This window comes from Thalassovita mangrovi, assembly GCF_009857745.1.
GTDB lineage: Bacteria > Pseudomonadota > Alphaproteobacteria > Rhodobacterales > Rhodobacteraceae > Thalassobius > Thalassobius mangrovi.
The window spans coordinates 223450-335864 of record NZ_WWEN01000003.1; the positions used below are offsets into that span (position 1 = coordinate 223450).

A 112415-nucleotide genomic window follows, 5' to 3' on the forward strand; every position below is an offset into this window, starting at 1 on the left:
GGCAATACCGGCAATCTGGGCCTGCCGCTGGCGCTGTTCGCCTTTGGCGAAGTCGGGCTGGGGTACGCGGTGGTGGTGTTCGCGATCATGGCGATCTGGTCCTTCACCTTCGGGGTGTGGCTGGTCGCCGGGGGCGGATCGCTGGTCAAGGTGGTCAAGGAACCGCTGGTCGGCGCGACGGTTCTGGGCGGGATCTTCCTGTGGCAGGGCTGGGAAACCCCGGTGTTCCTGACCAATGCCCTGGAACTGATCGGGCAGATGGCGATCCCGTTGATGCTGATCACGCTGGGCGTCGCGGTGGCGCGGATGCATCCGGGCCATATCAAGCGCGCGACCTGGATTTCGCTGGTCAAGCTGCTGCTGTGCTTCGGCATCGCCTGGGTGGTCGGGCAATGGTTCGAACTGGACAAGGTCGCCTTCGCGGTGCTGGTGATCCAGATTTCGACGCCGGTGGCGGTGACGTCCTACCTGCTGGCGGAAAAATACGGCGCGGATTCGGAATCGGTGGCCGGGCTGGTCGTTGTGTCCACCCTGATGTCGGTGGTCGCGATCCCGCTGATGCTGGCCATTTTGCTGTAACGCAACGGTGATGTGACCGCATCTGCCATTTGCAGCAGCGCCCGATTCCGCTACACTGTCAAAAAAACATGAAAGCGAGAGGCAGATGAGCAGAACTCTTCGCGCTTTGGTCCTGTTGATGGTGCTGGCATCCTGCGGCGGCGGCAATTATTCCGCGCCGCGGAACCTTGATGACGCCTGTTCGATCCTCAGCCAGCGCCCGAAATACGGACGCGCCTTCAAGGCCGCCGAACGCCGCTGGGGCGTGCCGGTGCATGTGCAGATGGCAACGATTTACCAGGAAAGCAAATTCGTCGGCAACGCGCGCACGCCGTTCCGCTATGTGCTGGGCGTGATCCCGATGGGGCGGCAAAGCTCGGCCTATGGCTATGCCCAGGCGCTGGATGCCACCTGGGAACAGTATCAGCGCGAAACCCGGTCGCACCGGGCCAAGCGCGACAATATCCGCGACGCCGCCGATTTCATGGGCTGGTACATGACCACCAACCGCGATCGCAACGGCGTGGCGCTGGACGACGCGCGCAATCAATACCTGGCCTATCACGAAGGCCATAACGGTTTCGCGCGCCAGACCTACCGGCGCAAGAGCTGGCTGATGCGGATCGCGGGCACGGTCGAGGCCCGTTCGGACATGTACGAGGCACAGCTGCAAAGCTGCCCCCGGCGGCTGCGCTGATCAGCGTTTGTCGCTCAAATTGGGGCGGGTGATGGTGAACAGCTGGTTGTTCAGAGCAATGCCGGTTTCCATCGCCCCCAGCACCACCGTGGTACTGCCGCCGGCATCGTCATTGACCACCCATTGACGCAGCTCCACCGGGTTGTCGGTGAAGACCAGCTGCAGGTTGCCGTATTCGGGATGGTCCGGATCCTGCGCGGTGATCGTGGTGGCGGTGCCGTCATAGGAATGGCCCACCACCATGTCGGCCTGCGCCAGATCCACCCGTTCGGCCAGGATGATCGACAGGGGAGTCTGGTTCAGCGGATAGGTTTCCGGCCCGCTGTCCGGCGTTTTCGGATCATAGATCGCCACCGCCCCGGAACTGGCCAGGACCAGCGTATTGTCGGGGCCGGAATATTCGAACCGCATCCGGCCGGGCCGTTTCAGCATCAGCGTGCCGGTGGAAATCGTGCCATCATCGTTGATCTGGGTGAAATTCGCCCGCGCGGTTTTCATCCGGTTCAGATAGGCCGACAGGTCGTCGAGCGAAATTTCCTCTGCCGAAACCGGCAGGGCGAAGGCCAGCAGGGCGGCGGCCGAGGCGAAAAGCGTGCGTCTATCGATCATGTCACCAATCTAGCCATTCCGCGGGCGATTGCAGCCCGGCCCGGGTCACATTTCCGGGAGAGGGCGAAAAACGGCCCGTCGTGGGCGACGGGCCGTCATGGGTGTCAGTGTTGTTCGGGCACCAGGATTTCGCGCTTGCCGACATGGTTGGCGGGGCTGACCACGCCTTCTTCTTCCATCTGTTCGACCAGTCGCGCGGCCTTGTTGTAACCGATCGCCAGCTTGCGCTGGATATAGGAGGTCGAGCATTTGCGATCCTTGATCACGATGGCGACCGCCTGATCGTAAAGCGCGTCTTCGCCGGTGGTGTTGCCGCCAAGGCCCAGCACCAGGTCGATATCGCTTTCCTTGTCCTCGTCGGGGCCTTCGACCACGCCGCCGATATAATCGGGCGGGCCGTAAGCCTTGAGGTGGTTGACGATTTCCTCGACCTCTTCATCGCTGACGAAGGGGCCGTGGCAGCGGGTGATCTTGGCGCCGCCGGCCATGTAGAGCATGTCGCCCATGCCCAGCAGCTGTTCGGCGCCCATTTCACCCAGGATCGTGCGGCTGTCGATCTTCGAGGTCACCTGGAAGGAAATCCGGGTCGGGAAGTTGGCCTTGATCGTGCCGGTGATCACATCGACCGAGGGCCGCTGCGTCGCCATGATCAGGTGGATGCCCGATGCCCGGGCCATCTGTGCCAGACGCTGGATGCAGGCTTCGATTTCCTTGCCCGCGACCATCATCAGGTCGGCCATTTCGTCGACGATGACGACGATATAGGGCATTTTCTCGGGCTGGATTTCCTCGGTCTCGAACACCGGTTCGCCGGTGTCGTCGTCAAACCCGGTCTGCACCGTGCGCGAGAAGGTTTCGCCCTTGCTGAGCGCATCGGCGACGCGGCTGTTATAGCCGTCGATATTGCGCACGCCCATCTTGGACATCTTGCGATAGCGGTCTTCCATTTCGCCGACGACCCATTTCAGTGCCACCACGGCCTTCTTCGGGTCGGTGACGACGGGCGACAGCAGGTGCGGGATGCCGTCATAGACCGACAGTTCCAGCATCTTCGGGTCGATCATGATCAACCGGCAGTCTTCCGGCGTCAGGCGGTAGAGCAGCGACAGGATCATCGTGTTGATCGCCACCGACTTACCGGACCCGGTGGTCCCTGCGATCAGAAGGTGGGGCATCTTGGCCAGGTTCGCGACGATCGGATCGCCGCCGATATCCTTGCCAAGCGCCAGCGGCAGTTTCATGTTGCTGTCGCCGAAATCGCGGGCAGCGAGGATTTCGCGCAGCACCACCTTTTCGCGGTTCTCGTTCGGCAGTTCGATGCCGATCACAGAACGCCCCGGCACGGTGGAGACACGCGCCGACAGGGCCGACATCGAGCGCGCGATATCGTCGGACAGGCCGATGACGCGGGATGCCTTGAGACCCGGGGCCGGTTCGAGTTCGTACATGGTGACGACGGGGCCGGGGCGGACCGACACGATTTCGCCCTTCACGCCGTAATCGTCGAGCACGTTTTCCAGCATCCGCGCGTTTTCCTCCAGCGCTTCGTCGCTGAGGTGATGGCGCTGGATCAGCGTCGGGTTGGTCAGCAGGCTGAGCGGCGGCAATTCGTAGTGCGGCCGGTTGGATTCGTCGAATTGCAGCGAGGGCTGCGCTTCGGCCTTGGCACGGGTCGAGGGCTGCACCGGCTTGCGGTTCAGGTGCTGCACCACCTTGCGCGGTTCCGGTGTCGGGATGGCGCGCGGGGCCGGGGCGACCGGTTGATAGGGCTCTTCCTCATAGGGGTCCGCCTGATAGGCGTCGTCCTGGTAGGGCTCGGCCTGATAGGGATCGGCCTGATACCCGTCGTCATGATAGGGTTCGGGCTGATAGGCGGCCTGATCGAACTGGGCGACCGGTTCTTCCTGCAGCGGCACGTCCTCGGCGAAAGGCGTTTCGTCATAGGACATGTCGTGCGGATAGCCCATGTCCTGCGGCGCGGCCACGGCAGGGGCCGCGACGGGTGCGGCCACAGCGGGCGTGGCGACAGGAACGGCCTGCGAGGCGGTCAGCGGCGGTTCGGGGCGCAGGCCCGCCTGCGGCTGGGTGTTCAGGATCAGCGGGTCGGGGCCACGGCCGCGGCCCTTGGTCAGCGGCGCCACGGTTTCGACCTGGACGTTCGGGTTCTGGCGGACCCGGCTCTTGATCACGTCGGCGATCTTGGCCTTGATCCGGTCGTCCTCGGGCGCGGCGACATCCGCAGCCATGGGGTTTTCGACCAGTTCCGGTTCCGGCAGGTCCTCGGGCAGAGGTTCCGGGCGGCGGATCAGCGCGGGCATCCGGCTCAGCAGGCTGGGCTTGGCCGGTTCCGGTTCGTCCTCGATCACCGGGTCGGGGTCCTGTTCCCAGGCGTTTTGCGCGGTCCATTCGGCCTGCTGTTGCGCCAGCTGCTGGCGGGTTTCGCGGCGGGCGGCATTGCGGGCCTGCAGCGCCTGGGCCGCGCCAAAGGCGCCGGTCGCGCCGCGGCCCAGCAGGGTCATCAGCGTGGCATAGGTCATGATCACGCCGACCAGCAGGAAGCGCGCGATCAACCGCAATTCGGGCATGGTGAAGCCCAGCACGAAGGCGGTGAGGCCGATCATCGCCAGCGCCAGCAGCACCGAGGCGATTTTCAGCCCGATTTTCATCCCCACCGGCATGAAGTTCAGGAAAGCGCCCAGAACGGTGTCGCCGAAGCGCCCGCCCAGACCGAAACCGTGCGACCAGTCGGGGCCCGGCACCAGGGTGGAGGCATAGACGGAAGTGACCGCGATCAGGATCGGCAGGAAGATCAGCCGGCCAAAGGCGCGGTCCGAGCCGTGATGCAGCGCCAGCCGCAGGCCCCAGCCGATCAGCGCCAGCGAGATGATCCAGCTGCCGTTGCCGACAACGACGAACAGGAAGGCGGAAATCGACGCACCGGTCCGGCCCAGCCAGTTCTGCACCGGCGCATCGGTGGACGACATGAAGGACGGGTCGTCGGGGTGATAGGAAAACACCATCGCCGCCACGGCCAGCCCCAGGATCGTCAGGACGATGCCCAGAAGCTCCTTGCCGCGCTTTTCGATCGCGGCCTGCATGTCGCTGTCAAACAGCGGATCGCGCCCTCGTGTCTGATATGCCATTCCTGCCCTCGTCCACTTACCCATAGATGCAGTCGCGCAGCCTGATCAGCCCGCGCCGCATGTCTTCTTTTGGGGCCACCATGGCGACCCTTATGTATTGCTTGCCGGGATTGAACCCGTCCACGTCCCGCGCCAGATAGGCGCCGGGCAGCACCCGCACCCCGGTTTCCTGCCAGAGCTTCAGCGCCGCCTGTTCGCCGTCTTCGACCGGCAGCCAGAGGAAGAACCCGGCCTCGGGGCTCATGTAGCCGTCGACGCCCGCGAAGATTTCATCCGCGATGGCGAATTTTTCCTGATAGAGGCGGCGGTTTTCGATCACGTGATGTTCGTCCGCCCACACCGCTTCGGCCACCCGTTGCAGCGGCAGCGGCAAGGGCGCGCCGGCATAGGCGCGCAGCAGCTTGACCCGCTTCAGGCATTCCGGCCCCCCGGCCACGAAGCCCGAGCGGAGACCCGGCAGGTTCGAGCGTTTCGACAGCGAATGGAAAATCACCACCCGTTCGGGATCGGCGCCCAGTTCCTGCGCCACCTGCAACGCGCCCACCGGCGGGGCGTCGCGGTAAATCTCGGAATAGCATTCGTCGGCGAAGATGCGGAAATCGTGCTTTTCCGCCAGCCGGATCAGATCGGCCCAGTAATCGCGCGACGCCACCGCCCCCTGCGGGTTGGCGGGCGAACAGATATAGGCGATGGCGGTGCGATTCAGCACCTCCTCGGGCAGCGAGGTGAAATCGGGAAGGTGCCCGGTTTCCTTAGTGGCGGGCACGAAGACCGGCTCCGCCCCCACCGAAATCGCCCCGATCATGTAGACCTGGTAGAACGGGTTCGGCATCAGGATGATCGGCTGCTGGCCGTTCTTGCTCTCCGGCGTCAGCGCCATCGCGGCGTTATACAGACCTTCGCGGGTGCCGTTCAGCGGCATCACCTGCGTCGCAGGGTCGATGGACACGCCATAGCGACGCTTGATCCAATCGGCGATCGCGCCCTGCAATTCCGGCGTGCCGTCATTGGGGGGGTAATTGCCGAAGCCATCGATATTCTTGGCCAGCACACCCGCAACCCAATCGGGAAAGCCGTGTTTCGGCTCTCCGATGGTCATATGCATCACTTCGCCGCCCGGTTCATGCACGTCCAGCAGGGCGCGCAGACGCGGGAAAGCATAAGCGGGTAGGTTCGAAAACCGCTCAGGAAACATCCAATACTGCCTCAAGTTACGGGATCATTGTCGTCCCGTTTTTTGTCAGATTACCCAATGACATGGGTTTCGTCCAGAATATTGAGGCAGGGCGCGGCGGCGCTGTGACCTTTTTGACGAAAGCGGTGCGCGCTCAATCGGCGCGCAGAACCGCCTCGGCCGCCGCCGCGACGCGCAGCAGGCGTTCTTCCTGAAACGGCAAGCCGTTCAACAGGATACCGCAGCTGGGCACCCCGGTGGGCAGGGTGACGCCGCAATTGCCCATCAGGTTGCCGACCCGCGTGTTGTTCAGCGTCAGCAGGTTTTCGGTGACGTAGTAATCGTCCTCGCCCATCAGCCGGTCGAGCTTCGGCGGCAGGTTGGGCGCGGTCGGCCACAGCACGGCGTCGAACCCGGCCACCCGCGCGTTCCAGCGGGCGCGATAGCCTTCGAGCTCCTGCCAGGCGGCGACGTAATCGTGGCCCAGGAAATGCGCCCCGCTGCGGAACCGATCAAGGATGCGGTCGAACATCAGGCCCGGATTGGCCTCGATCACCTCGCGCCAGGTGCCGTAGGCTTCGGTGGTGAACAGGATCGCGGCCAGGTCCATCGCCTGCGCCACTTCCGGCGCGTCGATCTTGACGATCTCCGCCCCGGCCCCGGCCAACCTCGCCACCGCGTCGTCGAAGGCTTTCAGGGGTTCCGGGCGGCATTTTTCCAGCACCGCCGTCTGCAGCACGGCAAAGCGCTTGCCCTGCAGGGTCGCGCCGCGCAGGTCGGCCGGTTTGCCGCCCTCCAGCATCGCCAGCATCAGCGCCGCGTCTTCGACCGAGCGGCAGAGCGGGCCGACGGTGTCGAATTTTTCGCACAAGGGCACCACGCCCTGCAGCGGGATCCGTTTCGGCGTGGTCTTCAGCCCGACCAGATCGTTCCAGGCCGAGGGAATGCGCACCGACCCGCCGGTATCCGACCCGATGCCGCAGGCGGCCAGCCCGAAGGCGACCGAGGTCGCGGCGCCCGAGGACGATCCGCCCGACACCGCGTCATGATCGTTGACGCAAGGCGGCGATGCAGTGACCGGGTTCAGCCCCAGCCCGGAAAAGGCCAGTTCGCTCATATGGGTCTTGCCGAGGCAGACCAGACCGGCGGCGGTGGCGTTGCGCAGCACCGGCGCGTCGCGGCCCGGCACTCGGTCCTTCAGCAGGGCCGATCCGGCTTCGGTCGCGACGCCGGCGCTGTCGAACAGGTCCTTCCAGCTGATCGGCACCCCGTCGAGCACCGACAGCCGGTACCCGGATTTGGCGCGCTCGGCGGCGGCCGCGGCTTCGGCCATGGCCCGGTCCGCGGTGACGCGGGCATAGATGCGGTCGCGGAATTCATGCGCCTCGATCGCGTCTAGATAGGTGCGCGTCAGCTCCACCGGGTCGATCGCGCCCGCGCCGATTCCCCGCCCCAGTTCCGCCGCGCTTTGTTCCAACCAATCCTGCATCGCAAACTCCTCGTCTTTGCGCGAACGGTAACGGCAGCGGAACGCATGGACAATCCCGATAAGAGGCGCATATTGCAGCACATGGAATTTGACAGCGATATCCTCATCGTCGGCGGCGGGCTGAACGGCCCGGCCCTGGCATTGGCCCTGGCGCAATCAGGGCTGACGGTCACAGTGATCGACGCCCTGCCCCGCGCGGCGCAGGACAGCGATGATTTCGACGGCCGCGCCTATGCGCTGGCGCTGGCATCAAAGCGGTTGCTGAAAAACATCGGCATCTGGGGCCGTGTGGCCGCGAACAGCCAGCCGATGCTGGAAATCAAGGTCAGCGACGGGCGCGCCGGTGAAGGGCCGCTGTCGCCCTTCTTCCTGCATTTCGATCATGCCGAGATCGAGGAAGGCCCGATGGGCTACATGCTCGAAGACCGCTACCTGCGCCGGGCGCTGGCCGACGCGATGGCCGAGGAGGCGCGCATAACCCTGCTCGACGGCGAAACCGTCACCGCGCAGGACATCGACAGCGGCGGCGTCACCCTGACGCTGGCCTCGGGCAACACGCTGCGCGGCAGGCTCTTGGTGGGCTGCGACGGGCGTCGGTCGGGCACCGCCGAACGCGCCGGTATCACCCGGACGGGATGGGATTACGGCCAGACCGCGCTGGTCTGCGCGATCGAACACGACCTGCCGCATCACGGCATCGCGCATCAGTTCTTCATGCCGCCCGGGCCGCTGGCGATCCTGCCGCTGCCCGGCAACCGGTGTTCCATAGTCTGGTCGGAAAGCCATGAAAACGCCGCCGCCTTCCAGGCGCTGTCGGATCAGGATTACCTGCAGGTGCTGCGGCCGCGCTTCGGCGATTTCCTGGGCGATATCCGGCTGGCCGGCAAGCGCTTCACCTATCCGCTGGGCCTCACCGTCGCCGACAGCTTCGTGGCCGAGCGGCTGGCGCTGGTGGGCGACGCGGCGCACGGGATGCACCCGATCGCGGGCCAGGGGCTCAATGCCGGGCTGCGCGATATCGGCGCGCTGACCCAGGTGCTGTCCGACGCCAAGCGGCGCGGCGAAGACATCGCCGCCGAACCGGTGCTCGACCGTTACCAGGAATGGCGCCGCTTCGACACCGCGACGCTGGCGCTGACCACCGACCTGACCAATAGGCTCTTTTCCAACGACAACCCGCTGCTGCGCGCCGCCCGAGATCTCGGCATGGGGGTGATCAACGCGATGCCGGGGCTGCGCCGCAACTTCATCCGCGAAGCCGCGGGCCTGACCGGCGACCTGCCCGAGCTGATGCGCTAAGCCTTTTCTTCTTGGAAAAAATACTCCGGGGGAGTCGTTGAAAATCCCCCGGATTTTCAACGGCGGGGGCAGCGCCCCCCGCTTCGCCGCGCGGCGAAGCACTGCGCCCGCGCGCGCGGGCGCCCCACCAGGCAAAGAAAAAGCCCCGCCAGAGGACGGGGCTTTCTCAATTCCGAATGCGAAAGCTTACGCTTCCTTCGCCTTCTTCTTGACCGGCGCCCAGAGGCGCTTGTTGGTCAGGTAGAGCAGAACCGACAGGATCGACAGGAACAGCACGGCGACGAAACCGGCATGCTGGCGCGCCATCATCTTCGGCTCGGCCGCCCACATCAGGAAGGCGGCGACGTCGGTCGCCTCGTGATGCAGCTCGTTGGAATGGCCGTCGGCGAATTCCACGTCCTCACCGGACAGCGGCGGCGCCATCGCGATCCAGCCGCCGGGGAAGGCGGTGTTCTCGTAATAGGTGGTGCCCGCTTCTTCCTTCTCCTTGCCGGTGTAGCCGGTCAGGATCGAGACGATGTATTCGGGTCCGCCGATGCCCTTGACGAACTGGTTGATCCCCGACCCGTAGGGGCCGTGGAACCCGGCGCGGGCCTTGGCCATCAGGCTGAGGTCCGGCGCGTTCGGGTCGCCATGGGGCGGGAAGTGATCGGCCGGCGTGCGCGGGCGCATGTCGTCCAGTTCCGGGTCGTAGATTTCCAGCTGCGCCGCATAGGCGCGGACCTGGTCCTCAGGCAGCGCCGGGCCGCCTTCGTCGGCCAGGGTGCGGATCGGCACGAATTTCATGCCGTGGCAGGCCGAGCAGACCTCGGTATAGACCTGCAGGCCGCGCTGCAGCTGCATCTGGTCGAACTTGCCGAACGGACCTTCGAAGGAGAAGTCGACATCGTGGATGTGACCGCCTTCCGCTGCGATGGCGCCACCTGCCGAAAGGGTCAGGGCGGCAACTGCGGTAATCGCGAGTTTCTTAAGCATTATCCCGTTTCCTTCTTATTCGGCCGGCTTGCCATAATGGGCGTTGAAATCTTCCTCGATCGTGGCCGGGGCCGCGGTCGGTTTTTCGATCACGCCCAGGATCGGCAGGATTACCAGGAAGTAGGCGAACCAGTAGGTCGCGCCGATCAGCGAGATGTAGGGATAGATCCCGTCGGTCGGCATCGCGCCCACCCACATCAGCACGATGAAGTCGAGCACCAGCAGGTAGAACCACCACTTGAACATCGGGCGGAACCGGCCCGAGCGCACCCGGCTGGTGTCCAGCCACGGCACCAGAGCCATCACGATGATCGCGCCGAACATCGCCAGCACGCCGAAGAACTTGGCGTCGACGATGCCGCCGGTGATCCAGCTTGCCGCCATCACCACCCAGACGTCGCCGGTGAAGGCGCGCAGGATCGCGTAGAAGGGCAGGAAGTACCATTCCGGAACGATGTGGGCGGGGGTCGAGAGCGGGTTGGCCTCGATATAGTTATCGGGGTGGCCCAGGAAGTTCGGCATGAAGCCGACGACGGCGAAGAACACCGCCAGCACCACGACCAGCGCGAACAGGTCCTTGATCACGAAATAGGGCCAGAACGGCAGGGTGTCTTTCTCGGCCTCTTCCTTCGACCCCTTGCGGACATCAACGCCGGTCGGGTTGTTGTTGCCGGTGGTGTGGAACGCCCAGATATGGACGATGACCATCGCGGCGATCACGAAGGGCAGCAGGTAGTGCAGCGAGAAGAAGCGGTTCAGCGTGGCGTTGTCCACGGCGGGCCCGCCCAGCAGCCAGGTCTGGATCGATTCACCGATGAACGGGATCGCGCCGAACAGGCCGGTGATCACGGTTGCGCCCCAGAACGACATCTGACCCCAGGGCAGAACATAGCCCATGAAGCCGGTCGCCATCATCAGCAGATAGATGATCATGCCGACGATCCAGGTGATTTCGCGCGGCGCCTTGTAGGAGCCGTAGAACAGACCGCGGAAGATGTGGATATAGACCGCGAAGAAGAACAGCGAGGCGCCGTTGGCGTGCAGGTAACGCAGCATGAAGCCGCCGTTCACGTCGCGCATGATGTGTTCGACGCTGGCGAAGGCCAGGTCCACATGCGGGGTGTAATGCATCACCAGCACGATGCCGGTGACGATCTGCAGCGCCAGGCAGAACGCCAGGACGATGCCCCAGATCCACCACCAGTTCAGGTTCTTCGGGGTGGGGATCATGATGGTGTCATAAAGAAGACCAACGATCGGAAGGCGGCTGTGCAGCCACTTTTCGATGCCGGTTTTCGGTTCGTAATGGTCGTGAGGAATTCCGGACATGCTACGCTCCCTTAACCCAGCTTGATCGTGGTTTCGTCTTCGAAGACGGCGATAGGCACGTCCAGGTTCCGCGGCGCAGGACCTTTGCGGATCCGGCCCGCGGCATCGTAATGCGACCCGTGGCAGGGGCAGAACCAGCCGCCGAAATCACCCGAACCGTTGCCGATCGGAACGCAGCCCAGATGGGTGCAGACGCCGATCATCACCAGCCATTCGCCGGCTTCGTCCATCGTGCGGTTCTCGTCCGATGCGTCGGCGTCGGGCTTGTTGGCGTTTTCCGATTTCTTGTCGACCAGGTCGTTCAGGTCGACCGCACGCGCTCCGGCGATTTCTTCCTCGGTACGGCGACGGATGAACACCGGCTTGCCCAGCCATTTAACGGTCAGCTGGGTGCCCTTCTCAATGCCCGAAACGTCAACACGAATCGAGGCCAGCGCCTTCACGTCGGCGGAGGGGTTCATCTGATTGACAAGCGGCCAAACGGCGGCACCTGTGGCAACGGCACCGGCACCTGCGGTGGCGTAATACAGGAAGTCCCTGCGGGTGCCTTCGTGATCTTCTGCGTGGGACACGAGGTTATCTCCATTTTTCGGCCGGACCCGGCCTAATATCGGTTCTAGCGGCAAATTGATGCAGCCTTTCCGAGGCGCTGTTTAGCGGGGGATTCCCGCTCAGTCCAGCAGACAATGCTCCCGGGAGGTTGCATGCGCGCAACAGTTACCTATGTGTCGCGGTTGAGCCGCACCCGCGGAAGGTCTATGTTGCCGCGCAGAAACGCCGACCTTTTCGCAAGGAATCCCCCAATGTCACGCCTTCTTACCACCACCTCGGCCCTGATTCTGTGTCTGGCGGGCGCCGCGAGCGCCGAAACCCAGATCAGCGTTTACGGCGGCTGGCAGACCTCGCCGCACAGCCGGATCACCGGCACGCTGCCTGCCGGCGTGGATTATCCCGGCCCGTTCAGCAGCTCGATCGGCTGGGACGGCAAATCCTTCACCATGCCGCCCTATTACGGCGCCCGCGTCACCTTCTGGCAGGGCGGCAACTGGGGCTGGGGGTTTGAGCTGAGCCATGACAAGGCCTATGCCGGCGCCGACATGTCGCCGGAATTCACCCGGCTGGAGTTCACCGACGGTCACAATATCTTGACGGTGAACTACATGAAGCGCTGGCCCGGCAAGTGGGACAAGTTCACCCCCTATGTCGGCGCCGGTATCGGTGTCGCGATCCCGCATGTCGACATCACCCCGACCGGCGGCCAGCATACCTATGAATACCAGTATACCGGCCCGGCCGCGCGGCTGACCGCGGGCGCCAGCTACCAGCTGAACGACCGCTGGGGGCTGTTCGGCGAATACCAGTTCACCATTTCGGACAACGACGTGGAACTGACCGGCGGCGGCGATCTGAGCACCCGGATCATCACCAACGCGCTGAATGTCGGCGTGAGCTTCTCGTTCTGAGCGGGACCTGAGACAGAGGTGCGCGCCGCCGGCGCGCGCCTGTTTGCCTCGTCGCAGGCCGCTGGCCTGTTTCCTCGGGGGTGAGGGGCGCTGCCCCTCTGCGCGCCGAGGCGCGCATTCACCCCGGAGTATTTTCACCAAGAAGAAACGGATACGCGCCCGCCTCAGTCGCTGGGCTGGGTCGCCTTCATGCTGTCGCGGGCGTTGAACACCGCGAACCAGTCGTCCAGCGCGTCGTTGCCCTTGCGCCAGTTGCGGCCCGCGTGGCGGAAATCGAGATAGCCCAGGGCGCAGCCGATGGCGATCTGGCCGATATTGAGCGGCCCGGTCAGGTGCGACATCCAGCGGTCGTTGACCGCCTTCACGCCGCGCGCGGCCTTTTCCCACTGCGCCTCGACCCAGTCCTCGTAGACCATATGCGGCGGGCGCACCCGAGATTCGTAGACCATCAGCACCGCGGCATCGAGAATGCCGTCGGCAGTGGCTTCCAGCGTCATCACCTCCCAGCGGCTGGCATCGGGGTAGAGCCCGCCGCCGGCGCGGTCGTTGAGGAACTGGCAGATCACCCGGCTGTCATAGATCGCCGGGCCGTCGCCGCGGATCAGCGCCGGAATCTTGCCCAGCGGGTTGGCCGATTGCAGTTCGACCGGCGTCGAGACCGGCGTGGTTTTGACCGGCAGCAGGTCGACATCGTCGATCTGGCCGGTTTCGCGCAGGACGACCTCGACCTTGCGGACGAACGGCGATGCCGGCGAATAGACGAGTTTCATGGCGCTCTCTCCCTCTGGTTCGCGGCTGAGATTAGCACCGCGAACCGGGCTGTCCATCACTCAGGCACCGGCAGATCGCGCATCAAGGCGGCCAGCGCGGCAATCTCGCTGCCGAAACCGGTCTGTTCTATCGCCTCGGCGGCAGAAAGCCGGGCGGCGTCGGGTTTGTTCTGGCCCAGTTTCCAGGTGCCGTCGATATCCTCGATCCGCATCTTTGCCGGGACGATCATCCGCATCAGCCGGTCCATCGCCTCATCCGGCATCTTGTCGGTCTTCCAGATGGGTTTCGGGGCCAGATCGGCCTCGAACCGGTCGGACAGGCGATCCAGCACGCCAAGCAGGTCGTCCTGCGGCAGCAATTCGGCGGGACCGGACAGGTGGACGGCGACGTAATTCCAGGTCGGAACCTGGTCTTCGATCCCGTACCAATCGGGCGAGATATAGCCATGCGGGCCGGAAACGGCGAGCTTGACCAGCTGCGGGGTCTTGAGCCGCCGCGCGATCGGGTTGGAACGGACCAGGTGGAAGATCACATCGTCGCCCTCGATCAGGAAGGGGATATGCGACAGGAGCGGCGCGCCGGTGTCATCGGCGGCAGCAAGGATGCCGAAACCGGTCGCCTGCGCGAAATCCAGGTTCTGTTGGCGCGAAGCCTTGCGGTAGATCGGGTTGGGATGCATGGCGGGCCCTCTGATGCGTGTCGGCCGCAGGGTTCCGCAACGCCGCGCCGGAGGCAAGGGTTATGCGTTCAGTTGCGTGCCCGAGATGCCCAAAATCCGCGCCTCGACGATGGCGCCTTCGGTCTGGGCGGTCTTGAACGTCACCTCGGTGAACTGTTCGGTGCGGCCCATATGCGGGTTTTCCATCAGGATGCGGTGGGTTTGGCCGATCTGCTGCGACAGGTGTTTTTCGACCTGCGCCTGACCTGCCTCGCGCAGGCGAGCGGCGCGTTCCTTGATGACGTTGCCGTCGACCTGGTTCGGGATTTTCGCCGCGGGGGTGCCTTCGCGTTTCGAATAGGGGAAGACATGCAGCCAGGTCAGATCGCATTCGGTAACCAGCTTCAGCGAGTTTTCGAAATGCGCATCGGTTTCGGTCGGGAATCCGGCGATGATGTCGGCGCCGAAGGTCATGTCGGGGCGCAGCCTGCGCGCTTCCTCGGCGAAGCGGATCGCGTCGTCGCGCAGATGGCGGCGCTTCATCCGTTTCAGGATCAGGTCGTCACCATGCTGCAGCGACAGATGCAGATGCGGCATCAGGCGCGGTTCCGTCGCGATGGCCTGCATCAGGTTTTCGTCCACCTCAATCGAATCGATCGATGAAATGCGCAGCCGCGGCAGGTCCGGCACCAGTTTCAGGATGCGCATCACCAGATCGCCCAGTTTCGGGCTGGCGGGCAGGTCGGCGCCCCAAGAGGTCAGGTCGACCCCGGTCAGCACGACCTCGTTATAACCCTTGTCGACCAGCCGCCTGATCTGATCGACCACCACGCCGGCGGGGACCGACCGCGAATTGCCCCGGCCATAGGGGATGATGCAGAAGGTGCAGCGGTGATCGCAGCCGTTTTGCACCTGCACATAGGCGCGGGACCGGGTGCCGAACCCGTCGATCAGGTGACCGGCGGTTTCCGTCACGGACATGATATCGTCGACCTGCACCTTTTCGGTCTGGCCGATGAAATCGGGGCCCATCGCGTTCCAGGTTGCGGGCTGCATTTTCTCGGCATTGCCGATGACCAGGTCGACCTCGCCCATCTTCGCGAAGGTTTCCGGTTCGGTCTGCGCGGCGCAGCCGGTGACGATCAGCTTGGCGTCGGGGTTTTCGCGGCGCAGCCGGCGGATTTCCTGCCGCGCCTTGCGCACCGCCTCGGCGGTGACGGCGCAGGTGTTGACCACCACGGCGCCTTCGACCCCGGCCTGTTGGGCCAAGTCCTTCATCGCTTCGGTTTCATAGGCGTTGAGCCTGCAGCCGAGCGTGGCGAAAACGGGGGGCTTGGCGGTCACTTGATCTGCCCCTTCACCGAGGCGATGAATTCGGCGGTCAGATGAGCGGTGAACACATGCATGGTTTCGCCGGTCATCCAGACGCCGTCGTCGCGCCAGTCGATGTGCAGAGAACCGCCATCCAGGTCGATCCGCACCGAGCGCCCGGTCAGCCCGCGCCGCGCCGCCGCCACGGCGGTCGCGCAGGAAGACGAGCCCGAGGCCAGCGTCACGCCGACGCCGCGTTCCCAAACCCGCATGCGCAGGTGATCCGGCCCGATCACGCTCGCGAATTGCACGTTGGTGCGCTCGGGGTAGAGCGGGTGATGTTCGGTCTCCGCCCCGCGGGTTTCCAGATCGACGGCTTCGGCATCCTTGACGAAGAAGGTGCAATGCGGGTTGCCCATGCCGGTGGCGGTGGGCTTGCCCTCGATCGGCAGTTCCAGCGTGTCCATTTCGCGCGCCAGCGGGATTTCATCCCAGGAAAGCTGCGGCTGGCCCATGTTGACCGAGGTCAGGCCATTGCCCGCATCCACCGCGTAAAGATCGCCGCGATCGGTGGTCAGGTGCAGTTCGCGCTTGCCGGTCTCATCCATCAGGTGGCGCGCGATGCAGCGGGTAGCGTTGCCGCAGGCGGCCGAGGTCGATCCGTCGGAATTGTAGAACACCAGATGCGCGTCGCCCGCGCCCCGTTCGATCACCGCCAGCTGATCGTAACCGACCCCCTTGTGGCGATCGGCGATGGCGATCACCAGCTCGGGCGGCAGGTCAATGGCATGCGCGCGCGCATCGACGACGACAAAGTCGTTGCCAAGCCCGTGCATCTTCATGAAGGGCAAAGGGGTATCCGCGCGGTTTTCCATCGCGCCCATATACGCCTGATTCCCCCCGCTTTCCAGTGCCGCCCGGCGCAACCCCGGCCTGGGCCAGCGGCAAGGCTGCACCTCTTCGACAGAGGCTCCAGTCGGGAACACCACCGCAGACACACGATCCCCTTGTTTTTCAAGGCTTCTGCGAGGAAAACAGAAAACATTGTCGAAAATGAAGATTTTAGGGTTGACCCTCCTGCCCGCAGTTTCTAGAAGCTGCCTCCACAGTGGGCCGTTAGCTCAGTTGGTAGAGCAACTGACTTTTAATCAGTGGGTCGCAGGTTCGAATCCTGCACGGCTCACCACTTAATCCTGAAATATCAATGGATTACGCGCCGCGCCTTCGGGCGCGGTTCGCGCGTTCTGAATTGCCGGAAGCAATACGGAAGCACCGTGACAGAAAGATTGGCGCTGCTTCATGATGCAGGAAGGCAACACGGTGATCGTCGGGGAGCAAGGTTATCGCGGGTGACAGCCCAGCGCTGCCACTCATAATTCAGGGCAAATCAAACGCGGATTCCCGGAAGCTTTCACACGGCCTTCGATGCAGCGTTCATGCTCGCCCTTATGCCGGAAAGTCGATCATGAGTTGAAACGCAAACGAATATTTCCGAAAGTCCCTCAAGATCATTTTTATTAGGTGCAAAGCACCAGCAAGGGACGTTTCAAGAATGGAAATTGCGGAAGTATTCGATCTGGCACGTTGGTATCAGGATCAGGGGCCGAAAACAGGTAGGCTTTACCAAGAGCTTCAAACTGTCCTTCAGCACAATGCTTCACAGAACCAGAAACAACCGGTTCGGGAGCCGCTAGAGAAGTTGATTTCGGCCTTGAAGGCGTTGCCAATGGCGGAACTCAGCTTTCAACAAGTTGCGCATCTCGATGACATGGGCGTGGCGTGCTTTCTCGGGGTTCGGGGGGCTGAGTTTGTCGAACGAGTAGTAACTCAGTCGAGTTACGACCCCGCAACCTCGGCTTCTGAAATAAAGACGGCGACGGACACAGTGAATGCCACTGTTGGGACGTTCCAGAATCTAGCAAACACGCTGAAGGCAGCAGCCTTTAAGACGGATAATGAAGCGGAAAAGCTGGATTCTGACACTGCTATGGCTCGGATCCAGTTTAGGCAGGACGCATCGATCAGGAATATCGCGGAGATGAAGAAGTGGTCGGGCGACTGGAATGACATCGCCAGAGGCATTGGTCACCTGGTCGGAGAGACACCGCATGACATGAAAGTCGTTGGGGCGTCCAAAGGGTCCATTATCGTGTGCGTCACGGGAAGTATGATGCTCATCTCAGCATTTGCATTCATGTCGAAAAAAGTGTCCGGGATCGTGCTCGACGTCCTTCGCGTCCAAAATGCTATCGAAGACCTGCGCCACAAGCGCCTCTGGAACGATACGATCGAGAAGTCCATGAAAGATGACTTGAAGAAGCGAGAAGGAGCATTGGTGGACGAAATCATCGCGGGCCTGAAGGAGCGCGCAGGAGATGGCTTTGTTCAGGAGCACGACGCCCACCTTACAACTGCAGTAAAAAAATATGTCGACTTCAGTAAGAAGGGTGGTGAGGTGGATTACCTTCAGCCGCCTGAACCCGAATTTGAGGAGGATCAGGCGATGGGCGACCACGAAGAATCCCAGAGTCTGCTTGTGACCGAGCTGCGGGATCTGATCTCAGAGATCAGATCGATCAAGAGCGAGAGTTTGCTTCTGGAAGACATGTCGGGGGAAGTGGGGGATGATCCCCAGTAAGGGGGAAGGGACATTCGGTTGAGCTAGACGCCGTGCGAGACGAGGGTTCTCAGCGAGCTGGTCGAGGTTTCTACACGCACCGGGCCGTTTTCCTCCCTCCTTACCAGTCGCGCCCAGGCGACGCTCCTGACGAAAGCCCGGACTCATAAGATGCTGCGAGCGTAGTGCCGTAGGTAAGCCCGGCGCGTAGCCTAGGTTGCCCAGGTAGAGCGGACAGGCATAGTCGGCTCATACCGGCCCTTCGTACGCAAGCGGCGGAAGAGGAGAGAAGACACCTGTAGAAGCGGACACTGCTCAAGGGAGCGCCTTTGACATACAAGGGTGCATGGATCTGCGTGCTGCAACCGGATGAGCAATCTGAGTCACTGTTTTGGCTGGGCAATTTCCCACCGCCCGACATGACCCGCCGTTCGGATATCGCCGCGCTTTTTCATACGATGAAGGTAGGAACGAAAGGTTGTTTCTTTGAGGTCAAAGTTTGTCAGGCGCGCTTGGCGATACAGCTCTTGCGTAGAAAGAGGCTTCATCGTGCCACGCAATGCCTGTAAAACAGCGTTTTCAGCTAGAACACGGTTGGCGCTGTTCTTCCGAGTTGTGAATTTGAGACCTTCGCGCTCAGCCCGTGCCTTGGAGAGCTGCCTGCTCAACGCACGGCGCTCGTCTTCAAGCTCCCTGATCCGCGCTTCAATATCTTCCAATTCGCGGGTCAGGCGCTTCTCAAAATAGGTCAGATTATCGTCCATGTTGACCGTTGCATTTATATTTTTGCAACAAATAGTGTTGCACTTAATGATTTTCTAGTCAACAATTTCAAATAGTTGACAAAGTTGACAGGGCCTTCAAAATAATGTACACTCGCAAAATATTTTGCGAGTGTACATTATTCATATCGCCATGCGCAGTATTTTGTTGCACTTAACGGTTTCCATGACATATCTGCAGTAACAACTAACCCTGCACTTTGTGAGGCTTGGACTCCAACGGGTAGGGGGAAAAAGCCGGCGCAAGCCGGTTTTTTTATGTCTGAGGATATTATTCTGAAGTTACGTACACGCATCTACATTGACGGTTACAATCTCTATTACGGCTGCCTGACAAAATCACCATTCAAGTGGCTTGATGTTCTGACTTTATTTGAAAGTAAGATCATCCCCAGCATTCTCTACCGACCAGAGAAGGGCGCGCCTCCGGCTGAGATGGATCTGGTTCCAGACAGCGCCGTCAAATACTTCACGGCCAAGATCGTGGAGAGCGCCGCCAAAGGAGCAGATTCCGTATCGTCTCAGGCGCAGTACCATAACGCGCTATCAAAGCAGTGGGATGGGCGTGTTGAATTCGTGTTAGGGGGGTACGCGCTTTACAAAGCCAAACAAGCCCTCATTCCTGAGGACGACCCCACCCGGCAACCCAAGGACTGCGAAAAGGTACAGGTCTGGAAGATCGAAGAAAAACGGTCTGACGTTAGCATCGCACTACATATGTTTGATGACGCGATGCGTGGCGAGATAGACCAAGTTATTCTTGTGACTAATGACACCGATCTGGTTCCAGCCTTCGAAATGTTGGAGCAGCGCTGCCCACAGGTCGTGCGGGGGCTGGTCATTCCCACAAGAAAATCTGGCAATGATCAGAAGGTAGAACGGCAGGCCAATGCCTCCTTAAGCGAACTCGCACACTGGGTGAGACATTACATTACCGAAGATGAGCTACGCCAGTCACAGCTACCTGACGTAGTTCGTGGCGGACGAAGGGCATCTGTCAAGCCACACTCGTGGTATGCGAGGCCAGATCATCTGCAAACCATGCTAGATTTAGCGCGGCCCGTTCTCTGCAAAGACAACGCAACCATGAAATGGGCACGCGAACCCAATAAATGGCTGAGTGACCTGCGCCCGATTGATCTGATCGAAACGGATGAAGGGGCGGCCCGCGTGTTTGCCTATATTGAAGAATATGTGCGCTCTCAATCCTAGTGGTTAGGTCAATTGGGCAGCCTAAGCCTGCGACGCTGTATTTGCCGGGAGCTAGAATTGTCTACGCTGAATAGTGCGCAAGTCCGGTGCACATCACCGCGCTAGAGTGTTTTGCCGTGATCCGGAACAACGTCCGCTTTGCGGAAGCCGGAATGCAGTGATGATTAAGGGTTCGAACGGCAGGTTTGGACCGTTCAGGCGTGTTTGCGAAGTCCGGTTTCTGCGCATTTCTGCCGTCGGAGGATACCGCAACGAAAGTCCGTTCAACGCCTATCCTAATAACCCGCGCCGCTGATGCGGCGCGGGAAACCAGTGATGGCGGGATAGTTCACGCAATAAACCGATAACGATCCTTCGCAGATGCCAGCTTGTTCGCAGCACGTTCTGGATCAGCCTGAATATCCAGCCGCAAACGCTGTCCCATACCTTCCAAATAGTCTTGCAGGTTGTCGCTCTCGATACCCTCAAGAGCGGCCAGGGTAACGCAGTTTCCGACGGCAAGTGTCATCATCAATTTGATCTGCTCGGCTTTATGGACCTCCTTAATAGCACTTGGAGCCAGGTAGCTACGCAGTTCTGTTAGGTCTGCATCGCTTTCGATTTTGGCCAGGTCCCAGATTTCATGGTTTGGCCATCGAGCCCGGTTCGTATCGAAAGGGTCCGGTTCGCAGTAGCGCGTTTTCTTGAAAGCCTCCGCAATCACGTCTCCGAACATGGCGTCGAAATGTTCCCACCGGCTGATGTTCCAACGGTCTTTCATGACCCGCTTGCCCGCCCGAATCTCGATACGCCAGACTTGGCTTTGGGAGCGGTCTTGAGGATCGAGGGGAGGCACCCCCTCAGCTTCCAAGTTGCTATTCCAGATATCCCACCAAATCTTTTTTTCATGACCTTTTTCGATCACCTCACGGCGCTTGTCATAGAGGATGACCTGCCGACCAGGTGTCTTGCCAATGGTGACTGACGTAAACCGCCCCGATTTTCCGTTGCTGCGGACATGCTCGTCGGGGGTGCAATAGTCTGCGCGATTGGTGTGACTGTGGATCACGAAGTTTTCGGGCGTCAGTTCAAACTCAGGGGCTAGAATATCCACGCAAAAATCTGTGCGCCCGATGCTCACCTGATGAGGGCCATAGCGCACGCCCAAACGTTCCAATGTCTTGGCGATGTAGGCACGAACCTTGCCCAATCCCTGGGTTGCCAGAAAGTGCGAACCGATGATGATCCGGATGCCCCAAGGATCGCGCGGATTGGGTTTCTTGAAGAACCATTGGGAGGCCCAGATGTCACTGCTCAGAATGAAGCGATAGCCCTGCGCACCATTGGGCCAAAGATCGAAGTCTGCGCCTCCATAGGTCACAGGAAGTTTCTGACGGGCTTCCTCGGCCTGTTCACGGATGGGGTCGAGATGTTCGAAGAGCTCCGCAGGAATGTTCGCTCCTATTGAGAGCTCCAGGCGATCAAATCCACGGTGTACGATTTTCATTTGTTTTTCCTCTCTGCTTGGCGGGCGGTATTTCCAGAGGGGGGTGCTACAATCACCCCCCTCTTACGGCGGACGCCGCGCTGCTTGGTAAAGGTTTGGAAATTGGGCGGGCGCTAGCGCGCCCTTCGATAGCGCCTCCGGCGGGGCAGCTATTGTTTTGGGGCCGGGCTTGTCGCCCGGCGATGTTATTGGCTGTCAGCAGTCAGACGTTTTGCGATCCAGCTTTCTGCCCGTTCAGCGCATTTGGATACGTTCAGAAGGTCATTGTGACCAAAGGCGCTCGTATTGCGCCAATCCCCCTCCTGGGTCTTGTAGGAGCGGGAAATATCGACGGAATAGAAACCGTCATTGTTCCAGATCGTGGCCGTGATCAGGCCGATTTTGAACTTGTACGCCGGTTGTTGGCTCATGGTGTTTCCTTTCAGGTGCCAGGGCAGCGGACATAGAAAGGGCGCAGGGTGACGGTGCCGCCCCGCGCCCCTAGAGCCATCCGGCCCCAAAATCCCACTCAGCGCTGCCAACTCTGAACGGGCAAAACTCTATTGGTTAGGAAGGTGCGGTGGTGGTGTTCGCCACGCGCTTGCCACTGATCCAGTCTTGCAGGTCGCGGCGCGTGTAGCGCACGGAACGGCCCGAAACCTTGATGAAGAGCGGGCCGCCGCCGCGCACGCGCCAGTTCTGCAAAGCCCGCACGGAATAGCACAGGTAGCTAGCCGCTTCTTTCTCGTCGATCAGGCGGTCGTAGTAGTCAGGATCAAGTTGTGTTTGCATATCTGTCTCGCTGCATGTCGTTGCGTTGAGATGAATATGCGGCGTAATCGAATCGGTTCGTAACAACACATCGGGAAAATTTTGGACCCTATGTGTTGGGTGGCATCAGTCGTCAGCCAAAACTCTCAATATCCGAATGCCAAGAGCTTCTGGCGTGCCGTAACTTCGAGGCTCGTAGCTATCTAAGAGGAGCTTGGCCATCGTGAAAAAGGCCCCGTTGTATCCTTCTTCTGTTAACTCGTCTCGATAGCACTGAGACTTTGCAGGACGCTTAGTTTCTGTTTCGTAAAGCGCGGCAAGATCGCACAACAGTTGATCAAGCGCTGGCTTTGAACTCGTTCTTTTCGCGCCCTTGGTCTCGTCGAAAAGGTCCAACTCCATCTGGCATGCAGCAATGATATTTTCGGCGGCCTCTTGAGCGTCGGCTATGCTCTGGTCGTCATCTGGGAAAGGTTCGTCACTTTCAAAGCTCCAAACCTCATTCGACGGATCATAGGTTACAGCAACCAGGTTGGTTTCCACTGCGCGAGATACATCTTGCGACAGGGCATTTACTGCATCGATAAACTGGGAAGCTTTGTCTCTCAGTTTGGTGAGTTGCGCGCGACGTTCTTTCTTTGGCGTCGCATGGAACGCCACTTGATAGCGTTCATACCGGGTCAAAAGCCGTATGAGATCATTCGAGAACCGATCAATTGGCCGTTGGGCTCCCATCGATGTGTGAAGCGCTTCAACCAACTCACTTGGTAGGCTGTCTTCCACCTCTTCCCGGAGAGATATGCCGTCTTCAAAATCTTCCGCCATTATGTTCGGCATCCCCCGATCTCTGGTTTGCCAATGGATATCTATTAGTTGAGGCAATCTCCAGAAGCACGCGGACCGAAGCATATAGAGAGCCAAACGGGAAATCACACTTCTAGCTACTTAAGTAATTAGGCCCGCGTCTGCTCCTAATAACTAGTTAGCGAACCACACGCAGCGCCGGATTGTCTCGCGTATCCTTACGTACCGCGCGCGCCAACCTGGCCGCCACCGAACCCGCCGCGCGCTGCACGGCATCGTCTGCCAGGTGCGCATATCGCAAGGTCGTGGTCAGGTTCTTGTGCCCCATGATTTCCTTAAGGGTGAACGGGTCGATCCCGTCTTTCATCGCAACCGATGCATAGGTGTGCCGCAGATCGTGAATACGCACGTCATCAATCCCGGCCTTGGCACGGATACGCCGCCAGGGTTTCTGCAAATTGACCAGGGGCGCGCCTTCGACCTCCCCTAATATTACGTAAGGATTCTTCGGCGCCCGAGGCAACTCCGTGAGAATGTCATAGGCTTCCCTAGGTAAAGGTATGCGCCGCCTTCCGGTCTTGCTGTCGGGCAATTCCAAATGGTGCGTCGTCACATAGTCCCAACGCAGCGTTAGAATCTCATTCAGGCGGCATCCGGTATAGATCAGCAACAGGATGGCCGACACGACGTAAACGCTCTCTGTCCCCTCTTCCAACGACTCTGCCAGCACTTCCCCAAGTCGGATTTGTTCCTCGTCGCTCAGGTAGCGCTTCTTTTCCTCTTCGCGGAACTTCTTGATCCGTCGGGCAGGGTTCGATCCCGCCTGACGCAAGCCCCAGTCTTCGGCCAGGTTGAACAGCTTCGATAACATGCTGGCCGCGCGGTTGGCTTGATAGGGTGTCTCGCGCAGACCATGGTGAAATGCCACCACATCGGCGCGGGTCACATCGGCAATCGCCAACGGGCCGAGTTTGGGCCGGATGAAGCGGCGAATGATGCTGCGATAATCGCGCGCGGTAGTCGGCTTGCAATGCTGATCCACATATTCTTCCAGGAAGCGGTCACAGAGACCCGCAATGGTCGGTGCGTGACGCTTGGCCTGACGCTGGGCGGAAGGGTCTTCTCCGCGCGCGACAGCGGCCAGAAGCTGCCTTGCCTCGCCCCGCGCCTCGTCAGCAGTCAGCACCCCATGCTGACCGATGGTGACGCGCCGTGTGCGCCGCCCGGCCCGATACTGGACCAGGTAAGTCTTCTTGCCGGACGGATAGACGCGCACGCCGAAACCGCGCACATCACGATCCCAGACCAGATAGTCCTGCTTTTCGATTTCAAACCCCTCGACGGACCTCTTGGTCAGCTTGAACATTTCCAGAACACCCCTTGCTTCCGTTTTGCTTCCGGAAGCTATACGGAAGCAAATTGCAGTGAATTATGGCGTAACTGATGAAACGACAGCGCGCGCGAAGGCAAGATAAATAATTGATCTGAATGCATTTTTCGCAATGCAGCGAAATCTGGCGAAATGTGTGAAAATCGACCTGGCCGTTCTTTTAATCAGTGGGTCGCAGGTTCGAATCCTGCACGGCTCACCACTTACCAAATATCGATGATGACGCGATGCACCTTCGGGTGCTGTTCGCGCGTCGTTGCGTTTGCTGGGATCAACCGGGATGCAGCGCGGCGGTGAAGATTCGCGCGGGCGCGGGGCGGTTCGGCGCTGCCGACGGAATAAGCCTCCAACTGTCATGAAACGATTGCCCGAGCCTTTATACTGCCCTTGGCCGCCCTTCTTGACACCGATCAAGGCGATGCAGCGGGGGCGGCTGGTTTGCTAGGCGTTGTCTGACACGGAGCGAGGCAGGGAATGACCCGCAGGATGCCGAAGGTTACACTGGCGCACAGGTCGGCTTCGGGCCGGGTGCGGCTGCGTTGCCCCGCCCTGCGCGGACGGGCCCAGCATCAGGCCGCCGTCATCGCCGAGCTGCGGGCGCATCCCGGCGTGGCCTCGGTCGATCTGCGCGACGGCACCGGCAGCATCGTCATTCAGGCCAGCTCTGCTGCCGAAACCGGGACGCTGATCGATCTGGTGCAAGCGGCCTATGTGAACCCGCATGCGGCCCGCCCGCAGACCGAGGCGATCCCGACGGCGCCGGGAACCGGCAGCGCCACGGCATGGCACAGCCTGCCCGCCGAAACGGTGGCGCAGCGGCTGGGCGCGGACCCGCAGACAGGGCTTGGCGCGGCGGAAGCGCGGGCGCGGCTGGCCCGCGACGGCGCCAACATGCTGCCGCAGCACCGCCGCCCGTCGCAATTTTCGATCCTCGCCGAACAGTTCCAAAGCCTGCCAGTGGCGATGCTGGCAGGTTCCGCCGCCGTGTCGATGGTCACCGGCGGCGTGGCGGATGCGGCGGCGACGCTGGTGGTGGTGGCGATCAACGGGGTGTTCGGCTATGTCACCGAAGGCCAGGCCGAGGCGACGATGCACGCGCTGATCGACAGTTCCAGCGACAAGGTGACGGTGCTGCGCGACGGGCGCGAAACCGATCTGCGCGCCGCCGATATCGTGCGCGGCGATATCGTGCTGGCGCGGCCGGGCACGGTGGTGGCGGCGGATGCGCGGGTGCTGTCGGCCGAGCGGCTGAAGGTCGACGAATCCGCGCTGACCGGGGAAACCGAACCGGTGCGCAAGCTGCCCGACCTGGTGGTCGGCGAAGACACCCCGATCGGCGACCGCCCGACCATGCTGCATGCCGGGACGCTGATCACCGAAGGGCGCGGCCGGGCCTTGGTGGTGGAAACCGGCGCCGACACGGCAGCGGCGCGGATCGCTTTGCTGAGCCAGACCGCCAGCCGCCCGCGCGCGCCGGTGGAAACCGAGCTCGACGCGCTTGGCGCGCAGCTGGCCAAGCTGTCGCTCGCTGCCTGCGGGCTGTTCTTCGGCATCGGCTGGATGCGCGGCATCGGGCTGGCCGCGATATTGAAGGATGCCCTGGCGTTGGCGGTGGCGGCGGTGCCCGAGGGATTGCCGGTCGTCGCCACCACCACCATGTCGATCGGGCTGAAACGGATGGCGCGGCAGGGCGTCCTGGTGCGCCGGATCGACACCGTCGAAAGCCTGGGCGCGCTGCAGGTGCTGTGCCTGGACAAGACCGGGACGCTGACCCAGAACCGACTGCGGGTCAGCGATGTGATGACCGGGCTGGACCCCGACGCGCCCGGTTCCGGGGCGGCGCGGGCGATGCTGTTCCAGGTGGCGGCGCTGAACAACGACGCCCTGCCCGGCCCGGACGGCGCGCAGGGGTCATCGGGCACCGAACGCGCGGCGCTGGATGCCGCGCTGGCCGAGGGGCTGGATGTCGCCGCACTGCGCCGCGACCGGCCGCGCACACGGCTGATCGAACGCACGCCGGACCGGCCCTACATGGTCACGGTGCATGACGGCCCGGGGCCGAAAACCCTGGTCAAGGGCGCGCCGGAAACGGTGCTGGGCTTTTGCAGCCATATCTGGCTGGACGACGGGCCGGTGGCGCTGACCCCGGCACACCGGGCGCAGATCATCGCGGCGAACGACCTGCTGGCGGCGCGCCCGGCGCGGGTGCTGGGTTTCGCCTGCCGCAAGGCCGGGCTGCGCAAGGACGAACCAATGGGGCTGACCTGGCTGGGGCTGATGGCGATGTCCGACCCGCTGCGCCCCGGCGCGAAGGATTTCATCGCCGCGATGCACCGCGCGGGCATCGACACGGTGATGATCACCGGCGATCAGGCCGCCACCGCCGGGGCCATCGCGCATGAGCTGAACCTGTCGAATGGCGGCCCGTTGCGGATCGTCGACGCGCCGGAACTGTCGCGGATGGAGCCCGCGCTGCTGGGCGGCGTGGCGCGTAACGCGCATGTCTTCACCCGGGTCAGCGCGCCGCAGAAGCTGGCCATCGTCAAGGCGTTGCAATCGAGCGGCGCGGTGGTCGGGATGACCGGCGACGGGGTCAATGACGGCCCGGCGCTGAAGGCGGCCAACGTGGGCATCGCGATGGGCGCCAGCGGCACCGACCTGGCCCGCGACGTCGCCAATGTGGTGATCCGCGACGACGAGCTGACCACCCTGATCGAGGCGGTGTCGCAGGGCCGCGCGGTGTACCGCAACATCCGCCGAGCGCTGGAATTCCTGGTCACCACCAACCTGTCGGAAATCGCCGTCGGCATCGCCGAGGCGATCCACGGCCCCGGCGAATTGGAAACGCCGATGGAACTGCTGTGGATCAACCTGGTCAGCGACGTGTTGCCGGGGCTGGGCCTGGCGCTGGCCGATCCCGATCCCGACGCGATGGAACGCCCGCCGCGCGATCCCGGCGAACCGGTCATCCCGCCGCATGATTTCCGCCGCATGGCGACCGACAGCACGATGATCGCGGCGTCGTCGCTGGCGGCGCATTTCGCCGGGCTGGCGCGCCATGGCCCCGGCCCGCAAACCCGCAGCATGACCTTCCTGTCGCTGTCGCTGGGGCAGCTGCTCTATGCCCTGACCTGCCAGCGCGGCGACATCCGCAAACTGCGGCCCGATCACCTGCTGGAAAACAAGGTGCTGGACGCAGCGCTGCTGACCTCGGCGGGCACCGCCGTGCTGCCGTTCTTCGTGCCGCCGCTGCGGCGGCTGCTGGGCATCGCGCCCATCAGCCCGGTCAGCGCCGCCATATCGCTTGCCGCCGCCGCGGCGCCGGCCGCTGCGGTGCTGGCGCGGCGCGGCGTCCAGATCGAATTCGAAACCCTGGAGGGGAAACCATGCGAAACTTCATGATGACATCTGAAGCGGTGACCGAGGGGCATCCGGACAAGCTGTGCGATCAGATCAGCGACGCGGTGATCGACGCCTGCCTCGCCACCGGGTCGCGCGCCGGGGTCACCGCCGAATGCGCGATGGCGACCGGGGTGACCTTCCTGTCGGTGCGGTCGGGGGCCGAGCTGCCGGTGGATTTCGCCGCCCTGGCGCGCCGCGTCATGTCCGAGGCGGGGTATGAGCAGAAGAAACGCGGCCGGGTGCCCACCGTGATGCTGGAACTGTCGCATGATCCCGATCTCGAGGCCGAGGCGCTGGCGCCGGGGCGCGCACGTCACATGGTGACCGCCTTCGGCTATGCCTGTTCGGGCAATGACACCGCCATGCCGCTGCCGATCCTCGCCGCGCACCGGATCGCCCGGGCGCTGGACGCGGCGCGGCGCGATCAGCGGTTGTCCTGGCTGTCCCCCGACGCCCAGGCGCAGGTGGCGGTGCGGTTCGAAGACCGCCGCCCCGTGGGGCTGAGCGCCATTGCCCTGACCGTGGGTGCGCATGACGCGCCCCCCATCGAGGCGATGCGCGAAGCGCTGCGGGCCGAGGCGGTCGACCCGGCGCTGGAAGGGCTGGGCCTGGGGATCGACGCGGATACCCGTTTCGTGGTCTTCCCCGCCCATGGCGAGGCCGGGCCGGAGATTCATTCCGGCCTGACCGGGCGCAAATCGGCCGACGATTTCTATGGCAGCCTGACCCGGCGCAGCGGATCGGCGCTGAGCGGCAAGGACCCGTCGCGGATCGACCGCATCGCCAGCTACGCGGCGCGGCAGGCGGCGCGCTGCGTGATCGCCGCCGGGCTGGCCTGGGAATGCGAAGTGCAGCTGTCCTATATCGTCGGCGACGAAGCCCCGGCCAGCGTCGAGGTCGACACCTATCAAAGCGGAAGCATCGAGGATGCCGAGATTTCCCGCCGCCTGCGCGAGGTGTTCGATTTCCGGGTCGGCGCCATCGCCGAGCGGATGGATCTGTGGCGGTTGCCCGCGATGCGGGACGGAAGGTTCTACCGCGATTTCGCGCGTTACGGCCATATGGGGCGGGACGAACTGTCGCCGCCCTGGGAAGACGTCGATTTGGCGGATCGCTTGGCCTGAAACCGGATCAGCCCCGCTTCGCGGTCCTGTCGAGCAAGGAAAGCGCACCCAGTGCCAGCGTCGTCGCCGGTCCGGCGATCCGGCCCCGGCCAAGCTGCACCACCGCGCCACCGATCAGTGCCAGGGCGATGGCGGTGCGCAGGTCCAGCGCGTTGCCGGTCTTGTCCTTCAGCCCCAGATCGGCCTGCATCAGCCCCATCTGCAGCACCTGGTTGACCGGCGGCGCCTGCGGCTTTTCGCCGATCCTGGCGAAACCGCGCGTGGCGGCCTCCTTCAGCACCTCCGCTATGGGGCTGTGGCTTTCGACGATGACGCTGCCGGTATTGGGCCGCACCTGCGCCCGCAGCACCCCGGGAACCGAGGCGAAGCTGTCCGCCAGCCGGGCCAGCGCGTCATGTCCCGCGGGCGTGTCGAGCTTCAGCCGCGCGCGGTGGCGGCTGGCATGGATCAACTGCAGCTTGACCGGGTCCGCCGCGTCGCCGGTCCGGTCATCCAGCATTGGTCCCGGCCGCTTCCGGTTCGGTTTCGCCCTCGGCGCGCTCGGCTTCCATTTCCTCGCGCACCTCGGCGATGATGTCTTCCATGCTTTCATAGGCTTCGGCGCCGGCCTTGCGGAATTCGTCGAAGGCGACAGCGCCGGTGCGCATCCCGGCCCGGACGATCGGGCGCCCGGCGCGGCCAAGCGCCACGGCGACGCCGGGGATCAGCATGACGGCGCCGACCGCGACAGCGGCTCCCAGGAAAAAACTCTTGTTCATATCGGGGCTCCTGGCGACAGGGAAAAATGATCTTGAGCGAGGTCAGCGTAGGAGCCACGTGCCAAACAGGCAATGGTTTTTTCCGGTAAAAAGGTCGCGATGCGCCGCCCCTAGCGGCGCAGATATTCCGCCGCCGCGCGCCCGGCCCAGCGGCCGGTCGCCAGGCAGCCGGTCAGCAGGTATCCCCCGGTCGGCGCTTCCCAATCGAGCATCTCACCGGCAACGAAAGTACCGGGCCGCGCTTTCAGCATCAGCCCGCCGTCCAGCGCTTTGAAGCGTACCCCGCCGGCGGTGGAAATCGCCTCGTCCATCGGGCGCGGACCGACCAGCGGCACCGGCAGATTCTTCAGCACCGGCGCGATGTCGGACGGCAGCGGCCGGGCAAATTCCATGATCAAGGCGAGCTTCACCGGGTCCAGCCGCAGACCCTTGCGCAACCGGTTCTTCAGGCTCTGTTTCGGCCCGATCCGGTCCAGCCGGGCGCGGATATCGTCCTCCGACAGGTCCGGCAGCAGGTCGATCCGCAGCCCCGCCCCCTCGCGCAGGGCGCGCGACACGGCATAGATGCCACCGCCCTCCAGCCCGCGTTCGGAAATCACGCATTCGGCGCGCACGTGTTCCTCGCCCGCCTTCAGAACGACATTCTTCAACGGCTGACCGAACTGCGCGGCCATGTGATCCGACCAGTCGACGATGAATCCCATATTGGCGGGCCGGAACGGCGCCAGGGAGCCCGCATCGAACAGACCGGCCCATTGCCCGTCCGATCCCAGCCGCGCCCAGCTGGCGCCGCCGCAGGCCAGCACGCAGATGTCGGGCCGCAATTCCTTCGCCCCCTCGGGCGTGTCGAAACCGAAATCCTCGTCCCAGGACACCCAAGCCCAGCGCGTCCTGATCTCCACCCCCATCTGCGCCAGCCGCCCCAGCCAGGCCCTGAGCAACGGCGAGGCCTTCATCGCCCTGGGAAACACCCGGCCCGAGGACCCGGTGAACAAGTCCTGCCCCAGCCCTTCGGCCCAAGCCTGCACCTGCTCCGGCCCGAATGCGCGCAGCATCGGTTCAAGCACCGGCGCCGCATCCCCATAGGCGGCCAGGAAGCGCTCGAACCCTTCCGCCTTGGTCAGGTTCAGCCCCGATTTCCCCGCCATCAGGAATTTGCGCGCCACCGAGGGCTTGGCCTCGGCCACCACCACCTTGTGACCGGCCCGCGCCAGCTCCTCGGCCGCCATCAACCCGGCGGGCCCCGCCCCGATCACCAATGCCGCGATGCGTTCCGCCACGCCCGATCCCCTTGCCAGCGGCCCCTAGCGGCCGCAAACTCCGTCATGCCGCGCCGAGATGCCAGGAACAAGCCCCGCGATGCCCGACGATCCGATCTGCCCGCTATGTGACCGCCCCATTCCAAGCGATGCGAAACAAAGCCTGCATCACCTGGTGCCCCGTCTGAAAGGCGGCAGGAACGGCCCCACCGTGCTGCTGCACCAGATCTGCCACAACGAGATTCACGCCACGCTGAGCGAGGCCGAACTCGCCCGCGACTACAACACCATCGCGGCGCTCAAATCGCATCCCCGGCTCGCCCGCTTCATCGCCTGGGTCGCCAAACGCCCGCCCGGCTTCCATTCCAAGACCCCCGGCCCGCGCAGAAAACGCTGATCGGTTTCTTCTTGGCCCAAATACTCTGGGGGAGTCGCCCGGCACGGGCGGCGGGGGCAGCGCCCCCCATCCGCTTCGCCGTTCAGGCGAAGCCCCCCCTCCAAGGCATACGAGATCAGCGGCACATCTCCTTGATCCCCGCCGCGATCTCGGGCTTCGCCGCCAGGGTATCCGCCGCGATCTCGCGCGCGGCTTCCACCACGTCGCCCTCGATCAGCCGGTCCACCAGCCCGAAGCGCAGCGCCTCCTCGGCGGTGATCTTCTGCCCGCCCATCAGGATCAGCTTGGTCCGCGCCGGGCCGATCAGCGCCGCCATGCGCCCCGGGTCGGATGGCTGCGGCAGGTAGCCCAGCTTCATCACCGGATAGAAGAACTTCGCCCCCGGCACCGCCAGCCGGATATCGCAGGCCAGCACCATGCCGTTGGCGCCGCCCGCCAGCGTGCCGTTCAGCGCCGCGATGGTCAGCCCCGGCAGCGCCGCGATGGCGCCCGACAGCCGTTCCCACAACGGCGAGGTGGCAAGCCCCGCCTTGGCCGCCTCAAGATCTGCGCCGGCGCTGAACACCTTGCCCTCACCGGTCAGCACCAGAACCCGCGCGTCCCGAGCGCTTTCCGCGATCTCGCACAGCCGTTCCAGCATCTCGGCGGTCAGCGAATTGGCCTTGTCGGGGCGGTTGATCGTCACGATCCACAGCCCGCCGTCCTTTTCCAGCCCGATCATATCAGCCCCACCTTTCTGCGAATCCCCTCGTCGCGCAGCGACACTTCCTGCCCGCACAACCCGTCGCCCGCCGGGCCGCACATCCACATCAGGCATTTCGCCGGCCATTCGGGCGGAATGTGGTCTTCCCAGTTCAGCTCGGACACCTTGTTGACGCCGCTGGCCTTGATTTCGCGCTGCATCTGGGTGGCCACCGTGCCCGGCGACAGGCCCATGATGCGGATGCCGTTGTCGCGGCATTCAAGGTCGGCGCAGCGGGTCAGCATCGCCGCCCCGGCCTTGGAACTGCAATAATGGCTCCAGCCTTCCAGCGGGTTATGCGCAGCCCCCGAAGAGATGGTGATGACGGTGCCCTGGCCCCGCTCGACCATGCCGGGCAGCACCGCGCGCATGCCGTTGAACACGCCCTTGAGGTTGATGTCGATGGCGCTGCCCCAGCCGTCGGCATCGGCGGTCAGGATCGAGGCGATCGGTTCGATCACCCCGGCATTATTGATCAGGATATCCACCGGCCCGAACCGGTCCCCGGCCGCCGCCACGGCGGTTTGCATGTCGCCGTAATCGGCCACGTCGCCGGTCACCGCCAGCCCGCCGATTTCCTCGGCGATCTTGCCGATTTCACCGCCCGATCGGGCCATCAGCACCACATTGGCCCCGGCCGCCGCGAATTCCCTTGCCGCCGCCGCACCGATGCCGCGGCTGGCCCCGGTGATCAGCACGGTCCGATCTTTTACGTCGCTCATCTGTCATCTCCCTCGGATAGGGCAAGTGGTAAACCGCGCCTTTGCGCGGGTCCAGCCCGTATCCTCTTGACCCTCGGGTGCCGAAAGCGGAAGCTGCTGGAAACATTTGGAGGAAAGGTTCTTTCGTGAAACATATTGCCACTTTTAAAACTCCGCTGATGGCTGCCCTGCTGCTGGGCGCCGTGCCCGCTTTCGCCGATGTGACCCCCACCGATGTCTGGGGCGACTGGAAATCGCAAATGGCCGCTTTCGGCTATGAAATCACCGCAAAGGAAACCCTGTCCGGGCCCGACCTGAACGTCAGCGACCTGACCATGCGCGTCGAGATTCCCGAAGACGGCGGCAGCGTCACCGTGGCGATGCCCGGCATGACCTTCCACGACAATGGCGACGGCACCGTCGCGATCCAGCTGCCCGCGATCCTGCCGCTTGACGTGCATGTCGAAGCGGAAGGCGACGATCCGGTCGACCTCAAGGTGAATTACACCACCACCGGGCTGGCGATGACCGCCTCGGGCGCGCCCGACAACATGACCTACAACTATGCCGCCGCCTCGATGGGCATGGCGCTGGCCGAAATCGTGGCGGAAGGGAAATCCGTCGACATCGGCGAGGCCAGCCTCACGATGAACAATGTCAGCGGGAGCAGCAGCACGTCGGGCAGCGACCTGAAGACGCGGACACAGGATTTCCGCGCCGACGCCCTGTTCTATACCGTCGACATGGCCAACCCGGACAAGGCCGAAGAACGCGTCACCATGAAGGGCCAGATCAACGGGCTGTCCGCCAAGGGCACCGCCGCGATGCCGGAAGGCGTCGATACCGAAGACATGGCCGCGGCCATGGCGGCGGGTTTCGCGGTGGACGGCAGCTTCGAATATGCCGGCGGCCAATCCGAATTCGCCTTCGCCGGCGACGGCGAGAATTTCAGCGGCAGCAGTGCGTCGGACTCGGGCAAGTTCGCCATTTCGATGAATGCCGACCAGATCGCCTATTCGGTGGCGGCAACGGGCACCAAGCTGAACATGCAATCGTCCGACCTGCCCTTCCCGGTCGAAGTTGCGCTGGCGGAAACCGGGTTCGACATCGCCATCCCGGTGGCCCAGACCGAAGACCCGCAGGAGTTCCGCTTTGCGGTGAAACTGGGCGATTTCACCATGTCCGACATGATCTGGGGCATTTTCGACCCGACCGGGCAATTGCCGCGCGACCCGGCCACCGTGGCCTTCGACCTGGCCGGCAAGGTCAAGGTTCTGGCCAATATCTTCGACCCGAAAACGATGGAATCGATGACCGACGCCGCGCCGGGCGAATTGCACGCGCTTGACATCAACGGTCTGACCGTGCGCGCGGCCGGGGCCGAGCTGACCGGCAAGGGCGCCTTCACCTTCGACAATTCCGACCTGCAGTCCTTCGACGGCATGCCGCGCCCCGAAGGCGTGCTGAACCTGATGCTGACCGGCGGCAACGCGCTGCTGGACACGCTGGTCGCGATGGGCTTCGTCCCCGAAGACCAGGCCAACGGCACCCGCATGATGATGGGGATGTTCGCGGTGCCGGGCGATGCGCCCGACACCCTGACCTCGACCATCGAGGTCAATGCAGAGGGCCATGTGATGGCCAACGGTCAGCGGCTGAAATAACCGCATAAACTGCTTGAAAACCGGGCCGCGGGCGGATGTCCGCGGCCCTTTTTGCACCCCTGAACGGCCCCGGAACTTGCACCGGCCCCTTCGGGGGGTTACCTGACTTGAACCTTTTCACAGCGATCAAGGCCCATGACACAGACGCTTGAACACCTGACCCATGCCCTTCTTGACGCGGCGCGCAAGGCCGGGGCCGATGCCGCCGACGCTATGGCGGTCGCCGGAACGTCGCTGTCGATCGACGTGCGCGACGGCAAGCTGGAACAGGCGGACCGGGCGGAAGGCACCGATATCGGGCTGCGCGTCATGATCGGCAAGCGGCAGGCCAATGTGTCGTCGTCCGACACCCGGCCCGAAACGCTGGCGATGATGGCCGAACGCGCGGTGGCGATGGCCAAGGAAGCCCCCGAAGACCCCTATATCGGCCTGGCCGATCCCGATCAGCTGGCCCGCGACTGGGATATCGCGGCGCTGGAAATGGCCGATCCCGCGGCGGAACCCGATCCCGCCACCTTGCAGGAAGACGCCCGCCGCGCCGAGGCCGCCGCCTTGGCGGTCGAGGGCGTCAGCCAAGTGCAATCGGCCAGCGCCGCCTATGGTCACCGGCAGATTCATCTGGCCGCCACCAACGGGTTTTCCGGCGGCTATGCCCGCACCGACCGCGCCACCAGCTGCGTCGCCATCGCGGGCAGCGGCACGGCGATGGAACGCGACCATGACGGCGATATGCGGATTTTCCAATCCGACCTGCGCAGCCCCGAGGATATCGGCGAAACCGCCGCAAGACGCACCGTTGAGCGGATCGGCGCGCGCAAACCGAAAACCGGTTCCTACCCGGTGCTCTATGACGAACGCATCGCCGCGTCGCTGATCGGTCACCTGCTGGCCGCGATCAACGGCACCGCGATTGCGCGCGGATCGTCCTGGATGCTGGGCGGCATGGGCGAACAGGTTCTGCCCAAGGGGATGAACCTGATCGAGGACCCGCACCGCCCCCGCGCCACCGGATCGCGCCCCTTCGACGCCGAGGGCCTGCCGACATCGCTGCGCGAGATCGTCAGTGACGGGGTGCTGAACGGCTGGACGCTGGACCTTGCCACGGCGCGCAAGCTGGGGCTGCAATCGACCGGCAACGCGGCGCGCGGCACCTCGGCCCCGCCGTCGCCCACCACCTGGAACGTGGCGCTGACCCAGGGAGACAAGACCCGCGAGGACCTGCTCAAGGACATGGGCACCGGGCTTCTGGTCACCTCGATGATCGGGTCGACGATCAACCCCAACACCGGGGATTATTCGCGCGGGGCCAGCGGATTCTGGGTGGAAAACGGCGAAATCCAGTACCCGGTGAACGAATGCACCATCGCGGGCAACCTGCGTGACATGCTCAAAACGATTGTTCCGGCGAACGACGCGCGCACCTACCTGTCGCGCGTGGTCCCGTCGCTTCTGGTCGAAGGGATGACCCTTGCCGGCGACTGACCTTCCCCTCCTGATCGAGACGGCCAAAGAGGCCGGCGAGATCGCCCGCAGTTTCCACGGCCCCAAGGCGCGCGCCTGGGACAAGCCGGGCAATCTGGGCCCGGTGACCGAGGTCGACCTGGCGGTGAACGATTACCTGCGCGACACCCTGACCGAAGCGCGGCCCTCTTATGGCTGGCTGTCGGAGGAGGACGAAGACACCGCCCGCCGGCTGACCCGGCCGCGCGTCTTCATCGTCGATCCGCTGGACGGCACCCGCAGCTTCATCGAGGGATCGCCGACCTGGGCGCATTCGCTGGCAGTGGCGGAAAACGGCATCGTGACCGCCGCGGTGGTCTATCTGCCGGAAAAGGGCAAGCTCTACAGCGCGGCGGCGGGACAGGGCGCGTTCCTGAACGGCGAACCGATCCGGGTATCGTCACGCAGCGAATTGGCCGGCGCTTCGGTGCTGGCGGCGCGGCCGAACATGGACCCGTCCAATTGGAAGGGCCAGCAGGTGCCCGAGTTCAAGCGCGGCCATCGGCCGTCGCTGGCCTATCGGCTGGCGCTGGTGGCCGAGGGCCGCTACGACGCGATGCTGACCCTGCGCGACAGCTGGGAATGGGATATCGCCGCGGGCGACCTGATCCTGCGCGAAGCGGGGGCCGAAGTGTCCGACAAGCGCGGTGCGCCGTTACGGTTCAACAACCCCCACCCCAAGGTGAAGGGCGTGATCGCGGCACCGGCGGGATTGCACCACGACATCGCCAAGCGGCTGGCCTTCTGGCCGGAATAATATATCCGTCATTTTGGATGTAATTCCACCGGCGCGCGCGCCGTCAGCGGCCGCCGCCCCGCCTTGCAGCCCTTCAAGCCACCGCATAGATTGACCCCGTTCAGTCAGGAGCCCCGATGCCCCGATCCCTCAGCCTCGCGGCCTATATGGCGCTGGCGCGGCGCGCGCCGCGCAACCCGATCGCCTTCCCGGCCGAGCGGCCCGAAGGCGAACTGATCTGGGCGCATGTGTCGTCGATGCCCAAGGCGGCGGCGATCCTGCAGCTGTTTCACCGGCTGAAACCGCTGCGCCCGGGGCTGCGCTTCCTGCTGACCACCGCGCCGGACCTGCCACGGCCCGATCACCTGAAAAGCGACGTGATCTGGCAGCAGGTGCCGGAAGAATCCGTGCCCGCCATCGACGCCTTCCTGGCGCATTGGAAACCCGACCTTTGCCTGTGGAGCGGCGGCCATCTGCGCCCGGCGGCTATCGAGATGACGGCACGGCGCGGCGTGCCGCTGTACCTCGTCGATGCCGAGGCCCCGGCGCTGGAAGAGGCGCGGTTCCTCTGGCTGCCCGATATGGGGCGCGGTATCCTGCGCCGGTTCCGCAAGATCATGGCCATCGACGATGCCGCCGCGCAGCGGCTGCGCCGGATCGGATCGAATGGCGAGGTGGTTGAAATCACCGGCGCCCTGCAGGAAGGCCGCGCTGCGCTGGACTGCGACGAAGACACCCGCGACAAGCTGGCGGCGATGCTGGCCGGGCGGCCGGTCTGGCTCGCCGCGATGGTGCAGCGCGAGGAACTGGATACCGTCACCCGGGCGCACCGGACCTCGATGCGGTTCGCACACCGGCAATTGCTGATCCTGGTGCCCGACGACGAAACCATGGGGCCGCAATATGCCCGGCAGCTGCGGCAGCAAGGCTGGAATATCGCGGAATGGTCCAACGGCGAATATCCCGAGGAAACCACCCAGATCCTGCTGGCCGATACCCGCGGCGAACTGGGACTGTGGTACCGGCTGGCGCCGATCACGCTGATGGGCAGTTCGCTTCTGTCGGGCTTCGGCGGCCGCGACCCCTATGAACCGGCCGCCCTGGGATCTGCCATTCTTTACGGCCCCAATGTCAGCCGCTACCTGCCGGGCTACAGCCGCCTTGTCGCCGCGAGGGCGGCACTGATCGTGAAGGATTCCGACACGTTGGCCAGCGCGATTTCGCGCCTTTCGGCCCCCGATCAGGCCGCAGAAATGGCCCATGCCGCGTGGGAGGTCAGTTCGTCCGGCGCCGAAGTCACCGACGCGCTGATCGAGATGATCCAGGACGAGCTGGACATGCGGGGGGCGGCGTGATGCGGGCGCCGCGGTTCTGGTTCACCCCGCCCGAGCGGCCCGCGATCCGGGCGCGGCTGTTGGCGCCGCTGGGATGGCTTTACGGTGCCGCCACCGCAAGGCGGCTGCGCCGGGGCACCCCGTTCCGCGCGCCGGTGCCGGTGATTTGCGTCGGCAACCTGAACGCGGGCGGCACCGGCAAGACCCCCACCGCGATCGCGCTGATCCTGAAACTGATGGCGATGGGCAAGGTGCCGGTGGTGGTGTCGCGCGGCTATGGCGGGTCGGAGGAAGGGCCGGTCGCGGTCGATCCCGCGACCCACACGGCGGCGCAGGTGGGGGACGAGCCGCTGTTGCTGGCGGCCTTCGCCAAGGTGGTGGTCAGCCGCGACCGCGCCGCGGGCGCGAAGCTGGCCGCCGAGCTGGGCGCCGATGTGATCGTGATGGATGACGGGTTGCAGAACCCGGCGCTGCACAAGGACCTGTCGATTGTCGTGGTGGATGCCGCCAAGGGCTTCGGCAATGGCCGCTGCCTGCCCGCCGGGCCGCTGCGCGAACCGGTGGCGGCGGGGATGAAACGCGCCGACCTGGTGCTGTCGATCGGCGACGCGGCGGCGCAGGACAGTTTCGCCGAGACCTGGTCCGGCGCGATCCCCGTGCCGCACCTGACCGGCCAGCTGGCCCCTTTGCAGACCGGGATGGACTGGCAGGGCATGGTGGTGCTGGCCTTCGCCGGGATCGGCCATCCGGAGAAATTTTTCCGCACCCTGCGGGGGCTGGGCGCCGACGTGGTGCGGGCCGAGGCGCTGGACGATCACCAGATGCTGACCCCGGCGCTGCTGACCCGGCTGGAAAACGAGGCCCGCCTGCGCGGGGCGCAGATGGTGACCACCGAAAAGGACGCGGTGCGGTTGCCGGAAGGTTTCCGCTGGAAAGTGGTGACCTTGCCGGTGCGGCTCGAACTGGACGGCGAGGCGCGGCTGGACGAGATGCTGCGCGGGTTGTTCGGGGGATAAGGGGGCGCTGCCCCCGCCGCCCGTGCCGGGCGACTCCCCCGGGATATTTTTGAACAGAAGAAGCGGGTCAGCGGACGATCAGGCGGGTGCCCGGGGTGATCAGGCGGGCGATCTGGATCAGGTGGTCGCGGCGGAAGGCGATGCAGCCCTCGGTCGGGTAATGCGGCCGGCGCCATTGGTGCAGGAAGATGGCCGACCCCTTGCCGGGGGTGGCGACGGGGTAATTCCAGTCGGTGATCAGCACGATATCGTAAAGCGGATCGGCGCGGCGCAGCTGTTCGTGGCTGTGGCCGTAGGGTGCGCGGACCGGGTGGTTATAATCGGGCTGTGTTGCGTCGTCGGACCACAGGTCGGACGGGCCGATCGGTTCGGCCCAATAAGCGGGGCGTGCCACGCGGTCGGGACGGTAAAGCATGCCGAGGATGCGATGGGTGCCCTTAGGGGTGGCGCCGTCGCCTTCGCGCTTGTCAGTGCTCAGCCCCCCGCGGCCGATGCTACAGGGGTAGTGGCGGCCCTGAAAGCGGATGCCGCGTGCGGTAAGCACCATGTCGGCAGGGGTCACAGCAGGTGCCCCGATTTCGCCGCCTTGGTCGCCAGGTAGCCGCGATTATGATGGGTTTCGCCCACTTTCAGCGGTACCCGTTCGACCACTTCGATGCCGTTCTTTTCCATCATCGCGATCTTGCGCGGGTTGTTGGTCAGCAGCCGCACCTGGGTGAAGCCCATCGATTTCAGGATATTCGCGCCGAGCTTGAAATCGCGTTCGTCGTCTTCGAACCCCAGCCGGTGATTGGCCTCGACCGTGTCAAAGCCCTGATCCTGCAGCGAATAGGCGCGCATCTTGTTGGCCAGCCCGATGCCGCGCCCTTCCTGGTTGAGGTAAAGCAGCACGCCCGCGCCTTCCGCCCCCATTTGGGCCAGCGCACCGCGCAACTGCGGGCCGCAATCGCATTTCAGGCTGCCCATCACGTCGCCGGTGAAACAGGCCGAATGCAGCCGGGCCAGCACCGGCTTGTCGCGCGGCGGCGATCCGATTTCAAAGGCGTAATGTTCCTCGCCGCCATCGTCGGGGCGGTAGATGTGCAAACGGCCGGCCTCGGAAGCTTCGACCGGCAGGCGGGCGCTGACCACCGGGTGCGGATAGGGCGAGGAAGCCAGCAGGTCGCGGGCGCGGTCGGCATTGAGCACGGTCAGCGCGTATTCGCCGGCAAAGACGTAAGGATCGGCCAGCGGCAGCATCACCGCCGCCGGCAGCAGCCGGGCCGATTTGATCAGCGTGATGGCGACCCGGTGCAGATCGGCCGGACCTTCGCGCAGGGTCTGCAGCGGCCCCTTCATCGGTTCCTTCAGATCGTCGGCCGGATCGGCCACCCCGCGCAGCCAGCTCATCGAAGCATCGGGCGGCAGAACCACCCGCGCCAGATCGCCGTCATAGACCCGCGCCTTCAGCGTTTCGGCGCGGCGCGCGGTGATCGCCAGGACCGGCTGCCCGCCCAACGCGCGCAGATCGGCCAGCCGCTGCGCATCCAGCGTTTCGGCGGCCAGGACCAGCGCGCCCTCGCCGTCGCGCACCAGAACCACCGGCACGCCCATGCGCAGATCGGCGCGGGCGCGGGCGACAATTTCGGTCATATCTGGGGCGAAGCTCATGCATCCGATCCTGTTCTTTCGCTGTCACTTAGTCCTTTTTGTTGGAATTTGAAACATTTCCCGGTCAAAGAACACGTCCACGTGAGCAGATTGCAGCAAATCTTGTCTGAAGCGTGCAGCGGGCGCATCTGTTTCTCACGCAAACGCAAGGAACCCACGGGGAGCCCATCATGCCACAGCTCAAGAAAATCCTGCTTGTCGACGATGACGACGATCTGCGCGAAGCGCTGAGCGAACAATTGGTGATGACCGAGGATTTCGACGTCTTCGAAGCCGATAGCGGCGCGGAGGCGATGAAGAAGAGCAAGGAAGGCATTTACGACCTGCTGATCCTCGATGTCGGCCTGCCCGATACCGACGGGCGCGAGCTGTGCAAGCTGATGCGCAAGCAGGGCGTCAAGAGCCCGGTCATCATGCTGACCGGCCATGACAGTGATGCCGACACCATCCTCGGGCTCGACGCGGGCGCCAACGATTACGTGACCAAGCCGTTCCGGTTTCCCGTGCTGCTGGCCCGCATCCGCGCCCAGTTGCGCCAGCACGAACAATCCGAGGACGCGGTGTTCCAGCTGGGGCCGTATTCCTTCCGCCCGGCGATGAAGATGCTGGTCGACGAGGACGAAAAGAAAATCCGCCTGACCGAGAAGGAAACCAATATCCTGAAATTCCTCTACCGGTCGTCCGAGGGCGTGGTGCCGCGCGACGTGCTGCTGCACGAGGTCTGGGGCTATAACGCCGGGGTAACCACCCACACGCTGGAAACCCACATCTATCGGTTGCGTCAGAAAATCGAACCCGATCCGTCCAACGCCCGTATCCTGATCACCGAAAGCGGGGGATATAAATTGGTCGCCTGATCTTGACCAAGATCAAAGAAACCCCATCTCAATCGGGATACTTAATATGTATACCGTCGCATAATCGGTTAATTATGCACCTCCCTGTTGGACTGACCCGGGCTTGGCCCGGGTCTTTTTTTGTCAGACGGCAGGGGGCGGCCACGCTCCATGTGCGCGGTTCAAAACCGGGTATTCCCTCGGGCGGCCATAATCTCTAGGTTGCGCTCCTATGACGATCACTGATCTCCATCTCCTTCCGGCCCTGGGCCCTTGGCTCATCTGTGCCCTTGCCGTCGTGCTGGGCACGACAATTCAAAAGCTTTCGGGGGCCGGGTTCGGCATGGTTGCCGCGCCCATCATGACAATGGTTGCCGCGGACTGGGTGCCTGGGACGGTTCTGCTTGTCGGGTTCCTCGTCGGTGCGGGATCGGTTCTGAGCGCGCGGGACGCGATCGTTCTGAAGGACCTGCCGCCCGGTTTCATGGGGCGCACGCTTGGCGCGATTCTGGCCGCGTCGATTGCGGCGATTGTCGTGGGCTCCCCCGCGCTGCCCGTCGTCGTGGCCTGTATCGTGCTGTTCGCCGTGGCGCTGAACCTTGCGGGGCTGCGGGTTCCGATCAACAAGGCTTCGCTGTTCGGGGCCGGCACGGTCGCCGGGATCATGGGAACGCTGACGGGGATCGGCGCGCCGCCGATGGCGATCCTTTATTCGCGGGTCGAAACGCGCCGCTCGGCGGCGTCGCAGAATGCTTTCTTCGGCTTCGGGATGGTCGTGTCCGTGCTCGCCCTCGCGATTGCGGGGGTCATGCGCTGGCCCCAGGTCGCCTTCGCCGCATCGCTGGCGCCGCTGGTGCCGCTGAGCCTTTATCTGTCACGCCCGCTGGCGAAGCGTTTCGAGCGTGGTTCGATCCGGCCCTGGGCGCTTGGGCTTGCCGCGACCGCGGCGGTGATCCTGCTGGTTCGCAACCTCTGACCCTTTGGCGGCGCACGTCCAACGCGCCGCACCCGTTTGCCCCGTTTTCGGGTTGCACCCCGCCCGGAGCTGCGGGCATTCTGCGCCGCGAACCGCTAATCGGAGTCCCCCATGTCCTTCACCCTTGCCACCTGGAACATCAACTCGGTCCGCCTGCGCGAACCCATCGTCTGCAAGCTGATGGAGGAAGAGGCGCCCGACGTGTTGTGCCTGCAGGAATGCAAGAGCCCAGTGGACAAGATCCCGCTGGAAGCGTTCAAGGCGCTTGGCTACCACTACATGGTGGCGCGCGGGCAGAAGGGGTATAACGGCGTCGCGATCCTGTCGAAACTGCCGATCGAGGATGCGGGCGACATGGATTTCGCCTCGCTCGGCCATGCCCGCCACGTGGCGGCGCGGCTGGAAAACGGCGTCACGGTGCATAATTTCTATGTCCCCGCGGGCGGCGACAAGCCCGACCGCGAGGTGAACGAGAAATTCGGCCAGAAGCTCGATTACCTGACCGAGATGCGCGACTGGTTCAAGGGCGAGAATTTCGACAAGTCGATCCTGGTGGGCGATCTGAACATCGCCCCGCGCGAAGACGACGTGTGGTCGCACAAGCAGCTGCTGAAGATCGTCAGCCACACGCCGATCGAGGTCGATCACTTCCATCAGGTGATGGAAGCGGGGAAATGGGCCGACGTAACGCGCAACGACATCCCCGAGGGGCTGCTTTATTCGTGGTGGTCCTACCGCGCCAAGGATTGGTCCGCCGCCGACAAGGGCCGCCGTCTGGATCACATCTGGGCCACCGACGACATCAAGCACGCCGGCCATTCCAGCCGCATCCTGCGCGCCGCGCGGGGCTGGGAACAACCCAGCGACCACGCGCCGGTTTTCGCGACGTTCGATCTTTGATCGGCCTGCGACGGTGCTGAAACCTTGGAATTTTCCCTTCCAGGGTTCATATAAAGACAAACGCGAAATCCCAAGGATAGGGTTGTCATGCTCGAACTAGGTTCCACCCCGCCCGCCACCGATCTGATCAAGGACGTGACCGAGGCCAATTTCATGGCCGATGTGGTCGAAGCCTCGCAGGACGTGCCCGTCATCGTCGATTTCTGGGCCACCTGGTGCGGCCCGTGCCGCACGCTGGGCCCGATGCTGGAAGACGCCGTGACCAAGGCCGGCGGCGCTGTGAAGATGGCCAAGATCGACGTCGATCAGAACCAGATGCTGGCGCAGGCGCTGGCGCAGCAGGGGCTGCCGCTGCAATCGATCCCGACCGTCGTGGCCTTCGTCAAGGGCCGCCCCACCGACATGTTCCAGGGCGCGGTTCCCGCATCCGAAATCGACGCCTTCATCAAGCGCGCCATCGAGGCGGGCGGCGGTGAGGCCGGTGGCGGTCTGGAAGAAGCGCTGGCCGCGGCCGAGGAAATGCTGGCCGAGGGCGCGGTGGAAGATGCCGCCCAGACCTTCGCCGCCATCGCCGAGGAAGACCCGAGCAGTGCCGAAGCCTTCGCCGGGCTGGCGCGCTGCCAGATCGCCCTGGGCGAGCTGGACCAGGCCGAGGCGGTGCTGAACGGCGTTGCCGCCGAGATCGCCGACGCCGCCCCGATCGAGGCCGCCCTCGCACAGCTGGAACTGGCGCGCCAGGCCGCGAATTCCGGCCCGCTGGACGATCTGAAAGCAGCTGTCGAAGCCGATCCGGCCAACCTTGAGGCGCGGTTCGAACTGGCGCAGGCGCTGCATGCCGCCGGTCAGGTCGAGGAAGCGGTCGATCAGTTGCTGGACCTGTTCCGCCGCGACCGCGAATGGAACGACGGCGCCGCCAAGCAGCAGCTGTTCACCATCTTCGACGCGCTCAAGCCGAACGACCCGGTGGTGCTGCACGGCCGCCGCAAGCTCAGCTCGATGATATTTGCCTGATCGCGGCATCGGGCTATGTCCACGCCCATGACCAGACCGATCCAGCTGCCCGACACCATCCCGGTGTTTCCCCTGCCCGGAGCGCTTCTGCTGCCCCGGGCCCGGCTGCCGCTGCACATCTTTGAGCCGCGTTACCTGGCGATGCTGGACGATGCGCTGAAAACGCCGGCACGGCTGATCGGGATGGTGCAGCCCTGCCTGACGCCGGGGTCCGATCCGGGCCACCTGCATCAGATCGGCTGCGCCGGGCGGGTAACGCAGTTTTCGGAAACCGAGGACGGGCGCTACATGATCACCCTGACCGGGATTTCGCGTTTCCGCATCCGCCGCGAAATCGACGGCTTCACCCCTTACCGGCGCTGCGAGGTGTCCTGGGCCGGGTTCGAAAAGGACCAGGGCGCGGAAGAACACGATACCGGGCTGGACCGGGACGCCTTCATGGACCTGCTGACGCGGTTCTTCAGGCAGCGCAACCTGGATACCGATTGGGACAGCATGGCAGATGCCGATGACGAATTGCTGATCAATTCGCTGTCGATGATGCTGGATTTCGCCCCCGAGGACAAACAGGCCCTGCTGGAGGCGCCCTGCCTGTGCACCCGGCGCGAAACGCTTGTCACCCTGATCGAATTTGCGCTACGCGGGGGCGAGAACGAGGAAAAGCTGCAATGACCGATACACCGCCCTTCGACCGCCACATGCTGGAAGCGCTGATCTGCCCGGTCACCCATGGCCCGCTGGAATACGACGCCGAGGCGCAGGAGCTGATTTCGAAATCGGCCAAGCTGGCTTTCCCGATCCGCAACGGCATCCCGATCATGCTGATCGACGAGGCGCGCAAGCTGGACTGAGCCGAGCCGGGGTTTAATCCGCCAGAAGTTCCAGCGTCCTTTCGCAGCGCTGCCCGCCGTAAAACGCCTCCAGCACCTGGCCGAACACCGGGTCGGCATCGGGCAATGCGGCGAACAGGGTGGCCGAGCTGCGCAGCTTCATCCCGTCGATCCCGCCCAGGATGTCCTCGGCCGGTTGCCCCGCATGGGTCAGCATCAGCCCCATCATGTGGATCAGCCGCGGCCCCAGCACCGGATGCGCCAGATACTCCGCCGCCTCCTGCATATCGGCGATACCGTAGAGCTGAGCGAAATTCGACCGGCCCAGGCCGCGCAATTGCGGGAAGACGTACCACATCCAATGGCTCAGCTTCCGCCCCTGCGCGATTTCGCGTTCCGCGTCGGCGTAATTGCGTTCCTGTGCCAGCACGAAGCGGTCCAGCGTGTCCTGTTTCATGATGCGTCCCGCCCCATACAGACCTGTTACACGGATGGTTGAACCTGCGCGGGTCCCGTGTCAACGTCGGTAGAAAACAGGATAGAGCGATGACCCCCAGCAAGCCCGACCTCCGGATCGAAACACCGCAACTGATCGAGGCGGAAGCGTTCGACGATGCCGCCGCCGCCGTGGCCCGGCTGGAGGAACTGTACGACGGCGCCGTCGAATTCCTGTGCCGCAATTTCCTGGCGACGATGGCGATCGGCCGGGCCGATTGCCGCTATCGCGCCTTTTATCCCGAAATCCGCATCACCACGACCAGCTTCGCCAAGGTCGACAGCCGGCTGAGTTTTGGACATGTCGCCGAACCGGGCACCTTCGCCGCCACGATCACCCGGCCCGACCTGTTCCGCAATTACCTGCGCCAGCAGATCGCGCTGCTGATCGCCAATCACGGCGTGCCGGTGGTGATCGGGGTCAGCGACACGCCGATGCCGGTGCATTTCGCGGTGGCGAACGAAACCGACATGACGGTGCCGCAGGAAGGGGCGGGCGATTTCATCCTGCGCGACGTGTTCGACGTGCCGGACCTGTCGACCACCAATGACGACATCGTCAACGGCACCTACCAGATCCCCGCCGACGGCACCGCGCCGCTGGCGCCGTTCACCGCGCAAAGGGTGGATTATTCGCTGGCCCGGCTGGCGCATTACACCGCCACCGATCCGGTGCATTTCCAGAACCACGTTCTGTTCACCAACTACCAGTTCTACGTCTCGGAATTCGAAAACTACGCGCGCGACATGCTGTCCGATCCGGACAGCGGCTATACCTCCTTCGTGGCGACGGGGAACGCCGAGATCACCGAAGCCGTGCAGGTGCTGCCGCGCGCCGACAAGATGCCGCAAATGCCCGCCTATCACCTGAAACGCGCCGACGGGTCGGGGATCACACTGGTCAATATCGGCGTCGGGCCGTCCAACGCCAAAACCGCGACCGACCATATCGCGGTGCTGCGGCCGCATGCCTGGATCATGGTCGGCCATTGCGCCGGGCTGCGCGCCAGCCAGAGCTTGGGCGATTTCGTCCTGGCCCATGCTTATCTGCGCGAAGACAAGGTGCTGGACGACGACCTGCCGGTCTGGGTTCCGGTGCCGGCGCTGGCGGAAATCCAGATCGCGCTGGAACAGGCGGTGGCCGAGGAAACCCAGCTGGAAGGCTATGACCTGAAGCGGGTGATGCGCACAGGCACGGTGGCCAGCCTCGACAACCGCAACTGGGAACTGCGCGATACATCCGGCCCCGTACAGCGGCTGAGCCAGTCGCGCGCGGTGGCGCTGGACATGGAAAGCGCGACCATCGCGGCCAACGGTTTCCGCTTCCGGGTGCCCTACGGCACATTACTTTGCGTCAGCGACAAACCCCTGCATGGCGAACTGAAATTGCCCGGCATGGCCAGCGATTTCTATAAAACACAGGTTTCGCGTCATTTGCTGATTGGCATCCGGGCGATGGAAAGGCTAAGGAAGATGCCATTGGAGCGTATTCACAGCCGGAAATTGCGGAGTTTTGACGAGACCGCGTTCCTTTGATCACAGAAAATCGATTTTTTGCTTGTTTTGCCCTTGCCGCAGGACACAATTCGTTGTGTTTATACGCGACATACAGTTAAATACTGCTCAATGAGGCCCAATAAATCGGGCAAGCTAAGGAGACCAAAAAATGGCAAAACCGATGACCAAGACTCAGCTCGTTGCTGCTCTGGCTGAGGAAATGGGCGCAGAGAAGAAAACCGCAACCGCGGCACTGGACGCCATCGTATCGATCATCACCAAAGAAGTTTCGGCCGGCGGCGCCGTGACCCTGCCCGGCGTTGGCAAAATCTACTGCCGTGAACGCCCCGAGCGCATGGTGCGCAACCCCGCCACCGGCGAGCAGATCAAGAAAGAAGCCGACAAGGTCGTCAAGATGACCATCGCGAAGGCTCTGAAAGACAGCGTGAACAGCTGATCTTGCATCTTCGTCAAGTTTCGGAAAGGGTCGCCTTCGGGCGGCCCTTTTCTTTTGGGCCGAAGCAAACGGGTCCCGCTGCGAATGGCCCGGTGCGAACAGGGAATGGGATTTCGGGATGAATATGCGCGCCGTCGCGATGGGGCTGGCTTTTGCCCTGATGTGGTCTTCCGCCTTCACCTCGGCGCGGGTGATCGTCGCCTATGCGCCGCCGATGGCATCGCTGTCGCTGCGCTTCCTGGTGTCGGGGATCCTGGGCATCGGCATCGCGCTGGCCCTGGGCCAAAGCTTCCGACTGACCCGGGCGCAATGGCGCGCCACCATCGTGTTCGGCATTTGCCAGAACGCGCTGTATCTAGGGCTGAACTTCATCGCCATGCAGACGGTCGAGGCCTCGCTCGCTTCGATCATCGCCTCGACCATGCCGCTGATGGTGGCGCTGGCCGGATGGGCGGTGTTCCGCGACAAGCTGCCGATGCTGGGCATTGTCGGTCTGGTGCTGGGCGTGATCGGCGTGGTGCTGATCATGGGCGCGCGGATCGAAGACGGGGTCGACCGCTATGGGCTGGGCCTGTGTTTCATCGCCGCCGCGGCGCTGACCGTGGCCACGCTGTCGGTGCGCGGCGCGTCCTCGGGCGGCAATGTGATGATGATCGTCGGGCTGCAGATGATGGTCGGCGCGGTCTGCCTCGCCGTGGCCTCGGCGCTGTTCGAACCGCTGGAAGTGACCTTCAGCTGGCAGCTGATTGTGGCCTTCATCTATACCACGCTGGTGCCCGGGCTGGCCGCGACATGGGTGTGGTTCACCCTGGTCAACCAGATCGGCGCGGTGAAGGCCGCCACCTTCCATTTCCTCAACCCGTTCTTCGGCGTCGCCATCGCGGCGGCGCTTCTGGGCGAAAGCCTTGGGGTGCTGGACGTGGTCGGCGTGGCGGTGATCGCGGCGGGCATCCTGGCGGTGCAGCTGTCGAAGCAGAAACCCGCGGCGGGGTGATCGCAGAGCCGGGCCGGGCTACCCTAAATCAGCACCGCAAGAAGAACACTCAGTGTCACGAAGGCCCCGAAGGTCGCGCCCAGAAGCGCGATCGAGGCGACGCCTTCATGGCCGTAATCCAGCGCGAAGACGGTGTAGATCAGGAACATCGGCATCGCGGCGGACAGGATCACCGCCTTGTGCATGTCGGCGCCAAGCGCGGGCATCCCGATCATCGGCAGCAGGAACGCCACCACCGCCACCATCGCCGGATGCACGATCAGCTTGCCCGCGACGATCTGCGCCGCCAGCACCTGATTGCCCTTCAGCGGCAGCCCGAACAGCGACCCGCCGATCACGAACAGCGCCAAGGCACTGGCCGAGGCCGCCAACATGTCGAGGAACCGGATACCCGGCGCCGGGATGGTGAGGCCCGACAGCATGATCGCCATGCCGGCCAGCAGCCCGACGAACAGCGGCCGCTTCAGGATCGACAGGAACAGCGCGGCGAACATGCGCCAGCGGCTGGAATGGGTCTGGTCGCGCGAGGATTCCAGCATCACCAGCCCAATCGGGATCAGCAGGAAGTTTTCCACCACGAAATTCAGCGCCAAGATGACGCCTGCCTTGTCGGGGAACAGCAACAGCATCACCGGATAGCCGACGAAACCGGAATTGGGGCAGCTCGACCCCATCACCCCGATGGCGCGGCGCGCGGGCCCGGTGCGTTGCAGCGTCAGCACCGCGTACATCGCGCCGATCGTCGCCACCCCGCCGATGGCGAAGACGGCCACATAGGACAGGTCCAGAACCTCGGCCAGGTCGCGTTTGATCAGCGCCGCGCAAAGCAGCGCGGGCAGGGCGATGTTCTGGACGTATTTGCTCATCACCCGCATGTCGCTTTCGGTGAACATGCCGAACCGGACCGAGGCAAAGCCAAGCGCGATGGCCGCGAAGATCGGGAAGGTGATGGACAGGATGTCTAGCATGATGCGGTGTTCCAGTGTTGCGGCGGCTCAGAGCCGATTTCCCCGGCGATATCGGTCAGGAAACGATGCATCGCCGCCACCCGGCCTTGCGCCATTGCGCGGCCGGTGGCGGTCTGCATCCCCTCGGCCAGCCGCAGCAGCTTGACCGGCCAGTGATCCAGCGAATAGGCGCGGTCGTCCGGGGTGCGACCGGCGGCGAAGGGATCGTCGGGGTGATAGATCGGGCGGTTCAGCTGGCCCGACACGGAAAACGCCCGGGCGATGCCGATGGCGCCGATGGCATCCATCCGGTCGGCATCGCGCAGGATGCGGGCCTCGAGCGTTTCAGGCTCTATTCCAGCGGAAAAGCTGTGCGCTTCGATGGCGTGGCGGGTATTTTCGATCTCCGCATCGGCAAATCCCAGAGCGATCAGATGCGGCGCGGCGGCCTCGGCCGCCAGGCGCGAGGCCTGCGCCCGGTTGGGTGCGTCCTTGGGCAGGTTGACCAGATCGTGCAGATAGGCCGCCCCGATCAGCACCCGCAGGTCGCCGCCCTCGGTTTCCGCAATCCGTTGGCTGGTGGTCCAGACCCGATCCAGATGCGCCAGATCATGGGCGCTGTCCTGCGCCATGTCCCGTTTCGCGATGTTTCGCAGGGTCTGGCGCAGGGTTTCCATCACCCGATCGTGCCGCGGTTTTCGCCGATCTGGCCGCGATGCAGCAGCAGGTGATCAAGGATCACGCAGGCCATCATCGCCTCGGCCACCGGCACCGCGCGGATGCCGACGCAGGGGTCGTGGCGGCCCTTGGTGATCACCTCGATCGGGGTGCCGTCCTTGCGGATCGATTTGCGCGGGGTGAGGATCGAGGAGGTCGGTTTGACCGCAAAGCGCACCACCACGTCCTGCCCGGTGGAAATACCGCCCAGGATGCCGCCCGCGTGGTTCGACGAAAACACCGGCTGGCCATCGTTGCCCATGAATATCTCATCGGCGTTTTGCGACCCGCGCAGCTTCGCCGCCGCCATGCCTTCGCCGATCTCCACGCCCTTCACGGCATTGATCGACATCATCGCGGCGGCCAGATCGGTGTCGAGCTTGCCATAGATCGGCGCGCCGATGCCCGCGGGCACGCCGCGCGCCACAACCTCGACCACCGCGCCAACCGAATCCTGGTCCTTGCGCAGTTTCTGCAGGTAATCGGCCCATTGCTGCGCCACCTCCGGCCCCTGCGGAATCCAGAAATCGTTCTGGTCGATCGCGTCCCAGTCGAAGCTGTTGCGGTCGATCTCCAGATCGCCCATCGCGGTCATGTAGCCCTTGATTTCCAGCCCCGGCACCATCGCCTTGATCGCTTCGCGCGCCACGCCACCGGCGGCCACACGGGCGGCGGTTTCGCGGGCCGAGGACCGGCCGCCGCCGCGATAGTCACGGTTGCCGTATTTCAGGTGATAGGTGATGTCGGCATGACCGGGGCGGAAGGTTTCGGCAATATCGCCGTAATCGCGCGACCGCTGGTCGGTGTTTTCGATCATCAGCTGGATCGGCGTGCCGGTGGTCTTGCCCTCGAACACGCCCGACAGGATTTTCACCGCGTCCGGTTCCTGCCGCTGGGTGGTGTGTTTGCTTTGGCCCGGGCGGCGCTTGTCCAGCCAGTGCTGCAACATCGCCGCGTCGACCGGAACCTCCGGCGGGCAGCCATCCACCGTGGCGCCCAAGGCGGGCCCGTGGCTTTCGCCCCAGGTGGTGACGCGGAACAGGTGACCGAAGGTGTTGATGCTCATGTGCAGCTCCTTTGCAGCCTGCAATACAAAGCGCGGGTCCCCTGCTCAAGCTCTTTTGCCTTGAAACGACGTATCGCCGACGCTAGGTCTGCGGCTACCTCGGGGTGCGTGCCGTGCGTTGCGGCGGGCTGAGATGCGATCGTGCAAACCCGTTGAACCTGAACCGGTTAAGACCGGCGGAGGGAAGGTTTGGATGGTATCCGTTCTGACTCCGCCCGTCGCAGTGAGGAGGATACCTGTGAAGTATCTAGCATTTGCCACGGGATTGTTTGCCGCCACCGCAGCGGTGGCCGAAACGCCCGTATTGACGATCTACACCTATGAAAGCTTCGTATCCGACTGGGGCCCCGGCCCGGCGGTCGAAAAGGCGTTCGAAGAAACCTGCGGCTGCGACCTGCAATTCGTCGGCGCAGGCGACGGCGCGGCCCTGCTGGGGCGGCTGAAGCTGGAAGGCAAACGCACCAAGGCCGATATCGTTCTGGGGCTCGATACCAACCTGACCGCCGCGGCGCTTGAGACCGGGCTGTTCGCCGAAACCGCGGTCAGCGCCGATTACGACCTGCCGGTCGCGTGGAACGATCCGGTCTTCGTACCCTATGACTGGGGCTATTTCGCCTTCGTGCAGAATGCCGACCTGGCAAACGCCCCCACCGATTTCAAGGCGCTGGCCGACAGCGATCTGAAAATCGTCATCCAGGACCCGCGCAGCTCGACCCCCGGGCTGGGGCTGCTGATGTGGGTGAAGGCGGCCTATGGCGACGAGGCCCCGGCGATCTGGGAAGGTCTGAGCGACAATATCGTCACCGTGACCAAGGGCTGGTCCGAAGCTTACGGGCTGTTCCTGGAAGGCGAGGCCGACATGGTTCTTTCCTACACCACCTCGCCCGCCTATCACCTGATCGCGGAAAGCGACGCGTCGAAAACGGCAGCGAAGTTCAGCGAAGGCCACTACATGCAGATCGAAGTGGCGGGCAAGATCGCCAATACCGATCAGCCTGAACTGGCCGACAAGTTCCTGCAGTTCATGGTCACCGACGCCTTCCAGTCGATCATCCCGACTACCAACTGGATGTATCCGGCGGTCACCCCCGAAGCGGGCCTTCCGGAGGGGTTTGAGACCCTGATCCAGCCGGAAAAAGCCCTGATCGTGCCCGCCGATCAGGCCGATGCGGTGCGCGACGCGGCGCTGGCCGAATGGCTTGAGGCGCTGTCGAAATGATCAGGGGCGGCCCGGGATATGCGGCGGCGGCGTTTGTCCTGCTGTTCATTTTCGGGCCGCTGATCGTGGTCTTTGCCAGGGCCGGGGGCGGCACGCTGCCCGGCCCTGCCGATTGGGCGGCGGTGCGGTTTTCGGTGACCCAGGCGACGCTGTCGGCGCTGTTCAGCGTCATATTGGCGATCCCGGTATCCCGGGCGCTGGCGCGGCGGAAATTCCCCGGGCGCAATATGCTGATCACCCTGCTGGGCGCGCCCTTCATCCTGCCGGTCATCGTGGCGGTTCTGGGGCTGCTGGCGGTGTTCGGCCGCAGCGGCATATTGAACAGCCTGCTGGACTGGGCCGGGTTGCCCACGGTGCAGATTTACGGGCTGCACGGGGTGGTCCTGGCGCATATTTTCTTCAACCTGCCGCTGGCGACGCGGATTTTCCTGCAGGCCTGGCAACAGATCCCGGCGGAACGGTTCCGGCTGGCCGCCAGCCTGAACATGAGCGCAGGGCAGGTGCTGCGGCGGCTGGAAATCCCGATGATCCGGGCGACGGCGCCGGGCGCCTTCATCGTCATCTTCGCCATCTGCCTGAGCAGTTTCACCGTCGCGCTGACGCTGGGCGGCGGGCCAAGGGCCACCACGGTGGAACTGGCGATCTATCAGGCGTTCCGTTTCGATTTCGACCTGGGCCGCGCCGCCGTATTGGCGGTGATCCAGACCGTGCTGGCCGGAATCGTGGCGCTGTTCGCGCTGAAATATTCCCGCGGCGAAGGGTTCGGCGCCGGGCTTGACCGGGTGGTACGCCGCTGGGATGCGCAATCGGCGGGGCTGCGGATCACCGATGCCGCGGTGATGATCCTGACCGCACTGTTTCTGCTGCTGCCGCTGGTGCTGGTGGTGATAAATGGCATCAACGGCTGGGCCAAGATGCCCGATCAGGTGTTCACCGCGCTTTGGGTGTCGCTGGTCATTTCGCTGTTTTCGACCGCGCTGGCGCTGGTGCTGGCGCTGGCCATCGCGCTGGCCGCGTTGCATCGCGGCTGGGTCGAGGTGATCGGGCTGCTGGGCATCGTTTCCTCGCCGCTGGTGCTGGGCACCGGGCTGTTCCTGATCGTGCATCCCTATGCCGATCCGGCGCGATTGGCCTTCGTGGTGACCGGTCTGGTCAACGCGCTGACCGCCTTGCCCTTCGTGCTGCGGGTGCTGATCCCGTCGCTGCGCGGGTCGGAGAAGAATTTCGGCCGGCTGGCCGATATGCTGGGCCTGACCGGCTGGGCCAGGCTGCGGTTCCTGCTGCTGCCACGGGCGCGGCGGGCGCTTGGGTTTTCCGCCGGGTTGGCGGCGGCGTTTTCGATGGGCGATCTGGGCGTCATCACGCTGTTCGCCGATCCCGGCAGCGCCACCCTGCCGCTGCAGATGTACCGGCTGATGGGGGCGTTCCGGATGGAGGCCGCCGCCGGGGCCGGGTTGCTTCTGCTGGTGTCCAGCCTCGGGCTGTTCTGGATTTTCGACAAGATGGGGCGCGGCGATGTTGACGCTTGAGAAGCTGCAAATCGTGTTGGACGGTTTCACGCTGGATGCCGACTTTCAGCTGGAACAGGGTCGAAATCTGGCCCTGATCGGCCCTTCGGGGGCGGGAAAATCGACCCTGCTGAACGTGATCGCGGGCTTCCTGCCGCCCGCGTCGGGCCGGGTGCTGTGGCGAGGTGAAGACATCACCGCCCTGGCCCCGGGGAAGCGGCCGATTTCGATGCTGTTTCAGGACAACAACCTGTTTCCCCACCTCACCGTGGCGCAGAATATCGGGCTGGGTATCCGCCCCGACCTGAAGCTGAACGCGGCCGAGCGCGAGGCGCTGAACGACGCCCTGACCCGGGTCGGTTTGGCGGGCATGGCCGAACGCAAACCCGGCCAGCTGTCGGGCGGGCAGCAAAGCCGGGTGGCGCTGGCCCGGGTGCTGGTGCAGCGCAAGCCGCTGGTGCTGCTGGACGAACCGTTTTCGGCGCTCGGACCGGCGCTGAAACACGACATGCTGCGGCTGGTGGGTGATTTGATGCAGGAAATCGGCGGCACGCTGATCATGGTCAGCCACGAACCGGAAGACGCGCAGATGATCGCCGACGTCACCTCGGTCGTAGCGCAGGGCACGGTCACCGCACCGAAACCCACCGCCGCGCTGTTCGAAAACCCGCCGCGGGTGCTGCGCGACTATCTGGGCAGCTGAGTACAGGGCGCGGAAAGGCGCGGTTTATCCGTAACATGAGGTTGCACGCGGACGCCGGGACCGCCACAGTCGGCTCAGTGTCACCGAAAGGAGTCCCGCGATGGATTTCATGTCGATCATCTGGATTTTCATTCTGATCACGGCGCTGCAGCCGGCCTTCCAGAAGAAGCTGCAAGAGGCCCTGCGCCAGCGCAAGATCGACGAGATTCAGCGCAAGCGCGGATCACGGGTGATCGTTTTGGTGCACCGGCAGGAAACCATGAGCTTCCTCGGCTTTCCGCTGATCCGCTACATCGACGTGCAGGACAGCGAACAGGTGCTGCGGGTGATCGACAGCACCGACGAAGACACGCCGATCGATTTCGTCGTGCATACCCCCGGCGGCCTGGTTCTGGCCGCGGTGCAGATCAGCCGCGCCTTGCGCAAGCACAAGGCAGATGTGCGCGTGTTGGTGCCGCATTACGCGATGTCGGGCGGTACGCTGATCGCGCTGGCCGCCGATCAGATCGTGCTGAACCGCCACGCGGTTCTGGGCCCGGTCGATCCGCAGCTCGGGATGCAGGGGGGGCAGGCCGCCGCCTCCATCCTCGCCGCGGTGGCGCAGAAGAACCCGAAGGATATCGACGACGCCACCCTGATCAACGCCGACATGGCGAAGAAGGCCATCGCGCAGGTGAAGGGCGACGCGGTGAAGCTGCTGGCCAGCCACATGGATCAGGCCGAGGCCGAAAAGGTGGCCGAAAAACTGGCCTCGGGCACCTGGACCCACGATTACCCGATTTCGGCCGAAGAAGCGCGCGAGATGGGGCTGCCGGTCAGCACCGACATGCCGGCCGAGGTGATGGACCTGATGCGGCTTTACCCGCAGCCGGCGAACAAGCAGGGCGGGGTGGAATACCTGCCGCGCAAACCCCAATAGGGCTTGCCCCGGCCCGGCCCCTGCCCCAGATACAGATCATGACCAAGACATTGATTTCCTTCGGCCACGGCTATTCGGCGGCGGAACTGGCCAAGACCCTGATCCCGCAGGGATGGCGCATCATCGGCACCACCCGTCGCGAGGAAAAATGCGACGCGCTGCGCGCGGCGGGGGTGAAACCTGTGCTCTGGCCCGATACCGACATGACGCCCTATCTGGATCAGGCCAGCCATATCCTGATTTCCGCCGGGCCGGATGCCGACGGCGATCCCACGCTGCGGCTTTATCGCGATCAGATCGCCGAACGGGCGGAGCAATTTGAATGGGTCGGATACCTGTCCACCACCGGCGTATACGGCGACCATCGGGGCGGTTGGGTCGATGAGGATACCGCGCTGACGCCCTCGACCAGGCGCGGCCAGTTGCGGGTGGAGGCAGAAGCGGAATGGCAATCCATCCCCGGCCTGCCGCTGCATATCTTCCGGCTGGCGGGCATCTACGGCCCCGGGCGCGGGCCGTTTGCCAAGGTCAGAAACGGCACCGCGCGGCGGATCGTCAAGCCGGGGCAGGTGTTCAGCCGTATCCATGTGGAAGACATCGCACAGGTGCTGGCCGCTTCGATCGCGCGGCCCAATCCGGGCGCGGCCTATAACCTCTGCGATGACGATCCCGCCCCGCCCGAGGACGTGATCGCCCATGCCGCCGAATTGCTGCACCTGCCGGTACCCCCGGCGGAGGAATTCGCCACGGCTGAAATGACGCCGATGGCGCGCAGTTTCTATGGCGAATCGAAAAAGGTGCGGAATGACAGGATCAAAACCGAATTGGGCGTCCGGCTGAAATATCCCAGCTATCGCGAAGGGCTGACGGCGCTGCTGCAAGCCGAAGACTGAGCGCAGATCAGCCGGAAGCGGCCCGCGTTAGGACGGTTCAGGCTCTCTTCTCACCAATCGAAGCGACGCCGAGAACTTCGAGAACCTTGGTTTCGATATCCGACGCGTTCAAGCCTGCGACCTCATACATCGCTTCGGGCGAGGCCTGATCGATGAACGTATCGGGCAGCACCATCGAACGGAATTTCAGCCCCGTATCGAACACGCCCTTTTCGGCCAGCAATTGCGCCACGTGGCTGCCGAAGCCGCCGATGGCGCCTTCCTCGATGGTGATCAACGCCTCGTGATTGCGCACCAGGTCGAGGATCAGGTCTTCGTCCAGCGGCTTGGCGAAACGGGCATCGGCCACGGTCGGGCTGATGCCGCGCGCGGTCAGGGCTTCGCTGGCCTGCAGCACCTCCTGCAGACGGGTGCCGAAGGACAGGATCGCGACCCGCGACCCTTGCCGCACCATCCGGCCCTTGCCGATCTGCAGAACCTCACCGCGTTCGGGCAGGTCCACGCCCACCCCTTCGCCGCGCGGATAGCGGAAGGCGATCGGCCCTTCGTCATGGGCGGCGGCGGTGGCGACCATGTGCATCAGCTCCGCCTCGTCGGCGGCGGCCATCACCACCATGCCGGGCAGGTTGGCCATGAAGGCCACGTCGAAACTGCCCGCATGGGTGGCGCCGTCGGCCCCGACCAGACCGGCGCGGTCGATGGCGAAACGCACCGGCAGGCGCTGGATAGCAACATCATGCACCACCTGGTCATAGCCGCGTTGCAAGAAGGTCGAATACATCGCGCAGAAGGGTTTCAGCCCGCCCGCCGCCAGACCGGCGCTGAACGTCACGCCGTGCTGTTCGGCGATGCCGACGTCGAAACAGCGCGAGGGATAGCGTTCGGCAAACAGGTTCAACCCGGTGCCGTCGGGCATCGCGGCGGTCACCGCGACGATCCGGTCGTCGCGCGCGGCCTCGTCCACCAGCGTCTTGCCGAAGACCGATGTATAGCTGGGCGCGTTCGACGGCGCTTTCTTCTGTTCGCCGGTGACCACGTCGAATTTCGCCGTCGCATGACCGCGGTCGCGGGCGCGTTCGGCGGGGGCGTATCCCTTGCCCTTCTTGGTCAGCACGTGGATCAGGATCGGGCCGGTCGCGCGCGCCTTGACGGTGCGCAGCACCGGCAGCAGCTGATCCAGGTCGTGCCCGTCGATGGGCCCCAGATAGGAAAAGCCCAGTTCCTCGAACAGGGTGCCGCCGACGGCCATGCCCTTGAGCATTTCCTTGGCCCGCTTGGCGCCTTCGCGGAACGGTTCGGGCAGCAGGCTGACCGCCCCCTTGGCCGCGGCCTTGAATTCCTGGAACGGTTCGCCCGCATAAAGCCGGGTCAGGTAGGTCGACAGCGCGCCGACCGGCGGCGCGATGGACATTTCATTATCGTTCAGGATGACGATCAGGCGCTTTTTCAGGTGGCCCGCGTTGTTCATCGCCTCGAACGCCATGCCCGCGCTCATCGACCCGTCGCCGATCACCGCGATGGCGTCGCCCAGACCACCCTCGGCCGTGCCGCCCAGATCGCGTGCCACGGCGAAACCCAAGGCAGCCGAGATCGAGGTCGAGCTATGCGCCGCGCCGAACGGATCATAGGGGCTTTCGCTGCGCTTGGTGAAACCCGACAGGCCGCCCTGCTGGCGCAGGGTGCGGATACGGTCGCGACGCCCGGTCAGGATCTTGTGCGGGTAGCTTTGGTGGCTGACGTCCCAGATCAGTTTGTCCTTGGGGGTATCGAACACCGCGTGCAAGGCGACGGTCAGTTCCACCACGCCAAGCCCCGCACCCAGATGGCCGCCGGTCACCGACACCGCGCTGATGGTTTCCGCGCGCAGCTCATTGGCGACCTGGTGCAGCTGAGCGTCGCTCAGCCGTTTCAGATCGGCAGGAACGTGAACCTGATCAAGCAGCGGTGTGTCGGGTCTGTCTGGCACTGGTCCCCTCCGGGGATGTTAGCTTTGTCGCGCAATAACGAAACGGGCCGCTTGCCGCAAGGTTTCCGCCTCGTCGCCATAGGAATCCAGGGCGACATGCGCCTGTTCGATCAGCTCGGCCGCGCGCGCTCGCGCGCCGTCGAGCCCCAGCAGCGACACGAAGGTCGCCTTGCCGGCCTTTTCGTCCTTCTGCAGCCGCTTGCCTGCGGTTTCTTCATCGCCCGTAACATCCAAGATGTCGTCGGCGATCTGAAAGGCAAGGCCAAGCGCCTGCGCATAGGCGCGCAGCGGCGCGGAATCGGCGCGCGCCAGCACCGGACCGGCGGCGGCGGACCATTCGATCAGCGCCCCGGTCTTGCCCGCCTGCAATTCGGTGATCTGTTCGAGCGTCAGCGGTTCCGGTGCGGTTTCGGCGGCAATATCAAGCGCCTGACCGCGCACCATGCCCTGCGCCCCCACGGCGCGGGCAAGGCCCAGCACCAGATCGGCGCGCACCGTTGCGTCGGGCGAACATTCGGGGCGGGCCAGCAATTCGAACGCCAGCGTCTGCAACGCGTCACCGGCCAGAACGGCGGTGGCCTGATCCCATTGCACATGCACCGTGGGCAGGCCCCGGCGCAGGTCGTCGTCATCCATGCAGGGCAGGTCGTCATGCACCAGCGAATAGGCATGCAACGCCTCGACCGCGGCGGCGGGCCAAATCGCCTGTTCCGGCGCGATGCCGTGCAGCCGCGCGGTTTCCAGCACCAGGAAGGCGCGCAGGCGCTTGCCGCCCGCGCTGGCATAGCGCATCGCCTGGACCACCGACAGGTCGCCCATCGGCGCGATCACGGCATCCAGATGCGCCTGCACCCGGTCGGCGGCGTCTTTCAAACGGGTTTCGAACACTTACAGACCTTCGACCGGCTTCAATCCAGCGGGGTTGCCGTCGCCGTCCAGCGTGATGGCGGCGACCTTTTCCTCGGCTTCCTTGAGCTTGGTCTCGCAGCGCTTCTTCAGCTCCGCCCCGCGCTCGTAAAGCTTGATGGAATCCTCCAGCGCCACGTCGCCGCGTTCCAGCTGGCCGACCACCGTTTCCAGCTCTTTCATCGCTTCTTCGAAGCTCATTTCGCCGACGGGTTTATCGCTCATGCGCCCTTCTCCATCAAAACCTGAACATGCGCGGCGGATGACGCCGCCAGCGCGTTCAGATCATATCCGCCCTCCAGAGTCGAGACAACGCGCCCGCCGCAATGTTTGTCGGCAAGATCGCAGAGTTTTTCGGTGATCCAGGCGTAATCGTCGGTGTCCCAGCGAAGCTCGGACAGCGGATCGGCCTTGTGCGCGTCGAAGCCGGCGGAAATCAGGATCAGTTCGGGCCGGTAGGCGTCGATCATCGGGAACACCCGGCGGGTATAGCTGTTGCGCATCTCAAGGCTGCCGGTTTCCGGCGCCAGCGGCAGGTTGACGATCTGGTCGTATTTGCCGCGTTCCTTTTCCGCCCCGGTGCCGGGCCAGTGCGGGAACTGGTGCGAGGAAAAGAACAGCACCTTGTCTTCGTTCCACAGCAGGTCCTGGGTGCCGTTGCCGTGATGCACGTCGAAATCGACGATGGCGACGCGTTTCAGACCGTGCGCCGCGATGGCATGTTTGGCGGCAATGGCGACATTGCCGAACAGGCAGAACCCCATCGGCTTTTCCCGTTCGGCATGATGCCCCGGCGGGCGGCAGGCGACGAAGGCGTTTGCCACCTCTCCCGCCATCACCGCGTCGACCGCCGCCACGGTGCCGCCCACCGCGCGGCGCGCCGCCGTCATCGATCCGGAAGACATGTGGGTGTCGGCATCCAGCGGCCGCGTCCCGGCCTGCGGTTCGGCCGCCGCGATCTCGTCGATATAGCTTTGCGGGTGGCACAGGCCGATCACGTCATCGGGTGCGGCGGGTGCCTCGCGCCGGTCCAGCCCGTCGAACGGCTCCAACGCCTCTGCAATGGCTTCCAGCCGCGCCACCTGTTCGGGGTGGCCGGGCGGCGTCTGGTGCGCCAGGCAATCGGCATGGCTGTAGAATGCGGTCGTCATTTCCCCTCCCTGACAGACCGACGCAGCCTAGCACAGAATATCGGGGGGACAGGCTCTAATTCGGGACGCTCAATCGGGCTGCAGCATATACCCCGCGCCGCGCACCGTCTGCAGGTAGCGCGGCTGCTTGGGATCGTCCTCGATCTTGCGGCGCAGGCGGGTGATCTGCACGTCCACCGCGCGTTCCTGCGCCTGGCCCCGGTCGCGGCCCAGATCCTCGACCAGCTTGGCGCGGCTGATCGCTTCGCCGGGCTGGGCGGAAAAGATCTTCATCAGCTGGCTTTCGGTGGCGGTCAGCCGTACCAGGTCGTCGCCGCGCCACATCTCGCCCCGGTTGATGTCGTATCGGATCGGCCCCAGCGTCAGCACCTTCGGCCCGGTATCCTGCGGCGCGAGATCCGGCATCCGCCGCAGGATCGCGTTGATCCGCAGCAGCAATTCCTTGGGCTCGAACGGTTTCGACAGGTAATCGTCGGCCCCCGCTTCCAGCCCGACGATCCGATCCTCGGTTTCGCCCTTGGCGGTCAGCAACAGGATCGGCGTTTTCAGCACCTGCCGCAGGTCGCGGGTCAGGCTGATCCCGTCCTCGCCCGGCATCATCACATCCAGCACGATCAGGTCGAAATCGAGCCCCGACAGCAAACGCCGCGCATGGGCCGCGTCGCGCGCCGCCGACACCAGGAACCCGTGCCGGATCAGGAATTTCTGCAGCAGCCCGCGGATACGTTCATCGTCGTCGACGATCAGCAGATGCGCGTCGACTTCGCTCATGCGCCGTTCTCCTTCAGGGCGTGGTATTTGCGGCGCATTTCAGGGTCCATCATCGCCTCGAGCACCTGGCGGAACCCGGCCACCGCCTGCGGCCCGGCGGTGCGATAGGCGGCGCGCATCCGCGCCCGCTGGGCGTCGGACAGGGTGCGTTCCAGCTCCGCGCCCGCCTCGGTCAGGAACAGGTGGCGTTCACGCTTGTCGGCGGTGCCGACCCGGCTTTCCACCAACCCGTCCTCGATCAGCGTGCGCAGCACCCGGTTCAGCGACTGCTTGGTCACCCCCAGCAGCACCAGCAGGTTGTTCACCGTCGTGCCCGGCGCCCGGTTGATGAAGTGGATCGCCCGGTGATGCGCCCGCCCGTAAGCCATGCCTTCGAGGATGCGATCGGGATCGGCGGTGAAACCGCGATACGCGAAATACATCGCCTCGATTCCCTGACGCAGCTGTTCGTCGGTCAGGAAAAGAAGGTTTTCGCCGGTGGGAATGTCCCCCATGAATGCCCCCGAAAATTAATAAACTGCCTGCGGTATGGGCAGCTTAAGTCAGTCTTGTTGACTTTCCAAGATCAACTTGGTACCGAATCGCAGTTTTCACGCAAGAATATGTCCGATCCGGACCAAGCTTGCGCAACATTCGCAAAGGCGCGCTAGCGCAGGAGGCAAAGAACATGGCCGGGTACGACGACCGCGACGGAAAGATCTGGATGAACGGCAAGCTGGTGGAATGGCGCGACGCCAAGGTCCACATCCTGACCCATGCGCTGCATTACGCCTCCTCGGTGTTCGAGGGCGAACGCTGCTACAACGGCACCATCTTCAAGAGCGCAGAACATTCGCAGCGGCTGCGCAATTCCGCCAACCTGCTGGATTTCGAAGTGCCCTATTCGGTCGAGGAACTGGAAAAGGCCAAATACGACGTGCTGGAGGCCAATGGCTGGAAAGACGCCTATGTGCGCGCCATCGCATGGCGCGGCGCCGGCGAAGACATGGGCGTCGCATCGCGCAAGAACCCGGTTCAGGTCGCCGTCGCGGCCTGGGAATGGGGCAATTACTATGGCGACGCCAAGATGAAGGGCGCGAAACTGGATATCGCCAAGTGGCGCCGCCCCGACCCGGCCACCATCCCCTGCGAAGCCAAGGCCGCCGGTCTTTACATGATCTGCACCATGTCGAAACACGCCGCCGAGGATAAGGGCTGTTCCGACGCGATGATGTTCGACTATCGCGGCTACGTGGCCGAGGCGACCGGCGCCAACATCTTCTTCGTCAAGGACGGCGAAGTGCACACGCCGAAGCCCGATTGCTTCCTCAACGGCATCACCCGGCAGACCGTGATCGGCATGCTGAAGGACCGCGGCATCACCGTGAACGAACGCCACATCCTGCCCGAGGAACTGGAAGGTTTCGAACAGTGCTGGCTGACCGGCACCGCCGCCGAGGTCACGCCGGTGGGCCAGATCGGCGACTACACCTTCGAGGTCGGCGCGCTGACCCGCGAGATTTCCGAGGCTTACGAGAAGCTCGTGCGCGCCTGATGGCGGCGCTGCGCGACGCGATTGAACGGGCCGGGGTGAAGGACGGCGCAACGCTGTCCTTCCACCACCACCTGCGCAATGGCGACGACGCGATGCGGCAGGTGCTGACCACCTGTTCCGACATGGGGCTGCGCGGGTTGCATATCGCGCCCTCCTCCCTCTTCCCCGTCCACGGCGCTTTGATCCCGTTTGTCGAAAACGGCACCGTGACGCGGATCACCACTTCTTACATGACAGGGCCCTTGGCCGATGCGGTGCGCGCCGGGCTGCTGCCCCATCCGGTGACTCTGCAAAGCCATGGCGGGCGGGCCCATGCCATTGCCTCGGGCCGGTTGCAGATCGACGCGGCCTTCATCGCCGCCCCTGCGGTCGATGCGGCGAACAATCTCAGCGGCGCGGCGGGACCGGCCGCCTGCGGTCCGCTGGGATACGCGATGGTCGATGCGGCCCATGCCAAACACGTGGTGGCGCTGACCGATCATCGCTGCGAAACGCTGCCGCGTATCTGCATCCCCAGCACCCAGGTCGATCAGGTCGTCGAGGTGGATCATATCGGCGATGCGACGCAGATCGCGTCGGGCACCACCGGGCGGGCACCTTCCGAACAGGGCAAGGTGATCGCCGATCTGACCGCCCAGCTGATCGCCTGTTCCGGGCTGCTGCGCGACGGGTTTTCGTTTCAGACCGGGGCGGGCGCGACATCGCTCGCCGTGGCCCGCGCGCTGGCGCCGGAAATGGCGGCGCGCGGCGTTGTGGGGGATTTCGCGGCGGGCGGCATCACCGGTGCTCTGGTCGACATGTTCCATGAAGGGCTGTTCCGCAAACTGTGGGACGTGCAGGCCTTCGACCTCGCCGCGGTGCGCTCCTACGCGCAGGACACCAATCACCACGCGATGTCGGCCGATCTCTACGCCAGCCCCGCCCGCGCCGACAGTATCGCCAAACGGCTCGACGTGATGATCCTCGGTGCGGCCGAGCTGGACCGCGATTTCAACATCAACGTCACCTGCGCCAGCGACGGGCGGATCATCGGCGGATCGGGCGGCCATGCCGATACCGCCGGGGGCGCGAAGCTGCCGATCGTTACCACCACCCTGCGCGCCGGGGGGCATGCCAAGCTGGTCGAAAACCTGACCTGCCTGACCACCCCGGGCAACACGATCGGCGCGGTGGTGACCGAGGCCGGTATCGCCGTGCACCCCACCCGGCCCGATCTAGAACGCGCCGCCCGGGCGGCGGGCCTGCCGGTCACCACGCTCGACGACCTGCGCCAACAAGCGGGCGAAACGTCCGGCCCCGGGCGCGGCACCGGCCGCATCGTGGCAATCTGCGAAGCCCCCGACGGCCGCGTCATCGACCAGATCCGCGCGGCGTAAGCCCCCCCGCGATACGTCACAAAACCTTCCGCCATTTTTCACTCTCCGGTCAGAGGCGCTTTACAGAATCGCCCTTCTCTCGACGCGTTCATCCACCCCGACACGCCAGGGAAACGCGAAAGGGAAACCTTCAAATGACCAAGCTTCTGAAACCCAGCCGCCGTGCGGTTCTGGCAGGCGGCACCGCCTTTGCCGCCTCGCTCGCCATGCCGTCGCTCAGCCGCGCCAATGCTCGTCCGGTCTTCACCCACGGGGTGCAGTCGGGCGATGTGACCAATGCCTCGGGCATGATCTGGACCCGCACCGACCGCCCCGCGAAGGTGATGATGGAGGTCGCCACCACCGAAAGCTTCAAAGATGCCCGCCGCCTGGCCGCGATCGACGCGTTGCCGCAAAGCGATTTCGCCGTGAAGCGCCTGGTCGCCGACCTGCCCGCCGATCAGGACATCTTCTATCGTTTCACCGCCGCCGACCTGAATGACATCAGCGCCACCTCCGACCCGATCGTGGGCCGGTTCAGGACCGCCCCCGCCGGCCGCCGTGGGGTCCGCTTCGCCTGGTCGGGCGATACCGCCGGCCAGGGCTGGGGCATCGACGACGAAGGCATGCGCACCTATGCCACCATGGCCCGCCACCAGCCCGATTTCTTCATCCATTCCGGCGACACGATCTATGCCGACGGCGCGATGCAGGACGAGGTGACGCTGAAGGATGGCGGCACCTGGAAAAACACCGTGCTGATCGACGAAAAGCGCAAGGTCGCCGAAACCCTGGACGAATATCGCGGCCAGTGGAAATACAACATGATGGACGAACATGTCCGCGCGCTGAACGCGATCTGCCCGACCTTCTTCCAATGGGACGACCACGAGGTGGTGAACAACTGGTCGGCCTCGAAAGACCTGACCGCCGATGACCGCTATTCTGAAAAATCGGTGCATGTGCTGGCCGCCCGTTCCGCCCGCGCCTTCCACGAAATGACCCCGATCAGCTACACGCCGGCCGAACCCGGCCGGGTCTATCGCAAGATCCCCTACGGCCCGATGCTCGACGTGTTCTTCCTCGACCTGCGTTCCTATCGCGGCCCGAACCACGATTCGATGGAAACGGAACTGACCGACGACGCCCGCGTGCTGGGCGCCGAACAGATGGCCTGGCTGAAGCGCGAACTGGCCGCTTCGAAAGCCACCTGGAAGGTGATCGCCTGCGACATGCCGATCGGGCTGATCGTCTGGGACAACTGGAAGGAACAGGCCGGCGCCGAAGGCGTGGCGAATGGCGATCACGGCACCCCGAAGGGGCGCGAGTTGGAAATCGCGGACCTGCTGCGCTTCATCAAGACCGCCGGCATCGCCAACACGGTCTGGCTCACCGCCGACGTGCATTACACAGCGGCGCATCACTACAGCCCCGACCGCGCCCAGATCCAGGATTTCGATCCGTTCTGGGAATTCGTCTCGGGCCCGCTGCATGCCGGCACGTTCGGCCCCAACGATCTGGACATGACCTTCGGGCCGGAAGTCCGCTACGTGAAGGCACCCAGCAAGGAACAGGGCGCCAACCTGCCGCCCTCGATGGGTCTGCAATTCTTCGGCCTGGTCGATATCGACGGCGCCACCCAGCAGATGAAGGTCCGGCTGATGGATCGCGGCGACACCGAGCTGTGGTCGATCACGCTCGACCCGCAGGGCCTGTCGCTCTGACCATAAAAGAGGGGGCGGTTCAAAACCCGCCCCCATCTTCTTCTGTTCATAAATATCCCGGGGGAGTCGCCCAAGGGGCGGCGGGGGCAGAGCCCCCTGCTTCGCCGCGCGGCGAAGCGCGCCCCTGTCAGCTCGGGCTCATCCCGCGCAGACGCTCGGACCGGCGCCGCAGCAATTCCACCGTGGTCAGAAGCCCGATCGAAATCACCACCAGGATCGTCGCCACCGCCAGGATGGTCGGCGAAATCTGTTCGCGCAGACCGGTGAACATCTGCCAGGGCAGCGTCTTCTGCCCGGCCGAGCCGACGAACAGCACCACCACGACCTCGTCGAAGGAGGTGATGAAGGCGAACAGCCCGCCGGAAATCACCCCGGGCAGGATCAGCGGCATCTGCACCTTGAAGAAGGTGGTCACCGGATCGGCCCCCATATTGGCCGAGGCCCGGGTCAGCGACCGGTCGAAACCGACCAGCGTCGCCGTCACGGTGATGATCACGAAGGGAATGCCCAACGCGGCATGCGCCAGCACCACGCCGAAATAGGTGCCCTGCAGCCCGATGCGCGAATAGAAGAAATACATCCCCGCCGCCGAGATGATCAGCGGCACGATCATCGGCGAAATCAGCACCGCCATGATGGCGCGGCGGAACGGCACGTGTTCCGCGCTCAGCCCGATCGCCGCCAGCGTGCCGAAGCTGACCGACAGCAGCGTCGCCACCGGCGCGATCATCACCGAATTGCGCAGCGCCTGCTGCCAATCGTCATTGGTGAAGAAATCGCGGTAATGCTTGAGCGAATAACCCGCCGGGTCGAAGCGCAGCATTTCCGGCGTGAAGGTGAAGAAGTCCTGCGCGTTGAAGCTCAGCGGCATCACCACCAGGATCGGGGTGATCAGGAACACCAGGATCGCGCCGCAGATGATGCGGAACGTATAATGCCAAAGCACCTGCATCGGGGTCAGGTAGGGCACCAGCTTGGCCCGGTAGCGGCCCTCGTACAGCCAGTAGGTGAACCAGCCGAAGAACCAGCCGAAGCCCAGCCCGAGGATCAGCCCGCCGGGCCCGGCCAGCAATCCGCCGGCCAGCACGAACAGCGCCATCAGTCCCCAACGCATGGGTTTTTCATTGTCGGTCATCTGGGTCATCGCGAAGGCCAGCACCGCCAGCAGCGCGGCGCCGATCACGATGCCAAGTAGCCCGCTGCCTTGCGCGGTGCCGACGAAGAGCCCGGCAATGCCCCCCGCGGCGGCCACGACCGGCACGTAGAAACTGACGGGTTTACGGGAAATCGGGGTCAGAGCAGCCACGTTTCAGCCTCCCTTTCGCATGGTGCCGGCAGGTGCGGCGAAGCGGTGATCGGTTTCGGTCTTGCGCGTCATCGTCTTACCCCAGCTTCACGTTATCGATGCCGACGATCTTGTCGTAGACCCAGTAGAGCAGCATCACGACGGCCAGCAGGATCGTCCCGAGCGCGGCGCCCAGGCCCCAGTTCAGCGAGGACGAGATATGGAAGGCGATCCGGTTCGAAATGAACGTCCCGGTATTGCCGCCGACGATTTCGGGCGTGATGTAATAGCCGATGGCGAGGATGAAGACGAGCACCGAGCCAGCACCGATCCCCGGCACGGATTGCGGGAAATAGACCCGCCAGAACGCCGTCCAGTTGGTCGCGCCCAGCGATTTCGCCGCCCGCAGATAGGTCGGCGGAATGGTTTGCATCACCGAATAGAGCGGCAGGATCATGAACGGCAGCAGGATATGCGTCATCGCCACGATGGTGCCGAACTGGTTATTGATCATCACCAGCCGCGCGTCGTCGGCCACCAGGCCCAGCCAGACCAGCGTATCGTTGATCACGCCCTGTTGTTGCAGCATCACCTTCCAGGCCGAGGTCCGCACCAGCAGCGAGGTCCAGAACGGCAGCAGCACCAGGATCATCAGCAGGTTGGCGGTGCGCGACGGCAGGTTGGCCAGGATCCAGGCCACCGGATAGCCCAGCATGATACAGGAGAAGGTGATCACCAGGCTCATGAACATGGTGCGCTTGAACAACATCAGATAGATCTGCTGGTTCTCGGGGCGCTTTTCGATCCCGTCCGGGGTCTTCTGCATGTCGATGGCGTTCAGGTAATAGCCCGAGGTGAATTTCGGCGAAAAGGTCTGGATCACCCGCCAGATTTCGGGATCGGCCCAGTCCTTTTCCGCATCGGCGAATTGTTCGGCCAGGCTGACGGTTTCGAAATCGCCGACCGCGCTACCTGCGGCGGTGATGCGAGCGTCAGAGGCGCCTTTGCCCCCGGTTTTGGCAAGGTCGAGATAGAGCGTGGTGAAGAGGAAATCCTCGATATCCTCTTTCGCCGGATCGTCGCCTTCGGTGTTCAGATAGGCGACCCAGCGGTCCCAGCTGCGCGCGGTGAAGGGAAGCGCGGTGCGGTTGGATTTATTATCCATCATCGCGACCCAGCTGGCCGGGTCTTCCCAGCTTGCATCCAGCGCGGTGAACTGGTCGGTGTATTTATCGGTGTCGAACTTGCCGACCTGGCGGCCCGATTTGCGGAACAACGAGGACATTCCGGTCTGTTCGTAATTCAGCCGGGTGCCCAGACGGGTGTGCAGTTTCTGTTCCTGCGCCAGGAACAGGTCGACATAGAAGGCTTCGAACAGGGATTCGGGCAGCGGAGCGCCGCCTGCGGAATCCCAGTCGTTCAGAACCACCACCGTTTCGGGCAACGTGTCGGAAACGATTTCGTTTTCCACCGACCGGAACAGCATGCTGGCGATCGGAGCAATGAAGGTCAGAAGCACGAAGATCAGCAGCGGCGCGATCAGCGCCAGCGCGCGGATTTTCTGCATCCGCAGGGCGCGGGCAAGGCTGCGCTTGAGCGGGGTTCCGTCCGCTGCCAGGACAGGACCGTCCGGCGCGGCGCCGGGGGCATGGGTCTGTTCGCGCGAATCGAGCGTCGCCGTTTCGTGGAACGCGTCTTCCGGTGTCGGCGCGTCGGCTGTCTGTTGGCCAGAGCCCTTCAGTTCGCTCATTGTCGGTCCCCGTTGGTTTGGTTGGGACGGGCCGCGCACGGCCCGTCCTTTTCACGTCGTTGCGTGATTACTTGGCCAGCCACGCCTGGAATTTCGCATCCAGATCGTCGCGGTAATCGGCCCAGAATTCGAAGTTATACAGAACTGCAGTCTTCGAGTTCGCCGGGTCGGTCGGCATATGCGGGGCCATGTCGATGCCCAGATCTGCGTGCTTGCCCACCAGCGGTGCCGAGGACTTACGCGCCGGACCGTAGGAGATGTACTTGGCCTGGTCGGCCAGACGCTGGGTGTCGGTGGCGAAGTAGATGTAATCCAGCGCGCGCTTCTGGCGCTCTTCGCTCAGACCGGCGGGGATGATCCAGCCGTCCAGGTCGAACACCTGGTAATCCCACAGCATCGCGACCGGCTGCTTCTGTTCAACGATCAGCGAGAACAGGCGCCCGTTATAGGTCGAACCCATCACGACTTCGCCATCGGCCAGCAGCTGCGGCGTGTCGGCGCCGGCCGACCACCAGATGACGCTGTCCTTGATGGTGTCCAGCTTGGCCAGCGCGCGGTCCTGACCTTCTTCGGTTTCCAGCACGTCATAGACTTCGTCGGCCGGAACGCCGTCACAGATCAGCGCCCATTCGACGTTGTTGACCGGGCGCTTTTCCAGAGAACGCTTGCCCGGATACTTTTCCAGGTCGAACACGTCGCAGATGTTATCCGGCGGGGTGTCGCCGACCAGGTCGGTGCGATAGCCGAAGGTGGTCGAATACACGATCTGCGGGATGAAGCAGTCGGAAACCAGCAGGTCGCCGAAATCGTCCTTGGCCGAGGTGCCGTCGGGCGCCGGGGCCAGCTGGGTGTCGGGATCGATTTCCAGCGCCAGGCCTTCGTCGCACAGGCGCATCGCGTCGGCGGCAACCACGTCGACCACGTCCCAGGTGACGTTGCCGGCTTCGTTCATCGCGCGCAGCTTGGCCACCGCTTCGGCCGAGCTTTCATCGTTGATGATGTTGACGCCGGTCTTTTCCATATAGGGTTCGTGATAGGCTTTCAGCTGCGACTTGGAATAAGCGCCGCCCCAGGACACGATGGTCATGTCTTCGGCAGCAACCGCACCTGCTGCGAAGGCAAGGGCGGTGCTGGCCAAAAAGATCTTGGTCAGTTTCATTAAATTTCTCCCAGTTTCTTCCCGTATTTAAATATTGGACCCCGGGGTCACGGGCATAACACGAGGGGTCTCAGGCGGTCCGCACCCCCGGCAGCCGGGGAGGCGGTTTATCCTGTTACGCGTCGAGTGCGTGACAATCCTGGGGCAGCCAGCCGATTTCGATCTGCTCCCCGGGCTTGAGCCGGACCTGGTCCGGCGCGTTGCGCGACTTGATGATGAATTCATCGTTGCCGGCAACGCTCAGGCGGGTGCGGAACACGTCGCCCATGTAAATGAATTCCTTGACCGTCGCCTTCAGAAGATGCGCGTCTTCCTTCAGCCGGTCCTTGTTGAATTCCACGCGCTCGGGGCGGATCGACACCTTGGTGCGTTCGCCCACCTGCGACACATTCACCGGCTTGCAGTCGATCAGTTCGCCATCGTCCAGCTGGACTACGGCGCTGTCCGCGCTGATTTCCTTGACCACACCTTCGAGCGTGTTGTTTTCGCCGATGAACTGCGCCACGAAGCTGTTTTGCGGCGATTCATACAGGATGTCCGGCGGATCGAGCTGCTGAATGCGGCCATCGTCGAAGACGGCGACGCGGTCGGACATGGTCAACGCTTCGGTCTGGTCGTGGGTCACGTAAACGGTGGTGATGCCCAGGTCATGCGCCAGCCGGGTGATTTCGAACTGCATGTGTTCGCGCAGCTGCTTGTCCAGCGCGCCCAGCGGTTCGTCCATCAGCACCAGTTCGGGTTCGAACACCAGCGCGCGGGCCAGTGCGATCCGCTGTTGCTGACCGCCCGAAAGCTGCGCCGGGCGGCGGCCGCCGAAGGCACCCATCTGGACCATGTCCAGCGCGCGCTTGACCTTCTCTTCCCGTTCGGATTTGCCGATCTTGCGGACTTCCAGCGGGAAGGCCAGGTTTTCGGCCACCGTCATATGCGGGAACAAAGCGTAGTTCTGGAACACCATGCCGATGCCGCGCTTGTGCGGCGGGATGTTGTTGATCGGTTTCCCGTCCAGAAGGATTTCGCCGTGGGTTGCGGTTTCGAACCCCGCCAGCATCATCAGGCAAGTCGTCTTGCCGGAACCCGACGGGCCGAGCATCGTCAAAAACTCGCCTTTGGGCATGCTGAGGTTCAGATCTTTTACGACCAGCGTTTCGCCGTCGTAACTTTTTTGTACGCGTTCAAACGCGACAAAAGCATCGCTTGTCGTTGCGTCAGGCAAAGTAGCTCCCCGTGATTTTATTGGCGGTTTAGACCGCTCTTTCAAAATAAGTAAAACGAACCCCCAGTTCAGTTGCAACCAATTCGCGGCACTTTTGGGCAAAAAGCGACATCTCCTGCGCAAATGACCGGAATCCCGTCTTTATGCCCGCCCTCGTTGAAAATGACCGCTCAAACCTTGATCGGCGGCGGTAAGAACCAGGAAATTCAGCCTCTGTAACTGCCTACATTTTATGCATCCGGCCCTTCTGTCAACAAAACCTCGACCGGATTAGACGCCCCGCGCGTCGCTCAGACGGGTCATTTCACCGGCTTTGGGCGGCTTTTTGGCTCTCATTGCCCTGCGATTCCGATCCTCCGCCGCGCATTGACTCGGAAAATCGGCCAGGATGGTTCCGGACGGTCCGGAAGGTCGGTTCCAGACCCGTAAAATGTCGGTTCTGGAACAGATGACGCCCTTTCCCCCCTGCTTGAGTGGAGGGAACACCCTGTGGAGTACCATCATGTCGCCAAATGCCATCCCCTTTACCCCCCGGGAATATCAGCGCCGGCTGGCCCTGACCCGCCAGGCCATGGCCGCGGCCGGGCTGGATGCGCTGTTCATCGAGGACCCGTCGAACATGGCCTGGCTGACCGGCTATGACGGCTGGTCCTATTATGTGCATCAGGGCGTGATCCTGACCCAGGAGGGCGAACCGGTCTGGTGGGGCCGCAACATGGATGCCAATGGCGCGCGCCGCACCGCCTGGATCGGCGAAGACGCGATCCGCCCCTATGGCGATGAGTATGTGCAATCGACCACCCGCCACCCGATGCAGCACCTGGCCGCGCTGCTGAAGGACCTGGGGTTTGAGTCCGCCCGCATCGGGGTGGAGATGGAAAACTACTATTTCTCGGCCAAGGCCTATACCACGCTGCTGGCGGAACTGCCGCAGGCCGAAATCGTCGATGCGACCGCGCTGGTGAACTGGCAGCGCGCGGTGAAATCGGACGAGGAAATCGCCTTCATGCGCCGCGCCGCGCGGATCGCCGAAAAGATGGTCGGCGGCGCCATCGAGCGGGCCGAACCGGGGCTGAAGAAGAATGAACTGGTCGCCAGCATCTATCAGGACGCGCTGATCGGGGCGGATGGCCATTGGGGCGATTACCCGGCCATCGTGCCGATGTGCCCGTCGGGCGCCGATGCCTCGGCGCCGCATCTGACCTGGGACGGGTCGGAATTGCAGGCGGGCGAATGCACCTTCTTTGAACTAGCAGGCGTCTACCGCCGTTATCACACACCGTTCTGCCGTACCGTGTTCCTGGGCACCCCGCCCGACGACATGAAACGCGCCGAAGCGGCGCTGGTCGAAGGGCTGGAGGCCGGGATCGACGCCGCCCGCGCCGGCAACCAGGCGCGCGACATCGCCAACGCCCTGGCCGGGCCGCTGGAACGCGCCGGGATCGAACGCGGCGCGCGCTGCGGCTATTCCATCGGGCTGTCCTACCCGCCCGATTGGGGCGAACGCACCGTCAGCCTGCGCGACGAGGACGAAACCGTTTTGCAGCCCGGCATGTGTTTCCATTTCATGCCCGGCATCTGGTCCGACGGCTGGGGGCTGGAAATCACCGAACCGATCCTGATCACCGAAAGCGGCCCGGCCCAACCCTTCTGCAGCCTGCCGCGCCAGCTGTTCGTCAAACCCGGCACCATGGCCGGGGCGGCCTGACCGCACCCGCACCACTCGGCGGCAAAGAAAAACGCCCGCATCCTTCACCGGGATGCGGGCGTTTTGTTTTTTCAGTGCGTTGCGGCGATCAGGAGGCCGGTTTCCACAGGCCTTCTTCCTTGACGCGCGCCATGCCTTCGTCCAGCGACTTGGCGGCGCGTTCGATCAGAATGTCGACCTCGCCGCGGGTCATCACCAGCGGCGGACTGATGATCATCCGGTCGCCCACATGGCGCATCACCAGGTTGTTGGCAAAGCAGCGTTCGCGGCAGATATAACCGACGGTACCCGCATCCGAAGCGAACTTGGCGCGGCTTTCCTTATGCGGGGTCAACGCGATCGACCCCATCATGCCGACGATATTGGCCTCGCCCACCATCGGGTGATCGGCCAGCGCTTCCCACTTTTCCTTCAGGTAGGGGCCGACATCGTTCTGCACGTGGCCGACGACATCCTGTTCCTGCATGATGTTGAGGTTTTCCAGCGCCACGGCGGCGGCCACCGGGTGGCTGGAATAGGTGTAACCGTGATTGAATTCGCAGCCGCCGATCACCTCGGCGATCTCGTCACTGACGATCGAGCCGCCAATCGGCTGATAGCCCGAGGACAAGCCCTTGGCGATGGTCATGATATCGGGTTTCCAGCCCACGGTCTGCGACCCGAACCAGTTGCCGGTACGGCCGAATCCGCAGATCACTTCGTCGGCGATCAGCAGGATTTCGTACTTGTCGCAAATGCGCTGAATTTCCGGCCAATAGGTTGCCGGCGGCACGATCACGCCACCGGCGCCCTGCACCGGTTCGGCGATGAAGGCGGCGACATTGTCTTCGCCCAGCTGTTCGATGGCGCGTTCCAGTTCGCGGGCGCGCTGCAGCCCGAATTCCGCCGGATCGGTGTCACCGCCCTCGGCCCACCAGTCGGGCTGGTCGATGTGGTGAATGTCGGGAATCGGCAGACCGCCCTGCGCATGCATGCCGCCCATGCCGCCCAGCGACGCGCCGCCCATGGTCGACCCGTGATAGGCGTTCTTGCGGCTGATGATGATCTTCTTGGTCGGCTTGCCCTTTTCGGCCCAATAGGTGCGCACCATGCGGATATTGGTGTCGTTGGCTTCCGATCCCGACCCGGCATAGAACACGTGATTCAGATCGCCCGGCGCGATCTCCGCCAGCTTCTGGCTCAGCGCGATGGCGGGCACGTGGGTGGTCATGAAGAAGGTGTTGTAATAGGGCAGTTCCTTCATCTGGCGCGCCGCGACCTCGGCCAGGCGCTCCTGCCCGTAACCGATGTTGACGCACCACAGACCGGCCATGCCGTCGATGATCTGATTGCCTTCGCTGTCGTGAATCCACACGCCATCGGCCCGGGTGATCACCCGGGCACCGCGTTCCGCCAACTCGCTTTGGGTGGTAAACGGATGCATGTGATGCGCCGCGTCCAGGGCCTGCAATTCGGCGGTCGGCATATGATTCGAGATCGTGGTCATGAGATCCTCGTCTGTCTGAAAATAGGGCTGTGACCACGCGGGGTGGTCCCTCGTGATCTAAAATATGATCAAATTAAATATTGTCAATCGAATCGATCAGCGCCCCGACGTCATGCCAGCATGATGCGGACCTGCTCCATTCCCTGCATCATGTCCTCGATATTTGCCTGCGCGGTGCGCTCCGGATCGCCGGCCTGCAACCCGGCCAGAAGGTCCTTGTGCTTGTCCGGCAGGTTCTGGGTTCCGACCCGTCCGCAGACCACCCGCAGCGACGGCCCGAATCGCAGCCACAGCCCTTCGGCCAGGTCGGCCAGGATAGGCGCATCCGCCATTTCATAGATGCGCGCATGAAACCGGTAATTGTGTTCCAGATAGGCCTGCAGGTCGCCCGACACGATCGCCTGGTCCAGCACCCTGTCCGCGTGAGTCAGGAACGCCAGGTCGTCAGGCGTGGCATTTACCGTTGCACGGCGGGCCAATTCGCCTTCGAGACATTCGCGGGCGACGATGATCTCTTCGATATTCTTGGCCGTCAGCAGCGGCACGATGACCCGGCGGTTGCCCTGGAATTTCAGCGCGCCCTCGGCGGTCAGCCGCCTGATCGCTTCGCGCACCGGTGTCATTCCGGCGCCCAGGCTTTCCGTCAAACCCTGGATCGTCACCGGCTGGCCGGGGGCGATTTCACCGAAAAGAATCTGCTCGCGGAGCATGCGATAAACGATTTCATGCGCCGGCAAGCGCGTCTCGATAGCCTCTGCAACGGTCAACTTTCGGGCACCTCCGACCTTAATGCCTGTTTTATTAGCACTGTTTTCTCACCTTCACTTGCGAGTTTAGCGGCTGCGTGGAAACATTACCATATTGCCTTGCGCGGCAAAGTTTGATCAAATTACATCGAAGGGCATCAAGACCCTCGATCAATGGGAGAGTATGACATGAAGAATCGTTTTCTAGCCGCAACCGCGGGCCTGGCGCTGATTGCCGGGGCCGCAGCGGCCGAAGAAGTTCGAGTATATAACTGGTCCGACTATATCGACGAAGACCTGCTGGCCAAGTTCGAAGAAGAGACCGGGCTCGACCTGGTCTATGACGTGTTCGACAGCAACGAAGTCCTGGAAACCAAGATGCTGGCGGGTGGCTCGGGCTATGACGTGGTGGTTCCCACCGGCACCTTCCTGCAGCGTCAGATCGCGGCAGGCGCTTTCCAGAAGCTGGACAAGAGCAAGCTGCCCAACATCGCGAACATGTGGGACGTGATTTCGTCGCGGACCGCGAAATACGACCCCGGCAACGAATATGCGATCAACTACATGTGGGGCACCACCGGTATCGGTGTGAATGTCGGCAAGGTGCAGGAAGTTCTGGGCGAAGACGCCCCGCTGGACAGCTGGGACCTGGTCTTCAAGCCCGAGAACATGGAAAAGCTGGCCGATTGCGGCGTGCATTTCCTCGATGCGCCGACCGAAATGATCCCGGCCGCGCTGAACTATATCGGCGAAGATCCCGACAGCCACGATCCCGACGTGATCGCCAAGGCCGAGGGCGTGTTCATGGCCATCCGCCCCTATATCCAGAAATTCCACTCTTCCGAATACATCAACGCGCTGGCCAATGGCGACATCTGCGTCGCCGTGGGCTGGTCGGGTGACGTGCTGCAGGCGCGCGACCGTGCTGCCGAGGCCGACAACGGTGTCGAGATCGCCTATAACGCGCCCAACGAAGGCGCGCAGATGTGGTTCGACATGATGGCGATCCCGGTCGACGCTCCGAACCCGGACGGCGCCCACAAGTTCCTGAACTTCATCATGGACGCGCAGAACATGGCGGCGGCATCGAACTATGTCTATTACGCCAACGGCAACCTCGCGTCGCAGGAATACCTGGAAGAGGACGTGATCGGCGATCCGGCGATCTATCCCTCGCCGGCAGCGCTGGAAAATCTGTTCACCACCACGCCTTATGACGCCAAGGTTCAGCGCGTCGTGACGCGACTGTGGACCAAGATCAAGTCGGGCACCTAAGACCCGGAACCGATACGGGCCTGCGCCACACCGGCGCGGGCCTTTTTTTCGACAGGAAAGACCATGCCCCAGACCGTCTTCGCCCCTTGGGAGAACCCCGAGGAAAAGCCGCTTATCCAGTTCAAGAACGTCACCAAGCGCTTCGGCACCTTCACCGCAATCGACAACCTGACGCAGGACATATACGAGCGCGAATTCTTCGCACTGCTGGGCCCGTCGGGCTGCGGCAAGACCACGATGATGCGGATGCTGGCGGGGTTCGAACAGCCGACCGAGGGCCAGATTCTGCTGGCCGGTCAGGACATGGCCAATGTCCCCCCGAACGAGCGCGCGGTGAACATGATGTTCCAGTCCTACGCCTTGTTCCCGCATCTGTCGGTCTGGGAAAACATCGCCTTCGGCCTGAAACGGATGAAGATGTCGAAGGGCGAAATCGACACACGCGTACATGAAATGCTGCGCCTGACCCGGTTGGAACGCTTCGCCCGGCGCAAGCCGCACCAGATTTCCGGCGGTCAGCGGCAGCGCGTGGCGCTGGCCCGGTCGCTGGCGCGGGCGCCCAAGCTTCTGCTGCTGGACGAACCGCTGGGCGCTTTGGACAAGAAGCTGCGCCAGGACACCCAGTTCGAACTGATGGATATCCAGGAAAAGACCGGCACCACCTTCGTGATCGTGACCCACGACCAGGAAGAGGCGATGACCGTCGCCTCCCGCGTGGCGGTGATGGACGAGGGCAAGATCATCCAGGTGGCGACGCCCGACAAGATTTATGAAGAACCCAATTCGCGCTACGTGGCCGATTTCATCGGCGACGTGAACATCATCGAAGGTACCGCCAGGAAGGTCGGCGAAGACGGCTATGACATCGCCTGGGCCGAGGGCCAGGAACCGTTCCACGCCAAGACCAACCGCGAGTTGAGCGACGGGCAGAAAGCCTATATCGCCATCCGCCCGGAAAAGATCGCGGTCGCCGCGGAAAAGCCCGAAGGGGCCTATAACTCGATCAAGGGCAAGATCGTCGACATCGCCTATATTGGCAACATGTCGACCTATCACGTCGAAATCCCCGGCGGGCTGATGATCAAGGCGCAGACCGCCAATACACGGCGGCTGGCGCGGCGCGGCTTCACCTGGGAAGACGAGGTCTGGCTCAGCTGGACCCTGACCGCCGGTTCGGTGCTGGAGGAATAGGATGAGACGCTTCTTCCTCATCTCTGCCCCCTATATCTGGCTGCTGGCGCTGTTTCTGGTGCCCTTCGTGATCGTGCTGAAAATCTCGCTCAGCGACACGGCGCTGGCGATCCCGCCCTATAATCCCACGCTCGACCTGACCCAGGGCTGGGCCGGGTTCAAGGATTTCCTGTCCAAGCTCGATTTCGAAAACTTCGTCTGGCTGACCCAGGACGACCTGTATTGGAAGGCCTACCTGTCCAGCCTGAAGATCGCCGCCCTGTCGACGGTGCTGACCCTGATGGTGGGCTACCCCATCGCTTACGGCATGGCGCAGGCGCCGGATGAATGGCGCCCGACGCTGATGATGCTGGTGATCCTGCCGTTCTGGACCAGCTTCCTGATCCGGGTCTATTCCTGGATGGGAATCCTGGGGAATGAAGGATTGCTGAACCAGCTGCTGCTGTGGCTCGGGGTGATTTCGGAACCTCTGCACATCATGAACACGCCCACGGCGGTCTATATCGGCATCGTCTATACCTATCTGCCCTTCATGATCCTGCCGATCTACGCGGCGCTGGAAAAGCTCGATAGCAGCCTGCTGGAGGCGGCCGAGGACCTGGGCTGTTCGCGGCTGTCGGCCTTCTGGCTGGTGACCATCCCGCTGTCGAAAAACGGCATCATCGCGGGCTGTTTCCTGGTCTTCATCCCGGCGCTTGGCGAATTCGTCATCCCGTCGCTGCTGGGCGGATCGGGGACGCTGATGATCGGCAAGGTGTTGTGGGAAGAATTCTTCTCCAACCGGGACTGGCCGGTGGCCAGCGCGGTGGCGGTGGTGCTGCTGCTGATCCTGATCATCCCGATCATCCTGTTCCAGCGGAACGAACAAAAAGCGCGGGAGGCGGATCAATGAGACGGTTCACATGGTTCAACGCCACCTCGCTGACGCTCGGTTTCGTGTTCCTCTACATGCCGATGGTGATCCTGGTGATCTACAGCTTCAACGCCTCGAAGCTGGTCACGGTCTGGGCCGGGTTTTCCACCAAGTGGTATGGCGAGCTGGTCCAGAACGAAGCCTTCCTCGACGCGGCCTGGGTCACCTTCCGCGTGGCGGTGTTTTCATCGACCATCGCAACGGTGCTGGGCACGATGGCGGCCTATGTGCTGGTGCGCAGCGGCCGGTTCTTCGGCCGGACGCTGTTTTCCGGCATGATCTATGCGCCACTGGTGATGCCCGAAGTGATCACCGGCCTGTCGCTGCTGCTGCTGTTCATCGGTATCGGGCTGGATCGCGGTATCCTGACCATCGTCCTGGCGCATACGACCTTTTCGATGTGCTACGTGTCGGTGGTGGTGTCGTCGCGGCTGGTCAGCTTCGACAAATCGCTGGAAGAAGCGGCGCTCGACCTCGGCTGCACCCCGATGCAGAGCTTCCGTCTGGTCACCCTGCCGATCATCGCCCCGGCGGTGATTTCCGGCTGGCTGCTGGCCTTCACCCTGTCGCTGGATGACCTGGTGATCGCGTCGTTCACCTCCGGCCCGTCGGCCACCACGCTGCCGATCAAGATCTTCTCGGCGGTGCGTCTGGGCGTCAGCCCCGAAATCAACGCGCTGTCGACCATCATGATCGCGATCGTGACCGTCGGCGTGATCTCTGCCTCGCTGATCTCGAAACGGTCGGTGGTGCGGCAGAAGCAGGAAGAACAGGAAGCGGCACAAAGCTGATGCAACGAATCATGTCTGACTATGCTTACGGCCCGGAACCGCGCAAAAGCTGTTTCTGGGGGGTAAGCACAATTGCCGCCGACCAGATGCCGCCGGCGCGCGGCTCGGTCCGCACCGAATACGCGGTGATCGGCGCCGGTTTCACCGGGCTGAACGCGGCGCTGAAGCTGGCGCAGGCGGGCCACGCGGTCGCCGTGTTCGAGGCTGAAAGCCCCGGCTGGGGTGCCTCGGCCCGCAATGGCGGGTTCTGCTGCCTGGGCGGCACCAAGCTGCCGTTCAAGATGATCGCCAAACGGCACGGCCAGCAGGGGTTGCTCGATTGGTGCGCCACAGAAATCGCCGCGATCGAACAGGTGCGCGGCTTCCTCGACCGGACCGGCACCGATGCCGACACCCATTCAAAGGGCGAAACCATCCTGGCCCACACCCCCGCCGCGATGCGCGGGTTGCGCCACGAACAGGCCGAGTTAGAGACTGCTTACGGCTTCAAGACCGAGCTGATCGAACGCGAAGAACTGGCCGGGCACGGGATGCGCGGGCGATTCTTCGGCGGGCTGACCATGCCCAACGGGTTCGGTCTGAACCCGCGCAAATATTCCGACGGTCTGGCCCGCGCCTGCCTGGCGGCGGGGGTCACGATCCACGGCCTCAGCCCGATCCTGTCGGTCAAGCGCGACCAGGGCGGGTTCGCCCTGCAGACGCCCGAGGCCAGCGTGCAGGCCGACAAGGTGATCTTCGCCACCAACGGCTATTCCTCCGAGGATGTGCCGGGCTGGATGCGCAGCCGCTACATGCCGCTGCAATCCAACGTCCTGGTCACGAGGCCGCTGAAACCGGACGAGATTCGCGCCGGGTGGAGCAGCGATCAGATGGCGTACACCCATCAGACCTTCCTGCATTATTTCCGGCTGATGCCGAACGGGCAGTTCCTGTTCGGGATGCGCGGCGGGCTGACATCGTCGCCGCAATCCGACGTGGCGCTGCACCGACGCACCCGGAAACAGTTCGAACAGGCCTTCCCGGCCTGGGCCCATGTGGAATCGCCCTATAACTGGAACGGCGTTCTGGCCTTTTCGCTGAAGGGCGCGCCCTATGTCGGGCCGATCCCGGAACTGCCCGGCGCCTTCGTGGGCTTTGCCTATCACGGCAACGGGGTCGCGATGGGATCCTATGCGGGGGCGCTGCTGGGCGATATCGCGCAGGGCAAGGAACCGGATCGGCTTTACCCCGCGTTGCTGCGCGATGTGCCGGGGCGGTTCCCGCTGGGCCGTCACCGCCGGATGCTGATGGCGCCGGGATATGCCTATGCGGCGCTGACCGGGAAATGATAGGCCCGGCCTTCGGGCCGGGTGCCCCCAAATACAGTCTCTAATAAGGCTCTTTCGCCCTTTAGCCCTGCGGCGTCATCCCCGACCGCGCCTTGGCGCGTTTGATCCCAAGCGCGTGTTCGCGCCAGATGATCAGCACCCCTGCCAGGATCACCAAAGACGCGCCCAGCAGCATCTGCTGGGTCGGCACCTCGGCAAAGACGAAATAACCGATCAGCAGCGCGAACAGCATCGAAGCGTAATCGAACGGCGCCACCACCGAGGCCCCGGCAAAGCGATAGGCCGAGGTCAGGAAAATCTGCCCCAGCCCGCCCAGCAGCCCCGCCGCGATCAGCAAGACCGCCTCGCGCGCTTCCGGCACGACCCAGCCGAAGGGCAGCGTCAGCAGCGACAGCGTGGTCGAGGTCAGCGAGAAGAAGAACACGATGGCCGAGGTCTGTTCGGTGCGCACCAGATTGCGCACATGTATCTGCGCCAGCGCGGCAAACACCGCCCCCATCAGCACGAAGGCGGCGCCAAGCGCCTGCGTGGTTTCTACCGTTTCCCCAGCAAACAGGGTCAGCCGCGGTTCGATCACGATCAGAACCCCGACCAGCCCCAGCCCCACCGCCGTCAGCCGGAACAGATGCACCTTTTCGCCCAGGAACATCGCCGCGAAGATCACCGTCAGCAGCGGCGCGGCATAGCCGATCGCGGTCACCTCGGGCAGCGGCAGCAGGCCGAGACCGGCAAAACCCATGCCCATCGCGGCGGTGCCGACGAAGCCGCGCCAGAAATGCCCCATGGGCGACGCCACCTTCAGCCCGGTCCGCAGATTGCCGCGCAGCCAAAGCCAGCCGAAGATCACCGGCATGGCGAAAAGCGAGCGGAAAAACACCGCCTCGCCCGGCGGCACATGGCCTGAGGTCGCCTTGATCACAGCCGACATGGTGATGAACATCAGCACCGAGCCGAGTTTGAAAATAATGCCCTTCGCCGGGTTCATGGGGGTCTCCCTTCGGGTTGCGGCGATGCTGAACGGGTTAAGGAAAAAGGTCCAGCCCTTGCACTTGCGAAAAACCATGCGAAAACGTCATGACGAGTTTGCAGAATACAACAGGATCGGGGGGAACATGTTCGACGCCAATTACCTTATCAGCCGCCTGGCCCAAGGGGCCGCCACCACGCCGGACAAGGTTTTCGCCACCCGCCCCGGCCTGCCGGATGTGACCTATGCCGCGCTTTTCGAGGGCGCGCAAAGGCTGGCGCAAAAACTGACCGCCGCCGGGTTGCAGCCGGGTGACCGGGTCGCGGTTCAGGTGGACAAGACACTGGAAGCGGTCGAGCTGTACCTTGGCACCGTGCTGGCCGGCGGTATCTTCCTGCCGCTCAATACCGCCTATACAGGGTCTGAAGTGGCCTATTTCGTCACCGACGCGACGCCGCGCATCCTGGTCTGCGATCCGGGCCGGGTCGAAGAACTGGCCCCGCTGGCGGGCGAGGCCACGGTGTTCACGCTGGACAAAGACGGCGCGGGCACGCTGATGGACGATCTGCCCGCCGCCGACCCTGCATTCCAGCCGGTCGCGCGCGGGGCCGATGACCTGGCGGCGATCCTTTACACCTCGGGCACCACGGGCCGGTCCAAGGGTGCGATGCTGAGCCACAAGAACCTGGCGTCGAATTCCGAAAGCCTGCGTGAGCTGTGGCGCTTCACCGCCGACGACGTGCTGATCCACGCGCTGCCGATCTTCCACACTCACGGGCTGTTCGTGGCCACCAATGTCAGCCTGCTGGCCGGGGCCTCGGTCGTGTTCCTGGCGAAGTTCGACGCCGAGGCGATTCTCGACGCGATGCCGACATCGACCGCGCTGATGGGGGTGCCGACCTTCTATACCCGTCTGCTCGACAATCCGCGTTTGACGCTGGAACAGTCTCGAAACATGCGGCTTTTCATCTCCGGATCGGCGCCGCTGCTGGTCGACACGCATGAAAAATGGGAACAGCGCACCGGCCATCGCATCCTCGAACGCTATGGCATGACCGAAACCAACATGAGCACCTCGAACCCCTATGACGGCGAACGCCGCGCGGGCACCGTGGGTTTCCCGCTGCCCGGGGTCGAGTTGCGCATCGTGGACGACGGTAAGGAAGTCGCGCAGGGCGAAATCGGCGTGATCGAGGTGCGCGGCGACAACGTGTTCCAGGGCTATTGGCAGATGCCGGAAAAGACCGCCGAGGAATTGCGCCCGGACGGGTGGTTCATCACCGGCGACCTGGCCACGCGGGATGCCGACGGCTATGTCACCATCGTCGGGCGCGCCAAGGATCTGATCATCACCGGCGGCTTCAACGTCTACCCGAAGGAACTGGAAAGCCTGATCGACGACATTCCCGGCGTGCTGGAAAGCGCCGTGATCGGCGTGCCGCATCCCGATTTCGGCGAAGCGGTCGTCGCGGCGGTGGTCAAGGAAGACCCCGAGTTGACGCTGGAGCAGATCAAGGCGGTGACCGGACGCGACCTTGCCAAGTTCAAACAGCCCAAGGAAATCCTGTTCGTGCCAGAATTGCCCCGCAACACGATGGGCAAGGTGCAGAAGAAGGCGCTGCGCGAAACCTATTGCGACCTGTTCGGCTAAAACTGGCCGACCTGACGGAAGGTCATCGGCGGCCTTTGGCCGAAAATGAACTGATCGGTTTACTTTTTGCCGGCGCGATCCAGATTGTCGTTCGTTCAGACACGCATGGGGTCACCCGACCCTGTGCAAAAACCAGAACGAAAGGAACTGGATATGACTGTCAAACGATTGAGCCTCGCCACGCTTGGTGCCGCGCTGATCGCCGCCCCCGCCTTCGCCGGATCGCCGACCCCGGCGCCGGTGGAACCCATGATCGCCCCTGCCCCGGTCGTGTCGACCGGCGGCGACTGGACCGGCGCCTATGGCGGTCTGAGCCTCGGCTATGCCGATGTCAGCAGCTCGGGCGGCGCGGCGCTCAGCGGCGACGATCTCATCGGCGGGCTGAGCCTGGGCTATGATTACGATTTCGGCCAGTTCGTTCTGGGTGCCGGAATCGACTACGATTATTCCGACATCGACCTGGGCGGCGGCGAATCGATGGAAGGCATCGGCCGGCTGAAACTGCGCGCCGGTTACGACCTGGGCCAGGGGCTGCTTTACGCCACCGGCGGTCTGGCGCGGACCTCGCTGGCAGGGCTTGGTGAAGATAACGGCTATTTCGCCGGGATCGGCTATGAGCACATGATCACCGACAAAGTGTCGGTCGGCGGCGAAGTGCTGTACCACGCCTTCGACAACTTCAACGGATCGGGCACCGATATTGAAACGACCACGGCCGCGGCCAAGGTCAATTTCCGCTTCTGATACTGCAACGGGCGCCCCGTAGGGCGCCCGTTTTCCGCTGGATTAGGGTCTGTTATCGCCGCGGCAGCACCCAATCGGGCCGCGCGAAATGGCAGGTATAGCCAGTGGGCAGCCGTTCCAGGTAATCCTGATGTTCCGGCTCCGCTTCCCAGAAATCGCCCACCGGTTCCACCTCGGTCACCACCTTGCCGGGCCACAGGCCGCTGGCCTCCACATCCGCGATGGTGTCCAAGGCGCAGTCCTTCTGCGCCTCGTCGACGTAATAGATCGCCGAGCGATAGCTCAGACCGATATCATTGCCCTGCCGGTTCACCGTGGTCGGGTCGTGAATCTGGAAAAAGAATTCCAGCAGCTTGCGGTAGCTGGTCTTTTCGGGATCGAAGATGATCTCGATCCCCTCGGCATGGGTGCCGTGATCGCGATAGGTCGCGTTGGGCACGTCGCCGCCGGTATAGCCCACGCGGGTGCGGATCACCCCCGGCAGCTTGCGGATCAGATCCTGCATGCCCCAGAAACAGCCCCCCGCCAATACAGCGCGTTCTTCCATCAGACTTCCTCCACCTGGTCCAGGTAATCGCCATAGCCTTCATCCGCCATGTCATCGCGATGGATGAAACGCAGAGAGGCCGAGTTGATGCAATAGCGCAACCCACCGCGATCCGGCGGGCCGTCGTTGAACACATGGCCCAGATGGCTGTCGCCGTGGGTCGAGCGCACCTCGGTCCGCACCATGCCATGGCTGGTGTCGTTCAATTCGGCGATATTGGCGGGCTCGATCGGTTTGGTGAAGCTGGGCCAGCCGCAGCCGGATTCGTACTTGTCGGAGGAGGCGAACAGCGGCTCGCCCGACACCACGTCGACATAAATCCCGGGTTCCTTGTTGCGCAGCAGCTTGCCCGATCCCGGCCGTTCGGTGCCGCTTTCCTGCGTCACCCAGAACTGTTCCGGCGTCAGGTTCGCCACCACATCGGGGTTTTTCTCATATTTCGGCATCTCGGCCCTCCCGTCCTGTTTCGCCCTGCTAAGATGGCGCAAATTGCCCGAAAGCAAAGCCCCGTTTCACGCCGATCCCGCATTCGTGTTCAGCTGCGCCACCGCCCAGCGGGCGGCGTCGGCCACGGTTTCATCCGTATCCCCGGTCAGGCGCTGCGCCACCGGCAACAGATCGGGCAGGCCGGAATTTCCGATGGCGTAAAGCACGTTACGGACGAACCGGTCACGCCCGATCCGCTTGATCGGGCTGCCGGAAAAGAACGCGCGGAACCCGGCATCGTCAAAGCTTGCCAGTTCCGCCAGCTTCGGCGCCTTCAACTCATCGCGCGCGTGGTAGCGCATTTCGCGCGCCTCCGTCGCGAACTTGTTCCACGGGCACACCGCCAGGCAATCGTCGCAGCCATAGATGCGGTTGCCCATCAGTGCCCGCAGGTCTTCGTCCACCGGGCCGTGATGTTCGATGGTCAGATAGGAAATGCAGCGCCGTGCATCGAGCTGATAGGGCACCGGAAAGGCCCGCGTCGGGCAGATGTCCTGGCAGGCCGTGCAGGTGCCGCAATGGTCGGATTCGGCTGGATCAGTGTCTAATTCAAGCGTGGTGAAGATCGACCCGATGAAGAACCAGCTGCCCAATTCGCGGCTGACCAGATTGGTATGCTTGCCCTGCCATCCCAGCCCCGCCGCCTGGCCCAGCGGCTTTTCCGCCACCGGCGCGGTGTCGACGAAGACCTTGACCTGCACCTCGTCCGGCCCGGTCTGGCCGGCCTCGGCGATCAGCCAGCGCGCCAGCCGCTTCAGCCGTTTCTTGACCAGGTCGTGATAATCGCGGTTCTGGGCATAGACCGAAATCGCGCCCCGGTCCGGGTGCTTCAGAATCTCCAGCGGATCGTGCTCGGGCGTATAGCTTTCGGCCAGCATGATGACAGATCGTGCCTCGCCCCACAGCGCCGCCGGGTTGCCGCGCCATTCCGCCCGGTCCTCCAGCCATCCCATCTGCCCGTGCCGCCCCGCCTGCAGAAACGCGCCCAAACGTTCGGGCACCTGCGGAATGTCGCCGGGCCTACAGATCCGGCAGGCATCGAACCCCTCTTCAAAGGCCCGCTCCACCAGTCTCTGTTTCAGCGCAACTCCCATCTTCTTCTGTTCCTAAATATCCCCGGGGGAGTCGCCCAGGGGGCGACGGGGGCAGCGCCCCCAAACAAGCCCGCGATCAGAAATCCAGGTCGGAATAATGCGCCGGCTGCGGGAAGCCAGGAATCTGGTCGGCCAGGATCGACCGGAAGGCCGGGCGCGACTTGATCTTGGCGTACCAATCCTTGACCACCGCGTGGCGGTTCCAATCCACGTCACTGATGTAATCGAGCGCCGACAGATGCGCGGCGGCGGCGAAATCGGCGATGCTCATCGTGTCGCCCGCCAGCCAGCGGCGCTGATCCAGCAGCCACGCCATGTAATCGAGGTGATACTTGATCTTCTGCGCCCCGGCTTTCACGTTCTTCGAATCCGGGTATCCCAGCCCCATCACCTTCTTGTTGACCCGCTCGTAAAGCAGTTTCGACGTCACCTCGTGATGGAACTTGTCGTCGAACCACGCGGCCAAGCGGCGCGCCTCGTACCGTTCATCGGGCGTGCGCGGCAAAAGCGGCGGGTCGGGATAGACTTCTTCGAGATATTCGATGATGGCGCCGCTTTCGGCCATCGTCTTGCCGTCCAGCCGCAGCACCGGCACCTTGGCGCCGGGGTTGCGGCGCAGGAAATCGGTATCCTGTTCCCAGTAACGTTCCTCGACCAATTCGCATTCGATGCGCTTTTCGGCCAGGCACAGGCGGACCTTGCGGCAGAACGGGGACAGGGGGAAATGGTACAGCTTGGCCATCGGCACTCGGATCTCTGATTAGCGGGAACGGGCGTTCCTTTGAATGCCCGCTTGGGCGTGGATTTTCAATCCTCGAAACACGCGGCGCGGCCGTCTCGGCGGATCGTTTCCGCCCCGTCCAGGATCGTTGCGGCGCGCCGCCGCACGAATTCGGCGGGCTTGGAGGCCGAACGCGCCTTGGGCGAGGGCAAAATCGCCGCCAGCCGCGCCGCCTGCACCGGTGTCAGGTCGGCCGCCTTCACCCCAAAATAGTGCCGCGCCGCCGCTTCGACGCCGAACACGCCCTCGTCGAATTCCGCCACGTTCAGGTAGACCTCGACGATGCGGCGCTTGGTCCAGACCAGTTCGACCATCGGCGTCATCGCGGTTTCCAGCGCCTTGCGCAGCCAGTTGCGGCCATGCCAGAGGAAAGTGTTCTTCACCACCTGCTGGCTGATCGTCGAGGCGCCGCGCGTCGCGCCGTCTTCGATCGCGGCGCGGATCGCCGCCATGTCGAAACCCCAGTGGCTGCAGAAATTGGCATCCTCCGCCGCCACCACCGACCGCGCCATCACCGGCGCGATGTCTTCCAGGTCGGCCCATTGCCGCTTGATCCCGCCAAGCCGGTTTTCTTCCTGCTTCATGTAGATCGTAACGGGCGGATTGACGAAGGCATAAGTGGCGATCCAGACCATCGACAGGCCCCAGACCACGATCAGCGCGCGCAGGCTCCAGCGCGCCAGCCAGCGGATGGGCCGGATCGGCTGCTTCTTCGCCTTGGTTTTCTTCCTCGATGTCCGGGTCTTGCCTGCCATGTTCCAGCTATAGGCGCGGGCCGGGGTTGAGAAAAGGGCTCTGTTGGTTTTGCCCCAAATCAAGGCAGCGCTTCGCAAGTCCCCCTATTCCTTCGGCATGCTGCAAAGGAGTTCTGCGATGAAGACCAACCAACTGCCGCACTACGACATGGACGACAACCCCACCGGATGCTGCCCGCGCTTCCATCCCGAGGTTTGGGACGGGGTGGAACTGCATTTCGAAGACAAGCCCTTCGTACGGGCCGAAACCAAGTCGGTGATGCATGTGCCGGTGAACATGGGAAAGGTGTTTTCCCGGGTTCAGGAGCATTTCGAATCCTCCGGCGGCTTCGATCCCGACGACACCATCGTGATGAGCCGCGATCTGTCGCCCTGGACATCCGAACATCTGTTCGCCGCGCCGCACCCGGTACCGGAAGAAGAAATGGTGACCCTGTCGGGGGATTTCATCACCAAGGTGTTCGAAGGCCCCTACAAGGAGGCCAAGGACTGGTATGACGAGATGAAGCAGATGGCCGCCGCGCGCGGCAAGACAGATGGCGAGGTCTGGTTCTTCTACACCACCTGCCCGAAATGCGCCGAGGTCTACGGCAAGAATTACGTCGTCGGGCTGGCTGAGGTCTGAGGCAAAGAAAAACGGCGGCCCCGCAAGGCCGCCGTTCTGTTTTTCGTCTCTAATCCGGGCTTATTCCGCCGGAACCGCCTTTTCCTCGAGGCTCAGCGGGTGCGGAATGTGGATCAGCATTTCCTTCGGGCAGACCTGGACGAAGTTCTGCAACTCGCTATCCCAGTGCTGCAGGATTTCGGCGGCCTTGCGGCTACCGGTTTCCGCCAGGTGCTGTTCGATCAGGCCCTTCAGCTGATCGTGCCAGTAGGGCACGGTCACCGGGCAGGTCACCAGCGTTTCCATGTTCATCATGGTGTCGGCCTGACCTTCCGGATCATAGAGATAGGCCATGCCGCCGGTCATGCCCGCGCCGAAGTTGGCGCCGATCGAGCCCAGGATCACGGCCACGCCGCCGGTCATGTATTCGCAACCGTTCGAACCGCAGCCTTCGATCACCACGTTCGCGCCCGAATTCCGGACCCCGAAACGTTCCCCGGCGCGGCCCGCCGCGAACAGGAACCCGTCGGTCGCACCGTAAAGAACGGTGTTGCCGATGATGGTGTTGTCCTCGGCGACCAGCGGGCTGGCCATCGGCGGACGCACCACCACGGTGCCGCCCGACAGGCCCTTGCCGACATAGTCGTTGGCATCGCCCGACACTTCCAGCTTCAGACCCGGTGCCGCGAAGGCGCCAAGCGACTGGCCAGCGGACCCGGTCAGCTTCACCGTCAGGTGATCCGGCTGCAATGCGTTGCGCATGCCGAAATTCTTGACGATGTGGCTTGAGGTGCGGGTGCCGACGGTGCGGTCGGTGTTCTGCACCGCGTAAGACAGCTGCATCTTTTCGCCGTCTTCCAGGAACCGCTGCGCGTCGCGCACGATTTCGGCGTCCAGCGTATCGGGCACCGCGTTGCGCGGCTTGTTGCGGTCATAGGTGATGTCCTTCACGCCATCGACCATCAGCAGCAGCGGGTTCAGGTCCAGATCGTCCAGATGCGCAGATCCGCGGCTGACCTGGCTCAGCAGGTCGGCCCGGCCGATCACCTCGTCGAGGCTGCGCGCACCGATGGAAGCGAGGATTTCCCGCACTTCCTGGGCGTAGAAGGTGATCAGGTTGACCACCTTGTCGGCGTTGCCGGTGAACTTGCCGCGCAGGGCTTCGTCCTGGGTGCAGACGCCCACCGGGCAGGTGTTCGACTGACACTGACGCACCATGATGCAGCCCATCGCGATCAGAGCGGCGGTGCCGATGCCGTATTCCTCGGCGCCCATCATGGCGGCCATGACGATGTCGCGGCCGGTGCGCAGACCGCCATCGGTCCGCAGCGTCACCCGTTCGCGCAGGTTGTTCATCGCCAGAACCTGATGCGCCTCGGTCAGGCCCATTTCCCACGGCAGACCGGCGAACTTGATCGAAGTCGCGGGCGACGCGCCGGTGCCACCATTGGCGCCGGAAATCAGGATGATATCGGCCTTGGCCTTGGCCACGCCGGCGGCGATGGTGCCAACGCCCGAAGACGCGACCAGCTTCACCGTCACCTTGCAGCGCGGGTTGATCTGCTTGAGGTCATAGATCAGCTGCGCCAGGTCCTCGATCGAGTAGATATCGTGGTGCGGCGGCGGCGAAATCAGCGTCACGCCCTTGGTCGAATGGCGCAGACGGGCGATCAGGTCGGTGACCTTCATGCCGGGCAGCTGACCACCTTCACCGGGCTTGGCGCCCTGGGCCACCTTGATTTCAAGTTCCTCGCACTGGTTCAGGTATTCGGCGGTCACGCCGAAACGGCCCGACGCCACCTGCTTGATCTTGGCCGACGGGTTGTCGCCGTTGGGTTCCGGCACGAAGTGTGCCGGATCTTCACCGCCCTCGCCGGAATCCGACTTGGCGCCGATCCGGTTCATCGCCACGTTCAGCGTCTTATGCGCCTCGGGGCTCAGCGCGCCCAGCGACATGCCCGGCGTCACGAAGCGTTTGCGGATCGAGGTGATCGATTCGACCTCTTCGATCGGCAGCGGCTTGCCCAGCGGTTTGAAATCCATCAGGTCGCGCAGGTGGATCGGCGGATTGCTTTGCATCTTGGCCGAATACTGCTTCCACAGCTCGAACGACGCGCGGTTACAGGCCTGCTGCATCAGGTGCATAGTCTGCGCGCCCCAGGCATGGGTTTCGCCGGATTTCCGCGCCTTGTAGAAGCCGCCGATCGGCAGCACGTCGCGGCCGCCGCGCCAGCCTTCGGCGTGGACGTCTTCGACCTTCTTCTGAATGCCGCTGACACCGATGCCGGAAATGCGCGAGGTCATGCCGGGGAAGAATTCCGCCACCATGGCACGCGACAGGCCCACCGCTTCGAAGTTCAGGCCGCCGCGATAGGACGAAATCACCGAGATACCCATCTTGGCCATGATCTTCAGCAGGCCCTGGTCGATGGCGTCGCGATAGCGCCGGGTCGCTTCGGTCAGGGTGCCGTCAAGCAGACCGCGTTCGATCCGGTCGGCCAGGCTGTCCTCGGCCAGATAGGGGTTCACGACGGTCGCGCCGCAGCCGATCAGCACCGCGAAGTAGTGCGGGTCGATACATTCGGCAGACCGCACGTTCAGCGAACAGAAGGTCCGCAGGCCCTTGCGGGTCAGGTGCGAATGCACCGCGCTGGTGGCCAGGATCATCGGCATCGCGATCCGGTCTTCGCGCTGGTTCTGGTCGGTCAGCACAAGGTGACCGGCGCCGGAGCGCACGGCATCCTCGGCCTCGTTGCGGATCCGCTCCAGATGGGCGCGCAACGCGCCGGCACCGGCTCCGGCGGGGAAGGTGCAATCCAGCTCCACCAGGTCGGCGTTGAACTGGCGCACCAGTTCCGCCCACTGGGAATTGCCCACGAAGGGGCTTTCCAGCACCAGGATTTCGGTCTGCGCCGAGCTTTCGTCGAGCACGTTCTTCAGGTTGCCGAAACGGGTCTTCAGGGACATCACCCGGTATTCACGAAGCGAGTCGATCGGCGGGTTGGTCACCTGAGAGAAGTTCTGGCGGAAGAAGTGGCTCAGCGGGCGGTATTGCTTGGACAGAACCGCCGACGGGGTGTCGTCACCCATCGAAGCCAGCGCTTCCTTGCCGTCCTCGGCCATCGGCGCCAGGATCTGTTCCAACTCCTCAAGCGTGTAACCGGCCGCGATCTGGCGCTTGCGCAGTTCCGACCCGGAGAAGACCGGCTTTTCGGTCAGCCCGGACAGGGCTTCGTCCAGATCGTTGATCTTGCCGACCCAGTCGCCGAACGGCTGGCTGGCGGCCAGTTTGTTCTTGATCTCGGTGTCGTGGAACAGTTGGCCTTCCTGCATGTCCACGGCCAGAAGCTGACCCGGGCCAAGCGCGCCCTTTTCCTTCACCGTCGCCTCATCGGCGGGGACCATGCCCGCTTCGGACCCGGCGATCAGCAGGTCGTCCCCGGTCACCACGTAGCGCATCGGGCGCAGACCGTTACGGTCCAGACCGGCGCAGACCCAGCGGCCATCGGTCATCGCCAGCGCGGCGGGACCGTCCCAGGGTTCCATGACGGAGTTGCAGTAGCTGTACATGTCACGCCAGGCGTCGGGCAGTTCCTTGGCCTGCTTCGACCAGCTTTCGGGCACCAGCATGGTTTTCGCCATCGGCGCGTTGCGGCCGGCGCGGACCAGCACCTCGAACACCGAATCCAGCGCTGCCGAATCCGACGACCCCGACGGGATGATCGGCTTGATGTCTTCGGCCAGGTCGCCGAAGGCGCTGGAAGCCATGCGGATCTCATGGCTCTTCATCCAGTTCACGTTGCCCTTCAGCGTGTTGATTTCGCCGTTATGGGCCAGCATGCGGAACGGCTGCGCCAGCCACCATTCGGGGAAGGTGTTGGTCGAATAACGCTGGTGATAGATCGCGAAGGCGGATTCGAACCGTTCGTCCTTCAGGTCGGGATAGAATTCGGCCACCTGTTCAGCCAGCATCATGCCCTTGTAGATGATCGAGCGGCAGGACAGCGAACAGACGTAGAGGCTGCCGATACCCGCGGCGGCGGCGGCCTTTTCGATCCGGCGGCGGATCACGTAGAGTTCGCGTTCGAACGCTTCCTCGTCGATGTCCTTGGCGTTGGAAATCAGGATCTGTTCGATCTCGGGCCGGGTTGCGTTGGCCTTTTCGCCAAGGCAGGAAATATCGACCGGCACGTGGCGCCAGCCATAGATGTGGTGGCCCATCCGCAGGACTTCGGATTCGACGATGGTCCGGCAGGTTTCCTGTGCGCCGAAATTGGTGCGCGGCAGGAACACCTGGCCGACGGCCATCAGGCGGTCGGCATGCGGTTCGTGTCCGGTGCGGCGGATCTGGTCATAGAAGAAGGGCACCGGGATCTGCACGTGGATGCCCGCGCCGTCGCCGGTCTTGCCGTCGGCGTCGACCGCACCGCGGTGCCAGATCGCTTTCAGCGCGGTGATACCGGATTCGACCACCTTGCGGCTCGGCTTGCCGTCCAGGGACACGACAAGACCAACGCCGCAGGAGGAATGTTCATCCTCGGCCCGGTACATGCCGTTTTCGGCGACCCATTGGCGCTTGGCTTCTTCGGCCGCGACCCAGTTTTCATCATATTTCGTCATATCCAACCCTTCCTTGTCTGGTGGGTCAGGGCCCGGTCAGAGGGCCCAGAGAATTCGGTGGGGCGGGCGGGGGACCGCCCGGAATGGTTCATTCGGCGGCGACGGCCTTGGCGTCGTTCAGGTAATCGAGGATCGCCTCGGCGCTGTCGCGCCCGTCCTTGATCGCCCAGACCACCAGCGAAGCGCCGCGCACGATGTCGCCCACGGCGAACACACCATCGAGCGAGGTCTGCCCGGTCTGGAAATCGGCGCGGATGGTGCCCCAGCGGGTCACTTCCAGCCCGTCGACACCCCAGAGCTTGGGCAGGTCTTCGGGTTCGAACCCAAGCGCCTTGATCACCAGATCAGCCTCTTCGACATAATCGGCGCCTTCGATCACCTCGGGGGCGCGGCGGCCCGATGCGTCCGGCGCGCCAAGGCGCATCTTCTGCACCATCACGCCGGTGACCGGTTCGCCGACAAAGCCCTTGGGCGCGGTCAGCCAGTCGAATTCGACGCCTTCTTCCTCGGCGTTCTGAACCTCGCGCTGCGAGCCCGGCATGTTGGCGCGGTCGCGGCGGTACAGGCATTTGACCGAGGTCGCGCCCTGGCGGATCGCGGTGCGCAGGCAATCCATCGCGGTATCGCCGCCGCCGATCACGACGACCTTCTTGCCCTTGGCGTTGAGCGAGCCGTCTTCGTATTCCGGCACCTCGTCGCCGAAGCTGAGCTTGTTCGACACGGTCAGGTAATCGATGGCGCGCACGATGCCCTCGGCGGTCACGCCCGGATAGGTCAGCACGCGGGTTTTATAAACGCCGGTGGCGATCAGAACCGCGTCATGCTTGCCGCGGATCGCGTCGAAGCTGAGGTCTTCGCCGACATTGCAGTTCAGCACGAATTCGACGCCGGATTGTTCCAGCTGTTCGACCCGGCGCATCACGATGTCCTTTTCCAGCTTGAAGCCAGGAATGCCATAGGTCAGCAGCCCGCCCGCGCGGTCGTAACGGTCATAGACGGTGACCTGCACGCCAGCGCGGCGCAGCATGTCGGCCGCGGCCAGACCGCCGGGGCCCGCACCGATGATGCCGACCGACTGGTCGCGCTCGGTTGCCGGGGTGATCGGCTTGACCCAGCCCTGTTCCCAGGCCGTATCGGTGATGTATTTTTCCACCGACCCGATGGTCACGGTGCCGTGGCCCGACTGTTCGATCACGCAGTTGCCTTCGCACAACCGGTCCTGCGGGCAGATGCGGCCGCAGATTTCCGGGAAGGTGTTGGTCGACTGGCTGATCGCGTAAGCTTCTTCCAGACGGCCGGAAGCGGTCATCCGCAGCCAGTCGGGAATGTTGTTGCTCAGCGGGCAATGCGCCTGGCAATAGGGCACACCGCATTGGCTGCAGCGGCTGGCCTGTTCCTTGGCCTTTTCATCGGCGAATTCCGCGTAGATTTCGTTGAAATCCTTGTTGCGCTGATCGGCGTCACGCTTTGAGGGCATGTCGCGTTCGATCGACACGAATTTCAGCATCGGTTGCTTTGCCACGTCGCTGCCTTTCCTGAAGGAAGAATTAGAGTCGGCGCTTAATACGTTACCTTAAAGATGAATAAAAGTCACACATGCTGACCTACATTCGCAGAATACCCGTTGAAACTGCTGCCATGCAGCAATTTGGCGCATTTTATAGGTCCGATACGGACCTATAAAAAATCTTTCCCCGCGTTCTCAATGCTTTATACCACAAGAAACCCTTGCATCACAGAGCCGCCAATGACCTTCATCCATCTGCTCATTATCGCGCTGATTCAGGGCGTTACCGAATTTCTTCCCATTTCTTCCTCGGGCCACCTGATTCTTTTTCCGAATCTTACCGGGCTGCAGGATCAGGGTCAGGTGATCGATGTCGCCGCCCATGTCGGCACTCTGGCGGCGGTGGTTCTGTATTTCTGGGCCGATGTCCGCATCGGTCTGGCGGGGATTCCGCGCATGCTGACCGGGCGGATCGACACGCCCGGTTCGAAACTGGCCTTCCTGCTGGCGCTGGCGACGATCCCGGTGATCCTGTTCGGGCTGGTGCTGAACCTGACCGGGATCGACCAGATGCTGCGCAGCACCGCGGTGATCGGCTGGACCATGCTGGGTTTCGGGCTGGTGCTCTACTGGGCCGACCGCAAGGAACCGTCGCCGAAAACCGATGCCGACTGGTCGCTGATGGATGCCTTGATGATGGGTCTGTGGCAGGCGGTGGCGCTGATCCCGGGCACGTCGCGGTCGGGGATCACCATCACGGCCGGGCGGATGCTGGGCTATAACCGGCACGACGCGGCGAAACTGTCGATGCTAATGTCGATCCCGACGATTTTCGCCAGCGGCGCGCTGCTGACCGCCGAGATGATCGGCACCGCCGATGCCAGCGCCGCGCGGGACGGGGCCGTCGTCGCCGGCATGTCGTTCATATCGGCGCTGCTGGCGCTCAGCCTGATGATGCGGCTGCTGCGCACCACCAGCTTCACGCCCTATGTGATCTATCGCGTGATCCTGGGCGCGATCCTGCTGTTCATCGCCTATACGTAAAAGGGGCGGGCCAAGGCCCACCCCTTTGAAATCCTATCGGACCGAAATCAGCTGATTTTCAGGTTCTTCGCCGATTCCTTGATCGCGTCGTATTGCCCGGTCGGGCGGAAGCGCCACAGGTAATCGGGCAGCACCGCTTCCAGCGCAACCGGGTGGATGCCCAGATCGGTCAGCCCCTTGGCGCCCTCGGACACCACGTTGTCATTCGCCAGCAGCTTCACCTGATCGCCGGTCAGCGGCGATTTGAACAGGCCGAGGCTGATCTTGCTGGTCAGCTGACCGAAGAACGCCACGATCCGGGCCAGCCAAAACGGCAGGTTCATCACCAGCCGGCGGCGGCGCACCACGCTCAGCATCTGGCCCATCAAGTCGCGCATCGTGTTCACGTCGGGCCCGCCTAGTTCATAGACGCCCGGTTCCGCCTTGCCGTCGACCGCCAAGACGGCGGCCTTCGCCACGTCGTCGACATAGACCGGCTGGAACTTGGTGTCGCCGCCGACGATCGGCAGGATCGGCCCCATCCGCGACATCGACGCGAAGCGGTTGAAGAAATCGTCCTCGGACCCGAAGATCACCGACGGACGCAGGATTACCGCGTTGGGCATGTAGGACAGCACATTGGCTTCGCCCATCGCCTTGCTGCGGGCATATTCGCTGGCGCTGTCGGCATCGGCGCCGATGGCCGACAGGTGCACCATCGTTTCGATCCCCTGCTCGGCGGCGATACGGGCGATGCGCCCGGCGCCGTCGGCCTGGATCGCGCCGAACGTGTTCTTGCCGCTCTCGTTCATGATGCCGACGCAGTTCACCACCGCATCTGCGCCCTGCATCACCGCCGCCACGCTGGCATCGTCGCGGATGTTGCACAGGACGGGTTCGACCTGTCCCGGCGCGCCATAGGGTTTGACATGCATCGCTTCGTTGGGGCGGCGTACGGCGACGCGGATGCGCCAGCCGTCTTTCGCCAGGCGCCGCGTAATGTAGCGGCCAACAAAGCCCGACCCGCCATAGATGGTCACGAGTTTCGACATAAGGATGACTCCGGCAGATAAAATTTGCTGCGTCGTTCCTAGCCGCACAAGGATGCCCGGACAAGGAAATAAGCCCGGAGTGAAAAAAGTTGAAAAACCTCGTTGACACCACCTGCGGGCAGGGATACATCGCCCCCCACGACACCTGCCCAGGTGGCGGAATTGGTAGACGCGCTAGCTTCAGGTGCTAGTGTCCGTATGGACGTGGAGGTTCGAGTCCTCTCCTGGGCACCATTCCCCTAACATTGATATACCGCCCGCAAACCCCCGGAAAACATTGCTTTCCAGGCGGTCGTTCTGCGCGTCAGTCCGACAGCAGCGGCATCACCAGCGAAAACAGTTCCGCCTGCGAAGAGATCGCGCATTTGCGGTAGAGCTGCTTACGGAACACCTTGACCGTCTGCGGGCTGATTCCCAGCCGCAGCCCGATCGACACCGACCCGTGACCGCGCAGAATCAGCAGCGCGACCTCGGATTGCCGCTGGCTCAGCGCGATGTCGTGGCGCTCGATCAGCCGTTGCCGCACCCGGTCGACCAGCGCCGCGTCGGTATAATCGCCGCTCGACGACAGCCCGGCCCATTGCTTGGCAACCAATCCGCAGGCAATCGCGCTCAATCTGTGGGCAATTTCCATGTCGCGCGGGGAAAAACTGCGGCCCGAACTGGCGTCGCGGCCAAGGCAGATATGCACCGAAACGCCCTCGGCCGGATACGCGACATAGGCGATTTCATCGACCAAGGTGGTGCGGCGGTAATAGCTGGCGAAATATTCATTGCGGTGGAACTGGTCGGGGGCGAAATCGCGCAGCCGGTATAGCCCGGGATCGACCCGGGTCACGTGCAGTTCGTGGAACGGATCGATCAGGTAAGCCCCTGAAATATAATCGCTATCTATCCTTTCATGCACCGAGGGAACGCGCGCCTGGCAGAACAGGATTTCCGGCCTGCGGGTCTGGAAATAGGCCAGCATCGTTGTGTTGTCGATTTCGATGCAACGGTGCAACCACGCATAGAAGGCCGGCGCGAAATCGTCGGTTCCAAGCGCGGCGATCGCGGCGCCAAGATAGGCTTCGGTCGAGTTCGGCAAGGCCCGCATCATACCCCCTTGGGGGTATATACCCCCGAAACTGGCTCTCCTTAGCATTAGTGGCGTGAATTGGGGGTATGCCGCAAGAGGGGTCCGGGAAAAGCCGATGAACCAGCACAGCATCGCCGTAGATGTCGACAAGGTCGTGAAACGATACGGCAGCGTCACTGCGCTGCACGGCGTGTCGATGGATATCCGCGAGGGTGAATTCTTCACCCTGCTGGGGCCCTCGGGCTGCGGCAAGACCACGTTGTTGCGCTGCATCGCGGGATTCGAGGATGTCAGCGAAGGATCGATCCGCCTGCATGGCGAAGACATCGCGCCGCTGCCGCCGCATAAGCGCCCGGTCAACACGGTGTTCCAGCAATACGCGCTGTTCCCGCATATGACGGTGCTCGAAAACGTGGCCTTCGGTCTGCTGCGCCGCGGCTGGTCGGCGATGGATGCCAATGGCCGCGCCCGCGAGGTGCTGGCGCTGGTGCAGCTTTCCGATTTCGCCAGGCGCAGCCCGGGGCAATTGTCGGGCGGTCAGCAGCAGCGCGTCGCGCTGGCCCGGGCGCTGGCGCCGGGGCCGCAGGTTCTGCTGCTGGATGAACCGCTGTCGGCGCTGGACCTGAAGCTGCGCCAGGCGGTTCGGGTCGAACTGAAACAGATCCAGCGCGAAACCGGCATCGCCTTCGTCTTCGTCACCCATGACCAGGAAGAGGCGCTGACCATGTCCGACCGCATCGCGGTCATGTCGGCGGGCCATGTGCAGCAGATCGGCACCCCGCGCGAAATTTACGAGGCGCCGGTCAATCGCTTCGTCGCGGATTTCATCGGCGAAACCAACCTGCTGGAGGTCGAGGTCGGCTCGGTCAGCGACGGTATGGCCGACATTGCCCTGCCGGGTGGCGCGCGGCTGACCTGCCCGGCGGCCGATGGCGCCCAGCGCGGCACGGGGCACCTGTCGATCCGTCCCGAACGCATCACCCCCGCGCCCGCAGGGGCGGGCAGCCTGCAGGCCACGGTCGAAGATCACGTCTATCTTGGCACCGATATCCAGCTGCATATGCGGCTGTCGGATGGCGAAGCGATGGTCGTGCGGATGCAGAACGCCGCGGCCGCCGGCATCCCCGAACGCGGCACCGTTCTGGGTCTTGAGGTGGAGGCGGGCGCGGCGCGCCTGCTGGCCGACTGATGGCGGGCGCCGCGCCGCAGGGCGCTTCCCGGTCCGAGATTTATCGCGGCAATGGCGGGCGGCTGATGCTGCCCGTGTGGGTGTTCATCGGCATCTTCCTGGTGCTGCCGGTGCTGCTGATGGCAATCTATTCGGTGCTGACCAAGGAATTCCGCGGCGGCGTGATCTGGGATTTCACCCTGGCCGCCTATGACCAGTTCTTCCTCAATCGCGGCCTGTTCGGAGACGAACCGCCAACCGTGGAATGGACCTATATCGGCATCTTCTGGCGTTCGATCTGGCAGGCGGGGCTGGCCACCGTGTTCTGCCTGCTGATCGGGTTCCCCACCGCCTGGTTCATCGCCACCCGCGACCCGCGCTCACGCTCGGTCTGGCTTTTCCTGATCACCATCCCCTATTGGGTGAACCTGCTGATCCGAACCGTGTCGATGAAATTCCTGATCCGCGATACCGGGCCGCTGAACGAATTCCTGCTCTGGACCGGGGTGATTTCCGAACCCCTGTCGCTGATCAACACCAATTTCGCGGTGCAGCTGGGGCTGTTCTATTCCTACCTGCCCTTCATGGTGCTGCCGATCTATGCCGCCGTCGAACGCTACGATTTCTCGCTGTCCGAGGCGGCGGCGGATCTTTACGCCGACAGCTGGACCACTCTGCGGCTGATCATCCTGCCGGTGGTGAAACCCGGCATCGTGGCGGGCTGCATCCTGGTGTTCGTGCCCTCGCTCGGCGCCTTCCTGGCGCCCGACCTGCTGGGCGGGGCCAAGACCTTCATGATCGGGTCGCTGATCGAGGAACAGTTCAAGGGCGCGGCGGGCAACTGGCCCTTCGGCGCGGCGGCGGCGATGATCCTGCTGAGCATCGTGATGGGCGTGCTGCTGATCCACGCCCGCGCCCAGACCCGGGGGGATGGCTGATGGCCACCACCGACCTGCGCCGCTTCACCGGGTTCCGGGCGATCACCATCCTCTGCCTCGTGGTGCTGTACGCGCCGCTGGTGATCGTGGCGGTCTACAGCTTCAACGATTCCACCTCGATCACCCGCTGGGGCGGGTTTTCGTTCAAATGGTACGCCGATGTCTTCACCGGCCCCGACGCGCCCAAGTTCCGCGCCGCCGCGATCAATTCCTTCACCATCGCCATCGGTGCGGCCACCTGCGCCACCGCGATCGCCACCGCCGCCGCCGTGGCGATGAACCGCGCCGGACGGTTCCGCGGCAAGACGGCGAGCCTGGCACTGATCAACCTGCCGCTGATGGTGCCCGAAATCGTGACTGCCGTGGCGTCGCTGATCTTCTTCATCACCATCGGGTTCAAGACCGGGCTGATGACCATCTTCATCGCCCATATCGTGTTCTGCATCCCGTTTGCCTACCTGCCGATCTCGGCCCGGATGCAAAGCATTCCCGACATGTACGAACAGGCGGCGATGGACCTTTACGCGACGCCTTGGGAAGCCTTCCGGCTGGTGCTGCTGCCACTGATGGTGCCGGGCATCCTGTCGGGCTTCCTGCTCGCCTTCATCATTTCTCTCGACGATTTCCTGATCACGAATTTCGTCAAGGGCGCGGGTGTCGAAACCCTGCCCACGGCGATCTTCGGGTCGGTCAAACAGGGCATCAAGCCCAACATCATGGCCATCTCGACGCTGCTCTTGGGCGTTTCGGTGGTCTTCGTCACGCTTTCCTGGATCATCGGGCGGGCGGGGCAATCAAAACAATAACCAAAACGACAATCAACAGCGGAGACACCCTCATGAAAACCTTCCTGACCACCACCGCCCTTGCCCTGGGCCTTGCCACGGCGGCCGCCGCCGAGGGCGAGCTGAAAATCTATCACTGGTTCGAATACATCCCGCAGGAATTGCTGGATAAGTTCGCCGCCGAATACGACGTCAAGGTGACGATGGACACCTTCGACAGCAACGAAGCCCTGCTGGCCGCGCTGAAGGCGGGCAAGATGGGGTCCTATGACGTGGCCGTGCCCGGCGATTACATGGTCAAGATCATGGGCGACGAAGGCATGCTCGACACCTTCACGCCCGACGAAATGCCCAATCTCGGCAATATCCAGGACCAGTGGATGGATGTCGATTTCGACCCGGGCCGCAAATCCTCGATCCCGTATCAGTGGGGCTCGACCTCGTTCTCGGTGAACACCGAGGTCTATACCGGTCCGCTCGACAGCCTCGGCCTGATCTTCGATCCGCCGGAGGAGCTGAAGGGCAAGATCAACGTGCTGGATACTTCCGGCGAAACCCTGACCCTGGCGTCGCTTTACGCCGGCATTCCGCAATGCACCTCGGACCGCACCCAGCTCAAGGCGCTGAACGATCTGGTGCAGGCGGCGAAGCCGTATTGGGCCAGCTTCGGGTCTGATGTGGCCAAGGACGTGCTGGTATCGGGTGATGCCGCTGCCGGGATGATCTGGTCGGGCTTTTCCGCCAAGGCCCGCGCCGAGGGTGCGCCGATCCAGTATGTGTTCCCGAAAGAGGGCATGATCGTCTGGATGGATAACGTGGTGCTGCTGAAGGATGCGCCGAACCGCGACAACGCGCTGAAGTTCATGAACTTCCTGCTGGAGCCGGAAAACGCCGCCGCCGTCACCAACTACGCCGCCTATACGTCGGGCGTGAAGGGTGTGGAGGAATTCCTGCTGCCGGAAATCGCCAATTCGCCGGAATCCAATCCGCCCGCGGATGTGAAGGGCGTCTTCGTGCAGGCCTGCCCGGAAGAGGTGCAGGTCATGTATGACGCCATCTGGACCAACCTGAAGAAGTGACGATGAAGATCGCCATATATCAGGGGCCGCCCATCGGCGGCGATATCGAGGCGGGATTTGCCCGCCTCGATGCGCAAACCCGCGCGGCGGCGCAGGCGGGGGCAGCGATGATCGTCTTCCCCGAACTGTTCCTGCCCGGCTACAACCGGCCCGACCTGCACGGTACCCTGTCCCAGCCGCTGGGCGGGGAATGGTGCAACCGGGTGGCGGGGATCGCGCGCGAAACCGGCTGCGCCATCACTCTGGGCTGGGCCGAACGCGACGGCGACACGGTTTACAACGCCGCCACCGCCATCGGGGCGGATGGTGCGGTTCTGGGCCATTACCGCAAGATCCAGCTGTACGGCCCGATGGAACAGGCCAGCTTCGCGTTTGGCGACAGCTACTGCACCTTCGACTTCATGGGCACGACTGTGGGTCTGCTGATCTGCTATGACGTGGAATTCGCGCCGCATGTGCGGGCACTGGCGGAACGCGGGGCGAAGCTGATCCTGATCCCAACCGCCAACCCGGCGGGGTTCGAACATGTGTCCACCACCTTCGTGCCGTCGCGCGCGGCCGAGATGGACCTGACCATCGCCTATGCCAATTTCTGTGGCGCCGAGGGCGATCTGACCTTTGGCGGCCATTCATTGATCGCGGGCCCCGACGCCCGCCCGATCGTCAGCGCCGGCACGTCCGAAGCGCTGCTGATCGCCGATATTTCGCAGCCCATCGATCCGGCGCTGCGCTCCATGCAACTTGCCGATTTCAAGGAGGTCTGAATAATGTCTCTCGATCTGGACACATCCACCGACGGGGTACTTACCGCCGACACCCATCTGGTGCAAAGCTTTGCCGATCTGAACGCGCTGAAACAGGATGGCGCGCGCACGGTGATCGTGGGGGCCGAAGGCGCCTATGTCACCGACAGCGAAGGCAACCAACTGATCGACGGGATCGGCGGGCTGTGGTGCGTCAACGCGGGGCATCGGCGGCGCGAAATCATCGACGCGATCACCGAACAACTGGAAACGCTGGATTTCTATTCGACCTTCTACAACTTCACCCACCCGGCCGCCGCCGGTCTGGCCGCCAAGCTAGCCGAGCTGGCGCCGGGGCACCTGAACAAGGTGCATTTCGGCAATTCCGGGTCGGTCGCCAATGACAGCGCGATCCGCATCCTGCACCATTATTACAACCGTCTGGGCCAGCCGAAGAAGAAACAGGTTCTCAGCCGCCAGGGCGCCTATCACGGCTCCACCTACCTGGCGATCGCAATGACCACGCCGGAATATTCCGAAGGCTGGGACAAGGCCGAGGGGCTGATCCATCACCTGAAGAAGCCGCATCACTGGCGTGAAGGCGAGGGGATGAGCGAGGCCGAATTCCTCGACGCGCTGATCGCCGACGCGAAGGGCCGGATCGAAGCAATCGGGGCCGAAAACATCGCCTGCTTCATCGCCGAACCGATCATGGGCGCCGGTGGCATCATCGTACCGCCCAAGGGCTATCACGCCGCGATGGGCGCGCTGTGCCGCGATTACGAGATCAAGTATATCTCGGACGAGGTGGTCACCGCCTTCGGCCGTCTGGGGCATTTCTTCGCCTCCAAGGATGTCTTCGACGTGCAGCCCGATATCATCACCACCGCCAAGGGTCTGACCTCGGGCTATCAGCCGCTGTCGGCCACGATCATGAGCGATGAAATCTACGAAGTGATTTCGGGCGAGAGCGGCAGTTTCCTGCACGGCATGACCTATTCCGGCCACCCCGCCGCCGCCGCCGCGGGGCTTGCCAATATCGCGCTGATGGAACGCGATCAGATTCCGCAAACCGTCCGCACCACCGGCAAGCTGTTCGAGGGCAAACTGCGCGACCTGGCTGATATGGACATGGTCGGCGAAGTGCGCGGCAGCCATTTCATGATGGGCATCGAATTCGTCCGCGACAAGGCGGCGAAGACGCCGTTCGAGGTCGAGGACATGATCGGGCTGAAGGTCGCGCAGGCGGCGCAGAAACGCGGCCTGATCGCGCGGCCCTTGGGCAATATCCTGATCCTGTCGCCGACGCTGGTGATGGACGAGGCAATGATCGACACCACGGCAGGGATCTTGTGCGAAAGCATCGCCGAGGTTCAAAATAGTCTCTAATCCAGCGGAAAGGGGGGCATAATGTCCGTTGAGAAAACCGAGGTCCTGATCGTCGGCGGCGGTCAGGCCGGGATCGCGATGAGCGAACATCTGAGCCGGGCGGGCGTGTCCCACCTGGTGCTGGAACGCGGCCGGATCGCCGAAAGCTGGCGCACGAAACGCTGGGATTCGCTGGTCGCCAACGGCCCCGCCTGGCATGACAAGTTCCCGGGGCTGGATTTCAGCTGCGACCCGGACGGGTTTGCGACCAAGGACGAGGTCGCCGCTTACATGGAAACCTATGCCCAGCAGATCGACGCGCCAGTCCGCACCGGGGTCGACGTCACCTCGGTCACCCGGCTGGAGGGCCGGCAGGGCTTCCGCGCGGAAACCAGCGCCGGACCGGTCGAGGCCGATTACGTCGTCGCCGCCACCGGCCCGTTCCATCACCCGCTGATGCCCGATCTGGTGCCCGAAAGCGCCGGTGTCACGCAAATCCATTCCGTCGATTACCGCAACCCGGCGCAATTGCCCGAAGGCGCGGTTCTGGTCGTCGGCGCCGGATCGTCCGGCGTGCAGATCGCGGCGGAACTGCGCAAGGCGGGGCGCGATGTCTACCTGTCGGTGGGCCCGCACGGGCGTCCGCCGCGCAGCTACCGCGGCCGCGATTACTGCTGGTGGCTGGGCGTGCTGAACAAGTGGGATGCCGAATCCACGCCGGGGGTGGAACATGTCACCATCTCGGTCAGCGGTGCCGAGGGCGGGCATACCGTCGATTTCCGCGAACTGGCCGCGACCGGGATCACCCTGCTGGGCCGGACCGGGGCCTATGAGGACGGCAAGCTGAGCTTCGCGCCGGACCTGGCCAAGAACATCGCCGAAGGGGACCGCAATTACCTTGCCGTGCTGGACGAGGCCGACGCTTATATCGACCGCAACGGTCTGGACCTGCCGGAAGAACCCGAGGCACGGCAGATCGGCCCCGATCCCGATTGCGTCACCCATCCGATCTTGGAACTGGACCTCGCAAAGGCAGGCATAACGACCATCGTCTGGGCCACCGGCTTCGCGCTCGATTACGGTTGGCTCAAGGTCGATGCGCTCGACGACAAGGGGCAGCCGGCGCATCTGCGGGGGATTTCGGACGAACCGGGGGTCTATTTCCTCGGGCTGCCGTGGCAGACGCGGCGGGCCTCTTCCTTCATTTACGGCGTATGGCATGATGCTCGCTATATCGCCGATCACATCCTCAAGCGCCGCGCCTACCTCGCCTATCCGGGCGCGCCCAGTTAAGAACGGAACCCCAATGGCCCATACCCGCATTCGCAAGTTCAACACCCGCGATACCTATCCCGAACAGAAGCTCGACAACGACCTGTGCCAGGCGGTGGTCGCCCGCGGCGCCACCGTGTTCCTGCGCGGGCAATGCCCGCAGGACCTGGACACGGCCGCAAACATCGCCAGCGCCGATCCGGTCGATCAGACCCATAAGGTGATGCAGAACATCCGCCAGCTGATCGGTGAAGCGGGGGGCGAGATGGCGCACCTGTGCAAGGTGGTGGTCTACCTGACCGATGTGCGCCACCGCGAAGCGGTCTATCGCACCATGGGCGAATACATCAAAGGCATCCATCCGGTTTCCACCGGTGTGGTGGTGACGGCGCTGGCCCGGCCCGACTGGCTGGTCGAAATCGACGCGACCTTCGTGATCCCGGACTGAGGGGAAGCCCATGACCTTTTCCATCGTCGCCCGCTGCGCCGAGACCGGCCAGTTCGGCGTTGCCATCGCATCGTCCTCCCCCGCCGTCGCCGCGCGCTGCGCCTTTGCCCGGGCGGGTGTGGGGGCGGTGGCGTCGCAGAATGTCACCAACCCGGCGCTCGGGCCTGCCGTTCTGGACAGGCTGGCCGAAGGTGCGGATGCTGAAACGGCCGTGACACAGGCGCTCACTGGTGAGGATTTTCCAGATTACCGCCAGATTTTGGCGGTGGACGCGCAGGGCAACAGCTTCATCCATTCCGGCGCAAACGCTTTGGGGGTCTGGACCGCCGCCAGCGGAACAGACTGCGCATCGGGCGGCAACCTTCTGGCCAATGACGGCGTGCCCGCCGCCATCGTCGCGGGGTTCGAATCCGCCAAGGGCGCGCTTGGCGATCGTTTGATCGCCGCGATGCGGGCGGGGCTGGCGGCAGGGGGCGAGGCCGGGCCGGTGCATTCCGCCGGATTGCTGATCGTGGACAAGCAGGCGTGGCCCTATGCCGAGCTGCGTTGCGACTGGTCTGAGTCCTGCCCCATCGCCGATATCGCCGCCGCCTGGGAGGTCTACAAACCCCAGGCCGACGATTACGTGACCCGCGCGATGAACCCCGCCGCCGCGCCGTCCTACGGCGTGCCGGGGGACGAATAGGCAATGTTAGAGACTGAAATCCTCGCCCGGTTGGTGGGGTTCGAAACCATCACCGATGGCCCGAACCTCGACCTGGTCGACTGGGTGCAGGATTTCCTGTCAGACGCCGGTTTCGACGTCACCCGCATCCCGTCCTCCTGCGGCACCAAGGCCGGGCTGCTGGCGCGCTTCGGCGCGGGCGACGGCGGCGTGTTGTTTTCGGCCCATAGCGACGTGGTGCCGGTCGCCGGGCAGGATTGGCAAACCGATCCGTTCACGCTGACCGAAAGGGACGGGCGGCTGATCGGGCGCGGCAGCACCGATATGAAGGGGTTCCTGGCCTGTATCCTGGCCCATGCCGCCGAGGTGAAACAGGCCCCGCCCAAACGCCCGATGATGATCGCGCTGAGCTGGGATGAGGAAATCGGTTGCCGCGGCATCCCCGAGATGATCGATATGGTGATCCCCACGCTGGGCCGTCCCGACCTGGTGATCGTGGGTGAGCCCACAGAAATGCGCCTGTGCACCGGGCACAAGGGCAAGGCCGCCTATCGCGCCACCTGCCACGGGCAGCCCGGCCATTCGGCGATGGCGCCCCTGTTCACCAACGCCTTGCATCTGGGGGCTGACCTGATCAGTGCCCTGCGCCGGGTACAGGCGCGGCTGGCGGAGACCGGCGCGCGCAAAGACGGCTATCAGATCCCCTATTCGACACTGCATGCGGGCCGGATGTCGGGCGGCGTGGCGCTCAACATGATGCCGGAGGAAGCGCTTATCGATTTCGAAATCCGCCACCTGGCGGCGGAGCCAGCCGAGACGCTGCTGGCCGAGGTCAGGCAGGGCCTGCCGGAGGGGATCGAGATTGCCGAGGTCGCCTCCTATCCCGGCCTCGCCGCCGATCCTAAACAACCCGAAATCGCTGCCCTTGCGCAACTGCTCGACAATCCTGAACCAGTTAAAGTTTCCTACGGAACCGAGGCTGGTTTCTTCGCCGCGCTTGGCCTGCCGACGGTCGTTTGCGGGCCGGGCAGCATGGCGGACGGGCATCAGCCGAACGAATCCATCGCTGTCGGCGAGCTGGAAAGGTGTTCCCGGCTGATCGCGGCTTTTCTGAACTGAAAACACCCCTCAAGCGGTGCTGCGTCCTGAATGTGGAACACAGGCGGGACCACGGAGCCGGACGGCCCGGGCAAACGATGAAATTCTGAGCATTTCACGGGCATTCCCCAAAATATTTGACCAAACGATATGAAAGCCGTGAGGCCCTGAAAATTTTATCCCCACTATGTTTTCATTTGAGAGCGAAATGGATGATTGCGAATATTCCGACCGATCTTCTGAGAACATTTGTCACCGTGGTCGACCTCGGCGGATTCACCCGCGCGGCGCAGAGCCTGGGGCGCACCCAGCCCGCGGTCAGCCTGCAGATCCGCCGGCTTGAAGACCTGCTGCACACCAAGCTGATCCGCACCGAGGGGCGCCAGGTCAGCCTGACCGAGGCGGGCATGGCGCTGAGCCCCCAGGCGCGCCAGATGCTGCGGCTGAACGACGATATCGTCGCGCATTTCGCCGATCAGGCGCTGGAAGGCGGACTGCGGGTGGGCATGCCCGCCGATTTTTCCCACAATTTCCTGGTCGAGGCGATTTCGCGCTTCGCGCTGGACAACCCGGAGGTCCGGGTCGAGGTCGAATGCCTTGTTTCCAAGGATCTGCGCGATGCCTTGGCCGATGACCGGCTCGATATCGCGGTCGCCATCGCGCCGGATGACACCGCACCCTTCCTTGTCGACACGGCCACGATCCGACCGTTCTGGGCGGTCGGCGAAACCTATCGGGGCGATCCGCGCGACCCGCTTGCCATCGTGCGGCATCCCGATCCCTGCGAATACGCCACCCGGATGCGCAACGCGCTGCGCGAAAACGGGCGGAAATGGCATACCACGCTGGTGTCGCGCGATCTGTCCGGGGTGCAGGCGGCCGTGCGCGCCGGGCTGGGGGCCAGCGCCCTGACGCCTGCCACGCTGACCCCGGGAATGCGGGTGGCGCGCGATGACGAAGGATTCCCAGCCCTGGCGCCGCTGAAGATCGGGTTGTTCTACAAACACGCCGCCCTGTCGCGGGCGGGGCACGGGCTGGCCCAGCATCTGATGTATCATATCGGTGAGGCGGGAAATCCGGCGATCCATAAGAATCCGTAATGCGCCCCTTCAAATTGGCAGTTTCCGCATCAAACCGATCCGTTCCTAAGATGCCCCGGTGAACAACAAGAATCGGGCCTGGGAAAAAAGCCCGGTCGAACAACAGGGAAACGTAACGATGAAAAGCACCTCTGCTCTGACGCGGCGCGGCTTCATGACCGGTGTGGCCGGCGCGGCGCTCAGCACCCCGATGCTGAACCGGGCCTGGGCCGCGGAACCCACCGTGATCAACATGCTGGCTTGGTACGGCCATGCCGAACCCGACATCGTCGGCGAATTCGAAGCGGCCAATAACGTCAAGTTCGTTCCGAAATACTATGCGGGCGGCGACAACATGCTGGCGCTGATCGCGCAATCGCCGCCGGGCACCTATGACCTGATCCTGTCGGACGCCGAATTCGTGCAGCAGCTGAACGCGGCCGGCTATATTGAGCAGATGGACGCGTCGCTGTACCCGTTCGACGACTTCTTCCCGGAATATCAGCACTTCCCGGGTCACTGGGTCGGCGACGACCTGTGGTCGGTGATGGTGCGCTACGGTCTGCTGGGCGTGTCCTACAACACCGAAGCCCTGACCCGCGAAGAGGCGATGAGCTACAATTGCTTCTGGAACGAAAAGGTCAAAGGCAAGGTGGGGCATTTCGACTGGCACCTGCCGAACCTGGGCCAGATGTCGCTGCTGATGGGCAACGACAAACCGTCGCCCTTCGACATCAGCGAAGACGCCTGGGAAGCGGTGCAGGAAAAGACCATGAGCCTGAAGCCGCAGGTCGGCGGCTATTTCGATTACGGCGGAACCTTCTCGTCGCTGAAGAACGGCGAAATGCTGGCCATGTGCGGCATCGGCGACTGGATCACCGGGGTCCTGCAAAAGGACGGCGCGCCGGTGGCCAGCGTGATCCCCGAAGAGGGCGGTATCCAGTGGACCGAAAGCTATTCGATCGGCAAGGGCACCACCAAGCACGACATCATCAACAAGTTCATCCAGTACATGCTGAGCCCCGAAGGCCAGGTGAAGTCGATCGAAATGGCCGCCTATCCCGGCCTGTCGCCGACCAAATCGGGCTGGAAAGCCATCCAAGCCACCAACCCCGAAGAGGCGAAGCGGTCCGGCATGCTGGAGGATTCGGATCAGAACCCGATCAAGATGTATCAGGAAGGCCGCGTGCATATCCGCGACATTCCCCGCCAGCAGTCGCTGGAGGACTGGAACGACTTCTGGTCGGAATACAAAACCGCCTGATCAGGCGGGTCCCGGCGCCGCGCGCGCCGGGACCTTTCGAGCCATAGAGCCATGAAGACCCGAATTTCACTTTATCCCTATGTCTGGCGCCTGCCGCTGCTGATCTGGCAGGGGCTGTTTTTCGTCGGCCCGCTGGTGCTGATGGTGGCGATGTCCTTCTGGCTGGTGAAGAACTACCGGATGGAGCCGGATTTTATCCTCAAGAACTGGGATAAGATGCTGAGCCGGGGCTATTTCTGGGATGCCTATTGGATTACCCTGTGGCGCGCCAGCCTGGCTGCCGTGCTGGCGTCGCTGATCGCCTTTCCCGCCTCCTACACCCTGGCCTTCCGGGTCAGCGAAACGACACGCCGCTGGGCGATCTTCTTTCTCATCGTGCCGTTTTTCACCTCTTACCTGGTGCGGGCCTATGCCTGGCAGGTGCTGCTGGCGGAATCGGGGCCGATCAACGCGATCCTGGGCTTTGTCGGACTGGGGCCGCTGACCATGCTGAACACCGGGATCGGGGCGATGGTGGGATACATGACGCTGGTGCTGCCGCTGGTCGTCATCCTGCAAACCTTTTCGCTGGCCGCGATCGACCGCAACCTGATCGAGGCCGCGTGGAACCTTGGCGCGCGGCCGCGCGCGACGCTGTTCCGGGTGATCATCCCCTCGGCCCGCGTCGGGCTTATCATCGGCGCGGTCTTCGCCTTCATCCTGAGCTATGGCGATTTCGTCAGCCCGTTCTACCTGGGCGGATCGAAGCCCCCCACCATGTCGATCCTGATCATCGACACCACCAAATCGGGGCAGCAATGGCCGCGCGCGGCTGTGGTCGCCATCATGATGATCGTGACGCTGTTCACCGTGGCCTTCGCCGCCGTCGGCGCGGCCTATGGGCGGAGGAAATGACGATGCGCCTTTCCGACGTCCTGTCGCGCATATACGTGCTGGCGCTGTTCCTGTTCGTGTTCCTGCCGATCCTCACCAGCGTCGTGTTCTCGTTCAATTCGGACCGGTTCCCGACCGTGCCGTTGGGCCATTTCACCACCCATTGGTACGAAACCGCCTTTTCCCGGCCCGAGGTCTGGACCGCGTTTGGCAATTCGCTGATCGTCGCGGTCTGCGCGGCGGCTTTGTCGACCGTGCTGGGCTTCGTCACCGCCTATACCGATTACCGCTACGGGTTCCGGTTCAAATCCGCCTATCTGGCGCTGGCGCTGCTGCCACCTACCATTCCGCTGGTCATCATGGGGCTGGCGATGCTGGCCTGGCTGGGGCGGCTGGGCCTGTCGGGCACCCTGCCCGGCATCGTCATCGCGCATACGGTGATGGGCGCGCCCTTCGCCATGGCGATCTGCCGGATGCGGCTGCAGCAGATGGACCCGTCGCTGGAGGCGGCTGCGTGGAACCTCGGCGCCTCGCCCTGGCGGGCGATGTCGGCGGTGGTGATCCCGTTCACCGTGCCGGCGCTGATTTCGGCCTTCTGCCTGACGGCGGCCGTCAGCTTCGATGAATTCATCGTCGCCTGGTTCGTGTCGGGGCTGAACAAGACCGTGCCGGTGATGATCCTTGAAATCCTGCAGGGCAACGTGGATCCGCAGATCAACGCCATCGGCACGGTCGTGTTCCTGACCTCGATGACGCTGGTGATCCTGGCCCAACTACTGATCCTTCGCCGGAGTGCTGCATGACTAAACAAGAAACATTGGTCACCTTCCAAGGCGTCCGGAAACAGTATGACGATTTCGTCGCGGTCAAGACGCTGGACCTGGAAATCGGCCGGGGCGAATTCGTCGCCATCATGGGGCCGTCGGGCTGTGGCAAGACCACGACTTTGCGGATGCTGGCCGGGCTGGAAAGCCCGACCGAGGGCACGATCACCATCGGCGGCAAGGTGATGAACGACGTGCCCGCGCATGAACGCGATACGCCGCTGGTGTGGCAATCGCTGGCGCTGTTTCCCTTCCTCAACGTGCAGGAAAACGTCGAATTCGGGCTGAAGATGCGCGGCGTGCCGGATTTCGAACGCCAGCCGCGCGCGCTCATGTGGCTGGAACGGATGGGGCTTAAGGGGTTCGAAAAGCGCCGCATCGACCAGCTGTCGGGCGGTCAGCGGCAGCGCGTGGCGCTGGCGCGTTCGCTGGTCACCGAACCGGAAATGCTGCTGCTGGACGAACCCTTGTCGGCGCTCGACGCGCATCTGGTGATACGGATGCAGGGCGTGCTGACCAAGCTGCAGAAGGAACTTGGCATCACCTTCGTCTATGTCACCCATTCGCAATCCGAAGCCTTCGCCATGGCCGACCGCGTGGTCATCATGGGCCAGGGCGAAGTCGCCCAGATCGGCGCGCCGCGCGACATCTTCCGCGCGCCGCGCAACCGCTTCGTGGCGGAATTCGTCGGCCGCAACAACATCTTCACCGGGCTGGGCCGCGAGGGCCGCGATATCGTCGTCGCCGCCGACCGTATTTCGGTGACCCGCGACAAGCCCGAAGGCCCCGCGATCAAGGCCGAATTCCTGTCCGAGGAATTCGTCGGCACCGCCATCCTGTGCTATTTCGAAACCCCCGAGGGCGAGGAGCTGAAGGCGCA

General features: G+C 63.7%; 106 protein-coding genes, 2 tRNA genes and 1 riboswitch (2 of these 109 only partly in view). Of the genes, 58 read left to right on the top strand and 50 right to left on the bottom strand.

The window, feature by feature from the left end; translation table 11 throughout:
• Together GR167_RS07640 and GR167_RS07645 are read left to right on the top strand one after the other, a co-directional pair.
• Positions 1-579 carry the 3' portion of an AEC family transporter gene (locus GR167_RS07640; RefSeq protein WP_160972876.1) on the top strand. 303 nt of this gene lie to the left of the window's left edge, so only the last 579 of its 882 coding nucleotides appear in the window; its start codon lies off the left edge, out of view; its stop codon occupies positions 577-579.
• An 85-nt stretch (positions 580-664) separates the two neighbouring features.
• On the top strand, positions 665-1255 hold the full coding sequence (locus tag GR167_RS07645; protein WP_160972877.1) for a transglycosylase SLT domain-containing protein: 591 nt from the start codon (positions 665-667) through the stop codon (positions 1253-1255).
• Here GR167_RS07645 and GR167_RS07650 read toward each other — a convergent pair whose 3' ends face one another.
• The 4 genes from GR167_RS07650 to GR167_RS07665 form a co-directional block, all read right to left on the bottom strand.
• Positions 1256-1864 (bottom strand): LolA family protein, encoded by a 609-nt coding sequence (locus GR167_RS07650; RefSeq protein ID WP_160972878.1) that lies wholly within the window; start codon positions 1862-1864, stop codon positions 1256-1258.
• Positions 1865-1968: 104 nt separating this feature from the next.
• Positions 1969-5007 (bottom strand): DNA translocase FtsK, encoded by a 3039-nt coding sequence (locus GR167_RS07655; protein ID WP_160972879.1) that lies wholly within the window; start codon positions 5005-5007, stop codon positions 1969-1971.
• 16 nt (positions 5008-5023) lie between these two features.
• Positions 5024-6202 (bottom strand): aminotransferase class I/II-fold pyridoxal phosphate-dependent enzyme, encoded by a 1179-nt coding sequence (locus tag GR167_RS07660; protein ID WP_160972880.1) that lies wholly within the window; start codon positions 6200-6202, stop codon positions 5024-5026.
• A gap of 133 nt (positions 6203-6335) precedes the next feature.
• Positions 6336-7670: an amidase gene (locus GR167_RS07665; protein WP_160972881.1), complete on the bottom strand. Its 1335-nt coding sequence runs from the start codon at positions 7668-7670 to the stop codon at positions 6336-6338.
• 81 nt (positions 7671-7751) lie between these two features.
• Here GR167_RS07665 and GR167_RS07670 point away from each other — a divergent pair, with 81 nt between their 5' ends.
• Entirely contained in the window at positions 7752-8969 is a 1218-nt protein-coding gene (locus GR167_RS07670; RefSeq protein ID WP_160972882.1) for an FAD-dependent monooxygenase, read from the top strand.
• Between the two features lie 186 nt (positions 8970-9155).
• On the opposite strand, the gene GR167_RS07675 is transcribed toward GR167_RS07670, so the two are convergent.
• From GR167_RS07675 to petA, 3 genes are read right to left on the bottom strand one after another with little or no spacing between them, the layout of a single operon-like run.
• On the bottom strand, positions 9156-9944 hold the full coding sequence (locus tag GR167_RS07675) for a cytochrome c1 (protein ID WP_160972883.1): 789 nt from the start codon (positions 9942-9944) through the stop codon (positions 9156-9158).
• A gap of 15 nt (positions 9945-9959) precedes the next feature.
• Positions 9960-11273, bottom strand: coding sequence for a cytochrome b (gene petB, locus GR167_RS07680; RefSeq protein ID WP_160972884.1), 1314 nt, complete (start codon positions 11271-11273; stop codon positions 9960-9962).
• An 11-nt stretch (positions 11274-11284) separates the two neighbouring features.
• Entirely contained in the window at positions 11285-11845 is a 561-nt protein-coding gene (gene petA, locus GR167_RS07685; RefSeq protein ID WP_160972885.1) for a ubiquinol-cytochrome c reductase iron-sulfur subunit, read from the bottom strand.
• A 231-nt stretch (positions 11846-12076) separates the two neighbouring features.
• Between petA and GR167_RS07690 the strand changes: the two genes are divergently transcribed.
• Positions 12077-12736: an outer membrane protein gene (locus tag GR167_RS07690; RefSeq protein ID WP_160972886.1), complete on the top strand. Its 660-nt coding sequence runs from the start codon at positions 12077-12079 to the stop codon at positions 12734-12736.
• 164 nt (positions 12737-12900) lie between these two features.
• Here the strand turns inward: GR167_RS07690 and GR167_RS07695 are convergent, their stop codons facing one another.
• The 4 genes from GR167_RS07695 to dapF are packed head-to-tail and all read right to left on the bottom strand — an operon-like array spanning position 12901 to position 16360.
• Positions 12901-13506, bottom strand: coding sequence for a glutathione S-transferase (locus GR167_RS07695; RefSeq protein ID WP_160972887.1), 606 nt, complete (start codon positions 13504-13506; stop codon positions 12901-12903).
• A 56-nt stretch (positions 13507-13562) separates the two neighbouring features.
• Positions 13563-14186, bottom strand: coding sequence for an FMN-binding negative transcriptional regulator (locus GR167_RS07700; protein WP_160972888.1), 624 nt, complete (start codon positions 14184-14186; stop codon positions 13563-13565).
• Positions 14187-14246: 60 nt separating this feature from the next.
• Positions 14247-15509 (bottom strand): tRNA (N(6)-L-threonylcarbamoyladenosine(37)-C(2))-methylthiotransferase MtaB, encoded by a 1263-nt coding sequence (mtaB, locus tag GR167_RS07705; RefSeq protein ID WP_160972889.1) that lies wholly within the window; start codon positions 15507-15509, stop codon positions 14247-14249.
• The gene (gene dapF, locus GR167_RS07710) at positions 15506-16360 is read right to left on the bottom strand and encodes a diaminopimelate epimerase (protein WP_160972890.1); all 855 of its coding nucleotides are present in this window, start codon (positions 16358-16360) and stop codon (positions 15506-15508) included. The genes mtaB and dapF overlap by 4 nt, the downstream gene beginning before the upstream one ends.
• A gap of 226 nt (positions 16361-16586) precedes the next feature.
• On the opposite strand from dapF, the gene GR167_RS07715 reads away from it, so the two are divergent.
• Together GR167_RS07715 and GR167_RS07720 are read left to right on the top strand one after the other, a co-directional pair.
• Positions 16587-16662: transfer RNA gene (locus GR167_RS07715), tRNA-Lys, on the top strand.
• A 366-nt stretch (positions 16663-17028) separates the two neighbouring features.
• Positions 17029-18114: a hypothetical protein gene (locus tag GR167_RS07720; RefSeq protein WP_160972891.1), complete on the top strand. Its 1086-nt coding sequence runs from the start codon at positions 17029-17031 to the stop codon at positions 18112-18114.
• 362 nt (positions 18115-18476) lie between these two features.
• Here GR167_RS07720 and GR167_RS07725 read toward each other — a convergent pair whose 3' ends face one another.
• Positions 18477-18857, bottom strand: coding sequence for a hypothetical protein (locus GR167_RS07725; protein ID WP_160972892.1), 381 nt, complete (start codon positions 18855-18857; stop codon positions 18477-18479).
• A 276-nt stretch (positions 18858-19133) separates the two neighbouring features.
• Here GR167_RS07725 and GR167_RS07730 point away from each other — a divergent pair, with 276 nt between their 5' ends.
• Positions 19134-20087 (top strand): NYN domain-containing protein, encoded by a 954-nt coding sequence (locus tag GR167_RS07730; RefSeq protein ID WP_160972893.1) that lies wholly within the window; start codon positions 19134-19136, stop codon positions 20085-20087.
• Between the two features lie 328 nt (positions 20088-20415).
• Here the strand turns inward: GR167_RS07730 and GR167_RS07735 are convergent, their stop codons facing one another.
• The 5 genes from GR167_RS07735 to GR167_RS07755 form a co-directional block, all read right to left on the bottom strand.
• Positions 20416-21573: a hypothetical protein gene (locus GR167_RS07735; protein ID WP_160972894.1), complete on the bottom strand. Its 1158-nt coding sequence runs from the start codon at positions 21571-21573 to the stop codon at positions 20416-20418.
• Positions 21574-21758: 185 nt separating this feature from the next.
• Positions 21759-21983, bottom strand: a complete 225-nt coding sequence (locus tag GR167_RS07740) for a hypothetical protein (RefSeq protein WP_160972895.1) — start codon at positions 21981-21983, stop codon at positions 21759-21761.
• Between the two features lie 136 nt (positions 21984-22119).
• Positions 22120-22344: a helix-turn-helix transcriptional regulator gene (locus GR167_RS07745; protein WP_160972896.1), complete on the bottom strand. Its 225-nt coding sequence runs from the start codon at positions 22342-22344 to the stop codon at positions 22120-22122.
• Positions 22345-22449: 105 nt separating this feature from the next.
• Positions 22450-23148 (bottom strand): hypothetical protein, encoded by a 699-nt coding sequence (locus GR167_RS07750; protein WP_160972897.1) that lies wholly within the window; start codon positions 23146-23148, stop codon positions 22450-22452.
• A gap of 157 nt (positions 23149-23305) precedes the next feature.
• Entirely contained in the window at positions 23306-24493 is a 1188-nt protein-coding gene (locus GR167_RS07755) for a site-specific integrase (RefSeq protein WP_160972898.1), read from the bottom strand.
• A gap of 510 nt (positions 24494-25003) precedes the next feature.
• On the opposite strand from GR167_RS07755, the gene GR167_RS07760 reads away from it, so the two are divergent.
• Together GR167_RS07760 and GR167_RS07765 are read left to right on the top strand one after the other, a co-directional pair.
• Positions 25004-27919, top strand: a complete 2916-nt coding sequence (locus GR167_RS07760; protein WP_160972899.1) for a cation-translocating P-type ATPase — start codon at positions 25004-25006, stop codon at positions 27917-27919.
• On the top strand, positions 27916-29043 hold the full coding sequence (locus GR167_RS07765) for a methionine adenosyltransferase domain-containing protein (protein ID WP_212769882.1): 1128 nt from the start codon (positions 27916-27918) through the stop codon (positions 29041-29043). The genes GR167_RS07760 and GR167_RS07765 overlap by 4 nt, the downstream gene beginning before the upstream one ends.
• Before the next feature lie 7 nt (positions 29044-29050).
• Here GR167_RS07765 and GR167_RS07770 read toward each other — a convergent pair whose 3' ends face one another.
• The 3 genes from GR167_RS07770 to GR167_RS07780 all read right to left on the bottom strand — a co-directional run bounded on the left by GR167_RS07770 (position 29051) and on the right by GR167_RS07780 (position 31069).
• A complete protein-coding gene (locus tag GR167_RS07770; RefSeq protein ID WP_160972901.1) occupies positions 29051-29542 on the bottom strand; it encodes an HMA2 domain-containing protein in 492 nt (163 codons plus the stop codon).
• Positions 29532-29801: a DUF5132 domain-containing protein gene (locus GR167_RS07775; protein WP_160972902.1), complete on the bottom strand. Its 270-nt coding sequence runs from the start codon at positions 29799-29801 to the stop codon at positions 29532-29534. The genes GR167_RS07770 and GR167_RS07775 overlap by 11 nt, the downstream gene beginning before the upstream one ends.
• A 110-nt stretch (positions 29802-29911) precedes the next feature.
• A complete protein-coding gene (locus tag GR167_RS07780) occupies positions 29912-31069 on the bottom strand; it encodes a TIGR03862 family flavoprotein (RefSeq protein WP_160973383.1) in 1158 nt (385 codons plus the stop codon).
• A gap of 70 nt (positions 31070-31139) precedes the next feature.
• On the opposite strand from GR167_RS07780, the gene GR167_RS07785 reads away from it, so the two are divergent.
• Positions 31140-31457, top strand: coding sequence for an HNH endonuclease (locus GR167_RS07785; RefSeq protein ID WP_235915882.1), 318 nt, complete (start codon positions 31140-31142; stop codon positions 31455-31457).
• Between the two features lie 115 nt (positions 31458-31572).
• Here GR167_RS07785 and GR167_RS07790 read toward each other — a convergent pair whose 3' ends face one another.
• Positions 31573-32178 carry an enoyl-CoA hydratase/isomerase family protein gene (locus GR167_RS07790; protein ID WP_160972903.1) on the bottom strand — a complete coding sequence of 202 codons (606 nt, stop codon included), beginning with the start codon at positions 32176-32178 and terminating at the stop codon, positions 31573-31575.
• The gene (locus tag GR167_RS07795; protein WP_160972904.1) at positions 32175-32921 is read right to left on the bottom strand and encodes an SDR family oxidoreductase; all 747 of its coding nucleotides are present in this window, start codon (positions 32919-32921) and stop codon (positions 32175-32177) included. The genes GR167_RS07790 and GR167_RS07795 overlap by 4 nt, the downstream gene beginning before the upstream one ends.
• A 158-nt stretch (positions 32922-33079) precedes the next feature.
• Between GR167_RS07795 and GR167_RS07800 the strand changes: the two genes are divergently transcribed.
• The 5 genes from GR167_RS07800 (at position 33080) to lpxK (ending at position 39150) form a co-directional block, all read left to right on the top strand.
• On the top strand, positions 33080-34564 hold the full coding sequence (locus tag GR167_RS07800) for a DUF2125 domain-containing protein (protein ID WP_160972905.1): 1485 nt from the start codon (positions 33080-33082) through the stop codon (positions 34562-34564).
• A gap of 135 nt (positions 34565-34699) precedes the next feature.
• Complete coding sequence (locus tag GR167_RS07805) at positions 34700-36046, top strand: TldD/PmbA family protein (protein ID WP_160972906.1); 1347 nt, start codon at positions 34700-34702, stop codon at positions 36044-36046.
• Positions 36033-36821, top strand: coding sequence for an inositol monophosphatase family protein (locus tag GR167_RS07810; protein WP_160972907.1), 789 nt, complete (start codon positions 36033-36035; stop codon positions 36819-36821). Before GR167_RS07805 ends, GR167_RS07810 begins: the two co-directional genes overlap by 14 nt.
• Before the next feature lie 116 nt (positions 36822-36937).
• On the top strand, positions 36938-38155 hold the full coding sequence (locus GR167_RS07815) for a 3-deoxy-D-manno-octulosonic acid transferase (protein ID WP_160972908.1): 1218 nt from the start codon (positions 36938-36940) through the stop codon (positions 38153-38155).
• The gene (gene lpxK / locus GR167_RS07820) at positions 38155-39150 is read left to right on the top strand and encodes a tetraacyldisaccharide 4'-kinase (RefSeq protein ID WP_160973385.1); all 996 of its coding nucleotides are present in this window, start codon (positions 38155-38157) and stop codon (positions 39148-39150) included. Before GR167_RS07815 ends, lpxK begins: the two co-directional genes overlap by 1 nt.
• A 67-nt stretch (positions 39151-39217) precedes the next feature.
• Here the strand turns inward: lpxK and GR167_RS07825 are convergent, their stop codons facing one another.
• A complete protein-coding gene (locus GR167_RS07825) occupies positions 39218-39712 on the bottom strand; it encodes a L,D-transpeptidase family protein (RefSeq protein WP_160972909.1) in 495 nt (164 codons plus the stop codon).
• On the bottom strand, positions 39709-40800 hold the full coding sequence (gene ribA / locus GR167_RS07830) for a GTP cyclohydrolase II (RefSeq protein WP_160972910.1): 1092 nt from the start codon (positions 40798-40800) through the stop codon (positions 39709-39711). Before ribA ends, GR167_RS07825 begins: the two co-directional genes overlap by 4 nt.
• Before the next feature lie 170 nt (positions 40801-40970).
• Here ribA and GR167_RS07835 point away from each other — a divergent pair, with 170 nt between their 5' ends.
• From GR167_RS07835 to GR167_RS07860, 6 genes are all read left to right on the top strand, one after another.
• Entirely contained in the window at positions 40971-41657 is a 687-nt protein-coding gene (locus GR167_RS07835) for a response regulator transcription factor (protein WP_160972911.1), read from the top strand.
• A 211-nt stretch (positions 41658-41868) separates the two neighbouring features.
• Complete coding sequence (locus tag GR167_RS07840) at positions 41869-42612, top strand: TSUP family transporter (RefSeq protein ID WP_160972912.1); 744 nt, start codon at positions 41869-41871, stop codon at positions 42610-42612.
• A 111-nt stretch (positions 42613-42723) separates the two neighbouring features.
• Positions 42724-43512 (top strand): exodeoxyribonuclease III, encoded by a 789-nt coding sequence (locus GR167_RS07845; RefSeq protein WP_160972913.1) that lies wholly within the window; start codon positions 42724-42726, stop codon positions 43510-43512.
• A gap of 87 nt (positions 43513-43599) precedes the next feature.
• Complete coding sequence (locus GR167_RS07850) at positions 43600-44523, top strand: tetratricopeptide repeat protein (protein ID WP_160972914.1); 924 nt, start codon at positions 43600-43602, stop codon at positions 44521-44523.
• 27 nt (positions 44524-44550) lie between these two features.
• Positions 44551-45195, top strand: coding sequence for an LON peptidase substrate-binding domain-containing protein (locus GR167_RS07855; protein ID WP_160972915.1), 645 nt, complete (start codon positions 44551-44553; stop codon positions 45193-45195).
• Complete coding sequence (locus GR167_RS07860; protein ID WP_160972916.1) at positions 45192-45374, top strand: Trm112 family protein; 183 nt, start codon at positions 45192-45194, stop codon at positions 45372-45374. The genes GR167_RS07855 and GR167_RS07860 overlap by 4 nt, the downstream gene beginning before the upstream one ends.
• Positions 45375-45387: 13 nt before the next feature.
• On the opposite strand, the gene GR167_RS07865 is transcribed toward GR167_RS07860, so the two are convergent.
• A complete protein-coding gene (locus tag GR167_RS07865) occupies positions 45388-45810 on the bottom strand; it encodes a DUF1810 domain-containing protein (RefSeq protein ID WP_160972917.1) in 423 nt (140 codons plus the stop codon).
• Between the two features lie 89 nt (positions 45811-45899).
• Between GR167_RS07865 and GR167_RS07870 the strand changes: the two genes are divergently transcribed.
• From GR167_RS07870 to GR167_RS07880, 3 genes are all read left to right on the top strand, one after another.
• Positions 45900-47384: an AMP nucleosidase gene (locus GR167_RS07870; RefSeq protein WP_160972918.1), complete on the top strand. Its 1485-nt coding sequence runs from the start codon at positions 45900-45902 to the stop codon at positions 47382-47384.
• A 130-nt stretch (positions 47385-47514) separates the two neighbouring features.
• Positions 47515-47802, top strand: coding sequence for an HU family DNA-binding protein (locus GR167_RS07875; RefSeq protein ID WP_160972919.1), 288 nt, complete (start codon positions 47515-47517; stop codon positions 47800-47802).
• Between the two features lie 118 nt (positions 47803-47920).
• On the top strand, positions 47921-48796 hold the full coding sequence (locus GR167_RS07880; RefSeq protein ID WP_160972920.1) for a DMT family transporter: 876 nt from the start codon (positions 47921-47923) through the stop codon (positions 48794-48796).
• 23 nt (positions 48797-48819) lie between these two features.
• Here GR167_RS07880 and GR167_RS07885 read toward each other — a convergent pair whose 3' ends face one another.
• From GR167_RS07885 to aroC, 3 genes are read right to left on the bottom strand one after another with little or no spacing between them, the layout of a single operon-like run.
• Entirely contained in the window at positions 48820-49764 is a 945-nt protein-coding gene (locus GR167_RS07885; RefSeq protein WP_160972921.1) for an AEC family transporter, read from the bottom strand.
• Positions 49758-50420 carry an HD domain-containing protein gene (locus tag GR167_RS07890; protein ID WP_160972922.1) on the bottom strand — a complete coding sequence of 221 codons (663 nt, stop codon included), beginning with the start codon at positions 50418-50420 and terminating at the stop codon, positions 49758-49760. The genes GR167_RS07885 and GR167_RS07890 overlap by 7 nt, the downstream gene beginning before the upstream one ends.
• Positions 50420-51526 carry a chorismate synthase gene (gene aroC / locus GR167_RS07895; RefSeq protein ID WP_160972923.1) on the bottom strand — a complete coding sequence of 369 codons (1107 nt, stop codon included), beginning with the start codon at positions 51524-51526 and terminating at the stop codon, positions 50420-50422. The genes GR167_RS07890 and aroC overlap by 1 nt, the downstream gene beginning before the upstream one ends.
• 90 nt (positions 51527-51616) lie before the next feature.
• Positions 51617-51728: riboswitch (TPP riboswitch) on the top strand.
• Between the two features lie 36 nt (positions 51729-51764).
• Here aroC and thiB point away from each other — a divergent pair.
• From thiB to GR167_RS07920, 5 genes are all read left to right on the top strand, one after another.
• Positions 51765-52745, top strand: coding sequence for a thiamine ABC transporter substrate binding subunit (thiB, locus tag GR167_RS07900; RefSeq protein WP_160972924.1), 981 nt, complete (start codon positions 51765-51767; stop codon positions 52743-52745).
• Positions 52742-54274 carry a thiamine/thiamine pyrophosphate ABC transporter permease ThiP gene (locus tag GR167_RS07905; RefSeq protein WP_160972925.1) on the top strand — a complete coding sequence of 511 codons (1533 nt, stop codon included), beginning with the start codon at positions 52742-52744 and terminating at the stop codon, positions 54272-54274. Before thiB ends, GR167_RS07905 begins: the two co-directional genes overlap by 4 nt.
• Positions 54261-54956 (top strand): thiamine ABC transporter ATP-binding protein, encoded by a 696-nt coding sequence (gene thiQ / locus GR167_RS07910; protein ID WP_160972926.1) that lies wholly within the window; start codon positions 54261-54263, stop codon positions 54954-54956. The genes GR167_RS07905 and thiQ overlap by 14 nt, the downstream gene beginning before the upstream one ends.
• 100 nt (positions 54957-55056) lie before the next feature.
• On the top strand, positions 55057-55875 hold the full coding sequence (locus GR167_RS07915; protein ID WP_160972927.1) for an SDH family Clp fold serine proteinase: 819 nt from the start codon (positions 55057-55059) through the stop codon (positions 55873-55875).
• Positions 55876-55913: 38 nt separating this feature from the next.
• On the top strand, positions 55914-56768 hold the full coding sequence (locus GR167_RS07920; protein ID WP_160972928.1) for an SDR family oxidoreductase: 855 nt from the start codon (positions 55914-55916) through the stop codon (positions 56766-56768).
• Positions 56769-56805: 37 nt separating this feature from the next.
• Here GR167_RS07920 and dxs read toward each other — a convergent pair whose 3' ends face one another.
• The 6 genes from dxs to GR167_RS07950 form a co-directional block, all read right to left on the bottom strand.
• Positions 56806-58734 (bottom strand): 1-deoxy-D-xylulose-5-phosphate synthase, encoded by a 1929-nt coding sequence (dxs, locus tag GR167_RS07925; RefSeq protein WP_160972929.1) that lies wholly within the window; start codon positions 58732-58734, stop codon positions 56806-56808.
• 18 nt (positions 58735-58752) lie between these two features.
• The gene (locus GR167_RS07930; protein WP_370741268.1) at positions 58753-59622 is read right to left on the bottom strand and encodes a polyprenyl synthetase family protein; all 870 of its coding nucleotides are present in this window, start codon (positions 59620-59622) and stop codon (positions 58753-58755) included.
• On the bottom strand, positions 59623-59865 hold the full coding sequence (locus GR167_RS07935; RefSeq protein WP_160972930.1) for an exodeoxyribonuclease VII small subunit: 243 nt from the start codon (positions 59863-59865) through the stop codon (positions 59623-59625).
• On the bottom strand, positions 59862-60791 hold the full coding sequence (locus GR167_RS07940) for a histone deacetylase family protein (protein ID WP_160972931.1): 930 nt from the start codon (positions 60789-60791) through the stop codon (positions 59862-59864). Before GR167_RS07940 ends, GR167_RS07935 begins: the two co-directional genes overlap by 4 nt.
• A gap of 69 nt (positions 60792-60860) precedes the next feature.
• The gene (locus tag GR167_RS07945) at positions 60861-61562 is read right to left on the bottom strand and encodes a response regulator (protein ID WP_160972932.1); all 702 of its coding nucleotides are present in this window, start codon (positions 61560-61562) and stop codon (positions 60861-60863) included.
• Positions 61559-62056 carry a MarR family winged helix-turn-helix transcriptional regulator gene (locus GR167_RS07950; RefSeq protein ID WP_160972933.1) on the bottom strand — a complete coding sequence of 166 codons (498 nt, stop codon included), beginning with the start codon at positions 62054-62056 and terminating at the stop codon, positions 61559-61561. Before GR167_RS07950 ends, GR167_RS07945 begins: the two co-directional genes overlap by 4 nt.
• 173 nt (positions 62057-62229) lie before the next feature.
• Between GR167_RS07950 and GR167_RS07955 the strand changes: the two genes are divergently transcribed.
• The 3 genes from GR167_RS07955 (at position 62230) to GR167_RS07965 (ending at position 66175) form a co-directional block, all read left to right on the top strand.
• On the top strand, positions 62230-63096 hold the full coding sequence (locus tag GR167_RS07955) for a branched-chain amino acid aminotransferase (protein WP_160972934.1): 867 nt from the start codon (positions 62230-62232) through the stop codon (positions 63094-63096).
• Positions 63096-64472 (top strand): citrate lyase subunit alpha, encoded by a 1377-nt coding sequence (locus GR167_RS07960; protein ID WP_160972935.1) that lies wholly within the window; start codon positions 63096-63098, stop codon positions 64470-64472. The genes GR167_RS07955 and GR167_RS07960 overlap by 1 nt, the downstream gene beginning before the upstream one ends.
• 134 nt (positions 64473-64606) lie before the next feature.
• Positions 64607-66175, top strand: a complete 1569-nt coding sequence (locus GR167_RS07965; protein ID WP_160972936.1) for an alkaline phosphatase D family protein — start codon at positions 64607-64609, stop codon at positions 66173-66175.
• A gap of 127 nt (positions 66176-66302) precedes the next feature.
• On the opposite strand, the gene GR167_RS07970 is transcribed toward GR167_RS07965, so the two are convergent.
• The 4 genes from GR167_RS07970 to GR167_RS07985 form a co-directional block, all read right to left on the bottom strand.
• Positions 66303-67481 carry an ABC transporter permease gene (locus GR167_RS07970; protein ID WP_160972937.1) on the bottom strand — a complete coding sequence of 393 codons (1179 nt, stop codon included), beginning with the start codon at positions 67479-67481 and terminating at the stop codon, positions 66303-66305.
• Positions 67482-67557: 76 nt separating this feature from the next.
• Positions 67558-69210 (bottom strand): ABC transporter permease, encoded by a 1653-nt coding sequence (locus GR167_RS07975; protein ID WP_160972938.1) that lies wholly within the window; start codon positions 69208-69210, stop codon positions 67558-67560.
• Between the two features lie 67 nt (positions 69211-69277).
• Positions 69278-70369: an extracellular solute-binding protein gene (locus GR167_RS07980; protein WP_160972939.1), complete on the bottom strand. Its 1092-nt coding sequence runs from the start codon at positions 70367-70369 to the stop codon at positions 69278-69280.
• 115 nt (positions 70370-70484) lie between these two features.
• Positions 70485-71585: an ABC transporter ATP-binding protein gene (locus GR167_RS07985; protein WP_160972940.1), complete on the bottom strand. Its 1101-nt coding sequence runs from the start codon at positions 71583-71585 to the stop codon at positions 70485-70487.
• A 502-nt stretch (positions 71586-72087) separates the two neighbouring features.
• Here GR167_RS07985 and GR167_RS07990 point away from each other — a divergent pair.
• On the top strand, positions 72088-73293 hold the full coding sequence (locus tag GR167_RS07990) for a M24 family metallopeptidase (protein ID WP_160972941.1): 1206 nt from the start codon (positions 72088-72090) through the stop codon (positions 73291-73293).
• Positions 73294-73381: 88 nt separating this feature from the next.
• On the opposite strand, the gene GR167_RS07995 is transcribed toward GR167_RS07990, so the two are convergent.
• Positions 73382-74779: an aspartate aminotransferase family protein gene (locus GR167_RS07995; protein ID WP_160972942.1), complete on the bottom strand. Its 1398-nt coding sequence runs from the start codon at positions 74777-74779 to the stop codon at positions 73382-73384.
• Between the two features lie 110 nt (positions 74780-74889).
• Positions 74890-75489, bottom strand: a complete 600-nt coding sequence (locus tag GR167_RS08000; protein ID WP_160972943.1) for a GntR family transcriptional regulator — start codon at positions 75487-75489, stop codon at positions 74890-74892.
• A 225-nt stretch (positions 75490-75714) separates the two neighbouring features.
• On the opposite strand from GR167_RS08000, the gene GR167_RS08005 reads away from it, so the two are divergent.
• From GR167_RS08005 to GR167_RS08025, 5 genes are all read left to right on the top strand, one after another.
• Positions 75715-76800, top strand: a complete 1086-nt coding sequence (locus tag GR167_RS08005; RefSeq protein WP_160972944.1) for a polyamine ABC transporter substrate-binding protein — start codon at positions 75715-75717, stop codon at positions 76798-76800.
• Positions 76801-76863: 63 nt separating this feature from the next.
• Positions 76864-77991, top strand: a complete 1128-nt coding sequence (locus GR167_RS08010) for an ABC transporter ATP-binding protein (RefSeq protein WP_160972945.1) — start codon at positions 76864-76866, stop codon at positions 77989-77991.
• A gap of 1 nt (position 77992) precedes the next feature.
• Positions 77993-78883 (top strand): ABC transporter permease subunit, encoded by an 891-nt coding sequence (locus GR167_RS08015; RefSeq protein WP_160972946.1) that lies wholly within the window; start codon positions 77993-77995, stop codon positions 78881-78883.
• The gene (locus tag GR167_RS08020) at positions 78880-79695 is read left to right on the top strand and encodes an ABC transporter permease (RefSeq protein ID WP_160972947.1); all 816 of its coding nucleotides are present in this window, start codon (positions 78880-78882) and stop codon (positions 79693-79695) included. Before GR167_RS08015 ends, GR167_RS08020 begins: the two co-directional genes overlap by 4 nt.
• 11 nt (positions 79696-79706) lie before the next feature.
• Positions 79707-81023 (top strand): NAD(P)/FAD-dependent oxidoreductase, encoded by a 1317-nt coding sequence (locus GR167_RS08025; RefSeq protein WP_235915883.1) that lies wholly within the window; start codon positions 79707-79709, stop codon positions 81021-81023.
• A gap of 61 nt (positions 81024-81084) precedes the next feature.
• On the opposite strand, the gene GR167_RS08030 is transcribed toward GR167_RS08025, so the two are convergent.
• On the bottom strand, positions 81085-82008 hold the full coding sequence (locus GR167_RS08030; protein WP_160972949.1) for a DMT family transporter: 924 nt from the start codon (positions 82006-82008) through the stop codon (positions 81085-81087).
• 127 nt (positions 82009-82135) lie between these two features.
• Between GR167_RS08030 and GR167_RS08035 the strand changes: the two genes are divergently transcribed.
• Positions 82136-83641, top strand: a complete 1506-nt coding sequence (locus tag GR167_RS08035; RefSeq protein ID WP_160972950.1) for a malonate--CoA ligase — start codon at positions 82136-82138, stop codon at positions 83639-83641.
• Between the two features lie 153 nt (positions 83642-83794).
• A complete protein-coding gene (locus GR167_RS08040; protein WP_160972951.1) occupies positions 83795-84385 on the top strand; it encodes an outer membrane protein in 591 nt (196 codons plus the stop codon).
• Positions 84386-84437: 52 nt separating this feature from the next.
• Here GR167_RS08040 and msrA read toward each other — a convergent pair whose 3' ends face one another.
• The 5 genes from msrA to mtgA all read right to left on the bottom strand — a co-directional run bounded on the left by msrA (position 84438) and on the right by mtgA (position 88048).
• Positions 84438-84932 carry a peptide-methionine (S)-S-oxide reductase MsrA gene (gene msrA / locus GR167_RS08045; RefSeq protein ID WP_160972952.1) on the bottom strand — a complete coding sequence of 165 codons (495 nt, stop codon included), beginning with the start codon at positions 84930-84932 and terminating at the stop codon, positions 84438-84440.
• Positions 84932-85378, bottom strand: coding sequence for a peptide-methionine (R)-S-oxide reductase MsrB (gene msrB / locus GR167_RS08050; RefSeq protein ID WP_160972953.1), 447 nt, complete (start codon positions 85376-85378; stop codon positions 84932-84934). Before msrB ends, msrA begins: the two co-directional genes overlap by 1 nt.
• Positions 85379-85444: 66 nt before the next feature.
• Positions 85445-86512 (bottom strand): tRNA epoxyqueuosine(34) reductase QueG, encoded by a 1068-nt coding sequence (queG, locus tag GR167_RS08055; protein WP_160972954.1) that lies wholly within the window; start codon positions 86510-86512, stop codon positions 85445-85447.
• A 76-nt stretch (positions 86513-86588) separates the two neighbouring features.
• On the bottom strand, positions 86589-87254 hold the full coding sequence (fzlA, locus tag GR167_RS08060) for an FtsZ-binding protein FzlA (RefSeq protein WP_160972955.1): 666 nt from the start codon (positions 87252-87254) through the stop codon (positions 86589-86591).
• Positions 87255-87319: 65 nt separating this feature from the next.
• The gene (mtgA, locus tag GR167_RS08065; RefSeq protein ID WP_160972956.1) at positions 87320-88048 is read right to left on the bottom strand and encodes a monofunctional biosynthetic peptidoglycan transglycosylase; all 729 of its coding nucleotides are present in this window, start codon (positions 88046-88048) and stop codon (positions 87320-87322) included.
• 118 nt (positions 88049-88166) lie between these two features.
• Here mtgA and GR167_RS08070 point away from each other — a divergent pair, with 118 nt between their 5' ends.
• Positions 88167-88673 carry a hydrolase gene (locus tag GR167_RS08070; protein ID WP_160972957.1) on the top strand — a complete coding sequence of 169 codons (507 nt, stop codon included), beginning with the start codon at positions 88167-88169 and terminating at the stop codon, positions 88671-88673.
• Positions 88674-88733: 60 nt separating this feature from the next.
• Here GR167_RS08070 and gltB read toward each other — a convergent pair whose 3' ends face one another.
• A complete protein-coding gene (gene gltB / locus GR167_RS08075) occupies positions 88734-93272 on the bottom strand; it encodes a glutamate synthase large subunit (protein ID WP_160972958.1) in 4539 nt (1512 codons plus the stop codon).
• Between the two features lie 88 nt (positions 93273-93360).
• Entirely contained in the window at positions 93361-94794 is a 1434-nt protein-coding gene (locus tag GR167_RS08080; RefSeq protein WP_160972959.1) for an NAD(P)-dependent oxidoreductase, read from the bottom strand.
• 225 nt (positions 94795-95019) lie between these two features.
• Here GR167_RS08080 and GR167_RS08085 point away from each other — a divergent pair, with 225 nt between their 5' ends.
• Positions 95020-95823 carry an undecaprenyl-diphosphate phosphatase gene (locus GR167_RS08085; protein WP_160972960.1) on the top strand — a complete coding sequence of 268 codons (804 nt, stop codon included), beginning with the start codon at positions 95020-95022 and terminating at the stop codon, positions 95821-95823.
• A 47-nt stretch (positions 95824-95870) separates the two neighbouring features.
• Here the strand turns inward: GR167_RS08085 and GR167_RS08090 are convergent, their stop codons facing one another.
• On the bottom strand, positions 95871-96854 hold the full coding sequence (locus GR167_RS08090) for a complex I NDUFA9 subunit family protein (RefSeq protein WP_160972961.1): 984 nt from the start codon (positions 96852-96854) through the stop codon (positions 95871-95873).
• A gap of 147 nt (positions 96855-97001) precedes the next feature.
• Here GR167_RS08090 and GR167_RS08095 point away from each other — a divergent pair.
• Positions 97002-97088: transfer RNA gene (locus GR167_RS08095), tRNA-Leu, on the top strand.
• Positions 97089-97158: 70 nt separating this feature from the next.
• Here the strand turns inward: GR167_RS08095 and GR167_RS08100 are convergent.
• Complete coding sequence (locus GR167_RS08100; RefSeq protein ID WP_235915884.1) at positions 97159-97950, bottom strand: helix-turn-helix transcriptional regulator; 792 nt, start codon at positions 97948-97950, stop codon at positions 97159-97161.
• Positions 97951-98047: 97 nt separating this feature from the next.
• On the opposite strand from GR167_RS08100, the gene GR167_RS08105 reads away from it, so the two are divergent.
• The 15 genes from GR167_RS08105 to GR167_RS08175 form a co-directional block, all read left to right on the top strand.
• Positions 98048-99121 carry an ABC transporter ATP-binding protein gene (locus tag GR167_RS08105; protein WP_160972963.1) on the top strand — a complete coding sequence of 358 codons (1074 nt, stop codon included), beginning with the start codon at positions 98048-98050 and terminating at the stop codon, positions 99119-99121.
• A complete protein-coding gene (locus GR167_RS08110; protein WP_160972964.1) occupies positions 99121-100038 on the top strand; it encodes an ABC transporter permease in 918 nt (305 codons plus the stop codon). The genes GR167_RS08105 and GR167_RS08110 overlap by 1 nt, the downstream gene beginning before the upstream one ends.
• Entirely contained in the window at positions 100038-100844 is an 807-nt protein-coding gene (locus GR167_RS08115) for an ABC transporter permease (protein WP_160972965.1), read from the top strand. The genes GR167_RS08110 and GR167_RS08115 overlap by 1 nt, the downstream gene beginning before the upstream one ends.
• Positions 100845-100876: 32 nt before the next feature.
• Complete coding sequence (locus GR167_RS08120) at positions 100877-101902, top strand: extracellular solute-binding protein (protein WP_160972966.1); 1026 nt, start codon at positions 100877-100879, stop codon at positions 101900-101902.
• Between the two features lie 2 nt (positions 101903-101904).
• On the top strand, positions 101905-102666 hold the full coding sequence (locus tag GR167_RS08125) for a carbon-nitrogen hydrolase family protein (RefSeq protein ID WP_160972967.1): 762 nt from the start codon (positions 101905-101907) through the stop codon (positions 102664-102666).
• Positions 102667-102669: 3 nt separating this feature from the next.
• A complete protein-coding gene (locus tag GR167_RS08130; protein WP_160972968.1) occupies positions 102670-104034 on the top strand; it encodes an aminotransferase class III-fold pyridoxal phosphate-dependent enzyme in 1365 nt (454 codons plus the stop codon).
• A gap of 21 nt (positions 104035-104055) precedes the next feature.
• Positions 104056-105306 carry a flavin-containing monooxygenase gene (locus GR167_RS08135; RefSeq protein WP_160972969.1) on the top strand — a complete coding sequence of 417 codons (1251 nt, stop codon included), beginning with the start codon at positions 104056-104058 and terminating at the stop codon, positions 105304-105306.
• A 13-nt stretch (positions 105307-105319) separates the two neighbouring features.
• Entirely contained in the window at positions 105320-105733 is a 414-nt protein-coding gene (locus GR167_RS08140) for a RidA family protein (protein ID WP_160972970.1), read from the top strand.
• Positions 105734-105743: 10 nt separating this feature from the next.
• Complete coding sequence (locus tag GR167_RS08145) at positions 105744-106418, top strand: DUF1028 domain-containing protein (RefSeq protein ID WP_160972971.1); 675 nt, start codon at positions 105744-105746, stop codon at positions 106416-106418.
• 3 nt (positions 106419-106421) lie between these two features.
• A complete protein-coding gene (gene argE, locus GR167_RS08150) occupies positions 106422-107516 on the top strand; it encodes an acetylornithine deacetylase (protein ID WP_160972972.1) in 1095 nt (364 codons plus the stop codon).
• 191 nt (positions 107517-107707) lie between these two features.
• Positions 107708-108595 (top strand): LysR family transcriptional regulator, encoded by an 888-nt coding sequence (locus tag GR167_RS08155; RefSeq protein ID WP_160972973.1) that lies wholly within the window; start codon positions 107708-107710, stop codon positions 108593-108595.
• Between the two features lie 118 nt (positions 108596-108713).
• Positions 108714-109838 carry a polyamine ABC transporter substrate-binding protein gene (locus GR167_RS08160; protein ID WP_235915885.1) on the top strand — a complete coding sequence of 375 codons (1125 nt, stop codon included), beginning with the start codon at positions 108714-108716 and terminating at the stop codon, positions 109836-109838.
• A gap of 51 nt (positions 109839-109889) precedes the next feature.
• Entirely contained in the window at positions 109890-110732 is an 843-nt protein-coding gene (locus GR167_RS08165; RefSeq protein ID WP_160972974.1) for an ABC transporter permease, read from the top strand.
• 2 nt (positions 110733-110734) lie between these two features.
• Positions 110735-111514, top strand: a complete 780-nt coding sequence (locus GR167_RS08170) for an ABC transporter permease (protein WP_160972975.1) — start codon at positions 110735-110737, stop codon at positions 111512-111514.
• Positions 111511-112415 carry the 5' portion of an ABC transporter ATP-binding protein gene (locus GR167_RS08175; RefSeq protein WP_160972976.1) on the top strand. 97 nt of this gene lie beyond the right edge of the window, so only the first 905 of its 1002 coding nucleotides appear in the window; its start codon is at positions 111511-111513; its stop codon lies off the right edge, out of view. The genes GR167_RS08170 and GR167_RS08175 overlap by 4 nt, the downstream gene beginning before the upstream one ends.

Excerpts from the sequence above, each read along its gene's own strand:
- GR167_RS07645 (WP_160972877.1), top strand. The coding sequence starts at position 665 with ATGAGCAGAACTCTTCGCGCTTTGGTCCTGTTGATGGTGCTGGCATCC.
- GR167_RS07650 (WP_160972878.1), bottom strand. The coding sequence starts at position 1,864 with ATGATCGATAGACGCACGCTTTTCGCCTCGGCCGCCGCCCTGCTGGCC.
- GR167_RS07655 (WP_160972879.1), bottom strand. The coding sequence starts at position 5,007 with ATGGCATATCAGACACGAGGGCGCGATCCGCTGTTTGACAGCGACATG.
- GR167_RS07660 (WP_160972880.1), bottom strand. The coding sequence starts at position 6,202 with ATGTTTCCTGAGCGGTTTTCGAACCTACCCGCTTATGCTTTCCCGCGT.
- GR167_RS07665 (WP_160972881.1), bottom strand. The coding sequence starts at position 7,670 with ATGCAGGATTGGTTGGAACAAAGCGCGGCGGAACTGGGGCGGGGAATC.
- GR167_RS07670 (WP_160972882.1), top strand. The coding sequence starts at position 7,752 with ATGGAATTTGACAGCGATATCCTCATCGTCGGCGGCGGGCTGAACGGC.
- GR167_RS07675 (WP_160972883.1), bottom strand. The coding sequence starts at position 9,944 with ATGCTTAAGAAACTCGCGATTACCGCAGTTGCCGCCCTGACCCTTTCG.
- petB (WP_160972884.1), bottom strand. The coding sequence starts at position 11,273 with ATGTCCGGAATTCCTCACGACCATTACGAACCGAAAACCGGCATCGAA.
- GR167_RS07690 (WP_160972886.1), top strand. The coding sequence starts at position 12,077 with ATGTCACGCCTTCTTACCACCACCTCGGCCCTGATTCTGTGTCTGGCG.
- GR167_RS07695 (WP_160972887.1), bottom strand. The coding sequence starts at position 13,506 with ATGAAACTCGTCTATTCGCCGGCATCGCCGTTCGTCCGCAAGGTCGAG.
- GR167_RS07700 (WP_160972888.1), bottom strand. The coding sequence starts at position 14,186 with ATGCATCCCAACCCGATCTACCGCAAGGCTTCGCGCCAACAGAACCTG.
- dapF (WP_160972890.1), bottom strand. The coding sequence starts at position 16,360 with ATGGGCGCGATGGAAAACCGCGCGGATACCCCTTTGCCCTTCATGAAG.
- GR167_RS07720 (WP_160972891.1), top strand. The coding sequence starts at position 17,029 with ATGGAAATTGCGGAAGTATTCGATCTGGCACGTTGGTATCAGGATCAG.
- GR167_RS07725 (WP_160972892.1), bottom strand. The coding sequence starts at position 18,857 with ATGGACGATAATCTGACCTATTTTGAGAAGCGCCTGACCCGCGAATTG.
- GR167_RS07730 (WP_160972893.1), top strand. The coding sequence starts at position 19,134 with ATGTCTGAGGATATTATTCTGAAGTTACGTACACGCATCTACATTGAC.
- GR167_RS07735 (WP_160972894.1), bottom strand. The coding sequence starts at position 21,573 with ATGAAAATCGTACACCGTGGATTTGATCGCCTGGAGCTCTCAATAGGA.
- GR167_RS07740 (WP_160972895.1), bottom strand. The coding sequence starts at position 21,983 with ATGAGCCAACAACCGGCGTACAAGTTCAAAATCGGCCTGATCACGGCC.
- GR167_RS07745 (WP_160972896.1), bottom strand. The coding sequence starts at position 22,344 with ATGCAAACACAACTTGATCCTGACTACTACGACCGCCTGATCGACGAG.
- GR167_RS07750 (WP_160972897.1), bottom strand. The coding sequence starts at position 23,148 with ATGGCGGAAGATTTTGAAGACGGCATATCTCTCCGGGAAGAGGTGGAA.
- GR167_RS07755 (WP_160972898.1), bottom strand. The coding sequence starts at position 24,493 with ATGTTCAAGCTGACCAAGAGGTCCGTCGAGGGGTTTGAAATCGAAAAG.
- GR167_RS07760 (WP_160972899.1), top strand. The coding sequence starts at position 25,004 with ATGCCGAAGGTTACACTGGCGCACAGGTCGGCTTCGGGCCGGGTGCGG.
- GR167_RS07765 (WP_212769882.1), top strand. The coding sequence starts at position 27,916 with ATGATGACATCTGAAGCGGTGACCGAGGGGCATCCGGACAAGCTGTGC.
- GR167_RS07770 (WP_160972901.1), bottom strand. The coding sequence starts at position 29,542 with ATGCTGGATGACCGGACCGGCGACGCGGCGGACCCGGTCAAGCTGCAG.
- GR167_RS07775 (WP_160972902.1), bottom strand. The coding sequence starts at position 29,801 with ATGAACAAGAGTTTTTTCCTGGGAGCCGCTGTCGCGGTCGGCGCCGTC.
- GR167_RS07785 (WP_235915882.1), top strand. The coding sequence starts at position 31,140 with ATGCCAGGAACAAGCCCCGCGATGCCCGACGATCCGATCTGCCCGCTA.
- GR167_RS07790 (WP_160972903.1), bottom strand. The coding sequence starts at position 32,178 with ATGATCGGGCTGGAAAAGGACGGCGGGCTGTGGATCGTGACGATCAAC.
- GR167_RS07795 (WP_160972904.1), bottom strand. The coding sequence starts at position 32,921 with ATGAGCGACGTAAAAGATCGGACCGTGCTGATCACCGGGGCCAGCCGC.
- GR167_RS07800 (WP_160972905.1), top strand. The coding sequence starts at position 33,080 with ATGGCTGCCCTGCTGCTGGGCGCCGTGCCCGCTTTCGCCGATGTGACC.
- GR167_RS07805 (WP_160972906.1), top strand. The coding sequence starts at position 34,700 with ATGACACAGACGCTTGAACACCTGACCCATGCCCTTCTTGACGCGGCG.
- GR167_RS07815 (WP_160972908.1), top strand. The coding sequence starts at position 36,938 with ATGCCCCGATCCCTCAGCCTCGCGGCCTATATGGCGCTGGCGCGGCGC.
- lpxK (WP_160973385.1), top strand. The coding sequence starts at position 38,155 with ATGCGGGCGCCGCGGTTCTGGTTCACCCCGCCCGAGCGGCCCGCGATC.
- ribA (WP_160972910.1), bottom strand. The coding sequence starts at position 40,800 with ATGAGCTTCGCCCCAGATATGACCGAAATTGTCGCCCGCGCCCGCGCC.
- GR167_RS07835 (WP_160972911.1), top strand. The coding sequence starts at position 40,971 with ATGCCACAGCTCAAGAAAATCCTGCTTGTCGACGATGACGACGATCTG.
- GR167_RS07840 (WP_160972912.1), top strand. The coding sequence starts at position 41,869 with ATGACGATCACTGATCTCCATCTCCTTCCGGCCCTGGGCCCTTGGCTC.
- GR167_RS07845 (WP_160972913.1), top strand. The coding sequence starts at position 42,724 with ATGTCCTTCACCCTTGCCACCTGGAACATCAACTCGGTCCGCCTGCGC.
- GR167_RS07850 (WP_160972914.1), top strand. The coding sequence starts at position 43,600 with ATGCTCGAACTAGGTTCCACCCCGCCCGCCACCGATCTGATCAAGGAC.
- GR167_RS07855 (WP_160972915.1), top strand. The coding sequence starts at position 44,551 with ATGACCAGACCGATCCAGCTGCCCGACACCATCCCGGTGTTTCCCCTG.
- GR167_RS07860 (WP_160972916.1), top strand. The coding sequence starts at position 45,192 with ATGACCGATACACCGCCCTTCGACCGCCACATGCTGGAAGCGCTGATC.
- GR167_RS07865 (WP_160972917.1), bottom strand. The coding sequence starts at position 45,810 with ATGAAACAGGACACGCTGGACCGCTTCGTGCTGGCACAGGAACGCAAT.
- GR167_RS07870 (WP_160972918.1), top strand. The coding sequence starts at position 45,900 with ATGACCCCCAGCAAGCCCGACCTCCGGATCGAAACACCGCAACTGATC.
- GR167_RS07875 (WP_160972919.1), top strand. The coding sequence starts at position 47,515 with ATGGCAAAACCGATGACCAAGACTCAGCTCGTTGCTGCTCTGGCTGAG.
- GR167_RS07880 (WP_160972920.1), top strand. The coding sequence starts at position 47,921 with ATGAATATGCGCGCCGTCGCGATGGGGCTGGCTTTTGCCCTGATGTGG.
- GR167_RS07885 (WP_160972921.1), bottom strand. The coding sequence starts at position 49,764 with ATGCTAGACATCCTGTCCATCACCTTCCCGATCTTCGCGGCCATCGCG.
- GR167_RS07890 (WP_160972922.1), bottom strand. The coding sequence starts at position 50,420 with ATGGAAACCCTGCGCCAGACCCTGCGAAACATCGCGAAACGGGACATG.
- aroC (WP_160972923.1), bottom strand. The coding sequence starts at position 51,526 with ATGAGCATCAACACCTTCGGTCACCTGTTCCGCGTCACCACCTGGGGC.
- GR167_RS07905 (WP_160972925.1), top strand. The coding sequence starts at position 52,742 with ATGATCAGGGGCGGCCCGGGATATGCGGCGGCGGCGTTTGTCCTGCTG.
- thiQ (WP_160972926.1), top strand. The coding sequence starts at position 54,261 with ATGTTGACGCTTGAGAAGCTGCAAATCGTGTTGGACGGTTTCACGCTG.
- GR167_RS07915 (WP_160972927.1), top strand. The coding sequence starts at position 55,057 with ATGGATTTCATGTCGATCATCTGGATTTTCATTCTGATCACGGCGCTG.
- GR167_RS07920 (WP_160972928.1), top strand. The coding sequence starts at position 55,914 with ATGACCAAGACATTGATTTCCTTCGGCCACGGCTATTCGGCGGCGGAA.
- GR167_RS07935 (WP_160972930.1), bottom strand. The coding sequence starts at position 59,865 with ATGAGCGATAAACCCGTCGGCGAAATGAGCTTCGAAGAAGCGATGAAA.
- GR167_RS07940 (WP_160972931.1), bottom strand. The coding sequence starts at position 60,791 with ATGACGACCGCATTCTACAGCCATGCCGATTGCCTGGCGCACCAGACG.
- GR167_RS07945 (WP_160972932.1), bottom strand. The coding sequence starts at position 61,562 with ATGAGCGAAGTCGACGCGCATCTGCTGATCGTCGACGACGATGAACGT.
- GR167_RS07950 (WP_160972933.1), bottom strand. The coding sequence starts at position 62,056 with ATGGGGGACATTCCCACCGGCGAAAACCTTCTTTTCCTGACCGACGAA.
- GR167_RS07955 (WP_160972934.1), top strand. The coding sequence starts at position 62,230 with ATGGCCGGGTACGACGACCGCGACGGAAAGATCTGGATGAACGGCAAG.
- GR167_RS07960 (WP_160972935.1), top strand. The coding sequence starts at position 63,096 with ATGGCGGCGCTGCGCGACGCGATTGAACGGGCCGGGGTGAAGGACGGC.
- GR167_RS07965 (WP_160972936.1), top strand. The coding sequence starts at position 64,607 with ATGACCAAGCTTCTGAAACCCAGCCGCCGTGCGGTTCTGGCAGGCGGC.
- GR167_RS07975 (WP_160972938.1), bottom strand. The coding sequence starts at position 69,210 with ATGAGCGAACTGAAGGGCTCTGGCCAACAGACAGCCGACGCGCCGACA.
- GR167_RS07980 (WP_160972939.1), bottom strand. The coding sequence starts at position 70,369 with ATGAAACTGACCAAGATCTTTTTGGCCAGCACCGCCCTTGCCTTCGCA.
- GR167_RS07990 (WP_160972941.1), top strand. The coding sequence starts at position 72,088 with ATGTCGCCAAATGCCATCCCCTTTACCCCCCGGGAATATCAGCGCCGG.
- GR167_RS07995 (WP_160972942.1), bottom strand. The coding sequence starts at position 74,779 with ATGACCACGATCTCGAATCATATGCCGACCGCCGAATTGCAGGCCCTG.
- GR167_RS08000 (WP_160972943.1), bottom strand. The coding sequence starts at position 75,489 with ATGCTCCGCGAGCAGATTCTTTTCGGTGAAATCGCCCCCGGCCAGCCG.
- GR167_RS08005 (WP_160972944.1), top strand. The coding sequence starts at position 75,715 with ATGAAGAATCGTTTTCTAGCCGCAACCGCGGGCCTGGCGCTGATTGCC.
- GR167_RS08010 (WP_160972945.1), top strand. The coding sequence starts at position 76,864 with ATGCCCCAGACCGTCTTCGCCCCTTGGGAGAACCCCGAGGAAAAGCCG.
- GR167_RS08015 (WP_160972946.1), top strand. The coding sequence starts at position 77,993 with ATGAGACGCTTCTTCCTCATCTCTGCCCCCTATATCTGGCTGCTGGCG.
- GR167_RS08020 (WP_160972947.1), top strand. The coding sequence starts at position 78,880 with ATGAGACGGTTCACATGGTTCAACGCCACCTCGCTGACGCTCGGTTTC.
- GR167_RS08025 (WP_235915883.1), top strand. The coding sequence starts at position 79,707 with ATGTCTGACTATGCTTACGGCCCGGAACCGCGCAAAAGCTGTTTCTGG.
- GR167_RS08030 (WP_160972949.1), bottom strand. The coding sequence starts at position 82,008 with ATGAACCCGGCGAAGGGCATTATTTTCAAACTCGGCTCGGTGCTGATG.
- GR167_RS08035 (WP_160972950.1), top strand. The coding sequence starts at position 82,136 with ATGTTCGACGCCAATTACCTTATCAGCCGCCTGGCCCAAGGGGCCGCC.
- GR167_RS08040 (WP_160972951.1), top strand. The coding sequence starts at position 83,795 with ATGACTGTCAAACGATTGAGCCTCGCCACGCTTGGTGCCGCGCTGATC.
- msrA (WP_160972952.1), bottom strand. The coding sequence starts at position 84,932 with ATGGAAGAACGCGCTGTATTGGCGGGGGGCTGTTTCTGGGGCATGCAG.
- msrB (WP_160972953.1), bottom strand. The coding sequence starts at position 85,378 with ATGCCGAAATATGAGAAAAACCCCGATGTGGTGGCGAACCTGACGCCG.
- queG (WP_160972954.1), bottom strand. The coding sequence starts at position 86,512 with ATGGGAGTTGCGCTGAAACAGAGACTGGTGGAGCGGGCCTTTGAAGAG.
- fzlA (WP_160972955.1), bottom strand. The coding sequence starts at position 87,254 with ATGGCCAAGCTGTACCATTTCCCCCTGTCCCCGTTCTGCCGCAAGGTC.
- mtgA (WP_160972956.1), bottom strand. The coding sequence starts at position 88,048 with ATGGCAGGCAAGACCCGGACATCGAGGAAGAAAACCAAGGCGAAGAAG.
- GR167_RS08070 (WP_160972957.1), top strand. The coding sequence starts at position 88,167 with ATGAAGACCAACCAACTGCCGCACTACGACATGGACGACAACCCCACC.
- gltB (WP_160972958.1), bottom strand. The coding sequence starts at position 93,272 with ATGACGAAATATGATGAAAACTGGGTCGCGGCCGAAGAAGCCAAGCGC.
- GR167_RS08085 (WP_160972960.1), top strand. The coding sequence starts at position 95,020 with ATGACCTTCATCCATCTGCTCATTATCGCGCTGATTCAGGGCGTTACC.
- GR167_RS08090 (WP_160972961.1), bottom strand. The coding sequence starts at position 96,854 with ATGTCGAAACTCGTGACCATCTATGGCGGGTCGGGCTTTGTTGGCCGC.
- GR167_RS08100 (WP_235915884.1), bottom strand. The coding sequence starts at position 97,950 with ATGCGGGCCTTGCCGAACTCGACCGAAGCCTATCTTGGCGCCGCGATC.
- GR167_RS08105 (WP_160972963.1), top strand. The coding sequence starts at position 98,048 with ATGAACCAGCACAGCATCGCCGTAGATGTCGACAAGGTCGTGAAACGA.
- GR167_RS08110 (WP_160972964.1), top strand. The coding sequence starts at position 99,121 with ATGGCGGGCGCCGCGCCGCAGGGCGCTTCCCGGTCCGAGATTTATCGC.
- GR167_RS08115 (WP_160972965.1), top strand. The coding sequence starts at position 100,038 with ATGGCCACCACCGACCTGCGCCGCTTCACCGGGTTCCGGGCGATCACC.
- GR167_RS08120 (WP_160972966.1), top strand. The coding sequence starts at position 100,877 with ATGAAAACCTTCCTGACCACCACCGCCCTTGCCCTGGGCCTTGCCACG.
- GR167_RS08125 (WP_160972967.1), top strand. The coding sequence starts at position 101,905 with ATGAAGATCGCCATATATCAGGGGCCGCCCATCGGCGGCGATATCGAG.
- GR167_RS08130 (WP_160972968.1), top strand. The coding sequence starts at position 102,670 with ATGTCTCTCGATCTGGACACATCCACCGACGGGGTACTTACCGCCGAC.
- GR167_RS08135 (WP_160972969.1), top strand. The coding sequence starts at position 104,056 with ATGTCCGTTGAGAAAACCGAGGTCCTGATCGTCGGCGGCGGTCAGGCC.
- GR167_RS08140 (WP_160972970.1), top strand. The coding sequence starts at position 105,320 with ATGGCCCATACCCGCATTCGCAAGTTCAACACCCGCGATACCTATCCC.
- GR167_RS08145 (WP_160972971.1), top strand. The coding sequence starts at position 105,744 with ATGACCTTTTCCATCGTCGCCCGCTGCGCCGAGACCGGCCAGTTCGGC.
- argE (WP_160972972.1), top strand. The coding sequence starts at position 106,422 with ATGTTAGAGACTGAAATCCTCGCCCGGTTGGTGGGGTTCGAAACCATC.
- GR167_RS08155 (WP_160972973.1), top strand. The coding sequence starts at position 107,708 with ATGATTGCGAATATTCCGACCGATCTTCTGAGAACATTTGTCACCGTG.
- GR167_RS08160 (WP_235915885.1), top strand. The coding sequence starts at position 108,714 with ATGAAAAGCACCTCTGCTCTGACGCGGCGCGGCTTCATGACCGGTGTG.
- GR167_RS08165 (WP_160972974.1), top strand. The coding sequence starts at position 109,890 with ATGAAGACCCGAATTTCACTTTATCCCTATGTCTGGCGCCTGCCGCTG.
- GR167_RS08170 (WP_160972975.1), top strand. The coding sequence starts at position 110,735 with ATGCGCCTTTCCGACGTCCTGTCGCGCATATACGTGCTGGCGCTGTTC.